Origin of the sequence: Bacillus cereus (genome assembly GCF_002561295.1) — a bacterium.
Lineage (GTDB): Bacteria > Bacillota > Bacilli > Bacillales > Bacillaceae_G > Bacillus_A > Bacillus_A cereus_S.
The window spans coordinates 57,672-173,014 of sequence record NZ_NTUG01000037.1 but is presented as its reverse complement, the minus strand read 5'-3'; the positions used below and the strand labels follow the sequence as shown (position 1 = coordinate 173,014).

The following is a 115,343-nucleotide window of genomic DNA, read 5'->3' as shown; positions in this document are numbered from 1 at the left end:
CCTCCCTTCTGATCTTATGCTTTTGATAGATAGATACATTAGTAGTGATTGGGTGAATAGCGATTCTGATACTGATTTTTTATTTGTTGTAGTTAATAGCAATAAACCGCTGGAAAATGGAAATCCGATGAAGAAATCAACACTTACCTCTATTCTTAACTATTACAACAAAAAAACAGGTATTAAGTTAAACACTCACAAATTGAGACACACACACGTTACTGAACTCGCAAGAGTATACATTAATAAAGGTGAACCAATCAATTGGAAGTTTATCCAAGAAAGAATAGGTCATGCAAATGTAGCAACTACAATGGGAACTTATGCTCATTTAAATACAGGTGACCATCAAAAGGAGTACCAGCGAATGAGTGAATATAGAGCAGAAAAACGAAAGGAGCGAGAAAATGATAAAAAGTAAAGCCGGTATCCAATCGAAAACAAATAGCTCTGAGAGTTTAATATCAAAAGCAAACGTTCCTTTTTATCCCGTTGAGGATATCGATACATCTTGGATGACGAAAGCACAAAAGAGATTTTTTAATGTTTTAAAGAATACTACTAATAGGCAAAAAAACTATACCGAAATCTTAGAATTAGCTGGTTATAGTATCACTTCTCATCAATCCTGGCATAAAGCTATTAAGGACAAGCAGTTTGCCACTCTACTTGAAAGTATGGGGGTTAATGTAAGACAACGTAAATTTCGGAACCCGCCTCATTATGAAATAAAATATATTAAAAATCCAAAGGAAAGAAATGAATATCTTAAGCAAGATATATGGGACATGAGAAAACTATTTAAAGAGTACCCGAAACATCGTTCTCCAAGTGTTTATATTATTGATTTTACAAAAATAGAGAATGCTCACTTGAAAACACTTGTAAAACGATATTTTTATAATATGTTTGGAGAATGGGAACCAGGAACATTCTCTTTCCAACTCCATAAGATAACTAGATTTGTTAATATACTAAACAATGAATTTCCTGAAATAAAGTCCTTTAATGAACTAAGAAGGAAAACACATATTGAAAGTATTCTTCCTCATTTACATAGCCTATCAAAGAACCTTTCTAATAGAATTTTTCATGCTACCAAACAAATGCTTAATTATATGTATCTTAACAATTGGGTTGAGGGACCGATTACAAATAATTTATTAATCAGTTATGATTCTCCAAATAGAATAGAACCATTACCTAAACCAATACCACCCTATGTAAAAATACAACTCGATGATTACTTGGAAAATAAAATAATCCCTCTCTTAGAAGCTGATAAGAATACACCAATAGTAGCAGCAAAGTATTGGGATTTTATTATAATAATAAGGCACACAGGCAGACGTTGTGAGGATCTAGCACACATGATCGCAGACGAAAGTGATGTTGATTGTTTGAGGTATGACTTAGATGGAGACCCTCAACTCTATATCGATCACCGTATCGCTAAGATCGCAAAAGATTTGGTGATTCCTTTAGTACATATTGTAGATTCACACGGTAAAAATATTGTAGAACAAGCAATTATACGTCAGAAAAAAAGGGTAAAAAAATATCCTCCAACTTCGGATAATCAAAAATATTTATTTAGAGAAGTGATCGCCTATGACAAAGAGAATACCCCTATTACAGAGACTATTAGTTACAATTTTGTAATGAACCATGTATTACCTAGAATCTGCAAACTTATTCCACTATCAAATATTGCTCAGGATTCTGGAAGTACATATAATATAACATCCCATCAATTTAGACATACTGTAGCAACTGAAATGATTGATGCTGGAGTAGATATTTACGCTGTTAAAAACTTTTTAGGGCATTCATCAGTTACGATGACGGAAAAATATATTAAAGTTTACCAGAAACGTTTGAAAAAAGAGTTTAAAGAGAAACTTCTTAGATCCGATGCCAGAGATATTAAAGAGAAACTTCCTGAACAAGAAGAAGTATTTGGAGATAACAAATGGGTTAAAAATAAAATTATCGCAGTGTTTGACCAAGGCGACGGGTGTTGTGAGCATCCTTATAAAATGCCATCCTGTCCCCATCAGGTGGCTTGTAAGACGTGTATCAAAAAGAAGATATTACCAAGGCATAAGAATGCTGTTGTTGATACCATAGACGCTTTTACAACTCATTTAAACCAAGCTAAACAAATTGGACTTGAAGAAAAGATTGATGAATTTGATAAAGTTGTGCAGTTCTACCAAACTGCATTGGAAATCATTGAAAGGGGAGAAACATTCGATGCAGCGAAACATTTTTACACTGGAGGTGTTCATTAATGGCTAATATGTACCCAAATACTTCAAAAATGGTTGAAACAAAGAAAATGGAAAGTGACTTGAAGAAACAGGCTGTTTTAGGCTGTTTAAAAGAACTAACGATTCTTGATGACCCTATAAACAATCCAATCTCAAAAGCCGAAATATGCCGTAAGGCAGGCGTGAGTAAAACGTTCTTATATTCTTATCGAGAAGAGCTTATAAAGCCAATTGATGAAGCAATAAAGAAACAAAATAAGAAAATAAAGGTTATCACAAAAAAACAGAAGTTCAGCGAAAGCTCAAAAGACAAGTTGATTGAGTCCCTAAAAAGAAGAATATCCAAGTTGGATGAAGAAAACAAAAAACTAAAACAAGACAATGTTATTTTACTTGGTAAATTGTCAAAATTATAGGCGTAGTAAAACCAAAGGATTTTTTAACTTAACATGAGTATGATGTACAGTGAAAATAAAGCTGTTTAAAACATAATAAAGTTGTTTCTGTAGTGCTTTAAGAAAAGAATGTACTTTTTAATAGACTACATGCTACTAATTTAAGTCTTTAATTTATAGCTGTAGAATAAATAATAATGAATAAAGAGAATGATTAATATATAATTTAATGAGAACTAATGTACATTTATTTTTAAATGTGAGTTCTAAAAAATAAAAGCCTTTTCTCAATATCGAGAAAGTAGGCTTTTTAGCATACACTTTATTTTTCACATTCACAATCATCTAAATAATATACAACAAATATTTCCCGATCTTCATCTATTTCTGATGCACATCTTTTTAATGGCCTCGCCTGTAGAGAAGGATTAAAAATTAAAAGATGAGGTAGTAAGTCAGAAGTACTTTCTTTCTCAAGAACATGAAGCACCTCTCTTTGCGATGGGTCATCTTCATATTTTCGGTATTCAACACATCTAAAGTTGTATTTCTTTGATTGAGTTAGGTAAGTTGTTTCTTCCTCCAACTTTTTAAGTTTAATTCTCACTACATCATCAACCCAAGAGCCTATATTCTCGTAAACTACACCATTACTTACAATGTAATCAGTTATTAATCTCGCAGATAGCTCTTCATTTTTTAAGTTTTTACGTGAAAATAAAACTTCTTTCGTTTCAGTAATATATTCGATGGTATTCATTTTTGCATTAGCCTCCTTCACTTAGTTTAAAATTAGCTTATACTATAAATAAGACAGATTTTGTCATATTTTTTGAAAAAGGTGATTAAATGTCTAAGACTAAACGTATCATTAGAATCATGCTGGCATTAAACAATAATAATTCCATTACTGCAAAGGAACTTGCTAAATCCGAAGGAGTCTCAGAGAGAACAATCCTCCGAGATATACAGGAGCTAAGTGAAATTTACTTTCCAGTCTATTCAGAAAGAGGTAGAAATGGAGGATTTAGTACACTAAAAAATAAAATGATCCCTCCTATTTGGTTTAGTGAGGATGAAATAATAGCTTTATTTTTTGCAATAGATGCCATGCAATATGTTGGCTCCACTCCTTTTTCTTCTTCATATGAAGTAATTTTAAATAAACTGTTCAATATGATTCCTCAGGAAACTTCCGATGCAATTGAGAATACTAGAGACAAAATCCTGATGTGGCAACCAAATATTAAAGTAGATAAAAGTGCGCTAAGAAACCTTTATGATGCATCTGTAGAAGAGAAAACTGTTAATATCTTATATGAAACAACTGAAGATGAAATCTATAGAGAGATAGAACCTATGGGCTTATACGTATATAACGGGTATTGGTATTGTCCCGCTTACTGTAGAATGAGAAGAGGCATAAGGCTTTTCAGAGTAGATCGAATAAAAAAAACAATTATTAATTCTAACTCTCATTCCACTAATGTCCATTTGAATGTTAAAGAATGGTTGTATTCTGAGTGTGAATCTAATCCCATAAAGCTCGAAGTGAGTTTAAGCAAAGAGGGAAAAAGAAAAGCTGAGAGCATATCATGGTTAAGAGATAATATGGAATACAATTCAGATGGAACCGCGAAAATAACAAAGAATATTAACCCTTCAGAAGAGTGGTTTTATGTTGAACTACTTTGGAATATTGGACAAGAAGCAGAAATAATAGAACCTGATTTCATAAAAAATAAGCTTATTGAAAGGGCTAAATCAGTGATAACGAAATATAATAACTTTTAGCTTAATTTGCATTTAATTTTATACTACTAGAAAGGATCACTGCATGGATAATTGTTCCTTTATTCAACCAAGGGGTGCGATTGTGGCATAAAATAGATAAAAAATAATCAACCTTTATTTCAAATCCACAACGGATGATGGTCCTATTAGCAACGAATTGTATTTATCTTCCTAAGTCTATTAAAACGCCATAATCCCCTACTCTTGGTTTAGAAAGTAGGGGATATTTTTTATAAAAGATTTATCTTTTTTCTCAAAGCACTACACTACATTTAAAAAACGCCAGTCATGTTGTTCAACAATCGGGCCATATACTAATATTGATTTTTGGGGTAATGTGTTAAACTTTGTCTGATATTGATTTTAGACTGATAGATTCGATGTTGATTTGAAATGAAACTTAACTATTTTGAAAAAAGTATAAAATTATAGAAATATAAATATCAAAAGTGATGATTTATAATGTAATTATATACTAATCTTAATATGGAGCGATGCAAATGATAAACCCTTTTAATAAAGAAATATTTCAAACAAAGTTTAGTATTCCGGGTTTTAGAGAAAGTAGTCCCATTTTAAGTATACTGGTAAACGAAAATTCAATACTGAGACAATATCTAGTACTTAAGTCTTTAATTAAAGAAGAATACATTATATTAGGATTTGATTTTAAACATGAACAAATAATACCTATTGAAAATAGCAACATTAATTATGTATTAAATGAGATTCAAAAGTTTATATCAAGCAAATTTAATTCAATAAATTTAAATATTGAAGCACTAGATAAGAATATTGAATACTTTTCTAAGCAAAAACTTAAAAAAAGTAATTTTTATACCAATGAGAATATAACTATATTTGTTTCTTCTCAGAGAAATATTATTCCTACACAATGTGAAATTTATAGTAATGAAGTTTTATATAATCCAAATAAATCTATAGTGATACATAATAGAAGTGGGCTTTTGTACGGGGAAATTGAATTTGATGGTGTTCAAAAGAATGATTTTTTAAAATTACATTTTTCGGAGACTTTAATTTTAAAATATTATGTCGATAATGAAATTATTGAAACGGCTTCAATAATCTATGAAGTCGTTTCAGTGAATTCGAATAGTTTTGTTTTAATTTTAAGTAATTTTATACACGATTTAAGCAATATGAGAGTAAATCATTCCTCACAGGCTTTGAACCCCCATTCAGCTTTTTTTGAAGTGCTAAGAACTGCTGGTATTAGCAAAGAACAAATTAACATAGAAGGGTTTGAAAAAACAAATGCCCCTTATCTTATAATTATACCTATTGAAGATCTAGAGATAAATATAAAGGAATTTGGATTGGGGGATATAACGTTTCTTAGTAAACAAGAATCATTTAATAGGGTTAAGGGATTTGAAGAGCTCTTTGTAAAAGATTTTAATGAAGAATTTAATGTATTTGCTCATACAATTGTGGAATCTGAAAATACATATGATGCGTATCTTTTAGGACTTCAAAAGATTCAACAAGCTGTGGATGTATTAGTACATTTAACTAAGAATGAAAGAACTTTTAATTTCTTTAACTTGGGAGATTATATAAATAATTGGAGTAGATCAAGAATATATCAACATCCAAAATGCTCAACGTTTTATTATGCAGAAAACATAATAGGCTTTGAAAAGGTTTTTAGTGATTCAAAAAAGATTAGATGTGATAATTCATTAGAGATAGATTCGTACTTAGAAAAAATAATTGAGGAATTAGACTGGTATGAACATGTACTATATAGAAAGTTGCAAGGTGAAGAATCTAAAATTGAAAAGCAATTATTTAATGCTTTAAAATGGCTAAACAGAAGTTGGCGAACTAATAATATAGAGGATAGAGTTATCTATACAAGTATAGCAATGGAGTTTTTAGTAGACGAAGTTAAAACAGAGCCCTATATTCCAAAACAAGTGAAAAGTGAATTTAAAGGATTATTAAAAAATTTATTAAAAAATAATGCAATATTTACAGAAGATATCTCAAAAAAAATAATAGAGAAAAGTTTACAAGGATTAAGTGAACCACCTTTGAAAATAAAAGTTAAAACATTAATTGAACAATTAAAAGTTCCTATTAATGAAGAAGAATTCGAAAAAATTTGGAGTGTTAGAAATTACCGAAATGATATGGTGCATGGTAGAAGTGAATTGGAGATAAATCCTGATATTGTGTTATTAGCAAATATTTTTTTAGGTGAGCTAATAGCGTATAGATTCAAAGATATAGAGGATGGTGTTCAAGATTAATACACTAGTAGCAGCACATGGTTTAGGATTAGAAATAAAACAAACATCAGTGGGCTTACAACTGTATGAGAAAGTAAAAATGCTTGAAAAACAATTATCAGAAGAAGCATGGTCAATGTATGATTCAGTATTAAAATCATGTGGGACCGTACATTACGATAGTTTCAAAGTGGCGTTAGAAACCATTTCCTATATGGAATCAAGTGATAACTTGGGATTGAACACCATATATCAAGAGCTTTTTAATAGTAGTGAATTACATGAAATCATTCATCAAAGTACACAATTTGCTAGACATATGGAGAGTTTTTTCTTGAAGATTTTATCTGGTCCTGTACCAGATAAAATTTCTAATGAACTTAATACGTTAAAGTTGCATAGGGCTGCCTTAAATCTTTTCTATAACTTCCATAATACAAAGTTTTTTTCATATTTACATGAGGAAATTGGTCAAGAGAAAATGAAAAATCCTATAGTAGAAGAATACACCCTATCGAAAAATCCAGTTGCACTATCAAAATCAAATAGAAGATTAATAGATAAATTAGTCAAAGATAAAAATATGAAAGATTTGTTATATTTTATAGAGATTTTTGATGGTATAAAGAGTTTTGTATTACAATTGATTTTTGAAACACATTTCGATTTACTTTTAAGTATAGAGAAAAAAGATGTGTTTAAATATAATGAAAAGGAATGTAGTAACATTCGAATGTTTAAAGCAAAAATACCTAATATAGATGTTTTTAATCGTGGGAATTTTTTATTTTTTTACGATGGAGAGACTATTGAGGATATTGGATTAATATATAAAAAAATAGTTAGAAATATGGAAGACGAGAAAATACGTACTACCATAATAGAGGGAATAATATATCCAACTAATGATCAATATTTGTTTGCAAATAAATTCAAAGAAATGATTCTTAACAATTGATCAATCAAAGCGCTAAAAACAAAAGGAGCCTCTATCGAAAGTTACTTAGTAATTTTCGATAGAGGCTTTTAATTATAATACTTAATTATAGTTATATGTCTTTAACAAAACGGTCAACTTATGCTTCTTTTAGTTTACGGCCAACTTATGCTTCCAGGATTTGAAGAATATTTTTAATGTCGCCCTTAAATAAAGTCGCGACTTTTAGGGATAGCATCACATTGCCATCAATTTAAGAAATTCGTTGTTCCTCAAAATGAAAAAACGAGCTGAATTCCCATAAATAAATGTAGAAAGAACAAACTTCATTTTGGATACATTTCAAAGTCTCAAGTCGATAGGCATATGGCGGCTCATTTCTGGAATTGTTTTCATGTGTCAATGATAGAAATATATTTTTTATTATGGCTACTTTTCAACTAGTACGATATCATCAAGATTGACATCAAAGTTGAACGCAGCAAGATGATAAATGTAGAATTCACTTGAATTAATAGAATTTGGAGTAGTAAATTCGAACGATTTTTGTTCATACTGTGAGGAATTAAATTCCAAACTAGCTATGCCACTTCCATTAACACCTACTGATACCCATACTTCTGAACTAGGAGTATTTACTTTTCCAGATGCGGACAGTATGTATGTAGTATTAGGCTTCAAAGTTATGGATCCAAACAATGCTGAACCGAATGATGCGTTTACATGAAGTCCTTTAGAATTATTTACTCCTGCATTCTCTTCAATATTGTATTTTATATTACCTAATGGTTTAAGAGGTTCTAAACTTGAATTGTGGTCAAAATCCATATTTAAAATATAAGATTTCTCCTTTGCCTTTAACTGTACATTATCAAACTTAACCCTCCCATTTGCTGTAGAAGCAAGTTTGACAGCAAAGTTTGACACATCCTCCTCTGTTTTAAACTTTATCTCATGATGTTCTGGCTTAAATCCTGTATACTGCTTCTTTGTTAATGGAACTATTTCTTGAGTGGCATTCAGATTACCTATTGTTACTTCTGATGGAGAACCTATACTTCCCGCTATATCAAATGTTAATGTATATTCTGTATTCGGTTTTACAGTAACAAGCTGATAGGCTGTGTCTGCATGCATTAATTTCAGATAATGATTGCCTGGTTCAGAAGTACCGATATTCTCGGTAGAAGAATTAGGATTAGATAAAATCCAGTTATTTAGCCCATCCTCAAAATCTCCATTCCTAACTTGTTCATTTGCAGATGGACTATCTGCTGATACAATACCTGAAAAACCTATACTGGCACTTAATACAATTGCTGTAGAAAATACTCCTATACCGATTTTTTTAAACAATTTCTTCATCTCCTTTAGTAAGATTAAAATTTACTTTTTCATACTTTCTATATATATTTGGATAAACCTGCCAAAGAACAACTTTATTAATAAATGATTTATAGGTTATGTTCAATTGAAAGATCTTCAAAATATACAAGGACATCTCGCTCAAATTGAACGGGTAAAGAAAGCATATCAAGAGAGCAAAGTGACCTATTAACTAACGAAAGCGTCAGTTCCACTTGCTCGTTTATTAAGGTTATTAGTATCGATTTGACCAAAAATTATTCCAAAGCTACATGAATAAAACACACGGCAAGCTTATGGGTTAATAATTAACTCACGGCCAATTTATGCTTCCAATTCCGTTAATTAATTAGATAATCACCTACAAAAATAAGTGTTTTCTGGCCAACTTATGCTTCCAATTGTGGCAAATTTATGGGTACAGTGACAAAATTTTTGGAACGTATGAAAGAATAAAAAAGGTTCGGTTATATGCCGAACTTTTTCCTATTTTCCCTCACACGGTTAAATAACAATATATTTAGCAAACAAAAAACGCTTGGGTGCAGTACAAGTAACCCCAAGCGTTTTCACTTTAATATTTAGTTTTTATTGAATTTAAGCATCCGAATAATACAAATAAATTTGTCAGGTTATTTAGTCTATAATCCATTGGATTTCATAAGCATCTATGAATTTGGCACTCTCCATTGTTGATAAATCCATTATATAAGTGTTCCCAACAGAATTTTTAACAAATCCTTCTAAAAGGGTACCAAATGATGTTAAGTGTTCCATTGAATGATAAACTAAGTATTTTCCGTCTGGTGAAAATCCAATTGATTGGTACCCAGTGAATTTTTCATCATATAGACCATAGAATTTCTTTATAGTTTTTTCATGTCCATTTTCAAACAGATAAAGCGAACCTTTTTTTGAAGAAACAGTAAGATTTTTAAATTGATTCTGTATATAATCTGTATTTGTTTCCATAACTTCTTTCTGAAGCAAAATCGGTTTAGTTTCCTTTTCTTTTAGGGAAAACAAACTCCAAGAACCGTTATTCATAGCAATAAAATAAATAGTTTTACTGGTTTTATCATAATAAAAATCTGAAATATTATCATTATAATCACCATAACTATCTTTTCCTTTCCCTTTATGGCTATATATTAGGGTTTTATTTTGCAGTGTAGCGTCTGATTTAAACAAAGTAAGTACGCCATCAACTCTTTCGGTATAATAAATCGTTCCTTCTAAATCTGAAAATACTTGTGAATTAGTGGTACTTGTAAAATGCTGAAAAATATTAAATGATATAATAATAATTAATATTAATAATAAAAGTCCTACGATTATTTTTTTCTTCATACATTCACCTCAGACACTTTAAAATCTATATATTTTATTTCGATATAAAATTACAATTACCTTTCTGCTTTTTTATACCGTACTTCAAATTAACATAACAATTTATATTAGAATTAACACCCTATTTCGTACGATGACAATAGCCGCTAGTTCATCAAATGATTTACGTAAATCCGTTGCCCCTTGTGCAAGATATACCTTTTCAATTGCGATTTCTGCTAGCATTGTTGTTTCACCGCTAGCATCACTTGTAGAGTAAAAGGTACATCTAATTCAATGATTGCTTCTTGCATGTGAATCCGAATGGAATTGACATATTTTTGGCGAAGAGGGGAGCTCTCATTCACTTTATATTCATAGACTTGCAGTTGTTCCTAATTATGTGGGAACGGGTATAGGGAAAGGCATATTGCGCTGGATAGAAGAGAATAGAGAAAGCGATAAAAAATATTTGAAGTTAGATTGTGTAGCAAATCATACGAAGTTACATCATTTTTATGAGAGCAATGGATTCGAGTTTTTAGGGATAACGGACGGTCATAGTAAATTTGTAAAATATATAAGTGGGTGATAATAGAGCAGTTTGTTCATTGAAATAAGATGAAATTTTCTACGTTTCCAAGTGGAAAAGAGGAATCTGAACTATTTGTATAGAATATTCAGATAACTGGAGGTGTAGAAAATTGAATCAAGTTGAAGTAAAAAATGAGCTAGTAAATCCAAAACAGGGGAAAGGAATTATTCTTCGTTTCATACTTTCTAGTATGGTTGGTATTTTTATGTTTTTTGTGCCTGTTACAATTAATGGTTCTTCATCGATTATGATTGATCATATTGTATCGTGGATTCGGGCGACAGTTCCGTCATTCGTACCCTACTACGCTTTATTTGTAATGGCAATCGGGGCAATCTATCCGTTTTACACGAAGAAATGGAATGAATCTATCGTAGATATTTGTTTTTCTTTCTTAAAAATTATCGGAGTTGTATTTGGGGCCTTATACTGTTTTAAAATAGGACCCGCGTGGTTTTTTGCTCCTGATGTTGGACCGTTTTTGTATGAAAAGTTAGTTGTTTCAGTAAGTTTACTTGTTCCAATCGGATCGGCATTTTTAGCATTATTAGTTGGTTATGGATTACTAGAGTTTATCGGGACTTTTTGTAGGCCGATTATGAGGCCGTTATGGAAAACACCAGGGCGTTCAGCGATTGATGCGGTAGCTTCTTTTGTTGGGAGCTATTCACTTGCCTTATTAATTACGAATCGTGTATATAAAGAAGGAAAATATACGATTAAAGAAGCAGCAATTATTGCGACAGGATTCTCAACTGTTTCAGCAACATTTATGATCATCATTGCCAAAACATTAAACATCATGCACTTATGGAATGTATATTTTTGGACTACACTTATCGTTACATTTATTGTAACCGCCATCACCGTAAGAATCCCACCACTTCGAACAAAACCAGATACATATATTACAAAGGAAGGATTTCCAGAACCGGTTTATAAAGAAAAGATGCTAGAGCGTGCTTGGGAAGATGCATTAGAAGTATCAAAAGCTGCGCCAAGTGTGATGAAAAATATTTTAATCAACTTAAAAGACGGATTCATTATGACGATGGGAATTTTGCCATCTATTATGTCCGTTGGATTAATCGGTATTTTACTAGCAAAGTATACGCCGGTATTTGATTGGATGGGGTACATATTTTATCCGTTTACATGGCTCTTGCAGCTCCCAGAAGCTGAACTAGCCGCAAAAGCAGCATCAGTTGGAATTGCGGAGATGTTTTTACCGTCATTACTTGTTGTGGGTGCACCGCTTGTAACGAAGTTTGTCATTGCTGTTGTATCCGTATCATCAATTTTATTTTTTTCAGCATCCATTCCGTGTATTTTATCTACTGATATACCGTTAAAAGTTTCTGAACTTATTATTTTGTATGTGCAAAGAACGATTTTAACATTGGTGATTATTACACCAATTGCGTATGTTTTACTTTAAGGGAAAAGGCTCACTTGCATTATAAAAGTGAGCCTTCAGTTTTGTATAATTGTATTTTTATTGGGAGGAAATAAAAATTTGAATATTTTGATGCAACCTACGTTGCACATTATAATATGAAGAGATACATAGAAAAAGGGGATTGTTGTAGCCTTGGAATAAAGTTTGATTAAATTGATTTAATAAACCTTGATAAAAGAGGCAAATAAAAAAAGCGTATTTTGAAAAAAGATTGATTAAAATACGCTTTTTCTATATTCAATTGAATCGTCCTTTTATCAAAAAGTTTGATAATTTTTGTTATCCTTGCTCAATTAAAGCGCTCTTTAATCGAATAAACCACGAATTATTTTAGCTCTCGAAAATCTTTGATTGTAAAGTATACGACCTCTTCTCCACGCGAAATAAGCTCGTGCACAACAATAGTCTGTGGTTCTATGTAGTCAACTTCAGTTGGCCTCATCTCGAAGAGCTCGACGGCGTTCGTGCAACACCAGCAGGATAATCATCCCCATTATTACACCTAAGATGATACCGGTCTGTGTGGTCAACAACCATGCCAATGGGTACTCTGGGAAGGGGGGCGCATCGAGTCGAACTGAAGATAAGGCGGAATAGAGGTTGTTGGAGAACAACGCTCCCGATGAAATCCATGCCGCTGCCATAGGGGGTAGAAACCACCTCGACCTACGGCTGCTGGATACTATCACCAGTATGCCCCAAGCACCAGCAAAGGACCACACGCCTGTACTCAATGCAAGCAAGTGCCACCATATATCGCGTTCACCCATGGTTGCCGGGGCAATGCCAAAAGAGCCACCAATTGCCCAAAAAACCTTGATGACACCGAGCAGAATGCAGCCGGCAGCGACAATCCTAGCCAAGATGATCTGCAGTTGCAAAGTATTACCCGGCAACTTCTTGTAGTCGGTTGTGCCACTCAGCGCCTCTGGCCAACGTGCCATTGCATACCCCGCCAATGCAAGAGGCAGGAAGATGCCGATCCCGAAAAGTGAGATCATGACGAAAATCTGCTCGTATACCCAGAAGTCAGCGGCACCTGCTTCTTGATCCCTTATCATAGCTGCAGGGCCCAGAACTGGTGCAATCAACAGCATGGGAACGAGTAAACCGGTACCAATCCAAATGGGTATAGCAACCAACCACGCAGGTAGCCGCTCCCCCCAAGGCCTGCAAAACGCCATCGCAAGAAGGATACCAATCGCAGCGAGAACGGCGGTTACTGCGTTTATAATGCGCCAACTAGCGTCACCCATTTGCTCGGTTGGAAGGAAGAGACCAAAAGTCCATACGATTTTGATCAGCAGGTAAGGTGCTACTGCTATTGCGGCACCATAACCGCAGATTCTACGCAACCTCATCAATCTGGAGTCCTTCCTCTTTGCATTAAGTGTCATCTTCTCATCTCCTTTACAAACGCTAACTCACTTTGTTTCATAATTATTTACTCAAAACGATCCTAATGCTTTTAGCGCTTTTAAAACTTTCTTGTACAACTTTCAATTATTTATATTTCCAAGACACATAGTAGTGCCTCCCTTACATAACATAGTTACTCTAGATTATCGAAAAAATATCATAACTTTAAATTAACTTCGATTTCCCTTTGAGTAATCCCCTCCTTAATTCCATTAAATGGCCCGATTATTGAGCAAAGAAATAATCTACAAAACGGATCTTTTTATCAAACTTTATTCTAAATCCACAATTGTTTATGCGAATAACAAATGAAAGAGTAATGTTGCGAGTAATAAATGCAAATAATGTAGAAAAATTATTTTCAATTGTAGAAGGAAATAAAGAAATATGGACGTATTTAATAGCTGAAATAGATTTGTACAAATAGGAGGCAAACATGACAAATATTGAAACAAAGAGACTAAAGATGATTCCCTTTACATTAGACCTAGTAGAAGCAACGATAAAGGGACGAGAAGAACTGCAGAAAATCATACCATATAACATATCGTTAGAATGGCCGATGCCCGATTATAAAGATATTCTACCTTGGATTGCGGAAGGGTTACGACAAAATCCTGAACAAAGTAAGTGGAGCGGGTTAATTATTCATAAAGATGATAATGTGATTATTGGTGATATGGGGTGTAAAGGTGCACCTGATTCGACTGGTAAAGTGGAAATTGGGTATAGCATTGTATCACATTATCAAGGAAACGGTTATGCGACTGAAATGGCGAGAGCTTTTGTAGAGTGGCTCAAGCAGAATAAAGAAGTAGAAATGATTAAAGCGGATTGCTTAACGAGTAATATTGCTTCAAGCAGAGTATTAGAAAAAGCAGGCTTTACGTGTGTATTAGAAGAACAGCATATGAAGTACTGGATGATAAAATAATAGAAAAAGAGGTGTATTTCCATGAAAATAGGAAAATTCACTTCTTTTTTCTTACAAAACGATTACTTCTTTTATATACTTTTGTTTCATCATTCCCTTCTGTGAAGAAATTCGTTACAATGGAATTGTATAAGAAATTTTGTACATAAGTTATATTCATAAAATACGAACCACAAAAAATAGTACATTAAAAATCCTCTATTTGACTGAAAACCCTTTATAGCATGAATCAAGTGTTGAGAAAAGTGCCTTCTTTCAAATGAATTCAAATATAATGATTTAAAATAGATTATTTTTTAGAAGTATGGATAATGCACGGAGGCCAGTACAAATGAAACAAAATAAGAAAAGTAAAAAAAGAAGAATCTTACAAGTGTTCTTGCTTATGATTAGTTCTATCATTCTATTTGTAAGTTATGCAGCTTACGATATTTGGAGTTATCGTTTTAAAACAGATGAGGTGGATACAGATGCCGCTATTGTACTAGGGGCGGCTTCTTGGAACGGAAAACCGTCTCCTGTATTTCGTGAAAGAATCAACCATGCGATTTCTTTATATAAGAATGGAAGTATTAAAAAAATTATTTTTACAGGTGGTACTAAGTTTGAAGCGGAGCAGGAAGAAGCACGTACTGCGAAAGCGTATGCATTAAAGCATGACGTAAAGGATGAAGATATATTAATTGAAACACAGTCGCGTTTTACAGAAGATAATTTAAAGAATGCGAAGCAGGTTGGAATGGATAATGGCCTACAGACATACACGATTGTAAGCGATCCCCTTCATATGAAACGAGCGATGAAAATAGCGAAGCATATTGGAATGGAGGCTTATTCATCACCGACTCCAACATCAGCATATAAAACATTAGATACGGAAATTCCATTTTTCTTTAAAGAATTATGTTCTTATATTGGATATGTTGCATCGTTACCTTTGCGTATGCTGAAAGGTGATTAAATAAGTAAGAGGAAGGATAGAGAAAGGAAGAGTAGTTCTGCCTTATCTATCCTTTTTGTTATGTAAAAACGGTATGAGTTTTCTATAACTTTACAAATTATAGAAAATTTTTATAATAAAAACCTTGTATTTTCATCGGAATAGTGACACAATAGAGAACATAATAAAATATAATCTTATCGAGAGAAGTGGAGGGAACGGCCCGTTGAAGCTTCAGCAACCTATAATGAAAAGGTGCTAATTCCGAGTAGATAAGAAGGAAAAGAAAAAAACAACCTTCTTATATGTAAGGTTGTTTTTTAGTAGGAGGAGAAGGGATGAAGCGTTTATTTTTTGCACTTGTAAGTATTGTATGTAGTTTATTTCTTATTACTGGTTGTACGCAAACATCAGCGGGAGATCAAAAAGAAATTCGTTTAGGGTTTACTCCTGGTCCATATAGTGATCAAGTGAAAAAAGCAGTACAACCGTATTTAGAGAAAAAGGGGTATAAAGTAAAAATTGTTGAGTTTAATTCACCGAACGAAACAAATCCAGCATTAACGAATAAGGATATTGATGCAAATATATTTCAAAGCACTGCTTTTATGAAGTCTTACGCGAAAGAAAATAATGCGAAAATTTCAAGTATTATCCAAGTTCCGTCAGCGCCTCAAGGTGTATACTCTGAAAAACATAAATCGTTAGATGACTTGAAAGATGGGATGAAAATTGGGGTACCAAACGATCCGGTTAATTTAGAGCGTGCATTACGCATTTTAGAAGGGATTGGCTGGGTGAAATTAAAAGATAACGTAAATATTTTAACAATCTCTGAAAAAGATATAACGTTTAAGAAGAAAGACTTTACATTAGTACCGCTTGAATCACCACAAATTCCGAGAGCAATGAAAGACTTAGATTACGGGATTATTAACGGAAATCTTGTCATTTCATCTGGCCATAAATTAAAAGAGGCTTTGGAATTAGAAAAAACACCGTCGCAACACAGAATTATCGTGACTGTTCGTGATGAAGATAAAGAAAAACAATTTGCGAAAGATTTAATTGAAGCATACCATTCACCAGAATTTAAAAAAATGATTCAATCTGAAGAACAATTTGAAGGGTTCGTGCTTCCTGATTACTTAAAGTAAAGGAGATCTTGATATGACATTATCATTTATAGAAACAGAAGAACAAGTTCTCATACTGGAGAAGATAAAGGAACTAGTTCCACAATTTGCAGGAAGAGAACATCAACTGAGTGAACTCGGCTCTTTTCCTTTTGAAAATATTAAAGATTTACAGAACATTGGTTATACGAAGTTAACATTACCAAAAGATGTCGGAGGAAAAGCAATTTCGTTATATGACTTTGTTTTATTCCAAGAAAAGATTGCAGAAGGAGACGGAGCAACAGCTTTATCAATCGGTTGGCATCTTGGGATTGTGAAGGAACTTGCTGAAAATCGTTCATGGAAGCCTGAGATGTTCGCTTGGTTTTGTGATGAAGTAAAAAAAGGCGCTCTTTTTAACAGAGCGGCAACGGAACCAAAAACAGGGAGTCCAACGCGAGGCGGAAAACCAGAAACGTTAGCTATTCAAAAAGGCGATACATGGATTATAAACGGGAGAAAGACTTTTACAACGATGGCACCTGTACTCGATTATTTCATTATCTCAGCGAGTATTGAAGGAAGAGAAGAGATTGGGGAATTTGTCATTCCAAGACATGAACAAGGTGTACTGATTGAAGAGACTTGGGATAGTGTTGCGATGCGTGGAACGGCTAGCCACGATCTTGTACTGCAGAATGTGGAAATCCCGAATAAATTTTTTACAGATGTAAAAGGTTCCAAGTCGAAACCGAAAGGAATTGGATGGTTACTTCATATACCAGCATGTTATTTAGGAATTGCACAGGCTGCAAGAAATTATGCGATTCATTTTGCGAAAACGTATCAACCGAATAGTTTAAGTCATCCAATCGGATTATTACCGAGTATTAGAAGATTAGTAGGTGAATTAGAACTGGAACTGATGCAGGCGCGTACGTTTTTATATCAAATTGCGAAAAGGTACGATGAAGTAGAAGATAAACAGTCCTTGCAAGCTGAATTAGCAGCAGCAAAATATATTGCGACGAATGCAGCGATATCAGTTGTCGATAAAGCGATGCGAATTGTTGGGGCAAAAAGTTTATCTGAAAAAAATCCGCTACACCGCTATTATTTAAATGTTCGAGCTGGTTTACACAATCCACCAATGGATGATGTAACGCTCTCATTACTAGCAGAGGATGCGTTTCAGTCAATTGAAAAGGAGTGAGTGCAAATGATAACGTTACGCGGCATTAATAAAACGTTTCAGACGAAAGAAGGTTTATTTCACGGTGTAAAATCAGCCTCTTTGCAAATTGAAGAACATGATATATTCGGAATTGCTGGGCTGAGCGGTGCTGGAAAGTCTACGCTATTACGTACAATGAATTTATTAGAAAAACCAGATTCCGGCGAGGTTATTGTAAATGGTGAAGATTTAACAAAGTTATCGAAGAAAGACTTACGAACGGCTAGACAGTCAATTGGGATGATTTTTCAACATTTTCATCTTCTTCATAATAAAAATGTATCTGATAATATTGCTTTACCGTTAGAGTTGAAATCAGTTCCAAAAGAAGAGAGAGAAAAGCGTGTAAGAGAATGTTTGGAGATTGTTGGTTTAAGCGATAAAGCGCATCATTTTCCTTCGCAACTAAGCGGCGGACAAAAACAACGTGTTGCGATTGCTCGGGCATTAGCAAATGATCCGAAAGTATTACTTTGTGATGAGCCGACATCGGCACTCGATCCGAAAACGACATTTTCGATATTACAATTCTTGCAAAAAATAAATAGAGAACTAGGAGTTACAATCGTCATTGTGACACATGAAATGAATGTCATTAAACAAATTTGTAATAAAGTTGCAGTCATGGAAGATGGGGAAGTTGTTGAATCATTTAACTTACATGATCAGCAATTAAAGCCAACATCAGAAATCGCAAAACTTCTATTAGGGGTAGAAGAAGGGAGGGGCATTGCACATGTTCAATAATGTAATTCCGCTGCTTCCAGAAATTTGGACATCACTTTTGCAAACCTTTTTAATGGTTGGACTTTCAGTTGGAGCAGCTATTATTTTAGGTATTCCTTTAGGTGTAATTTTATATTTTACTAGCAAAGGGCAAGTTTTGGAGCAAAATATTGTTCACCGTATTCTAAATGGCATTGTTAATATTATTCGCTCATTTCCATTTATTATTTTACTAGTAGCACTCGTACCACTTACAAGAGCTTTATTAGGAACTACAATTGGTCCTATTGCCGCAACGATTCCTTTATCAGTAGCAGCCATTCCTTATTTTGCAAGACTCGTAGAGCAAGCTTTGCGCGAAGTTCCAAAAGGAGTCATTGAAGCTGCTGAAGCAATGGGAGCAACGCCGCTGCAAATTGTATGGAAAGTACTGCTTGTTGAAGCGCGCTCAGGCCTTGTATTAAGCTTAACAGTTTTAACAGTAAGCTTTATTTCTTACTCTGCTATGGCGGGGGTTGTCGGTGGTGGTGGCGTAGGCGATTTAGCGATCCGCTTTGGATATTATCGCTTCCAAACAGACGTTATGGTCGTGACGGTACTTATGCTTGTTATTCTCGTTCAATCTGTACAATTTATCGGGAATAGAATCGCTGCGAAAATTGATAAAAGGTAAGTGCAAAGGCTTCGGTGTACACCGAAGTCTTTTTTAGTGGTAACAGGTGCTTAATGATTGTCGTGCAAGAAATTAGCTCTATCGGTATAACATATGAGAGAATATATATGTGAAAGGGGGAATAACAGTGGCAGAAATTAAATTTGATATAAAAGAAACTTTTGGAGCTATATCACAGTCACCTAAAGGCTGGAATAAGGAACTTAATTTAATCAGTTGGAACGGAAAAGAGCCAAAGTATGACTTGCGTGATTGGGCACCAGAACATGACAAAATGGGAAAAGGTGTCACATTGACGCTTGAAGAGTTAAAAGCGCTGAAAGATATTTTAAACCGCATGGAATTATAAAAACGAAATGTTTTATGTAGAGAAAACCACTTTTGAATCATGATTCAAAAGTGGTTTTTGCGCGGTATAGGAGAACGAACTATACAATTTTTGTAGCTGCATCATCTTTTTTTAAGTGTTTTGGTACGTAGACATATTGAGATACGAAAAGGAGAACACCTATAAAAAAGATAGGAAACATAGTTGAGATAAAGAGACCGTCAATTGTTAAATTAATGATGAGACAAATGATAATAATGAGTGATGTATATAAATGAGAAATGTATTTTTTGAATTTGACTTTAAATACTTCCATTAATATTTCACAGCATACAAAGAAGATAAGCATACTTAAGAAATATATGTTTGTATCATAAATAATGAAGCAGCAGATTAAGCAAAAGAACGCTAGGACCTCAATGAGTAAAGGGATATTCCGTAGCATCAGATGTTACCGACTAAGTAAGGAAACTTTATGTATTTGCTTTTTGGTGGTTGTACACCCGCTTCTGTAATGGATGGAAAAAGAGAAGCGCTTGCTGTCAGTGTTGTGATATTCATGTATAATGAGCCCCCTCGTTCGAATGGTGGTAAAATTTAGAATTATAATGAAATGATAACAGAAATGTACGGATTATGGAAAGGTATGAAAGAGATTTTTTATTTTTTTCAAGTATGTCTGTTCTAACAAAAAAATCTTTCTTTTCCATTCCTATTTTCATGTTTTATACGAGAAAACTATGTTTCATGTTTGTACTACGGTATAATAATGTGGAAAAAGTACGAAAAGAGGTAAGCTTCATGCTAGAGGTTATTGCAACTTGTTTAGAAGATGTGAAACAAATTGAAAAAGCTGGTGGGAATCGAATTGAACTTATTTCAGCATATACAGAAGGCGGATTAACGCCAAGCTATGCTTTTATAAAAAAAGCGGTGAAAGCAGTAAATATACCGATTCATGTTATGATTCGTCCTCATGCTAAGTCATTTATATATACAGCTGAAGAAATTGAAATGATGAAAGAGGATATACAAATTGCACAACAACTCGGCGCAGCAGGTGTTGTTTTAGGTGTATTAAACGAACAAAATCAAATTGATGAAGAAAAATTGGAAGATTTATTATCTGTTGTAGAGGGAATGAACGTTACATTTCATCGCGCGATAGATGAGGTAGATAACCTTGTTGGTGCAGTGAAACGATTACGCAAGTTTAAAAAGATAACTCATATTTTAACTTCTGGTGGACAAGGTGACATAGAAAAGAATATTCCTGCCTTGCATGATATGCAAAAAGAGAGCCAAGGAGAAATACAACTTGTTGTTGGAAGTGGTGTAACAAAAGAAAATATAACACGATTATTGCATGAAACAGGGATTGTAGAAGCTCATGTTGGTACAGCGGTGCGAGAAGGAAAATCTTGTTTTGCTGAAATTGATCAAAAAGCTGTACAAGATCTAGTGAAATTAACAAAAGCATTATAATGCTGGGGAAGAGGAGAAAAGATGGAGCAGAGTAAGAAAAAAGAAATCATTTCATGGGCGAAAACAATAGGGATTACAGTAGGGATTGCTTTCATTGTGCGTGGTATTTTATTTACGCCCTCGCTTGTGCAAGGTGAGTCTATGATGCCTACTTTGGAGACTAACGAGCGTGTACTTGTAAATAAAATTGGCTATAATATACAAGGTTTGAATCGTTTTGATATTATCGTTTTTCACGGGAAAGAAGGCCATGATTTAGTGAAGCGAGTAATCGGTTTACCAGGAGATACGATTGAATATAAAAACGATGTATTGTACGTAAATGGAAAATCTGTTGATGAACCATATTTAGCCGATTATAAAGAAAAAGTAGGGACAGGAAAGCTAACTCCTGATTTCACATTAGAACAAAAAACGGGAAAAACAAAAGTACCAGAAGGTCAAGTGTTTGTATTGGGAGATAATCGTCCCGTTTCAAAGGATAGTCGTATGTTTGGTTTTGTTTCTGAAGATCAAATTGTTGGCAAGGGCGAAGTAGTATTTTGGCCGTTGCAACAAGTTAGAACGCTAGAGTAAAAGATACGTTTTTAAAAAGCTCAGAGCTTATAGCTCTGAGCTTTTCTTATGAAAGAAAGTAGATACCATATAGGCTGATTCGAATAAAAATCAATGACACCACTTGTTTTTTTACGTTATCTGAACAGATTTGTTTTTCCTTTTAATTTTTTTATTTGAAAAAATATTGTCTAAAAAGAAAGAATATTTTATAATTTTAAATTATATATTCGTTTCGAAAAACGGAATCGTCGTTCCGAATATCGGAATTTAGGGGAGCTAAGATGAGTGTAAATAAAACGGCTGTAAAGACGATGGATATTTTAGAACTATTTTATGAACATGAAGAGTTAACATTAACGGAAATGGTTCATCATACAGGGATGCCGAAAACATCTGTGTATCGTTCGATTGGATCGCTTGAAGAAATGGGGTTTTTACAAAAGACGAAAAAGGGAAGTTATAGGTTGGGATTGGTATTTTTACGATTTGGTCAACTTGTATCGAAACGATTATCCGTACGAAATATTGCAATCCCATATATGAACCAGCTTAGAGATTCTCTTGGTCAAGCTGTAAATTTAATTATTCAAGATGGAGATGAGGCAATTTATATTGAAAAGACGGATGGCGATCAGCCTGTAAGAGTATATACAGAAATCGGGAAGCGAGCACCTTTATACGCTGGAGCGTGTCCGCGTATTTTACTTTCGTACGCTTCAGAGGATGATCAAATGCAGTATATAGAGAAAGTGCAATTCAAGCGATTTGCAAATGGAACGATAGTGGATAAAGAAGAGTTGCAAAACCTGTTACATAAGGCGAGAAGAGAAGGATACACGATTAGTTATTCGGAACTTGAGAATCATACAGCTGCTATTGCGGCGCCTATTTTTGCTAGTGATGGTCATATAATAGCTGGCATTAGTATTTCAGGATTAGAGGTAGAGTACAATGAAGCAACAATTCCAACCTTTATTCCAAAATTGAAAGAAACAGCGTATCAAATTTCAAAAGAACTTGGCTGGATTGGTGAAAAGGAAGGGATATGATGAAATTTTCAGCACTAGGGGATCAAGCAGTTGTTGTGACATTTGGAGAAACAATTGACCTGGATATATATGAAAATGTGCAACATTTATACCGTCTATTACAAGAAAATCCGTTCTATGGAATGATTGAGTGTGTACCTTCATTTGCTTCTTTAACTGTCTACTATGACGGATATAAAGTGTGGGAGAAAAATGAAAGAAAGATAATGCCGTATGATTTTATATGTGAATACGTGAAAGGAGTACTTCACAAAAATCAAAATAAGGTGCAACTGCAATACGATTGCATCTCGATTCCAGTTTGTTATGGCGGGAAATATGGTCCCGATTTGGAAGAAGTAGCGGCATATCATAAATTAAGTACAAGTGATGTCATTCGCCTTCACAGCGAAGCGAATTATTTTGTATATATGCTAGGGTTTACACCGGGGTTTCCATATTTGGGTGGAATGCCTAAAGAATTAGAAACGCCTAGAAAACAAACACCGCGTTTACAAATAGCACCAGGTTCGGTTGGGATTGGCGGAAGTCAAACGGGAATTTACCCATTAGAAACACCAGGTGGGTGGAATATTATTGGCAGGACACCTGTTTCTTTATTTCAACCAACAAGGCAGCCGCCTACTTATGTGCAGAGCGGAATGTATTTGCGTTTTATCCCAATAACAGAGGAAGAGTTTCTAGCTATGGAGGGAGCGAGGGAATGAATGTCGAGGTTTTACATGCAGGGATGTTTACAACGGTTCAAGATTTAGGAAGGTACCACTATCAACAGTGCGGTGTACCTGTTGGCGGTGCGATGGACCAGGCGGCATTGAGAATGATCAATATGTTAGTTGGAAACGAAGAGAATGAAGCTGGACTCGAAATTACAATGATGGGACCGAAACTACTCATCAAAAAAACAACATTGCTAGCAATTGGCGGTGCGAATATGGAGCCGTTGTTAAATGGAGAACCAGTTCCATTATGGCGACCTATATTAGCGAAAGAAGGAAGTATGCTTTGTTTTGGAAAGGCGCCGTTTGGATGCCGGACATATGTAGCATTTGCTGGTGGAATCCATGTTGCAAAGAGTATGGGAAGTAAAAGTACATATGTGAAAGCAGCAATAGGCGGAATAGAAGGGCGAGCCTTGAAAAAGGGGGATCTTTTTCAAATTGGTACACCGTCAAACCTTGGTGAGAGTATGATTCAAAATTTGATAGAGGAAGAAAGAATTGTAACGCGCTGGGGTATATGTAACCATGTTTTACCTACATATAGTCGCAATCCAAAGATTCGTGTTCTTCTAGATTTTGAATGGAATCATTTTAAGAGTGAAAGTTTAGAAGCATTCTTTACACAAGAATATAAAATTTCGAATTATGCTGACCGTATGGGCTATCGGCTAGAAGGCGAGGAATTAGAAAGAATCGAACAGTCCGATATTTTATCAAGTGCAGTTACGTTTGGAACAATCCAAGTGCCGTCTGGGGGCCATCCAATTATTTTAATGGCAGATAGACAGACGACAGGTGGATATCCGCGAATTGGAAATGTCATATCAGTTGATTTACCGATTCTTGCACAATTGAAACCAGGCGACTATGTGACGTTTGTAAAGACTTCTATAACAGAAGCGACAGAGTTGTACATAGAGCAAGAACAAAATATGAAGCTATTAAAGAGATGTATTACTTTACGAGCTTAAATAGGAGGAAAAATAAAATATGGTTACCGTTGATTTAAACTGCGATTTAGGCGAAGGGTTTGGTGCATATCAAATTGGAAACGATGATCAAATTCTTCCGTTTGTTTCATCAGTAAATATTGCGTGTGGTTTTCATGCTGGCGATCCAACTGTTATGCGTCAAACGGTAGAAAAAGCATTGAGAAATAATGTGGAAATCGGTGCTCACCCTGGCTTTCCTGATTTATTAGGGTTTGGAAGAAGAATGATGCGCGTCTCACCAGATGAAGTATATGACTATGTTTTATACCAAATTGGAGCATTAGATGGATTTGTCAGAGCGGCAGGAGGAAAAGTGCATCATGTTAAACCACACGGTGCACTTTATAATATGGCAGCTACTGATCAAGAGATTGCAGAGGCAATCGTAAAAGCAATTCACGATATAAATCCAGCGTTATTCTTATATGGATTAGCGAATAGTAAATTCGTGCAAGCAGCTAATAAATATGAATTGAATCTTGTACAGGAAGCGTTTGCAGATCGTACATATCAGCCAGATGGAACATTAACGAGCCGTACAGAAGGAAATGCACTGATTACAAGTGAAGAGGAAGCGATTCAGCAAGTCTTGCAAATGGTGCAAAAGGGAAATGTACAAGCTGTTGATGGAAACAAGGTACCGATACATGCACAAACGATTTGTATACATGGTGATGGAGAAAAAGCTGTACCATTTGCGGAAAAAATATACAGAATATTACAAAATAACGATATTTCTGTTTGTGCACCAAAATAGGAGAAGGGGAGATATATAGATGCTGAAATTAATTGGAATATTGCTCGTAGCAATTGGCTTTTTATTTCGTCTGAATACGTTACTAGTTGTAATGGTTGCAGGAATCGCAACAGGAATGGTCTCAGGGATGAGCTTTCATGATGTAATTAGTATGTTCGGAAAGTTTTTTATCGAAAACAGATATATGTCTATGCCGATTTTATTAACACTTCCTGTCATTGGAATACTAGAAAGATATGGATTGAAGGAAAGAGCAGAGGCATTAATAACGAAATCGAAAGGTGCTACAACAGGTAGAGTACTTATGTCATATTTTGCGATTCGCGAAGGGTCTGCGGCAGTAGGACTTAATATTGGTGGGCATGCACAAACAGTAAGACCGCTCGTTGCACCAATGGCAGAAGGTGCTGCGCAAGGCCGCTACGGAAAACTACCAGAAAAACTGAAAGAAAAGATTAAAGCGAATGCAGCGGCAGCTGAAAATACAGCATGGTTTTTCGGAGAAGATATTTTTATCGCAACAGGAGCAATTCTATTAATGAAAGGATTCTTTGATTCTGTAGGAATGCATGTTGGTGTGTGGGATATGGCACTTTGGGGAATTCCAACAGCAATCTCAGCTTTTATTGTAAGTTGGATTCGTTTTAGGCAATTCGATAAGTATATTGAAAAAACGATGAAAAAAGAAGAAAGTCAACAAAAGGAGGCGATGTAGGATGAATATTATTACACTCGATACAATCTATTATTTATTAGGTATTATTGTTACCTTTGTGGCGATCCGTGTCGCTTTTGATCGCCAGCATCCGAATCGCTTTGGTTCAAGTTTATTTTGGGCATTATTTTCTATTACATTTTTATTTGGAAATATCATCCCATCTTTTTATATCGGCTGTATCGTATTAGCGATGGTCGTTTTAGCATCATTGAATAAAGTAACGAAATCGAATGAAAAAGAAGCACCTACCGAAGAGAGAGTAAAGCATGCAGAAAAATTAAGAAATAAAATATTTATGCCTGCTATTTTAATTCCTATATTTACGATTATTGGTACGTTAACTTTAGGGAAAATAAAATTTGGAAATGTCTCCCTCGTTGATCCTGATAAGGTTACATTAATTGCATTAGCGCTTGGAGCTTTGCTTGCATTTGTAGCAGCAATGGGGATTACGAAAGCGAAAATAACAGCACCGGTGCAAGAAGGAAGTAGATTATTACAAGCTGTCGGTTGGGCAGTCATTTTACCACAAATGTTAGCTGCGCTTGGCGGTATTTTCGCAAAATCTGGTGTAGGTCAAGTTGTATCGGATTTAGTAGGACAAGTATTGCCGACAGAATATCCATTTGTTGCTGTTATGGCATATTGTTTAGGAATGATGTTGTTTACAATTGTCATGGGGAATGCCTTTGCAGCATTTGCTGTTATTACAGGCGGAATTGGATTGCCACTTATTGTTCAAATGCACGGCGGTAACCCGGCAATTATGGCAGCACTTGGAATGTTTGCAGGGTATTGTGGTACATTGTTAACGCCAATGGCAGCAAACTTTAATATCGTACCAGCGATGCTATTAGAATTAAAAGATAAAAACGCGGTCATTAAAGCGCAAGCGCCAATTGCGATTACAATTTTTGTGATTAATATGTTCATCATGTATGGGCTTGTATACAGATTTTAGTAGGGAGTGGGAATGGTGAAGAGAGTGTTATTAACAGGATTTGAACCTTTTGGTGGAGAGGAGGTTAACCCTGCTTGGGAAGCGGTACAGCAACTTGATGGACAGATACTGGGAGATTACAAGATTATAAGTAAGCAAGTTCCAACTGTATTTCATAAATCGTTACAAGTATTGGAGTCATATATAGAAGACGTTCAACCAGATCTTGTTATTTGTATTGGTCAAGCTGGCGGGCGTCCAGATATTACAGTGGAACGTGTAGCAATTAATGTGGATGATGCTAGAATTCCTGATAATGAAGGGAATCAACCTGTTGACGTTCCTGTTGTTGCAGAAGGGTCAGTAGCGTACTGGTCTACGCTACCGATAAAAGCGAGTGTGAAAAAACTTCGTGAAGAAGGAATTCCAGCTTCCGTTTCGCAAACGGCAGGTACATTTGTTTGTAATCATCTCTTTTATGGATTGATGCATATGTTAGCAAAAAATGAAAGTAAAGCTCGTGGAGGCTTTATACATATTCCGCTTTTACCAGAACAAGCAAGTAGTCACCCTGGGCAACCGAGTATGTCACTGCCTGTTATTGCAAAAGGAATTGAATTGTTAATACAAGTCGCATTAGAAGTAGAAAATGATATTGTAGAATGCGGCGGTACAACACATTAAGCAAAAATACAACACCTACTATGAACAACTGGTATAATATAGGAAGAAATATACATAGAGGTGAGAGTTATGCAGCAATACGAGGAAGTTCGTTCTGTTATAGAAAAAGCAAATAAAATTACGGTACTAACAGGTGCTGGTGCCAGTACGGAAAGCGGAATTCCGGATTTTCGTTCCGCAAATGGTTTATATGCAGATGCAAAAGTAGAAATGTACTTATCAAGAGGATATTATAATCGGAAGCCAAAAGAGTTTTGGAAACATTATAAAGAAATATTTCAAATTAATACGTTTCATCAGTATAAGCCGAATCGTGGACATGAATTTTTAGCAGATTTAGAACGAAATGGGAGAAATATTACGATATTAACCCAAAACATTGATGGCTTACATCAATTAGGTGGTAGTAAACATGTGATTGATTTACATGGCACACTGCAAACAGCTCATTGTCCAAAATGTAAAGCGAAATATGATTTGCAATATATGATTGATCATGAATTGCCTAGATGTGAAACGTGTAATTTTATTTTAAATCCAGATGTCGTTTTATACGGTGATACATTACCGCAATATCAAAACGCAATGCAGCGTTTATATGAAACAGATGTACTTCTTGTAATGGGGACTTCATTAAAAGTGCAGCCAGTTGCATCGTTCCCGCAAATTGCAAAAAGAGAAGTAGGGGCAACAACTATTTTAATAAATGAAGAATTAACAGGGCAAGAGTACAATTTTGATTATGTCTTCGAGCAGAAGATTGGGCAGTTTGTAGATTGTTTTAAATGATATAGGAGAAACAAGATAAGCGGTATTTATCTTAAGTATGGACGAGCGGTTTTAACTATTGATTAAAGCCGCTTGCCCACATTTTTTCCACCAAGTCTTAAAAAATCATCATACTGGTTTAGGGCGAATTGTTCCATGGATTTTATAACATGCGCATATACGTTAGGTGTCATTTACAAGTTGATGAACAAAGGGAAATATCTCTTGAAAAGATTGGAAATGAAATATGTAGAAATAGCAAAAGTATTAGGTGTTGTAGAAGGATCAAAAATTTGTATTTCAACTTTGTACGAGAGGACTAATTAAATAATTTCACATACCGCATTTAAAGGGAATAAAAAAGAATAATTCACATTTGAGGGCATTGATTATGTAAACGGAAGCACTTTTCCTATATAACCAGCGTCCTTTTTTATATAGAAGGATATTTATTAACATATACTTTTATTAATGTCTTAGTATATAGGTGTTGATTTAAAGTGGAAAAGATAGAAAGTTTTAAAATTTTTTCGGGTTATATTAAGGGGTATTTTGTAAATACCAGAATAGAAAGATAATTTGAAAATTAGCATAAGTTATTCTATGGACCTATCAAACTATGTGTAGTACGGATTTTGTTTTTCCGTTGTACCATTATGTAAGATAATAGGAGGGGTGTTGTGGATATAACGAAAACTATAGCGAGGATGACAATTGATGGGAAAGAAATTTCGTTTATTTCAGTGGGAACTTCCGCCTGGGATAATGGACCAGTAAATGATTTAATTGTTTCAACGAAGGAACGAATCAGGGAGTATTATACACTTCTATGGTCACAACAAACAGTGGCAATTGTAATACATTTTCTTCGTGGTGCGGTTCAAGTGAAATTTGCTAAAGTTATTGGGATCACAGATGATCCAACAGGAGAGTATATATATCATTTTTATTGGGGATAAAAAACAAATTCAACATTTCAGTGTGTTTAACTTTGATTAATAAATGAAGTAGTATCAATTTTCTTAGGCGCTACCGTGATCGGTACAGCGTCTTATTATTTATTGGGGAGGTAGTAAATGAATTGGATTAATAAATGAAGATAAGTTTTTCAGAAAAGGGTGTTTATCTCGTTTCCTTCTTTAAAATTTAAATTTTCATAATTTTCTTTATAAATACTATAAATTATATTATCTATGTGCTTTAATATAATTAACAGAAAAGATTTTCGTATCCAAATAAGAAAGTGTGGTTTTATTTTTACAGAATTTGTGGGCAATCATTTCCGGCTAATGAAAGGAAACGACTTTAAATGGTGAGAGAGGAAAGAAAAATGAAAAAGAAGGAATCAAAACGAAAAAAGAAAACCCATATTCCCTTCCGATTAAATGTACTATTTTTCTTTGTATTTCTTATGTTTTCAACGGTTATTATTCAGCTAGGTAAGGTCCAAATTATTGATGGTGAGACGTACAAAAATGAAGTGGAAAAAAAGGAAGAGAAAACGGTAAGTACTCCTGTCCCGCGTGGGAAAATTTTTGATCGAGAAGGGCATGCGGTTGTTGATAATAAATCACTGAGGACCATTACATATACAAAAATGAAAGGTGTTACTGGGGAAGAGATTTTACATACTGCAAAACAACTTGCTGGAATGATTGAAATGCCGCAAGAATCGATGGATAAATTAACAGAGGTAGATAAGAAAGATTTTTGGATGCAGTTAAATAAGAAGCGTGCAATAGCGAAGGTAACAAAGGAAGATGAGCAAAAGTTAAGAGCTAAAAAATTAGAAGGAAAAGATTTTGATAAAAAAGTAGAAGAGTTGAGAAGGGAACGTATTACAGCGGAAGAGTTAAAGGAACTTACCCCGAAAGATATGAAAGTATTAGCAATTAAAAGTAAAATGAGCGCAGGTTACAATATGATTCCAAAAGTAATTAAAAAGGATGTGAATCTTAAAGAATATGCAGTAGTGAGTGAACGTTTAGCAAATCTCCCAGGTGTTGATACAGCTGTTGATTGGGAACGTGAATATCCATATGGCAAAATACTTCGCTCTGTACTTGGGAATGTTTCTAGCGCTGATGAAGGATTACCGAAAGAACAGTTAGATTACTATTTAGTTCGTGAGTACAACCGCAATGATCGCGTGGGGAAAAGTTATATTGAAAAGCAGTATGAAGATACGTTGCACGGTATAAAAGAACAATCAAAAAACATAACGGATAAGGAAGGAAATATCATTCACACCGAACAAGTTGTAAAAGGGAAAAGCGGCAATAATTTAATGTTATCGATTGATATGGAATTACAGAAGCGAGTGGATGAAAGTATCGAAAGAAATTTAATGGCTTTTAAAGCTTCCGAGCCAATGATGGATCGCGCTTTCGTTGTTATGATGAACCCGAAGACAGGAGAGCTATTATCTATTTCAGGGAAAAAACTAGTAAATAAAGATAGAAATATGCAAGTGGAAGATTATGCGCTTGGCACGATGACGAGCTCTTATGAATTAGGATCAACAGTCAAGGGAGCTACATTACTAACAGGTTACCAAACGGGTGCGATTCAACTAGGAACTCGTTTTGTTGATGCGCCAATGACATTTAAAGGGACAAAACCAAAGAAATCCTGGAAAGATTTTGGCGACATTGATGATTTGAGAGCTTTGCAAGTATCTTCTAACGTATATATGTTTAACACTGCTTTACAGATTGCGGGTGTTAATTATGTACCAGATAGTCCGCTAAATATTAAACAAGAGGCTTTTAATAAAATGCGTTACCACTTCGGACAGTTTGGTTTAGGGGTTCCAACAGGTATTGATTTACCAAATGAAACAGTGGGACAAATGGGGAGAAAAGATCATATACCAGGATTTTTACTAGACTATTCAATCGGTCAATATGATACGTATACACCTCTTCAACTTGCACAATACATTTCGACGATTGCCAACGGCGGTTATCGTATGAAGCCACAAATTGTACAAGAGATTAGAGAACAATCGAATAAAGAGGGGGAAACTGGAAAAGTTGTTCAATCGATGGAACCGGTCATTTTAAATCGTATAGATATGGATATTTCCTATATAAATCAAGTAAAAGAAGGATTTAAAAAAGTATTTCAAGAAACTGATGGAACCGGTGTAGCCCACTTTCAAAATCTTCCTTATAAGCCTGCTGGAAAAACAGGGACGGCGGAAACTGTATACGGTGGCGATAGTGATGTAGGTAAAGATGGAAAGGGAAATCGAAAAAAATGCTATAACCTCACTTTAGCTGGCTATGCCCCTTATGATGCGGAACCAGAAGTTGCATTCTCTGTCGTTGTCCCGTGGGTAAACAATGATCAAGCGGGTATTAACTCTAAAATTGGAAGGGAAATTTTAGATGCTTACTTTGATTTGAAAGTGAAAAAATTCGATGGGAATCCAGTCCCTGTAGTACAGCCGAGTAAACCGAAATAAAAGGTTTTTGAAGGGGGATTTGTTTGGGCAAGAAAATTTATAATGGTAGATTTATTGCAAAATCAGAGGAGAGCTTTGTCGTATTCATAATTGGGATGCGTATAAATAAAATTTTCTCTTTCACAAAATGGATTCCTGTATTTAAAGCAATGGGCCCAATGATACGAGAATTATATCAAAATCCGGAATTAGGCTTTCTGCATACCGAATTCCTATTTAGCTGGCGGGGCGTAACACTTATCCAATATTGGAAGAGTTTTGAAGACTTAGAGGCATACGCTCATGGAAAAACACACGCTGTTGCTTGGAAAAATTTCAATACGAAAATAAAAAATGACGGCAGTGTAGGAATCTATCATGAGACGTATAAAATTCAAAAAAATGAATCAGAAGCTATCTATAATAATATGCCGAAGTTTGGACTTTCGAGTGCCTTTTCTCATATTCCAGTATCTACAGACACAAATACAGCAAGGGAAAGAATGAAGGAATAGTTACAAGTACGAATAATTTTGATTTACAAGCTTACAAAAAAAAGAGTTGTAATAGGTATTTCCTATTACAACTCTTTTTATTTTATATTTTTTGAGATTGAATGATAAAACGGTGTTGTTTCACATCAAAATACCCTTGTTTCATAATTATTTGATGTATTTTATACAATTCATTTATATATGTTTTTGTTGTGAAATCATGTACTTGCCACGGGATGGCTTGTAAATAATAGACGAGAGCGCCGATATCATAAAACCTTTGAACGGGAAATTCTTCGTTAAGATGTAAAACTTTAAAATCATTTTGCTGTATTTCATCTAGAGCTGTTTCTAAATTCCAATTTGCAAATTCAGGATTCAGTGGTACACCGAGAGCTTCATTGATTTCAACACAATCCAGTCCACCTACTTGTTGAGTAAGGAATACGCCATTTGGAGAAAGGATTCTCTTGACTTCGGAAGGTGAATAGGATTCATGTTGATTTAAAATGAAATCGAATTGGCCATCATCAAATGGTAATGCATGATCATCTGTTACTTCTACAACTTTTACCCCTAAAGGTTCTAGTTTCTTTTTGGCGATCGGAATATTAGGTGCATAACCTTCCGTCGCATAAATAGTAGGAGGAAAAGGGCGTAACAAGGATAAAAATTCTCCCCCGCCTGTTCCCATATCAAGCATAGAAGTAGCATGTTGTATAAGCGAAAAAGCCATGCTTCCGTAAGACCAAGAGAGTAATTGACTTTTCACGCGACCCGTTTCTGTAATAAAGGAAAAATCCCATCCGCTAAAACGCGCATTTGCATTTTCTAAAAGTGCTAAAAATAATTTGTCATTTTTCATGTTAAATCCTCCTGTTTATCTTATTAGAAATAGAGTGAATAAACAGTAGGGGAGGACCTCTAATTACAATATACGGTTGTTACGTTTCGTGTTCTAGTATGTTCATATGGAATCACTCCAGGAAAAAGTATGTTGTTTTATCTTCTAGATTTATAAGTATAATACCTTCTGAAAGCAAAAAAAGATGAAGCTGTATAGCGGTTAGGCAAAAGACTAACATGTCTTCTTGTGGAAGATTCAGTATGAGGTACCGGAATCCGTTCGTTTCTATAGAAGGGAAATGATGTAGTAAGAAGCATTCCTACATATAAGGAATTGTTCCATTATAAAAGTCCGTCCATCTGTATACATTTTTGAAAGGTGACAGAGGAATTTCGACAAAAAAGAAGAAATGATACGAGAGAATTATTTTTGAGTATATTCCCGATATCGTTCGCATGAATATCGCGAAAACAACGGGTTGTTCTCGTTTTGTATTCAATTACTTTTTTGCAAAATGGAATGATAGATATAAAGAAACAGGAAAAGGATTTACCTATGGTACTTGTTCTTCGCAATTACAATTATGGAGGCCATTAGCGATTGACGGAATTGGAGGAAGGATACGTATGTTTGATTTTGTTATGGGAGTCATAAGGTACATCATATTTGAAATGATAGTAGAGGGAATAGTAGAGGGTATTAGGTGGATCCGTGACAAGTGGCAAGAGCGGCGTGAAAGACGTTATTGGCGTTGATGTGAAATTGAAATAGAGACACAATGTGTTGATTAAACTTTTTTATAAGTTAGACTGTTAAGTGGAGGTAGTTCAAGACATTCGAAAATGAGATTCATGTTAGGTTTAAAGACAAAGGACTCATACTTAGCACATAACAAAATTAAATAGGTTATATTTTGTTTTAGAGATACAGTTATATGCAAACAATTGGTATAATTCTTATATAGTTGACTTAATCTTATAGAAGAATAGGTACATAGTGAAAACGAATAATGATTCAATTTTTTAGTACATCGAAAACTATGTTAGAAATTAATAATAGGGGATAATACAGAAGGAGAAATTCAAGGTAGTATAAAAAAGAAACAATTCAAAAGGGGACAGAAAATATAATGGTGGATGAACAACAAGAGTTGAAACAAGAATTGCAACAAATCAAAAATAACAATTATGCTGTACCAGAAGATGTAGACGCATATCCATATGCACAATGGATGCTAGATAGTATCGGATCGCCTGATGCTGATTTACGTGATGACTTGATTTACAGTACGATCGAGCGATGGATTACAGGTGAAGTATTTAGACAAAAAGAGTTACGAGGGCTATTATTGCAGACGCTTAGTCCTGATTATTTGTTTTATAAAATCGGTGAAAAAGGGACAGACTCTGTTTTTAAGCGCGCTTTCTCAATTTTAATTCCACCGCTTATTTTATCCGTTCATGAAAAAGAACCGTTTTTATCTGAAGAACAACTTTACAGCGTGGCAGAACAAGTTTTTGAATACGTATATTTAGAGCAAGACGTAAGGGGCTATGTAGAGGGAAAAGGCTGGGCTCATTCTACTGCACATGCTGCAGATGCGCTAAATGCTTTAGCACGTACGATACGAAATCGCGAATTTTCCCATGCAATCCTTGCTGCTGTTCGTCATAAGGTTCGTCTGCACGATTACGTATACATAAACTTTGAGGATGAGAGATTGGTGACGGCAGTCATGTCAGTATGGAACCAAAATATCTTAACCGAAGAAGAATGGAACAAGTGGCTTCATACCTTTACAATCATCGAAGAAGCTTCAGTTTCTCAAAATGATATTTTGGTACAAAACATTCGATCTTTCTTAAGAAGTTTGTATTTCCGAGCTTTAGAACAAGAGGGGAACTCTTCGTTTACGATTGCTATACGAGAGACTTTAAAAAAATGGCATAGATTTTAAAAGGGTCTTTGGAAAAGGTATGTAGATTCTTAATGGAATTTGTTCTTATGTAGCTATTTCAAGTAGTTGATGGATGAAGTGCACTTGATTAAAAATAGTTGTAGATTGCAGAGATGTTTTCGTACGTGAAAACATCTCTTATTTCTATTATTTGGAAATGGGTCGGGATTTTAGACATCCTTTCACAATCTAATGTAATTAGGTAACCAAAAATCACCAATGAAAAGTTCTTATATGAAATAAAAAAGCCGACTTTCAATCCATAATTCTGGAAGGAATAGTCGGCTTTTCTTAATTTCCACACTGTTTTTTGCTTATCTTAACCCAAAAGTTTTACGATTCTTTTTAAATTAACGGTGAATATGGCCATTGCTCCTTGTAATTCCATACCAATTAGACCCGAGGATGAAGCAACATCCCTCAAAACTCATTATTTTTATTAACTCCTTTGATGGTACTCGCTACCCCAATAGCAATGAGATTAATGCAATTACAGTTGAAGAGGATGAATGTCTCTTCAGTAAATTTTTATTTTTAGTTTACTGAATTAATTTATTTATTCACTGAACTTTTTTCGTTCTTTATATCGTAATAAAAAATGAGTGAATGTTAATAGTTATTGGAATCTTCGGATCCTTGAATTTCAATATGGGAGAATAGTGGTGGAAAAGAAAAATAAATTGAAAATTAAGTAAAAATAATATTGCGCTTGTTTTTTGCCTCTGATATATTATATTTAAGTAAAAATTCACTAAATTATTAATTTTATTTACTGAAAACAGAAAAAGGGGTAATCATATTGGTAACATTAAATGAAATTGCCAAAAAGGCACAGATATCAAAAACGACTGTATCAAGAGTGTTAAATGAGGATCAAACTTTATCTGTTACAGAAGAGACTCGGAAAAAAATCCTTCAGGCTGCAGAAGAGTTAGATTACATACCTAAAAAGCAACGAAATATAGAAAAAAAAATTACTAAACCTAAGCAGTACGGAAAAATTGGGCTTTTGATGTATCTTTCTCAGGAATCGGAATTTGATGATCCATATTTTTTGGCCATTCGTAATGGAATTGAAAAGAGGATGATTGAATTGGGAATTGAACTATCGAAAGTGTTGAGACCTCCTTTCAATAAAAAGGATCTAGAAGGATTGGATGGATTAATAGTAGTAGGAGTCATAGGTCAAGAGGAGGTGGAAAATCAAGTAAAGCAAGTACAACATTTAGTGTTTGTCGATGTATCTCCTGACGAACAACTATATGATTCAGTGGTGATAGATTGTGAAAAAGCTACTGAAAAGGTTATTCAATACTTATTGGATTTAGGACACAAAAAAATCGGTTATATTGGTGGTCAATCATATACCATTGGTGGATTGTCTGGAAAATTAGAGATTCATGATGTGCGAAAAAAAACATATGAAAAAATGCTAACGGAACAGGGATTATATAACCCGGAATATACTTATATTGGAAAGTGGAAAACGAAAGATGGCTTAACGCTAATGGAGGAAGCGATCCAATCAGGGAATCTCCCTACCGCCTTTTTCATTGGAAGTGACCCTATGGCCATTGGTGCTTTGAAAGCTTTAACGGATTCAGGATTAAAAGTTCCTGATGATATCGCAATCTTTGGATTTGATGGGATTGAATTATGCGAATTTGTTACTCCTCCATTATCCACTGTAAAAGTTCATACCGAGGAGATGGGGAAAGTAGCAGTAAATCTTCTAGTTGAACGCTTTGATGGAAGAACACTGCCATTAAAAGTGGTGGTTCCGACTAGTTTGATTATTAGAAAAAGTTGTGGGGGGTGAGGGGATTTGAAAAAATTTTAAGAAGGAATGAAAACGCATTCTTAAAGTTAGGTCTAAAGATTGTTTTACAAAAGACAAAATTCATCTTCAAAAAATGATAGGGGGGGTTTATGTTGAAAAAAAGAATATCGTTATTATTAATTATAGCTATTTCTTTTGGAATGGTGCTTTCTGCTTGCGGGAACAGTGAGAAATCTTCTAATCAAGGGAAAAATGGGGAGAAAGTATTACGCTTTGCTACATGGGATACTGGAGAGAGTCTCAAATATCAACAAGATATTGCGAAAAAGTTTGAAAAGGCGAATCCAGGAGTGAAAGTGCAAGTTGAAGCATATGCTGACGGGTTTGAGGATAAGCTGGCTGCTTCTTTCGGAGCAAAAAATCCCCCTGATGTCATGTATATGTGGAATTATCCAGATTACTATAAATCCCTGGAGCCACTTGATGACTACGTAAAGAAAGACAGTAGTTTTAAAACTACTTCTGACGATTTTTATACAAATATTCTAAATTATCACAAATTTGAAAATAAAACCTATGGATTTCCAGTTGGTTTTACCACTCGCGTCATTTACTACAATAAAAAACTTTTCCAAGAAGCAGGGGTACCTCTTCCGACTTCTGGTTGGACTTGGGAGCAGTTCAGTGATGCAGCGAAAAAGTTATCCAATCCTGAAAAGAAACAATATGGGTTTGTTCTCTCTTCCAAAAATAATTCATATGCATTCCAAGAATATGTATGGAGTAATGGGAGTAGTTTCATTAGTCCTGATGGCAAAAAGGTAGATGGATATATGAATAGTTCAAAAACACAAGAAGTCCTTAAAGACTTTCAACATATGATTGATGAAAAAAGTGCTATTGTGTCTGATAAAGTCGCTGAAAGTTTCAAATCAGGAAAAATCGCTATGATCGAGAACGGCATTTGGCCTTTAGAAGATTTTAAAAAGGCTGGCATGGATTTTGGAACTGTAGAAATTCCATCCTTTCATGGACAACCTTCAAAGGGTGTTATCCATTCTGCAGGAATTGCAATGGCCAAAGACTCTAAAGAAAAAGACTTAGCATGGAAATTTATCAAATACTTTGTATCAGCAGAAGCAGCAAAAATGAGAAAGACTGATATGCCAGTACTTAAGAGTGTGGTTTCCGAACAAAGTCATCAAAATGATCAGTTATTAAGTCCATTCTATTCAATGCTTGAAAGATCGTCAGATACTCCAGGCTTTTTACTTACAACTAAATGGACAGAAGTTGACAAAAAACTAGATCATGCAATTAGCAGTGTATTATTAGGGCAAAATTCAGCAGATAAAGCCTTGAATGAAGCGGTTAAATTAATAGAGCCTGCATTGAAAAAATAGTTTAAGAGAAAGAAGGGGATCATTTCATGATTATAAAAAGTGAAAATAAAATAACTCAAACGGTTCCCGAACGACCTATATCGATTCTATCGAAGATTAGATGGGGAGACCTTACTCCCTTTCTATTCATTTCTCCTTGGATCATTGGTTTCCTCTGTTTTACGTTCGGACCATTGGTTTTTTCTCTTATCATAAGCTTTTTTGATTGGCCTATTGTTGGAACACCAACGTTTATTGGTTTCAAAAATTATGTTGATATGTTTACAAATGATCCAGTGTTTTGGCAATCTTTAGGAGTTACCTTTAAGTTTGCTGCTATTTTAGTACCGTTAAACATCGGTATTGCTCTCTTGCTAGCTATGTTATTAAATCAAAAAGTAAAATGGCTTTCAGGCTATAGAACGATATTCTATCTTCCTACGGTTGTTTCGGGAGTAGCCCTTTCAATGATTTGGTCATGGATGTACGACGGAGAATACGGTTTACTAAACTATCTACTATCATTAATAGGCATTAATGGACCAAACTGGCTAAATGATCCAACCTGGTCACTCTTTGCCATCGTGTTTGCAGGTATTTGGGGACAAGGGACTATGATGCTGATATTCTTAGCCGGTTTAAAAAGTATACCGAAAGACCTATATGAAGCTGCAGATATAGATGGTGCAAGTAAATGGCACAAGTTCAGTAAAATAACACTTCCGATGCTGAGTCCAAGCATTCTGTTTAATGTCATTACTGCTATCATTTCAGCATTTCAACAGTTAACACTCGCACTTGTTCTAACAGGTGGAGGACCTTTAAGAAAGACGTATTTCTATGCGATGTATGTTTATGAAAATGCTTTCAAGTATTTTAAAATGGGTTATGCATCCGCAAATGCTTGGTTTATGTTCTTAATTATTTTGGCTTTGACATTACTGGTTTTCAAAACATCTAATACTTGGGTTTACTATGAAAATGAAATGAAAAAGAAACAAAAATAGGAAAGGAGGAATATGATGATTACGAGAAGTATAACAACGAAGGTTATTGTACATACAATACTGATTATTTTTAGTTTGATTTTTATCGCACCATTTATTTGGATGTTCATTACAGCTGTAAAAACTCCTGCTGAGACATTTGTATTTCCTCCGAAACTAATTCCGTCTCAGTTTGAATTTAGTAATTTTTATACAGCCTGGACTGTTTTACCTTTTACAACATTTCTGAAAAATTCTTTGATTGTTACAGGATTAGGCATCATTGGACAACTATTATCATCTTCTTTAGTAGCTTATGGATTTGCCAGATTCAATTTTAAAGGAAGGGACGTTCTTTTTCTAATTTTACTAGCAGGAATGATGATTCCCTGGGATGTAACTGCAATTCCCTTATATATGGAATTTAATCAGTTGGGCTGGATTAACACTTTAAAACCACTGATTGTTCCTACCTTTTTTGGATCACCCTATTTCATTTTTTTACTTCGCCAATTTTTATTAGGAGTTCCTAAAGAAATGGAAGAAGCAGCGCTCATAGACGGGGCGAACCATTTTCAAATTTTTTATCGGATATTCATTCCGTTAATGGCTCCAGTATTGGTGGTTGTCGGTGTGTTTCAAATGTTAGGCTCATGGAATGATTATTTAGGACCATTAATTTTTCTGAACGATCAAAGTAAATACACTTTAACGTTGGGACTCATGCAATTCAAAGGGATGTTTGGAGTTGATATGACTTCTATCATGGCTTCGACTCTATTAATTTGTATTCCTCCCATTATAGTATTTTTTATAGCACAGCGCTTTATCCTGGATGGCGTTCAAAATACAGGTATCAAATAATGTTTATTTCCTACCTGATCAAGGAAGACAGAAAGGGGGGAGTCGGCCGTGATCGCAAGGATTTATCATTTATTAGAATGGATTATGAAATTGTTATGTCTTAATTTATTGTGGATTGGATTTACATTGATTGGTTTTGGGGTGTTTGGATTATTCCCATCGACTGTTGCTATGTTCCAATTAATAATGGATTTGATCAACAAAAAGGATACAAAAATGGTAGCAACTTTTTGGAATTCCTATCAATCTAATTTTAAAAAATCGAACAAAATGGGTTTTGTCATCGTTTTAATAGGCTCGATACTTATGACGGATCTTTATTTTTTTCAAATGTATGACACCTTGGTAAGTAGGGTTCTTTCCCTTATGAGTTTGTCAATGCTTTTATTTTATGTAGTGAATTTACTCTATATTATTCAGACATTTAATCATTTTGAAGTAAAAACATTTCATTATTTTAAATATGCCACATTAATAGGCATAGCAAATCCGCTAAAAACGATCATGATCATCATCACTCTCATTCTGATGTCACTTCTTTTTTTAATATATCCAGGTCTATTATTCATGTTTGGTGGTAGTGGTATTGCACTAGTCATCGTATTGTTTACAAAAAATATTTTTGCTCGCTTAAAAGGTGTAGCTCTATAATTCAATATTCTAAAAAAGGAAAAGAGGAGGAGAGGCTATGATCGCACAAAAGGTAAACATTGAGGCCATTCATGAAGATAGTGTCAAAGTCAAAATTGATCAAAGAGAAGAAAATGGAGTTTTATTTGTTCATATCCATATAGGATCAGAACAATCCATTCAATTCCCAAAAATTAATTTAGTTTGGCATCACCCAATTGTTGATATTCAATCATATTGGCATCCAGGATCCTCCCGTAGTAAAAGTTTCGGTGTGGATTGGGATGGAGGTTTTTCTTCTAAAGCAACAGTATTAGCCCCGGTTGGCTGTTTCTATAATCAAAAAGGACAAAACAGGCTGGCTGTAGCATATTCCAATGCGATGGATACTGTTAATTTTAATTTGGGCGTCCACGAAGAAACTGGAACGATGAAAGCGCAAATCACATTATTTACAGAGCCATCCAAAGTTCGATCATCCTATGATGGAGTGATTCGAGTCGATATGAGGGATATTCCTTATTATCAAGCAATCCAAGATATTTCCGTGTGGTATGAGGAAATGGATGGATATGGGCCATCCTTTGTTCCAGAAACTGCGAAGCTTCCTATGTATTCGACATGGTATAGCTTCCATCAGGACATATCTGATGATGAAATCGAGAAACAATGTGAGATTGCGAAACAGTTAGGTTGTGGAGCTGTTATCGTTGACGATGGCTGGCAGACAGAAGATGATCATCGTGGTTATGCTTATTGTGGAGATTGGGAAGTGTCTCCTAAAAGAATCGTGGGCATGAGAGAACATGTTGAGAGAGTACATGATTTAGGGATGAAATATTTATTGTGGTATAGTGTACCATTTGTGGGAATCTATTCAAAGACATGGGAGCGATTCCAAAGTAAAATTTTATATTTCAGTGATCATCTCCAGGCAGGAGTTTTGGATCCACGTTACCCAGAAGTCAGGGAATATTTGATATCTACTTACGAAAAAGCTCTGAAAGAGTGGGATCTAGACGGATTTAAATTTGATTTTATTGATTTATTTGATTTAAATCGAGCGAAGGGCCAAGCAATTCAATTTGATCCAGAACGGGATTATGAATCCGTACAGGAAGCAGTGGATCGTCTATTTACTGATATTATGGAAAGTTTAAAATTAATTAAGCCATCCATTATGGTTGAATTCAGACAAAGATATATCGGACCTTATATGAGGAAATATGGAAATATTTTCAGGGTAGGAGATTGCCCGAATGATGCAATTACAAACCGTGTTGGTATTATGGATCTACGCTTGCTATCAGGAAACACTGCTGTTCATTCCGATATGATTATGTGGAGTCCAGAAGATACGACTGAAAATGCGGCACTGCAATTAATCAATGTTATTTTTGGTGTACCGCAATTTTCCATGCGTTTTGAAAAATTAAATAAAGATCATTTTGAAATGGCAAAGTTTTGGCTAGGGTTTTCGAAAAAATACCAAGACGTATTATTGAATGGTGATTTAAAGCCTACTGCACCGGAATTACTTTACCCGATAGTAGAAACTGTGAATGATTCAACCAGACTAATCGCCATTTACGCAGATGTTTGTATTAAGACTGGTACCAATATTCCCGAGGAATTTATTATTGTAAATGGCACTTTAAACGAGGGGTTCATCCTAGATTTAGAAAAAGATCTTGTCAATATAACAATTGAGACATACAGCTGTACTGGCAGATTAATCCGAAAACATAAAACCGATCTATCCAAAGGGTTACATAGGATGGAGATAGAGAAATCTGGAGTTCTAATTTTTAGAAAAGCCTAAATCGGATTATGGCTTCATGTTAATGAATGCTGGTATTCAACTAGAACAAGCTGTTTTTAGAAACACCGCAATGGGACAATTTTTTTCACGGATTTTTATTCTAAAAAGCCGATCCTAGTTGCTATAAATAATAAATAAAAATGATTCACGAGGAGGATAAAAATGTCGAAAATTACATTTATAGGTGCAGGTAGCACGGTATTTGCGAAAAATGTTCTTGGTGATTGTATGCTTGTTCCAGCTTTAGAGGAATTTGAATTCGCACTATATGACATCGATGTGCAAAGGTTAAAAGATTCCGAGAATATGTTGACCAACTTGAAAGAAAGCTTGAATAAAAATATTCAAATCAAAGCCTATTTAGACCGAAAGGAAGCGCTTAAGGACGCAAAATACGTCATTAATGCCATTCAAGTGGGTGGTTATAAGCCAAGCACAGTGATTGATTTTGAAATTCCTAAGAAATATGGTTTACGGCAGACGATTGCTGACACGGTAGGGATAGGTGGTATCTTTCGTAATCTCCGAACCATTCCTGTGCTGCTAGATTTTGCAAAGGACATGGAAGAGGTTTGCCCTAATGCTCTCTTTCTAAATTACACCAACCCTATGGCGGTATTAACAGGCGTGATGAATCGTTTCACAGCAATTAAAACAGTGGGCCTATGTCACAGCGTTCAAAGTTGTACAAGCGAACTATTCAAATCATTGGGCATGGATTCTGAAGGTGTTCAAGAAAAGATTGCAGGAATTAACCATATGGCATGGCTATTGGAAGTAACAAGAAATGGTGAGGATCTCTATCCAGAAATTAAAAGAAGGGCAAGAGAAAAGCAAAAAACAAAACATCATGATATGGTAAGGTTTGAATTGATGGATAAGTTTGGCTATTATGTGACCGAATCATCTGAGCATAACGCCGAGTATCATCCGTACTTTATCAAATCTAGATATCCGGAGTTAATCGAAAAATACAATATTCCCCTTGATGAATATCCGCGCCGATGTGAACAGCAAATCAAGAAGTGGGAAACTATGCGGGAGGAATTAGTCAATAATAAGGCATTAGACCATGTACGCTCAAAAGAATATGGTTCACGTATCATTGAAGCCATTGAAACGAATATCCCATTTAAATTTAATGGAAATATACTAAATACCGGAAGATTGATTAGCAACTTACCTGAAAAAGCCTGTGTAGAAGTTACGTGTATAGCGGATCGAAGTGGCATAGCTCCAACGTATGTTGGAGATCTCCCTGAGCAGCTTGCTGCATTAAACCGTACTAATATTAATACGCAGCTGCTAACCATTGAAGCTGCCATTACATGTAATCGAGAATATATTTACCAGGCGGCGATGCTAGATCCTCACACGGCCGCAGAATTGTCATTGGATGATATTGTTTCCCTTTGTGATGATTTAATAGAGGCACATGGAGAGTGGCTTCCGGAATTTAAGAAAAAAGAGGAGATTGCCTTCAACTTGTAGGATTTTATTTTAATCAAGTAAAACAACGTACAAAGCTATATCAATCATAAATGATTTTTCCTGCTATCAGCAGTTACGATCTCGAAACTACTAAAAGTAGTTTCTATTTGGAGGAATCACTAAATCTTATGCATTTATGCCGCGAAAGTCCCTTGACGATGGGGGTGTAGAGGCTCGTGGTCAAGGGAACCGTGGAATAAAAAGTGTAGGACAGATTTTAGCATAGGACAAAAAGAAAATTAAAATTAGAGATTCTGTAACTTTAAAATCGATTCTTTTCGTTTACTGTCAATGCGTGTCTATAAGATGCTTTTTATTAAACTTTAATTCAAAGAAACATATTGATAAAATTAGCTAAGATGAAGAATCCCCCTTGCTTCGGTTAAGAAACAAGGGGGACTCTTTACTTTTTAATCAACAATCCATACACAAGCGTCTCACTAGGAGTCGTAATACTAAAACCAGTCGTTTTATAATCAAGCTTTAATGTATCGCCAATATAGTCCTTTGTAAAATCATCCATTTGAATAATCAGTTGCTCATCTTCATAAACAACTTCATTTGAATTATACTCATCAAAAATTAAATCAACATCAACAAATATACTGCAAGAATTTGTCATCGTGCCTCTAATACGTATGATATTCTTATCGTTTGATTTATGTAATATTGCTTTGGCCTCATCTGTTACGCGAATGTTCATGGAATCCCAACCTTTGTTTATATTTGTTGTTCTATTATTGCAAAAACATGAGAAATAGGGAAGGATTATGAAAAATTGTATGAAACTTGAGTTTATCGAGTTGGAGCTTAAAATGGTAAATGAAATGATATCGGCGATTCTGCAAATATATCGACTGTTGCTCATCATATATCGGCGCAAAATGAAATATATCAGCGATTCGACAAAGGATATCGACTAATTGACAAATTGTGAGAAGAAAAGATGTATTTCCTACTAGACACTAAAAGACCAGCAAACATTATGTTTGCTGGTCTTTTATCACTTATAGTTCACATTTATCAAGAGGCACTACTTTTGTTTTCTTTATAAATTTATAACCTAACCACAATACAAGGAAGAGAGGTAAACCGATATAAGAAACGAATACACCGTTCCAATCGATCGATTCGCCCATAAATGCACCGTAGTTTTGTCCGAGAATAACAATTACACAAAGTGCAAATGCAAAGATTGGACCAAATGGGAACCATTTTGCTTTATAAGGAAGATCATTTAAATCTTTTCCTTGTGCAATATATGCTTTGCGGAATCGATAGTGGCTAATTGCGATACCTACCCATGCGATAAAGCCAGACATTCCAGAAGCGTTTAGTAGCCAAACATATACAGCACCGTCACCGTATAAAGAAGCTAAGAAAGCAGCACATCCAACGAGAGATGTTGCAATTAAAGCGTTAACGGGTACACCACGACTATTTAGTTTACCTAAAAATTTTGGTGCTTTTCCTTGGCGTGATAATTCCCAAAGCATACGAGTACAAGCATACATCCCAGAGTTACCAGCCGATAAAACAGCTGTTAAAATAACGGCGTTCATAACAGAAGCTGCAAATGCTACACCTGCTTTTTCAAATACAAGTGTAAATGGACTTACTGTTACATCACTTGCTGCAAGACTTTCAGTTGTATACGGAATCAATAAACCGATAACAAGAATGGCAAAGATGTAGAATAGTAGAATACGCCAAAAGATAGAACGAATTGCTTTTGGAATGCTGCGTTCTGGATCAGCCGTTTCACCAGCAGCTACACCTAATAATTCAGTTCCTTGGAATGAGAAACCAGCTGCCATAAATACACCGATGATTGCCATGATGCCGCCATTAAATGGTGCATCCGCAACAGTAAAGTTTTTAAATCCAACAGGTTCGCCGCCCATAATGCCGAAAATCATCATAAATCCAACAATTAAAAAGATAATAACAGTTGCTACTTTAATAAGAGCGAACCAATACTCTGCTTCACCAAATCCTTTAACAGATAAATAATTAAAAAGAAATATAATAGCTAAACAAAGACCACTCCAAATTAAAGAAGGAGTATTTGGAAACCAAAATTTCATAATTAATGTAACTGCCGCCAGTTCAGCTGCAACAGTAATTGCCCAGTTATACCAATAATTCCAGCCGAGTGCAAATCCAAGTGATGGATCGACAAATCTTGTCGCGTATGTGCTAAATGAGCCGGTAACAGGCATATACGCTGCTAGTTCTGCTAAGCTTGTCATTAAAAAGTAAACCATAATTCCGATTGCTGCGTATGCTACGAGAGCGCCGCCAGGTCCTGCTGTGTGAATGACGCCGCCACTAGCAAGAAAGAGTCCGGTACCAATTGTACCTCCGAGAGAAATCATTGTAAGGTGGCGAGATTTTAACCCGCGCTTTAGTTCACCTTGTCCTTGTGTAGATTGTTTTGTAGAGGTAGCTTGATCAGCTATGCTATTCATGTTCAACACTCCTTTTCTTGTAAGATTAGGAAGGAGCGGGGGAGAAAAATACAAAAAACCGCCAAAGGAATTTGGCGGAACGTTTCACAAATAACCACCCCATCATACCCTTCCGTTAAGATAGCACCCCACGTTTACAACGGTACTTTGTAAACGTGACAGTTCTGTTCCTATTCGGAGACAGCCCCAGCTCATACTTCCAGAGAAGAAATATAAACTTCGGCAGCATTTCCTTTTAAACAGATTCATTGACATTCTCTGTGTCTCATCCGTTTTACTCATAAATGCCGCAACCTCTACCTCATCGGATTGATGAGGATTTATTTATTGCTATGATTTTTGATATATGGCAATTGTAATTAGTTTCTGAAAATATTGCAAGGAATTTTTGTAGGAAAATATCACAAATAATCGGTTATTGTATAGGAAACGTTTTCAAAACTCCGCCCGAACCAACCTACTTAGATATGTAAAAAATGAAGAAAAAATTGTTATACAAATGTTTCGCAAAAAGATAGGGAAAATCCTTTAAAATTAAAAGAAAATTCTGAAAAATAAAATTCGACACAGGTTATGGCGAATTTTATTTCGAAAAGAAATAAAAAAAGTAAGCAAATACATCATTTGCTTACCTTACTATTTTTCGTTTATGGCAAAACCCGTTTTTGTCCAGTCGTATAACCAACATTTTGTTTTGTAGATGGAGAATGCTTTCGAACTGAAATGAAAAGAGCAATAATAACGACAAGACCAACTGCAACATAGGAAAGGTTAATAATGGTTGGATCTACTTTAAATGATGTAAGCAGTGTCCGGATATTTGTAAAAATAATGAGTCCGCCAACGAGTACGCCAAGTAAATGAGAAGGGACAATTCGTACTAACCACGCAGCGAGTGGGGCTGCCAAAATGCCACCTAACATAAGAGCGAATACCCAAACCCAACTAACTTGCTCCCACCCTAAGGAGATGAAAAATCCAATTGTTGCGGCTAAAGATACTGGAAACTCACTTGTATCAACGGAGCCGATCACTTTTCGCGCTTCATTTCCTCGTGCAAGAAGTACTGGTGTTGTAATCGGCCCCCAGCCGCCTCCACCAGTTGAATCAACAAATCCGGCGAATAATCCAAGTGGTATAAGTTGTTTACTAGACATACGTTTATTTGATTTCACAATCTGTTTTTGAATAATAAATCGCAATAAAATATAGACGCCTAACGTAAATAAAAAGAGTGAAATGTACGGTTTAATTAAGTCACCAGGTAAGTTACTTAAAAAGCATGCGCCAACAAAAGCTCCAATTGCACCAGGTAGTGTAAGCCGGGAAACAGTGTACTTATCAACGTTTCCAAATCGAATGTGAGATACACCAGAAGCTGCGGTTGTCACAACTTCTGCTAAATGAACGGAAGCGGAAGCGACTGCTGGTGCAATTCCGAACATTAATAATAATGAGGAAGACGTTACGCCGTACGCCATTCCAAGTGCTCCATCAATCAATTGAGCAAAAAAACCAATAATAGCAAAGACAATTAATTTTTGCATATAAAATCCCCCTGTAATCATGAATGAAAAAAGGCTCTTTTCTCGAGTGAGAAAAGAGCCTTTGGTTTTTCCAATCAGCTTCGTGTTAATTTTTTATTATTATAATGCATATTAATCTGATAAATCAACTAGGTTTTAAAAGTTTTTTGAATTGATTGAAATAACAGAACGGTTATATAATAAAAAGGGGGAAGAAATCATGTTAGCATTTGATCATCTTGTTCATATTGTGAGATGCGCGCCAAAAGAAGCGGAAGAACAAATGAAGGAACTTGGATTCCATACGGTGCAAGGCGGAGAACATACAAACTGGGGAACATGGAATAGTTTATGTTATTTTGATTTATCGTATATTGAATTTTTAGCAGTTAGGAATGAGGAGAAAGCAAAACAAGCGGATAATCCACTCGTTTTGGAGACTGTAGAGAGATTACAAAACGGAGAAGGAATGCTCCAAATTGCTCTTCGTACAAATCGTATTGAAGAATTAGCTACAAAACTTGTAGAAAAAGGCTTGCAAGTGAAAGGACCATTCGAAGGAAAGCGAATGAGAAACGACGGTCATCTGATCGAATGGAAAATGTTATTTGTGGAGCAGGAAGAAAATGGTCCGAAATTACCTTTCTTTATACAGTGGGAAGAAGTTGATGAGGATAGAAGGAGAGATTTACAAGAAGTAGGTGTCATTGCCCCGCATCGCAATGATGTAACAGAAATACAAACCATATACTATGCTGTGAAAAATGTACGTGAAACAGTAGGAAGATGGAAAGAAATCCTTGAGGTACAAGTAACTTCACTAAAAACTCGTAAAGATTGGAATGCACGTTGTCAAAATATTGTACTTAAAAATGTAATGATTCAATTTTGTGAGCCAATTGGTGAAGGGTTTGTACAAGAACGGTTAGCCAAACATGGGGAATATCCTTTTGCAGTGGAATTACAAGGAGCGAATCATCAGAAGAGTCAAAAACAAGTGTTAGGTAGTGTATACATCTATTAACCGGAGGAATCGACGTGCAGGAAGTGTTAACTGAATTAGAAAAACGATTGAATTGGCCTCACATCGTAAAGTGTACCGTTATTTCAAAGGGGTTTTCGCCAGATCAAAAGTATAAAATTGAACTAGAAAACCGTGAGCGTTATTTTATAAAAGTGTGCGATCGTGTAGCTCGTGAACGTAAACAGGAAGAATATGAATATATGCGTCGTTTGGAATTATTAGAGGTGCCAATGCCTAAACTACTTCATTTTGTAAATCTTGATTCATGCAACCAATGTGTACAAGTGTTTGAATGGATTGATGGAGAAGATGGGGAAGACATACTTGGGAAGTTAACTGAGAAAGAGCAATACATAGCTGGAAAAAGAGCAGGACAAGTATTAAAGACAATTCATAGTGTAAAGGTAAAGAGTGTAGAAGAATCTTGGGAAACGTTACGTTGGAATAAATATGAGAGATACTTGCAAGCATTAGAAGAATATGAGACTGATTTTATGGATATACAGCGAGTGTTAACCTTTGTAGAAAATCATAAACATTTATTACAAGACCGTCCGGTTGTCTTTTTACATGACGATTTTCATCCAGCCAATCTTATGCTTCATCGTAATGAGTTTCGTGCTGTTATTGACTTTGCAAGATTTGATTTTGGGGATCCGATTCATGATTTTTACAAGGTACCCTTGTTTACAGTAGATACGAGCGTATCATTTGCTGTTGGCCAAATCCACGGATATTGCGATGGTGAACCGCCTCTTCATTTTTGGAAGTTATATGCATTGTACGCAGCGATGATTTTTCCCGCAGATATTGTGTGGACACACCGAATCACACCTAACTTAGTAGAGGAAATGGAAATAAGATTAAGAAGAATTGTAGAAGAACATAATGGCTTTACAGCTTATATCCCAAATTGGTATAAATCTTTTCATAAAGATATAATAAATATAGAATAACAGGAGGTGTACATATGGATAAAATAGCAGTTATTTCAGATATTCACGGTAATATTCCTGCGCTAGAGGCAGTGCTTGAAGATATAAAATTAAGAGGAATAGAGCGGATTTTTTGTTTAGGTGACTTAGTAGGGAAAGGACCACAGTCTAGCGATGTCATTGATATCGTTCGCAAAGAATGCGAGCAAGTTGTGATGGGAAATTGGGATGACTTTATCACAAAACCAACTGAATTTGAGACGCTAAAGTGGCATCAAAAGCAGCTTACAGAAGAACATGAGAACTATTTAAGAGAACTACCATTTTCAATTGAGTTTATGATGAGCGGGAAATTCATTCGAATGTTTCATGCTTCGCCTCGAAGTTTGTATGAAAGAATTCAACCGTATGCATCAGGAGAAGAACGCGTAAGCATGTTTGAAAATAGTAACCTTACTGAAAACATCGAGGCTGAAAGAACACCAGATGTCGTTTGTTATGGAGATGTTCATCAAGCGTTTGTTCAAAATTTTAGAGGGAAAACGTTATGTAACGCAGGAAGTGTAGGGAATCCACTTGAGATTACACAAGCTTCTTATTTGATTTTTGAAGGGCTGTATAATCAAAAAGAAGCAGGGAGTTTTTCCATTCAACTTGTCCGTGTTCCGTACGATATTGAACGAGCGATTCAACTAGCGAAAGACGTCAACATGCCAGAGCTTGATGAATATGCACAAGAACTAACTACCGCGAAGTATCGTGGGTTGAAAAAATAGATAATCCTAAAAAATTAAAATATTATAAGTGAAGATTACTATGCATTTGTATATTTCTTCCTATGCATAATGTATAATGAATATATACATAGAATTTTCTGATAAACAAAAAGCATAGGGGGCTATTTTATGAATAAAACCTTTAAAATACTAATGAAAATCACACCGCCTCTCAGTATATTTTTTATCTTAATCGGCTTAACGCTTGGAGTAATAGGGGTATTGGATCATAATATAAAAACAATAACGGGATCACTATTTATCATTGCACAAGCCATAATTGCAATTATATATACGAAGTCTTTTAAGAGAATATGGGGTCAGTAAGTTTGAAATAAACAGGTGCAAGGAAGCTTTCTTGCACCTGTTTTATGTTCATTTTATTTTAGACAATTTGTCATAGCTGCATGTAAACGCGAAATCCCCTCATCTATTTGATCCATATCTACTTTCCCATACGACAGGCGAATATAACCATCTTTCGCACCAAAAATACTGCCAGGCATAAAGGCTACTTGCTGTTTTAAGCTTTGCATAATAAGCTGCTTTTCGTTAATAGGTTCTTTTAATTTCCCCCATATGTAAATCCCGCCATTTGGATTTGAAAAAGAAATATGATCTTGAAGATAGTAGTTTAAGGAATCGACAAGAGTGTCCCTTTTTTGTATGAGCTGCCTTCGTAATTGATCCATATGTATATCGAAAGGAACAGTTTCAAAAAATTGCTGCATAAGCCACTGCGGAAAAATACTCATTCCTAGCTCCATTTGATGCCGTGCATCTGATAATCTTTCTATGACTGACTGCGGAGCAACAAGCCAGCCGATTCGAAGTCCAGGCGCAATCATTTTCGATAACGAATGAACATAAATGACAGTGCCGTTCTCATCAATCGATTTCAAAGTCGGGCAAGGTTGTTTATTTTCCAATGTTAATAAGCTGGAAGGGTCATCCTCAACGATTGGAATTCGCAAGTCTGCACAGAGTGATAACAATTTCTTTCTCCGCTTTGGATGAAGCATCGTACCTGTTGGGTTTTGGAAATTTGGATTTAAAAAAATCATTTTAATACGATGTTTTCGGTATAGTTCTTGTACATCTTCTGGGTCAATGCCATGTTCATCAACAGGCAACGGGAAAATACGAATACCTGCAGATTGGAAAAGCGGTAATGAGTAACAATGTGATGGGCTTTCAAATGCAACTGCATCACCTGGGTTTAATAAACATTGAACGATAAGATGAAGCGCTTGTTGTGCTCCAGAAGTAATCATAATCGACTGTTCGGTCGCTTCAATTTTTAGGTGATCTTTCATATATTTCACTGCCGCTTGTCGTAATGGAAGATACCCTTGTGGGTGATCATAGCTAAGTGATTGCGTTAAAGGTTGTTTATGTAAAATTTCTTGCAATTGCTCATGGGGGAACAAGTTACAGCCAAGTTCTCCATTTGCAAAGTCAATGATCGTTTCATTTTGCTGTACTTGTTCGCGAATATGACGAAGCAGTGGCAAATTTGGTAAAAATGTACCACCTTCTACGAAACCTCTCCAGTTGGGCGTGAATGTTGGAGAAACGCCCCACATATGTGTACTGACACGTGTGCCTCTTCCGGTTGTACTTTCGACGATTCCCATAGCGCGAAGTTCATTATAAGCAGTTGTTACAGTACTGCGATTCACATTGAGTTGGATTGCTAGTTTTCGTTCTGAAGGAAGGAAGCTACCAGGAGGAAGCTCTCCATACATAATTCGTCTTTCAATATAGTCGACAACTTGTTGGTATATTGGGATTTTACTTTCTGTATCTAACTGCCATTCCATATATAACGACCCCTTAATGTTTTAGCTAGTTTCATTATAGCAAATTGGCTGGGTGAAAAAACAGCCAATTGGACGGTGTAGTATCCAGCCAATTTTACTATGCTAAGTAGTGGAAGGGGAGATTCGGATGAAACGATGGCAAATGGAATGGCTCCTAGTATCAGTTGCATTAGTGTGGGGAGCAAATTATACAATTGGGAAGTATGGAGTGGCATATATGTCATCCATTCAATTTAATAGTTTACGATTTTTAGTAGCATCACCGGTATTATTGCTTATTACATATTTTATGGAACGGTCGTTACGTATTGAGAGAAAAGACTGGCTACGGTTATTAGCCGTTGGGATAGTTGGTACGGCGCTGTACCAAACATTATTTATGTTATCTGTAAAGTACACTTCAGCAACGAATGCTTCGTTATTAATTGCCATGTCACCTATTTTTACAGGGATTTTAGCGGTAATGCATAAACAAGAGCGTTTTTCGATGAAAATTCAAATCGGTTCTTTATTATCATTTAGCGGGGCGGCGCTTGTACTATTAACTGGACATACGAATCAATCTACATATGAGCACGCTTGGTTAGGAAACGTAATTGGATTAGTTGCTGCGATTGCGTGGGGCTGGTATCCAATTTTGGCACAGCCGCTCATTACAAAATATTCAGCGATGCGCGTAACTTCTTGGTCTACACTAATCGGAATTGTACCGTTAGTTATATATTGTTTATTCAACGTGAATACATTAACGTGGCCAGCAGATGTATTAAGCTGGGGCTCATTAGGATACTCCATTGTATTTGCGACAGTTTTTGGGCTAGCGATGTGGTATGTTGGCATCAGCAAACTTGGTTCTACAAAAGTAATGGTCTATATGTATCTCGTTCCATTATTTGCAGTTATTTTTGCCGCATTCACAATTGGGGAAAAAATGAATATGATGCAGTTAACCGGCGGGTTCGTTATATTTATTGGTTTATATGTTGTGAAAAAAGGAGCTGTAAAAAAACCAGCTTTCGATTTGAAAAAAGTGAGTTAGTGAAAATGACCTCTTTCTACGGAAAGGGTCATTTTTGTTTTTATAACGATAGGGCCTGTTTTACTGCCCATTGTTGATGTTCGTGCACGAGTAATTTTTGTGCTTGAGAAGGGGGGAGCCACTGTAAAATATGGTCTTGTTCAGAAGTAGTATTTTCTGTTTCTAACTTTTTGCAAATGTAAAAATAACCGTCGTTTATATAGTATGTATGTTCATTTTCAGCATAAAAGTATTGCTTAGCATTGCCGATATAGTGCTGAATTTCAATATGCCATCCTAGCTCTTCTGCAAGTTCACGGTGTAAACATAATTCTGTTGTTTCGCTATTCTCCATGCCACCTCCAGGTAAAAAATATCGAGGTCCTTTTTTAATAATTGCTATTTTCGTATAATGCTCGTTAAAGATAACAGCATAACAACTAGGGCGTAATATATAGTCTTGATTCTCCTTTTTAGAACCAAAAGTGGGTTGTATTTTCATAGTGAAAGCCTCCATATCATAATAATTATATATCGTGAGAAAATACTTGGAAATTAAAGGATAAAAAGTAAAAAAAGAGAATTTAGTAAGTATAAATGACATACATAGGGGGCAACAAGTATGATTAATCGAAAATGCTCGCGCTGTAAAGAGATAACTGGATCAATGCATGGTGGTAAAAAAGTTCAAGATGAATTTTTATGTGAAGACTGTTTACAAAAAGGGATAGATAATGGGGAATTTGAAATGCCAAAAGAGGAACCCTCATATCTTTCTATAAAAATATTAAAAGTAATGAGTGTTATCTATTTAGTAGTATCAATTCTTGCTTCTGTATTTACGGTTTCCCTTATAAATGGATCTAGTAATGGGTTTCAAACATCTATAACTGTGCAAGGAGCGGGAGCAGCTACGGGATTTATCGCATTAGGCGCAATCTTTCAATCTGTATTAATCTTTTGTGCAATTTGGGTGTTTATTATTTTAGTAGAAACGGTTATTAAGATATATGAGAAAATGAAGTGAGAGAATATAAAGAAATGCTTTTTAACGCCCGCAAGACACATTGATTAGATAAGATGTGGCTTGCGGGTGCTGTGCTTTTTATTAAACATGGAAATGTAGACTAATAAACAAGCTGTTTTTGTTCTTAAACATAGAATATGATGAATCCTTTGGTTGAGAGGAGGTAATCATATTGATGAGAGATGATTGTTGCTTCAAACACTCTCGAGATTGTGCTAGGTTTTGGGATGACTTAATGTTTTGCAGACGCAGACATAGAGATTGTGATGACCATCGTTGCAGATGCAGACATGATAGAGATTGTGATGAATGCCGCCATAAACGTAGACATGATTGTGATTGTGACGAATGCCGTCGTAAGCGTAGACATGATTGTAATTGCGATAAATGCCGAGATTGGTAAAATCTTTTGGACGAGTGTATTTCTTCAAAGCACTCGTTTTTTTGTATACAGTAAGGAAGCTTATTCTGTAGAAAAATATTACATTTTTTATAATAATATCTATTAGATCCCCCAAAAACATAATCATATTATTTTAATACTATATAATAAGGCTATTGAAGTATTTGAAAGTATGAAGCAGGGGACAAACATTGAAATTATTAGAGAAGAAATACAATGTGATTGCAATTGGAGCAAATATTCTTTTTCCACTATGTTGGATTATGGTGTTTAAGTATAGTACTTACAATTATGCTGCTGGCGGTGGGGGACCAAAAGAAATTAAAATTTCTATTCTATTAGACCTTTTACAGATGATCATTCTTTTCGTATCATTCGTGTTTGCGTTAGTTGCAATATATAAAAATGATGAAAAAATGTGGACATGGTATGTAAATGTGAGCATAACGCTTATCTATTTTATTTTAACTGGAATGTATGATTGTATCATGATTTATATACTCATTATGGAGCCAATCCATTTACAGATGTTGTTTCAATTTATTTTATGGTAAGTAGCATATCCTTTCTAATTATGGTTATATTTTACATCTTAAGTATGAATTTGAAATGATTTATTTTTGTTGATTTAAAATAAAGTTCGATCATTTATAAAAAAGTTTGATAAAAAGATCTATTTAGTAGAGTATTTCATTGTTCAACAATCGGAGCAGATTGTTGAGCAATGCTTTAAAAAAATTGGATTTATAGGTTGAAATTTAGAAAGGATTGTAAAATTCTGAACTTAAAGTAGCTGGCAGGATAATTGGACAAAGTTAGGAAAGAATGTACTATAAAAAGGGTTTGAGAAAATGAAAAAAATCGTTTTTGTAGTATTGGTTTTGTTAATTTCTATTGGTACAGTTGAGAAGGTATCTGCGCGTTCTTTACAATTAACTGACGATACATTAGAAGTTGTTAAAAACCAAGAGTTATCAGTAATACAAGCAATTGAATTAGCATATCCATCTGCTTTGGAATGGAATAAAAATGCTCAATTATTACAGGGAGTTAATATAGACTTAGATAAGCCCGGTAAGTCAATTGGGAGCAATGGCAAAAGAAATTATTGGAATATTGATTTTGGGGTACCAGATACGAATAAAATATTTTTAGTCACTATCCATGAGGGGGACATTGTTGAAGCGAAGGATGTAGGTAGGGAAGAGGATTCTCCTTATCCAAAAAAAGAGTTTATAAAGTTGGAAGATATTAAGTACGATTCGCCTGAATTACTAAAAAAAGCACTAAAAATGGACAGTATTTATCCAGGTAAAGATTGGGCAAAAGGGTTTAATTTTATGATTAGAAAAAACACAGAGACAAATATTCCCCTAATGTTAGTAATAGGTTGGAATAGCGATCAGACAAAGATGAAAGCTGCCGGATTTAATGTAAAAACGGGAGAATATATTAAACCATAGTATGGAATTTGTTGTTTCTTCAACAATTAAAAAAGCAATACATATTATACATGACTAATATGTATTGCTCTTTATTTTTTATGACTTTTTACGATTTAGGTCTTGATAAGAAACCAAAATTACACCGTTTTGAAAAAGTTTAACCGGAATTTCCTATCTGTTTAGAGGTTGCGAGACCACTCACTATTTTATAGGTGGTCTTTTTAGTTTTTAGGAAAATAAAAAAACACCAAATCCAACCTGTCATATTATTTTTTCGCAATGATAATATATATAGCATCTGTTGGATGTAATTTCTGTATTACCTTCAATCCTGCATTCGTTATTTCTTGTTCCATAACCGAAGAGGCAATTCTAGGGTGGTTATCGGTAGGGTTATTTTTCTTTTCAAAGTCAATACATACGAAATATCCATCATCTTTCAGTACTTGTTTAATTTGCTGTAATGAATGAGATAGCTGCTTAACCTCATGTAGAACTAATGAAGCTAGTGCAAAGTCAATTGAACTTTCGGATAGCGGAATATCATCAATACTCCCTTTAAGAGGTTTGATATTTGTAATATTTTCTGCTTTTGCTTTGGAATTTATAACTTCTAATATATTAGAATCTATATCTAATGCATAAACGACTCCCTCCACGATTTTAGCAGCAGGGATTGTAATATACCCAGTACCTGCACCTAAATCTAACATACTATTAGCTTTCTTAATGGGAAGCATGTTTAGTAGCTTTTCTGGAGGTATATCTCCTCTTCTTTCAGGATTATCAAGGAATTCCATTTTTTTTGCTAGGCATTTCGTTTCTTTAGAATTGCACTCTTTCTTTTTCATATAAATTATGCTCCTTTGAATTAAATATATTACAGACTCTCAATGTCTGTAATTGGTGTAAAAAAATAATTAGATTGATTAACAATCACAATTATTTTTCTTTTTTGATTGGATTTGTTTTGCAATATCAATAATATATTTTTTGTTTAGTTCATCTTTCATCTTATTTTCTGCATCAATCATTACATTCTCAATTAAACAATCGTCATTTCTAAATAATTTTTCATGTTCCAGTGAACAACTGAATAAAGTTGTTTGACCTTCAATAGCATGAATGACATCTAAAAATGAAATATTATGAGACCGTCTTACTATACTATATCCACCATTAACACCAGGATTTGATTCAATTAGTCCTGCTTTAACAAGTTTTGTTAAAATTTTAGAAAGGTATGTTGGTGAGAGATTCTGAATTTTAGCTAACTGTTCTACTCCAGTCGATTTTCCTTTTGGTGTTAGTGTTAAATATACCATTGTGTGTAAAGCATAATTTGTGGCTTTTGAATATTTCATTACTGTCCTCCTTTATAAATATATTAAAGACCTTTATTGTCTGGAATTCATTTTAATTTAAAGTGAAACAAATATCAAGGTGTTTGCGTCTTCTCTTTCAGTTAGAGTCCGACTATATTACGCATCTATCCGACGAATCTGTTCTTTACCACTATTTTCTTAAAAAGCCTTCTGAAAGAATGTGGGTTCATGTTTTAGGGGTGATTACCTTGTATGGTTATTCTCTTTTGTCTAATCGAATTATCCTATGCTCGTACTTTTTTCAAAAGAGAAGTTGACCGGTGATAAGAATTTATTGTAAAATAGCATCCGCATGGAGGGAAAATTATGAAAAAAATATTTTTAACACTATTTAGTATGTTGTTAATTGTCGGATGTTCTTCGGCAAACAAAGATCTTGAGAGCTTTTATCATTCTACTGACAAACTATTAGAAGAGGCGAGCCTAACTTCTCCGGATAAAGGTAAAGTGAAAAAAGAGTTAGGAAACATGGAAAAAAGTGTGGATAAAATGAAAGGAGAAGTTTCTGACAAAAAAGTAGAATCAATTAAAAAAGTTTTAGAAGAAGCTACAATACTAGTTAAAAACGTAGAAAAAGAATTAAGTCCAACAAGTCAAATTGAAAAAACGAGAGAAGCATTAAAAAAGAGTAAAGAGGCGGCTAAATAGTCGTCTTTTTTATTGTATAAAACCGTTGAGATACCGTGGTAGCGAATCATAACAGGGGGAGTTTATCGTGTGAAATACGTTGTTGTAAATTGAGATTAGTGTTTATTTCATTAGTTTAATAAAATGATTTTTATATTATAGAAAATTAGCAATATAGCATGGTAAAATATACTATATAAAAATAGATTATTATATAGATTGGAGAATGGCAGAATGAAATTAAGTTTACTAAAAGCGGGGGTATTAACTGGTGTTATGCTTTTATGTTGGTCTTATAAAGAGGTTCCCGCTTCAGCAGCATCTACATGCGGGGCATATGGCCAAATGAAACCGAATCAAAATCCTTCTCGTCAGCATTTGAATTGCTTACTAACAAGTGCAGCATTAAAAGCAAATGTTCCACCTGAAATTGTAAAGGCTGTAGCTGCGCAAGAAAGTGGCTGGAAACAATTTGATGGAAACGGCAAGCCAATTATAGCGCAAGACGGCGGAATTGGGATTATGCAAATCACAAATCAGCCCCAGTACGATCAGCAAAAGTTAAAATCCGATATTACTTATAATATTCAAGCGGGTGTTGAAGTTCTTCGTAGTATGTATCAGCGAACGGACCTTCCTAAGATAAAGTCTGCTGGATTAGAAGTGATAGAAAACTGGTACTTCCCTATTATGGCTTATAATGGAACAAAACCTGCAAACAGCCCTTTATATAAGGCTAATGGTCAGAAAAATCCGAACGCTTATCAAGAAAAAGTATTTGCGATTCTTGAACAAAACAGCTTTTTAAATGATACGAAACTAGCACAGTTTCCTTTCCGTACAGCTGATTTTGAATATGATCCGAATACTAGCAAAAATATTGTATTTAAAAAGAAAGAGTACATATTAACAGGTCTACATCCCTCTATATACCATCTTAAAACAGGCGATCAAGTGCTTGTAACAAGAGAGGGAGTAAACTTAAGGTCAAAACCGACTTCGACATCAAGTGGGAAGCCGTTAAGTAAAAATGCGAACTTGATTATTCAAGGGAGCTTTGCATATGATCAATCTGTAGATAGTAATAATCAGTTTGTTTGGTATCCAGTCAAAACAGCAGATCAAAAACTAGTAGGTTATATTTCTTCTGCGTACATTACGAAAAAAGGTACACCTTTAGCGCCAAAGGTGAATGCAGTCGCAGATAAAGATAAGGTAGTGACAGGAACAGCTGAACCCAATTCAAGTATTTCAGTAAAATCTGGATCTACAGTTATTGGAAAGGGAAAAGCGAATGCACAAGGAGTATTCTCAATTACGATATCTATGCAAAAAGCAGGAACAAAAGTAAGTGTAATCGTAACTGATAGTGCAGGCAATAGCAGTCCATATGCAACAATAAGTGTACTAGATAAAACACCTCCAGCTATCCCGAATGTAAATAAGCTTACAAGTAAAGATAAAGTAATAACAGGAAGTGCTGAGCCTAATACAACTGTATATGTAAAAGTAGGTTCAACCGTTATTAGTACAGGAAAAGCAAACTCAAAGGGGCAGTTTTCAATTACGATACCAATCCAAAAGTTGGGAACGAAAGTAAGTGTAACAGCGAGAGATAGTGCGGGAAATTATAGCCCTTATAAAGTAATCGCAGTAAGTAATTAAAATATTTGTGTAGAACCGGCTGACAGAAGTTGGTTCTTTTTTGTTTAAGTCAAACCATATCGAGGGAGCAGAAGAGGAAAATAAAAAGGTGATTTTTGATAACCAAAATAAAAGAGCGTAATGAAATACGCTCTTTTTGTTTGATTCATTACAAGTATATGATGATCGCACTTGTGACGAGGCACTTTCCAAATCACTTCACAGATGATTTTTCCATATATTTTTCATAAATCGAACTAGCCACTACTGTATCTAAAAAGGCAACTCCCACAGATTTAAATAAAGTAATTTCATCAGCATTTGCGCGTCCTTGTTTATGACCTAAAATAATATCCCCAAGCTCACTATATATATTGGAGAAATCCCATTCGTTTTGCTCACTTGCGATTAAGAAGTCGCCAGCTTCGTGCTGCACACCTTCTAGTGTATCTACAATAATTTTATCGCTGCGCTGTAATGTAGTGAAATCGAGTTCTTGCATATGAGGTTGATAAGAGCCAATTCCATTAATATGAGTACCACGTTTTAAGTGTTTTCCATCAAACACTGGGGTAGTTGAAGTTGTACTACAAATGACGATATCGGATATTGCCACCGCATCATTAGCCGATTCTATAATCTCAATGGATCCACTCCAATTTGGATATAAGGAGTGCAGTAGATTTTTAAATTCAAATGCTTTTTGCAATGTACGGTTTACGAGGAGAATGCGAGTTAAAGAACGAACTTCCATTACAGCTTGTATTTGCCCGAGTGCTTGAGCGCCGCAGCCGATAACAGCACAAACGCTAGCATCTTGGCGAGCGAAGTGTTCTGTCGCAATTCCACTCATAGCTCCTGTTCGAAGCGTTGTTAAATAGGATGCCTCAATTGTTGCGACGTGATCACCTGTATTTGTTTCTGTTAAAACGATTAAGCTTTGTAGTGCTTTTTTTCCTTTTTGCGTATTTTGAGGGAAGATACTAACGATTTTTGTAGATGCAAATTCAATTGGAGCTACATAAGAGGGCATATAAAGAGAGTTTGCCTCTTCTTGAGAGTGCTGTACATTGAGCCTTACAGGTGTTGTAATTTCGTTGTTCATATAATATTGAAATGCCTTTTCTACATCGTGCAAACAATCTTTCATTTTATAAATATCTTTTACCATTTCTTCTGTAATATGAATCATTCTAATTATCCTCCTTTTTAATAGAAAAGGGGGAACTGAAAATCCCCCGATTGATTAAGCTTGTATATCTTGATTTTGTACATTTTCGGCAATCTGCTTCGTTGAAACGGCAGCAATTGCGATTAAAGAAATGCAGCAAGTAAGCACAATGTATAATGCTACTGGAATCCAAGAACCGTTATATACATTCATTAAGTAAGCAGCAATCATCGGTGCTGTTCCGCCAGCGAGTGCAGCGCCTAATTGATAACCTAACGTAACGCCCGTATAGCGAACTTGAGTCGAGAAAATTTCAGAGAATAATGTACCTAATACAGCTGTTACTGGTGCCCATAAAATCCCTAGACCAATAACAGTTGCGATAATGATAGAAAAAGTAGTTCCTTGATTTAATAGAAGGAAATAGGGAAAAGCATATAAAAGCATAGCGATCGTTCCCCATATGTACATTTTCTTTCTTCCAATGGAATCTGAAAGTTTCCCCATAATCGGAATCATAATTGTCGTAATGAACATAGCGATCGTAACAGCGTTTAAAACAGTTGTATTCGGTAGTTTCAGCTGAGATGTACCGTAGGAAACAATGAATGTAGAGAAAATATAGAAAGGAGCTGTTTCTGCTACTTTTGTTCCTGTCGCGATTAATACAGATTTCCAGTGATGACGTAATGTGTCAGCAATAGGTAGTTTTGAAATGTTTCCGCTTTCTTTTGCTTTTTTGAAATCCGGTGTTTCATCTATTCCATTTCGAATCCACAATCCTATGAATACGAGTACGGCACTCAGAATAAATGGAACTCGCCATCCCCATGTTACAAAGTTATCACCAGAAATCATTGTCATCAAGGAGATTGCTGCAGTTCCAAGTAACATTCCAATGGTAACACCTGTTTGCGGGATGCTACCGAAAAATCCCTTTTTATCTTTCGGTGCGTATTCGACTGCTAATAGTAAAGCGCCACCCCATTCGCCGCCGATTCCTAATCCTTGAATAATTCGCAGTAAGATTAGAAGAATAGGAGCTAATATACCGATACTTTCATAGGAAGGAAGTAAGCCAATACATACTGTCGCCCCTCCCATAAGAGATAGAGTTAACACAAGTGTCTTTTTTCTGCCGATTTTGTCACCGATATGACTGAAAATAATACCTCCAAGAGGGCGGATGAAAAACGGGATACCAAAAGAAAGATAGGAAAGCATCAGTGCGACGAGGGGATCCTCGTTTACGAAAAATAATTTGTTAAATACAAGTGCAGCAGCAGTTCCATATAGGAAGAAATCAAACCATTCAATAGAACTACCAATTAAACTAGCAATGAGTGCTTTTCTTTGGACAGAACTTTGTTGTGTCATTTGTTCACCTCTTATGTTTTTAATATTCTAATTATTTAAATATATTACAAAAAATATTTTGATATGTCAAAATATTTAGATTGGAGGAAGTGAGGTAATCTGTAGCAAATAATATAGAGTGTGCTTGCAGATTGTGCAGAAGGAATCAACTAGGGGTACTTGAAGGGGAGGAAAAGAAAATGAAAGTGAGAAACATACATGGGGAAGATTATGTCGCAATTCATGCTGTAATTAACGAATGGTGGGGCGGAAGAAATATGGCCGACATGTTACCAAAGCTATTCTTTGTTCATTTTCAAAAAACGAGTTTTGTTATTGAAGAGGATGGAGAGATGCTAGGGTTTTTATGTGGATTTCTATCGCAAACGTATAAAGATGAGGCATATGTACATTTCATTGGGGTAAATCCGGAACATAGAAGAAAGGGGATTGCTGCTACGCTGTATTCTTACTTCTTTGATGCTGCTCGTGCCAATGGACGTCATATTGTAAAGGCGGTAACTTCTCCAGTAAATAAAAAATCAATTCAATTTCATCAAGAAATTGGATTTGAGATTGAAATAGGTGATGGGGAAGTGGATGGTGTATCTGTACATACAAATTATGATGGGGCTGGTGGAAGTAGAGTGTTGTTTGTGAAGAGTGTATAAATAATTATAAACGGTGTAAAGGATGGTAAGGATGAATACGGTTATTTATATGGTGAGGCATGGTGATTCACCAAAAACAGAAGGAAATGAACGAACAAGAGGATTAACTGAAAAAGGGAAAATAGATGCTAATCGAGTAACTGACATATTAGAAAAGGAGGGTATTGAAGCTGTAGTTTCAAGCCCATACAGTCGATCCATTTTAACGATTCAGAGATTAGCAGAACATTTAGGGCAAGAGGTTCTTGTATTTGAGGGCTTAAAAGAGAGAGTTTTTTCTACTGGGGATCAACGAATGTCTGATAAGGAGCTAATGCCTTTATTAGAGAAGTCATTCTCTAATCCGAACTTCGCTTTAATGGGAGGAGAATCTAATGCAGCTTGTCAAGAGCGGGCTATGAGAGTTTTGAAAGAATTATTGAACACCTATCAAGGACGAAAAATAGCATTAGGTACTCATGGGGCAGTTATGACTTTGATGATGGGATACTATGACAATCAGTACGATTTGAACTTTTTGCTACATATATCAAAACCGGATATATATAGAATGGAATTCAATGGTGAGGAATTGGTGGGGGTTAAAAGGTTGTGGAAATAAAGTGAAACTTAAAGGTCTCCCCTTGATAAGGGGAGACCTTTAATGAATCCGTAGTCTCTTTTTTATATGAAATGTTAGTGTTTCTTTTCCGATTTCCAACTTTGTTTTTTTAGAACGATTAAGGGGATCGAATAGAATAGTAATATGAGCCCAATAATCCATATACCAAACGGATAAAGAATAGGGAAAAATAAACTAGGCATGCTATGTAAATCGTTTGTGTAGTATCCTACACCGATAGGAGAGATGCCAAACATAAGTTTAGTTTGTAAGGGATCCCTATCTGTAAAGGAAAAGTCTTGCTTTTTAATTTTCCCATCAGTTGAAACCGTATAGGTGCGAAATTCGAGCTGATTGAGGTGTGCGTCCGTTATATCATATACAGTATCAAAATCAATATTTGTTTTTTTCATTACAATAATAAAGGATTTTTCGTTCTTTACTTTATCTGTTACAAGCCAATATTCCACATTTCCATAATATTTAGCAAAACCTTCATCATTTATACGAACTTTAAAGTCTTTTAAGGTTTCAATTGTTGTTTCATTAATAGTAATCAAAATATCAGAAGTAACAAGCTTATTGTCCCAATCATCAATGGTATACTTTGTATCTTTTTCAATATGACTCGTATTAATTGTGGTACCATAAAAAGAATAATCTGTAGGTGAGGGGTGTACTAAAACAACCTCACTAACTGTTTTCATATCATAACGTGCATGGAAATTAGAATTATGAGTAATTTCCATTATAATTCTAATACTTACAGGGCTAGAAAAGAGGAAGAAAATAAGTCCTAAAGCAAAAATAAACCACTTCTTTTTCAATATATCACTCCTTTTCTATGTATTTTTAGAGAAAGCTATTTAAGTTATTTATATCATAAAAACTGATTATTCATATAATTTTTTTGTGAAATTACAAACTGTATATAGGAGGCAATTTATAGGTTATATTGTCATCCCAAAAGAGCCATACCATATTGAACAAAAGCAACATCAGTTATTAATTTTTTCATCATTCCCCGTAACTTTTTAAATAGGAAAATCGTTATTTAAAATGAATACTAAATTTATAGGTTATGAAAATGAATGGGGGGAAATTATGAAGGTCCTTATATTAGGTGGTACTCGTTTTTTAGGAAGAGCTTTAGTACAAGAAGCATTGAAAAGAGGGCATGAAGTTACATTGTTTAATCGTGGTACGAATAAAGAGATATTTCCTGAAGTGGAGCAGCTAGTCGGGAATAGGGATAGTGATGTATCAGTGTTACAAAATCGAAAGTGGGATGTTGTAATGGACACATGTGGATTTGCGCCACATCACATTAAAAAAATTGCTGCTGCACTTGGAGACAACATCGAACATTATATTTTTGTATCAAGTATTTCTACTTATAAAGATTGGATTCCACTTCATATTAAGGAAGATTATCATCTACAGCCTATGCCGCCTAGCGATAAGTTGAAAGTGATTGAGGAGGGGGAAATATCTCCCTACGAGTATTATGGCGCATTGAAAGTTTTATGTGAGGAAGAAGCAGAAAAACATTGGCCGGGTCGTGTGTTACATGTAAGGGCAGGGCTTCTCGTTGGACCATTTGACTATTCGGATCGGCTTCCGTACTGGGTTCAGCATGTATCACGGGGTGGAAAAATAATGGTGCCAGGGCGTTCAGACCGTCCTGTTCAATTAATTGATGTAAAAGATGTAGCAACTTGGGCGTTCGATATGGCAGAAAAGAGAAAAGTAGGTACATTTAATGTAACAGGACCGAATGATGAATTAACGATAGAAGAATTATTAAATACTTGTAAAGCAGTAACAAACAGCAATGCTGAATTTGTATGGGTAGAAGAGCAATTTCTACTGGAAAATAAAGTACAGCCATGGACGGAGATGCCTTTATGGATTCCTGAAACTTTCCCGTTAGAGGGGGAAACAGAACCATGGAAAGGCAGTTTTTTCATCAGTATAGAAAAAGCTGTTAACGCTGGTCTTTCTTTTAGACCAATTGAAGATACCGTTTATGATGTGTACCAATGGGAGAAATTGAGGGAGGATACAGAACGAAAAGCAGGAATATCAAGAGAAAGAGAGCGATGGTTATTAGAGGCTTGGTCACAAAAGGAGAACTCTAAATAAGGAGTTTGAAAAAGCGAATAGGGTTGTGTATTACTTAGGTTTTAACCAATTATTTTAGCCCCGTCTTAACATGAGATGGGGTTATATTTATTTTATTGGAGCGGAATTTGCGGAGAATACAAATCGTTCTAAATAGTTAATATTTTCTGAATATATACTTGAATAAAATATATATTTTTGTTAAATTTATCCTATGGACAGAACAAGTTTAATTAAAGGTCACTTAGAAATGTGTGTATTATCTATTTTGTCAAAGGAGAAAAGTTATGGATATGAAATTATGAAGGAATTGGAAAGGAATAATTTAAAACTGAAAGGAGTAGGAAGTATTTATCCCATATTGACTAAGCTTAAAGATCAAGAATGGGTTCATACTTATCGTGAAATGACGGAAAGTGGTAAGGTGAGAGTTTATTATGAAATTAATGAAAAAGGGAAAATGTATCTTCAGACAAAAATCAACGAGTGGTTGGGATTACAGAAAGATATAAAATCTCTACTGCAAAGTAATTTGAAAGGAGAGTATTTAGAATGAACAGGAATTTGACCAAGGAAGAAAAGCAGTTTATAAGGGAGGTTCTTGAAGAGTTAAAACAATATCAAGTCAGTTCAAGGAAAAGAAATATTGTGAAACAACAACTTTTAGAGCATATTCAAGAATGTCGCGTACACGATCAAGATAGTCTAAAAGATTTAGGAGATGCAACAACATTTGTTAAAGATTTTCTAGAAATGAATGATATAGATCTTCATTCTGAAATAAGGCAGATTCGAAAATTTAAAAATAGAACAGGGAAATTGTTTGTGATTGGATTCTTTACTTCTATTGTTACATACCTCGCTTCACAACTTCTACTATCTATGTTTTTAACAGAAACATTTAACCCACTACATTCTAATCATTCATTTGACTATAATATTTTGTATCAAATAGCAGATAATTCTTGGTGGAATTTTCTATTAATGATTACTAGCATTTCTATTTCTGTAGTAATCTCCATGCTGGTAGTGCTGTATATGAGAAAAGTAAGTATAAGTAGGTGAGTTCGAAATGAAAATACCGAAAATTACGATTGTTTTTATATACGTATTATGGAATATTGCTATTTTATTTCTACCAGCTTCGAAAGTTTTCGCAGAAAAAGATATTAAGAGCACAATAGACAACTATGTAGAAACCTTTATAAAAGAACATCAAATTCCAGGAGCCTCGATTGCAATTGTTCATAAAGATGATTTGTTTTATTCGAAAGCGTGGGGGAGAACGGGAGAGACTGAGGAAAAAATAACTACCGAGACGCCTTTTACTATAGGTTCGATAAGTAAATCGCTAACAGGTTTAGCTGTAATGAAGTTAATAGAAGGAGATGCCGTTCGCTTAGAAGATCCAATTCAAAAATATATTCCGTGGTTTACACTTAAAGATAAAGAAGCATCATCGAAAATAACAATTAAACATTTACTTACCCATTCAAGTGGAATCAGTACGTATTCGGGTTTGGCAATATCAGACAAAGAATCTGAAGAGCTCAGTGCTATAAAAGATAATGTAAAAAGTCTATCAAACGTTATGCTTACCGCTTTACCTGGAGAAAAATACCAATACAGTAACGCCAATTACTTAATTCTTGGTGCTCTTATTGAGGAAGTTACTAATCAAACATATTCTGACTACATGGAGCAGGAAATATTTTTACCATTGGGTATGAAAGATGCAGCAGCTGATAAGGATACCGCATATAAGAAAGGGTATTTAAGTGGCTATCAGTCATGGTTTGGAATCCCACGAAAAAGTCCCGTAGCATATGATAATGGCGGGGCACCGTATGGGTATATAGCTGCCAGTGCAGAGGACATGACTCAATATATAAAATTCCTTAGTCGAAGTGAGAATGCTAATTTTATAACTGAAAAAACTATGAATCTGTATGTATCACCTCAAGTTCAAACCAATGAGAACCGCTTTTATAGTCTAGGATTAAGAATTACAAATCCGAATTCTGAGGAGAAAATGATATGGCATTCAGGATCAACTCCTGATTCACATGCTGAAATGTTTTTCATACCAAAAACAGAATGGGGAGGTGTGATTCTAACGAATAAAAATCATATTCTAGAAGAAGAAGCGCTTCTATATTTGAAACAAGGCATTATAAATATAATAAATGGAGAAGACCCAGTTGATATACCTCCTAATACACCAATTGTTCAACTGGTTACAATGGGGATCATATGCTTTCTTTTTGTAATGTGTATATATCTGCTTGTAAAGATCAAATTAGGAAAATTTCATAGGAGAATGCTATGGTTTATTTGCGGTATTGCTTTTGGTGTATCATCTATCGGTTTTATTCCATTGTTAACTTATAGTGCAGGATCTCCATGGCATGCGATAAAAGTATTTTCTCTAGATTTAGCTTATTTATCTATTGGAATAGTTGTTATGCTTGCATTAAATGGATTGACTTCTATGCTTATAGCTTGTAAGAAACAACCTGTAGATAAAGTATATAGTAGGTAAATCTCAAATTATATAAAGGTGCTATACAATAATGGACTTTACATTCAAATCGGAAAACCGTGTTTTAACTATCGAGTCGGTGCGATATGTAAATATAATCATAAAATATTAATGATTCAAAATGAAAGGGCATAGATTAAAAAGGCGACGTTTCCTGCGAAACGTCGCCTTTCATATTTAGACACTCATGAAAAGAGCAGCTAGCAAAAGCTAACTGCACGAATCCAAGGGAATGGAGATTAGTATACTCCATTATTAATATAATATTAAAAATATATAAAGGAGTGATGGTAGAGTGAAGAAATTTGAAAAGATATTTTTTATAGTGAGTGCCATCATAGCATATGTATTTGCGGTATTGGTTTATATGGAGATTGTCTCTGTGACAAAAGAAGTTGTTGCATTAGTATTTGTTGTTGCTGGATCCTGTTTTGTTGGTTTTAGTAAAAGTAGAGAGAAGGGAAATGACTGTTAAAGCAAAGATAGCTTTCTATATGTTCTACTTACCTCTCATAGCAGTATAGAAACTCATCTACCTCACGAATTATACAGTGATGTACTTTTTTCATAAGATACTTCATCTAGTGACAGGGAAACAAAAGGTTGTTAATTATTCGCAAATATGATCCTTCGATTCAATTAAAGAATGAATATACTTACTCCACATTGTTCTAATAGGCTTACTAATTTGGATGATTTGCTTCATACAGTGTTTTTAGGTAACACGAATGAACGGATTAATTCAGCAGTTATAATTATTGAGTGGGTTTTATTAAATTTAGAGTATAAATGCACTTTAACTAACAGGTACCCTTCTTAAACAAGTACGCCTATATCCTAAGTCTATTAAAACTCAAAAATCCTCTACTTTTTGACATGAATATGGGGATTTTTTCTTGGTTAAGAGATACTTATTTCCCTCCAAGCACTACACTACATTTAAGAATGAAAAACATTGCTTATGTCACTAACGGTGCAGGTTCGCTTAAAAAGGAATTTTTATAAATTAAGAGAATAAATATTAAAAGCCTATATTCAAGGGTGAAGAAATTATAGCTGGTTACATAAAGGAAATAAAGATACTTGAAAAAACATTAATTTTGGTTGGTTCTACAATCATTAAATAATACTTTTGGGGTGAGAGATTTATGGAAATAATTCAATTACTAAAGAAGGATGACTTATTTAATAAGGCTATAGATGTTTTTTGGAAAGAATGGGGTGAGGAAGGTGGGCGTGCTTTTTATGAAGATTGTATGATTAATGCTTTAACTGATTCAAATGACATACCGAGTTTTTACATTGCACAAGTAGATGATAAGATTATCGGAACTTATGCATTAATTCGTAATGACCTAAATAGTCGTCAGGATTTGAGCCCATGGCTAGCATGTTTGTTTGTAGATGAAAAATTCAGGGGCAACTCTCTAGGAGCAAAATTATTGAATCATGGACTGCTAGAAGCAGCAAAAAGAGGGTACAAATTTCTTTATCTTACTTCAGATCTTAAAGACTATTATGAAAAATATGGATGGGAAAAGATTGGGGTCGCTTATGGGCCTAGTGGAGGATACATACCTTTGTTTAAAAAGTCAACGATTCTATAATTAAGGCACCTTTTCTTCAACAAACAGGTGCTTTAGTTGAACAAGATTAAACAACTTTAAAAAGCCTTACGACATTTGAAATGTAATCAGGCTTTTAAAATCCTTTTCGCAATATCTCAATTATTTCAAATCTGGACGTGAAACTCAATCGTTTCTTACACAAAAATGACACTCTCTTTATTTCGTGAAAGCGCCCTTTCATATTATGTAACTAACCTAAGACAAAGGCTACAATAGCTTGTGTTGTTCTTGGCGGTGCAGTTTGTTACGACGAAATCCCCCTTTTATTATTGAAAATTAATTTTCAAAGCGGGGCGCACGCCGTCACGGGCTAGACTGACATTTGCATAGCTACGAATACTGCAACTTGGACCGATAAAAAACGCACGCGAAGCCTTATTTCCTTGTGTTCGCAGCCACCACCAAGAACAGCCAACTTCTTCGCCATTTTGGATGATGTAGTTATCTTTGTTCGTTTTATCATATACATATAAGCTGCATCCATCGGGCTTTTTCGTTTTGGCGAAGTCCGTTCCAACGGCGCGTAGCAAATCCTTGCCGTGTATAGTAGATAAATCTTTTATTTCGGTAACACTCAGTAAAAAAACCTTGTCCTCTGTATCCGGACTGCCTTCTCCATTGTCCGTGCAATGAGTCGTCTTTATAAATTCCTTTTCGGCAGAATTGAATGCGGCGCTATAGAATTCATCGTTTAGCCACTTGCGCAAATCACAGTCACGCCATGTAATATCTACGCAATCCCGCCACGTAATATTCGCGGATTTACCTTGATATCGTCTGCAGTCCAAAATATACTCGCTCAAAATGAACAGCTCTCTACCTGAGTTTTGCAATATCCTCCACTTTATTGGCGTTTTGTCTGTGCCGTCAACCGTCTGCGGATAAGTGCCGAAAGTAATGATTTCACCAGGCTTGGCATTTTGGTGCGGGTTGTAACTAAGCTTATTATTTTCCAATAAGATTTCCTCCTTTTCATTTCTACTTGCCAAAAATCTACTACCATAACAGTTGCAATATTAATCCCATATTTCTTCAAAGTTCAAAAGAATTAAGTCATTCTCATTCACTTTAATTTTCCCACTTTATACGTATAGATTAATCATAAAAAATATACAAAAAATAACAAGAATGTACGTTCGGTTTATTTGTGAATACAATAAAGTTTATGAAAGCAGCCTTGGTATTTAACTGCTTTTGTTAGATGTAAGGTGTTCCAGATATTGATGGCCTTGATAATTATGTAGAGCGCTAGTTGGCAATTGATGCTGTAAGCTTCGTTCCCTAAACTCCCCCTTGTTTTCCAAAGAAAATAGCTCTTGCTACTCAAAGATAGTTAAACGAAAAATAGGGATTTTTAGGGATTTTGTCGAATTAGTTTCAATAACGATTAAAATGGGGTGAACTTTATTATGGAATTTATCATCAATAATGAATGTTTTAACAAAGCAATTTCAGAGGTTAGTAAAGCAGTATCTTTAAAAAACCCTTTCCCTATTTTGACAGGTATTAAGTTAATTGCTGAAAAAAATTGCTTAATCCTTGTTGGAAGCAATTCTGATATTGTTATTGAAAAAATAATTCCTTTAATGATCAATGATGTAAAGGTATTAGAAGTTTATAAGACAGGTAGTATTGTTATATCTGCTAAATATTTAAGTGAAATTGTTAAAAAATTACCTCATGATATACATATAAAAGTAAACGGAAAACAGTTAGTTACCATTCAGTCTGATGAAATTGTAATCAATCTAAATGGATTTAATACGGAAGAGTACCCAAGTCTTCCTCAAATTGATGAAGCTACGTACACTAAAATCCCCAGTATTGAATTAATAGAGGCCATTAATCAAACGGTGTTCGCAGTTTCCAAGAGTGAGTCCAGACCTGTTCTAACAGGAGTTAATATGTCTTTCAAAGAAAACCAACTTTCGTGCGTTGCAACCAATTCTCATCGGTTAGCGTTAAGGGAACTTGCAATAGAAACAAATGTAAATGGTTCTTTTAACGTTCCGGGTGCAAGCCTAAATGAGTTGATTAAGTTAATTAAAAATGAAATTGGTGAAATACATATTTATATGACGGATAGCTATATCGTGTTTAAATCCGACACGATTTCCCTTTTTTCAAGGCTAATTGAAGGTAATTATCCTAACATTTCAGGATTGTTGCCAAAAGATTCGAAGACAATAATTACCCTGGACACAATTCAACTATTAAAAGGTATTGACAGGGCTTGTCTGTTTGCAAATGAATGGAGAAATAACAAGGTGAATTTAGAAATTAAGGATGGTACAAAAATAAGAATTTTTTCTAACTCATCAGAATTAGGAGAAATAGAAGAAACACAAAATATTAAAATGATTAGCGGAGAGAAAGAATTAAGTATTTCACTTGATGGGAGTTTTTTAATTGATGCCTTAAAAGTAATAAAGGAAGAAGAGATAAGATTAAGTTTTGATGGTTCAATGAGACCAGTCTTAATTGAACCTGTTGATAATTCTTCGTATCGTCATCTTATTTCACCTGTGCGGTCATATTAAATAGATCAGTTCTTTATTCTTAACGGTGAACTTTAATAGAGGAATGAAAAAACCTAATTTCTTTATCTATTAAACTGTCCATGTTATAGGGGACAGTTCATTAACTTGTGAACTGATTTATAGTAGTATAACCATTAGCTTAAAACTATAAAGTAGAGAGGGGAAAAGTAATGGAGATCACCAATGAATTGTTAGTTAAAGTTCTTAGTGAATATGGTCTTGTTCGACCAGAAATCACATTTCTTAAACATAATGAAAATAAGACCTATAAAGTGACGGACTTGGCTGATGGCTGTACCTATTTATTTCGTATCCATCAGCCTTTCACAGAAAATTTTTCAGGACTACAACATACAAAAGAAGGATTAATAAGCGAGATTCAACTACTTATTGATATCGCTAACGACACAGATCTTGTAGTACAGACCCCTATAAAAAATAGTTTGGGAAAATTTATTGTGGAATTTGATTACGAGAAAACTACTATTATGACTTCACTTGCAAAATGGATTGATGGCCGAAATTTAAATAAAGAAGATTTTTCAAATCCAAAAATAGTTAAAGAGCTTGGAACTCAGACAGCTAAATTACATCGATATTTACGTGCATATAACCGAGCACTTCAACAAGTTAGACCGAATTATGGAGAAAAAAGAATAGATACGATGATTCAACAAATTTATCGTGGCATTGAGAAAGGATTGTTCAGCCGTTCTAATTTTCATATCGTTGAGCAAACTTTGAATTTAATCAGCTCTCGTCTTGTGAATTTACAAGGATTAGATGCATGGGGAATCATCCATGGGGATTTGAACATGAGCAATGTTCTTATAACAGAATTAGGAGGCGTTGCTTTTATTGATTATGGCCTATTTGGATATGGGTATTATTTGTTCGACGTGGCAATGGGGGCATTAAATTCCACAGCTACAACTAGAAATTTATTTTTTGAAGGCTATTTCGGAAAGGGTGAAGTACCTGAAGATGTTTTAATGATTGTTGAAGGATTCATGCTCATGTCTGTATTAGGTTATTATGCTTTTCAAATGGAAAATGAAAAGGTTCATCCATGGATTAGAGAGCGGATGCCTTTGTTATGTACGAAACATTGTCTGCCTTTCCTGAATGGAGATCGTATCCTTTATAACTTCTAGTTCGTTTACTACCACAACAGTGTTGTGTTTTTGTTAATTATTTACAAAATAGAGGTTGGTGGAGTAATATTAAAGTGAATATTCTGATATTTTTGTTTGTGGAAGAAAAAGATGAACAGATTAAGTCTTGTAACACTCGGTACAAAAAAAATGTCAGGCAACGGGAAGAAAAAAGTAGAAGGAGATATTTAAAATGAATACCGATAAAAAGAATAATCCGAATTTGCATTTGAGTATTTTCGTTATTCTTGTATTGGCAAGTGGGTGGCTTGGGGTACTGCTCGATTCGCTTCTGACAGAACAACCAGAAGGAAATTCTTTAGGTATGGGATTGTGGCTCATTTTACCATTTTTAACGAGCTTATTACTTAGAACGATTGGTCGTGATTGGAAAGATATTGGCATCAAACTGAATTTGAAAGGAAATGTAAAGTGGTATGTTGTATCGTTATCTATTTATCCTCTCGTTACTATAATAACAGTTAGCCTAGCGTTACTTTTAGGTGTATCTAACCTAGCTCATTTTGAAATTTCTTCGCTATTTCCACTCATATTTGTTTCTATCATAAGTAATTTTATTAAAAATATATTTGAAGAGTTTACTTGGCGTGGCTATTTGACACCAAAACTGATTGAACGAAAAGTAAATGATTGGTTAATTTATCTTATTTCTGGGCTTATATGGGCACTATGGCACGCTGCTTATTATTTAGTCTTTCTACCAAATCAATATTTCGAATCAGTTTCAAGATTAGATATGCTTTTATCGGGCTGCATATTTATGGTTTCATGGACTGTTATGTATGTTGAAATATATAGAATTACAAAATCAGTGTGGCCATGTGTGTTAATGCACGCCGTTGAAGATGCAGTTCCTACAGTTTTAGTAACAATAACAGGGATAATTACATTTACGAAGAGTGGTGACTTTTGGTTGAATCCGATTAGTGGAGTTATCGCTACCATTTTATTTCTTGGAATCGGACTCCTACTCAGATCCATAAGAATTACAAAAGAAAGAGAATTAAATAGTAAAGAGAAACAATCATTTACAATCTAAAACGGTATCCTTTTAGGATGCAAATTATTGTTCGCAAATTCAGGAAGGGGTTCTCGTTACAAAAGAAGGGACGAAGGCTTATTTTACAAAATAAGTAGTGATAGGTTTTTTAGGATGCTTATGTAAACCAAAATGCTTTCTACTTTTTTGAAGGTGTTTTGGTTTACGTTATATAATAACATCTTTTTATACATATGAAATTATATAAAGGGGATATATCACAATGGATCTTACATTCAAATTAGAAAAAACATGTTTTAATTACCGAGTCGGCGCGATATGTAAACAGAATCATAAAATGTTAATCATTCAAAATGAAGGAGAAGACTTTTGGTATGTACCGGGCGGGCGTGTACAAATGCTTGAGAGCAGTGAAGCCGCGGTGAAGAGGGAGCTGAGGGAAGAATTAGGAGTGGATGTTGATGTAAAAAGGCTATTGTGGATGGCTGAAAATTTCTTTACATATGATGAACATCAATTTCACGAAATTAGCTTCTATTATGAAGTGAACTTACTTGAACTTCCTGCAGAAGGAAAGGATTCATTTGTTCTTGAAGAAGAAGGTAGAAGGTATATATTTCAATGGGTGCCACTAGAGCATATAAGTGAATATAATTTGAAACCAGATTTCCTAAAGGAGAATGTACAAGATTTACCTGTTCAGATGGAGCATATTGTTAGGAATGAATAAGAAGAGATAGAAAGGTGGTGGACTTTACTTATTATGGCGAATTGAGAAATTATGTGGAAAACATGAAGTGAAGAACACACTTGTATATTCTATATGAAAACAATATTCCTAAATATGGAATGATAGTATAATAGAAGAAAAACGGGGGGCCGTTATGATTACATTAGAGCAGAAATTGGAGCAGTACATACATATATATGGACAGTTAAAAGGAGAACTAAAGTGGAAAACGAGCGATTCTCGGACAGGGATGATGATTGCTGCTATGTATGCAGGTGGCGATAAACCGTTTCATCTTGGACGTTTTTTAGAAATTAGTAAGTATATTAAAGATGAGGTAGGTATGTTTTCATACTTAAAGTCGTATCATCGTTTTGTAGTTGCGGCAACATTAGATATTCACTTTACCCATTATAAAAAAGCGTTTCAGCAGTTTCTAGATGTATATGAAAGATTGCTTGCTGGCGGGTTTACACGAAGTATATTTACGTATCTTGCAGCAGCAGCGCTGTTAGCAGAAGAAAACGGGCAGTATGACGCACGTATTGAGAAGTCGCAGCAAGTATATAAACGTATGAAAAAGGATCATTTCTTTCTTACGGGCGCCAATGACTATCCGCTTACTGTTTTGTTAGCGGGGCAACCAGAGAAAGTAGATACACTGATGGACCGGGTGGAGCGACTGTATCAAAAGCTAGCAACAGCTGGTATGTACAAAGGGAATGATCTTCAATTTTTAAGCCACATTCTTTCGTTAAATAAGGATGCTAGTGAAGATGTTTTAGTAGAACGTTATATGAATATATGGAATACGATGAAACAAGAAAAAATAAAGGTGAAACAGATGCATTATCCAGCTATCGGACTACTCTCATTGCTTGAAGATGGAGAGAAAGAAGTTCATTCTGTTCGAGCACTTATTGAGAAATTGCAGGGAGATAAGCAGTTCCGTTGGTATAAGGATGCAAATATTTTGATTGCAATCCAACTGTTCGTAAATCAAAAAGGTGCAGAAAGTCAAGCTGCCAATACAGGATTACAAACCATGATAGAGGTCCTTATTCAAGCACAGCAGGCGGCTATGATTGCAGCGATTACGGCTTCCTCTGCAGCAGCTTCTTCCGCTAGTAGTGGTTCATAATAAGTGCATCATTGTAAGAACACGGTCATTATATGTAAAAGTCGATTGTCATCTAGACAATCGACTTTTTTAGTCTGTATGAAATTAATAAGCACGAAGCACATGTAGTAAATAATCTTTTCGATTTAGCGGATTATAGTCTACTCGTTTTCGAGTCGGGAAGTTTGATTCGATTTTACTATATCCGCAAGGTCTAGTGATAAGGACACCTTCGCCTTCCGTAAAAGAATGCAGACTGCGTTTAAAGTTCTCTGTTTTAGCCATCGGCACAGTTCCTGCTAGATGGAAGGAATCGTTATGCAGTATAGGTTCTGTAAAGGTAGCTTGAATGGCCGATAATTTATACATTGCTGTGCTAATTGAATTTTCCGGTACTGTTAAGTCAAATTCATTTACGGGTTCATATACATTTGTTCCAGCTTGTTTTAAAGCATCCATTAATACAAGAGGAGTTAATTTTCTAAAGTCACCAGCTGTCGTAACGGGACTTGCATAGCCAGTATGCGTTAATGTTACGACGATATCAGTGACTTTCCATCCGTATAAACCTTGTTTTAACGTTTGGAATACTGTGTCTTCAATTGCTTTATGAAATGCTAAAGGCAATGAGCCAAGCTCGACTTCTAAGTTATAAGTGATACCGGAATCGGGTGCACCACGTTTAATATGAAAACCAATTGTTGCATAGAAAGGGTTATTCTTTTCACCCATGACTTCTACAGCATTGCCGATTCCAATTGGTTTTTCTATACATATCATTCTTGTATTTGAAAAGGAAACGGCTAAATCATAGTTTTCTTGTAGCGTTGTTTCAATTACTTCTTTTTGAACTTCACCAAAAAGCCGAATATAGATTTCGTTGTGAATATCATCTTTCATGACTTTTATAAGTGGATCTTCTTCCGATAGTTCCACCAGTGCCTGATACAGGTCATGATTTTTTTCTTTTTGCAGAGCCGCAATTACAGCCTCCATTTGTGGCTCTGCAAAGTGAATGTTTTTCAGTTTATCTGACCATTCACCAATCACGTCACCGATTTTAATGTTGCTAAGCCCCCATATTTTACAAAATTCTCCCGAGCGAGCAATAGGGGATTGAACAGCGTTTCCATTATGAAATAGATGAAGCTTTTTTATTTTTTCTTTGTGTGAAATGGTATATAAGTCACTTTGCTTTCGATTGATATCGATATATTTTCTTACTTGTAAACAACCGGAGAATATCCGTACGTAAGCAATTTTTTCTCCGCTCGGTTCTCTTTCAATTTTAAAAACAATACCAGATAAAGCTGTATTTATATCATCACAATCATTTGGAGGAATCATTACTGAAATACCTTCAAGCAATTCAGTGATTCCGATTCCTGTCATTGCTGAACCGAAAAAGATTGGATATATATTTGCATGCTGAATCTGATCACATAATTCCTTTCTTAAAGTGTTTCCATGTAGTGCTTCGCCATTTACGTAGGATTCAAGTAACGATTCATTATGGGTGGCTAGAAGGTCAATATACTCATCATATACATCAGCATCTACTTTGTTTTGAAGAATATACGCCTTTTTTGTTCCTTCATTTTTCACTTTATATAGCGGGAATGCTTGATTCGTAAGCATATCACGTATTTGTTGGATCACTTTCGTAGTTTGAGCACCGCTACGGTCAATTTTATTTACAAATAAAATTGTTGGGATACGTAGTTTTTGTAAAGTGTTCATTAAAATTTTTGTTTGTGCCTGAATACCTTCGACTGCAGATATTACTAAAATAGCACCATCTAGAACGCCAAAAGATCGTTCTACCTCCGCGATAAAATCTGCATGGCCTGGCGTATCAATTACATTTACTTTTAAATCATTTATAAAAAAAGAAACGACAGACGCTTTAATAGTAATTCCGCGTTGCTTTTCTAACTCCATCGAATCTGTTTGCGTGCTTCCTTGATCTACTTGACCAATTTCTTGAATGACTCCCGTTTCATAAAGAATTCGCTCAGTCAAACTCGTCTTTCCAGCGTCTACGTGCGCTACAATTCCTATATTTATTGTTTTCATATGTTAAAATCCTCATTTCGTTTTTCATGTTTATTTCCTCATTTCGTTTCGTATTAAATTTCCGCATTCTAATCACTCTCCAATTTTTAGGTTATTTCCATTATAGGGAAATTTGTTTTATTTGTAACGTGATGAAATACTTAATTTTGAAAAATATGAACATGTAAGTAAAGGGGAAAATCAAGGGTTAGATAAAGATGGCATTATTCAATTTTTAGGAGTCGATATTGTAGGATTCGTATTTCACAAATGGATTAAATGAACCATCTTGCGTCATTGCGGAGCAGGTGGGAATATTGTTAGAGAGAAATCTATAATTGGAGCGGAATGAATAAAACCTCTTTGTAAAAGGAAAGGGGTTTTATTTTTTTATGTAGACAAAAAATAAATAAGTGAAAAACAAAATGGTTGCATTTAAAATTTTAATCGGGTATATTAATTGATGTATCAATCATTGATATGTCAATTAATTGCATGTTGCCTTTGCAAAGGAGGAGTAAATTGACTAATTCATGTTCAAAGGAAGCGATTATTTTATATAAAATACACTTTCTTAATAAAGAAGTAAGTTCGAAGTTTGAAGGTTGTACAGGTATGAGTCAATCTAGGCTGGAGCTTATACTTCAGTTATATGAGGTTGATGAAATGAGTCAAAAAGCACTTCAACAAGAAGTGAATATTGATAATGCTGCGATTACAAGACATTTAAAGCAGCTTGAGGCAAGCGGAATGATTACAAGACGTAAAAATCCAGATGATAATCGGATTACTTTAGTTTCTCTTACGAAAGATGGACGAAATAAAATTCATGCCTTTCAAGAAGAGAAGGAGCGTTTTGCAGCGACTGCGTTAAAAGGTTTAAGTGAAGAAGAGCGTGATAACCTTTTAAATATGTTAAATCGCATTGAAGAAAATATACAAGAAGTCTAAATATAAAATGGAAAAAGGGAGATTACATCTATGAGTAACGTAACAAAAATAAATGATTTTACAGAAATTTTAACAGGACGTCGTTCGATTCGTAAATACGATACAACTGTAAAAATTAGTAAAGAAGAAATGACAGAAATCTTAACTGAAGCAACGCTTGCGCCATCTTCAGTAAACATGCAGCCTTGGCGTTTCCTTGTGATTGATAGTGAGGAAGGAAAAGCAACACTTGCACCACTTGCGAAATTCAACCAACTTCAAGTAGAAACATCATCAGCTATGATTGCGGTATTTGGTGATTTACAAAACTTTGATAACGCGGAAGAAATTTATGGCACAGCAGTTGAACGTGGGCTTATGCCAGCTGAAGTGAAAGAAGACCAAATGCAAAAGCTTTCTGCGTATTTCTCTATGGTTTCACCAGAAGTGATGAGAGATACTGTTTTAATTGATGGTGGTCTTGCATCTATGCAGCTTATGTTAGCAGCTCGTGCTCATGGATATGACACATGTCCAATTGGCGGCTTTGAAAAAGATCAAATCGCAGAAGCTTTCGGTTTAGAGAAAGATCGCTATGTACCAGTTATGTTAATTTCAATTGGAAAAGCAGCTGATAGCGGATACCAATCAGTTCGCCTGCCAATCGATAAAATTGCACAGTGGAAGTAATTTAGAATACGAGAGGGGAAGTACGATGATTATCATTCACGCAGTGTTTCAAGTAAATCCAACAAAACAACAAACATTTGTAGAAGAAATCAAACCACTCATTCGTGATTCAAGAGAAGAAAGTGGAAACGTATCATATGATTTATATAAGGATACGGAAAAAGAAAGTGTATATACAATGGTAGAAGTTTGGCAAGATGCAGAAGCGGTTGCTAGTCATAACACAAGTGAACACTTTACTTCTTTTGTTAAAAAGGCGAATCAGTTCTTAACTGCTCCGTTAGATATTAAGGTTTATGATGGACAATTAATAAAATAATCAATACCCTCTCGATTATTCTAAAATAGCGTAATCGAGAGGGTATTTTATTTTTTCTTCTTTTTTAACGTCTTTTGATAGGTATAAAGCTTATTTACTTCCTCTTTAAATTCCCGAAATAGTTCAGTATTCTCCTGATCAGCATATCGAACCATATTATATGCTTTTATAATGGTATCAACTTCTATAGAGATATCTTCTTCTGTTTGAATTCGCTCCATCCATGCATCAACGGTTTCGCCGCGAGTTCTGTTTAAAGGTGGCTTTAGTTTTTTTTCTAGCTTAAAAATTTCTTTGCGAATCGCGTTCGTTGGTGGGCGCGTCATTCTAGTTGTTTTTTGTAATATCCCTTCTTCTTGCATCACTGTACCAGAGTTATAAAAGGAAATATTTCCAAGGTGAAAGGATTTTCTCTTTTTGTATAACTTCCAAATTACAAATGCAGCAATGATTCCGATGATGGAAGCAGTAACGGTTTGAGCAACAACGGCATCGTATGGTTGACTGGCTTCTGGAAGTGTTGAACTCGCTCCTCCACCTAACTTTCCTATTGCCTCTGTAGCATCATTTGGATTGGTAATAGATAATAAAGCTTCGATACCATAGCCAAAACCAAGTGCTACCCAGTAGAAAAGATACGAAAGTGCGAAGCGTATATACGGAATAAATAAGAAGAATAGAAAACTTACTATTCCAATTGCTGTGATAGATACAAAACGAATTGTTTTTTGACTTTTATTATAACTAGTAATCCAAAGTGACAGCAGAATAAATAAGGCAAATAGAACTAGTACCCATAGAGAAGGTAACTTCATTAAATGAAGAAAATAAGAAATAACGAACCATAAAAAGGCACCTAGCATTTTATGGTGTGCTGTTATGTCATCCCGTGCATGTGTGATGTAAAAGAAGAAAGGGATTAAGACAGAGCTAACGATAGAAAAGATAGAAAATGCGGAACAAAGTATAACTTGTAGAATAAATAGTAAGATGAAAGCTCTTCTCTTATTGCTCTTCATTTTATGAATGGGAATCGTACAAAGAAAGCTAATAACTAAAAATAGGATGATGGGAATTGTTCTTCCTTGCTCCGTCAATAGAGAAAGAAAAAGCAGAAGAAGAAAATCATTAACGTAATAGAGCCATGTTCTCAAGTTGTTCCACCATCCCTTCATCCGTAATCAAATACATTTGTTGCTTCATATTTGGTACGTCCTCCTTTCGGATTCCTATAAAGAATAGGATGGAAGAACGTTCTTTTTTTCTATCCAAATAGTGAAGGAAGCTTTCACGAGGAAGCAATGTACTGTCCTCGGAAATGCGGGCAAGCTCTTCTAAAGCTTTTGCATAGTGTAAATGCCCGTCATTTAATGAAAGATATAAAGGTCCATCTTCAGTAAAGATACTCACAAACAATTCAAAAGGAATTTGTTTCTCTGTTGCAAATTGACACAAATAAGATGTGTAAGAAATTAAATCTTCAATGTTTTCTTTCCAGCCCAATCCACGATCTGCCCCTAAGTAAAGGGAGATTGTCCAACTATAATTTTTGATTGCTTCATATTGTTTCGCTTGCAGGCTTTGCATTTTTGCAGATGCTTTCCAATGAATACTCCGAAACGATTCTCGCTCATATTTCTTTATACCAACAATGGAGGATTCATCATGAAAATAAGAAAAGTTTGTTTTATAAGTACCGATTGCGAGTTGATGTATTTCCTGTAACCCTGCAACACGCTTTAAAGTAGGATAAACGATAATTTCAGTCTTCAATTTATCGACAATAGGCAGATGAACTTGAATGATATGAAATGGATCACCGATCATACATTCAAATTGTTCAATTTTAAAAACACCGCGCTTTGTAGCTGTAAACGATAGTTCCCAATTTTGTTCTGACTTTGCAGGCTGTGAAAAGCGGAAAGAAAGTAACGTTTTAGATATTTGCTCAACACTAGTTGTTTTATTTAGTATTAGGCTTGGATTGATATGTAAAAAGCAAGTGCCATTCACTAAAGGAAGTTTCGCTTTATTTTGTAAATGAATCGATAAACTGCCTGTTTCATCAGGAAATAAGCGTGTTGTTTGTTTTTTGTCGACAATCTGAAAATGCGTATCTATGTATGCTGTATAACGATAAATAAAATAAGCAAATAAATAATAAAACAGAAATGGAATAACGAAATATGAATTTGTTACATAGAACGCTAGAAACAAAGCAACTGGAATTGTTAGTTTAATAATATGATGCTGGAAAAATAATGGAACGGTTACAATGCGTGTATAATTCATGATTGCTCAATCTCCACAGGAACGTCTACTTCCGTTAAAATAATTTCAATTAACTTCTGTTTCGTCGTGCGTAGCGCACCTTCCATTGATAAAATAAGACGATGTTTCCATACGTATGGAAGTAAGAATTGTATATCTTCAGGTGTACAGTATTCACGACCATGTAAATAGGTCAATGCTTGTATCGCTCTAACTAAGGCAAGTGTTGCACGCGGACTGACGCCGTTGGCGATATAATCATGATTTCGCGTAGCGTTAGCGAGCTGAATGATATAGAGTTCTAACGGTTCAGATACGTGTATTTCTTTTGCTTTTTGTTGCATTTGCAAAATTTCTTCTAACGTTATAACGGGAAGAATATTCTCTAAAGGTTTGTTATTTCGAAAACGGCGCATCATTTTTAGTTCATCTTCTAAAGAAGGATAACCAATTGAAATTGTCATTAAAAAGCGATCGAGTTGTGCATCAGGGAGAGGGAAAGTTCCTTGTGATTCAATTGGATTTTGCGTCGCAATAACAAAGAACGGTTTAGGAAGAAGTGTGGACTGCTTTTCGAGTGTGACTTGGCGCTCTTCCATTGCTTCTAATAGACTAGATTGTGTTCTAGGCATAGCTCGGTTTATTTCATCTGCTAGCAATATATTTGTCATAACTGGTCCGAACCTTAATTCAAATTCACTCGTTTTAGGGTTAAAGTATTCAATTCCGGTTACATCGCTCGGAAGCACATCAGGAGTGAACTGAACACGAGAAAAATCGCCACCAATACTTTTTGCGATTGTTTTTGCTAGTAATGTCTTTCCTGTTCCAGGTACATCTTCAAGTAATACATGCCCATCCGCAAGTAATGAAACAAGGAGTAAATCAACCACATTTTCTTTTCCGACAAAAACTGAACTTATATTTTCTTTTAATTTTTGTATCATATGTACCACCCTTTCCAAAAGTAGACAAGTATATTTGTTATATTTTAACAGATTTTTCGGAAAATTAATACAATAATATTTTTGTATAAAGTAAATATCGAATTCTCCAAAAAAATGTATTTTAAGTTGTATTTATTTTGAATACGATATACAATATCGATATACGATGTATCGTAAGTCGATATATCAAGAGTCGATGTATCGGAGGTAGTTATAATGAGTGTGAAAGCACAAAAATATATTCCATTGACCGAGGCAACGTATTATATTTTGTTGTCATTGGTAAAGCCTATGCATGGCTATGGGATTATGCAAATGGTGGAAGAAATGACGAATGGAGAAGTAAAGCTCGGACCTGGTACGTTATATGGGAACACGACAAAATTATTAAAAGAAAAACTAATTGTTGAAGTAGCATCTACAGATCGAAAGAAATGTTACGTGTTAACTCCGTTTGGTAGAGAAGTACTGGAGCTTGAATTTAAAAGATTACAACGTTCTGTTCAAAATGGAAGAAATATTTTAGAAGAGGGGATGTAACATGGAAGTTAAGAAGACGTTGAAGTTTTTTGCAGCGTGGAACTTAGAAAAAGAAGAAGCATATTTAAGAAAAATGCATCAAAAAGGGTGGGCATTCCAAAAGTACAATGTTATGTACACATTCAAGAAAACAGAGCCGAAAGATGTTGTTTATAAAGCTGATTTCAAACTAGATAATCGAAACTCAAAAATGAATCAAAAAGAATACATTGAAATATATGAAATGTCTGGCTGGAAGCATGTTACAAGTTTTACGAAATGGCATTATTTTTCTAAAGAAGTAACGGATGATAATGAACTACCTGATATTTATTCGGAAAAAGAAACGAAGATTGAAAGAATGATGGATTTAATGAGATTCCTTGCAATTATCTTTGCCATTATGATACCAGGGATGTATTTGAACTATTTAGGGCCTTCAGTTAATAGTCCTATTTGGATAAAACTTATTCTAGGGATTTTCGTTTGTGTAGATTTATATATATTAATGAGGTTGTTTTGGAAGATACGAGAATTAAAAAAAGAAGTGTTGTGAATGACTTAGTTTGATGCATCTCATTGCGTGTTACTTCGATTAAAATGGAATGATTGATAGATAATCCAAAAGGTAAGTGGATTTTTATATTACCTTTTGGATTATAAAGGATGAATCGAGTTTCCTAAAATTAAAATGATTGATTTTGTGCAGGTTTAATGAACTGTTCAGGATTCTCCACAAGACCACATACAGCACATTGTACACGGTATGTAGGTCCTTGATATGCCATATGAAAAGCGTTCATTGTTTCGTTTGTATATTCTTCTTCAACGTGTCCGGTTTGTGGATTTAATTTTACTGGTTTTACTTGTTGCTCAAGAATATTAAAGCGTGTCCGATTGGTTTTGCAACTTGGGCAAAGCATTGGCTCCATATGTATACACCTCCATTTTATAGCATTTGTTTATATGAGGAAATTTATGCGGAAATAGTTCCATTTACTGGGTTCTTTCGAAAAGTTTCTCAATATGAATTATTGATTGTTATATTTAAAATTCTGAAAAAATAAAATATAATACATGTATGAACTGGTTATGTCCAAACCAATCTCCTGTTTTATGCCAATATGTTTAAGGCCGAGAAATCGGCCTTATTTTTTTGTGTAACAAGGTTTTTCTTCCTATTTGTCGAAATTTTAGATATAGATTTGAGAGGGGGATGCATGATGAATTTAAAAATGAAATATATAATTTTGTATGTAGAAAAATATGAAGCGTGTCTTCAGTTTTATAAAGATCTTTTACGTTTACCAATAAAAGGTGAACATGGTACATATATTGAGTTTGATACTGGGACAACGATTTTAGCATTGAATAGTAGAGAGGACGTACGGGAGTTAACTGGGTTATCCATTCCAAAGGGTGAATTAGAATCCTCTAATTTTGAAATTGGATTTGTTGTAGAGGATGTGAACGAAACAATTTCGGAATTAAGAGAACAAGGTGTAAAAGTATTGGTGGAGCCAATTACGAAACCATGGGGGCAGACGATCGCTTATGTGTCAGACCCAGATGGGAATTACATTGAAATTTGCAGCTCATTAGAGTAGAGGGAGAAAAGAGAATGGGGTTTCCAATTTTAGAAACAGAGCGTTTAAAATTACGAGAACTTACATTGTTAGACGCTGAAACAATGTTTGATTACTTTGAAAAGGAATCTGTGATCCGCTATTTTGGGATGGATTCGTTTCAAAATATGGACCAAGTGAAAAATACGATTCAAATGTTTAGACAAAGATATGAAGAAGGAACTGTTATTCGCTGGGGAATCGAATTAAAAGGGACTGGTCAATTAATTGGTACATGTGGGTTGCATTTAATCAATCAAAATCATAGTAGAGCTGAAATTGGTTATGAATTAGATGATACATATTGGGGAAAAGGCTATGCATCTGAGGCACTGCAAGCAATTGTTACATATGGATTTGAAACAATGCAGTTCATTAGAATCGCGGCAGTTGTGTATACAGAAAATGAAGCCTCACATCGGTTATTGAAAAGAGCTGGATTTCAAGAGGAAGGTTTACTGCGAAAATATATGATTCAAAATGGTGTAGCGCATGATACAGTGATCTATTCGTTATTAAAAGAAGAGTGGCAAGGATAATATTTTGAAAGAGTTATTAGATCTTGTTTCACAAAATAAAAGTGATCGGTGGATTTTAGGTATAGATGGTTTAAGTCGTTCAGGGAAAACAACATGCGTGAAGCAGTTAGAGGCTGAATTAAAACAAAAAGGTATTTCATTTCATATTTTTCATATCGATGATTATATTGTAGAGCGGAATAAGCGTTATGATACCGGATATGAAGAGTGGTATGAGTATTATCAATTACAATGGGATGTAAAATGGTTGCAAAAGCATTTGTTTCAAAAGTTAAAGATGGAAAATCAGCTAAACATTCCGTTCTATAATGATCAAACGGATACGTGTGAAACGAGAGAGATAATTATACCGAATCCTTGTACGATTATAATAGAAGGAGTTTTTCTTCAGCGAAAAGAGTGGCGAGAATACTTTGATTATATGGTGTATTTAAATTGCCCAAGGGAACAAAGATTTCTTCGCGAAAGTGAGGAAACAAAAAGGAATCGCGCCAAGTTTGAACGGAGATATTGGAAAGCGGAAGAGTTTTATTTAGAGACGGAAATTCCGAAACAGAAGGCTGATTTGATTATAGAGGGATAAACTTTACGTTTATCAAGCTGAAAATACTAATTAATTTGTATATATCAGAGTGTTTTTTGTATGGAAATCTAGTTCAAGGGGAAAACAGAATGCTAGAAAATCGTGTTAGGTTGAATGGTGGATTTCATAACGACGTTTTTTATATGGAAGAGAAAGAAAGAGTAGTTAGAATTTCTGATAAGAATAAAACAAAGGAAATGGTTTTACAAGAAATAGAGTGGATGAATTTTTTATATAAAAAAGGTGTACATGTACCTAAGCCAGTCATTCCTGTAGAGTATGAGGGAGAACGGGTTAAAACATATTTTGAATTTATTAAGGGGGATCACATCGATGTTACAAATAAATCCCACTGGAATGAAAAGGTTTTTGAAAAAATTGGTAAAACTTTAGGGGGAATGCATGCATTATCTAAAGCTTTTAAATTACAAGTAATAAACCGACCGGAATGGAAAGTTGAAAATCCTGATGTCTTTAATCTTAGAGAAAAGTTAGAGCCATGGATGAAAGAGAAATACGAGACGTTGCTATATAGTCTAACTTCATATCGTATTACTCCCGATACTTTCGGACTTATTCATAATGACTACCATCAAGGAAACTTAATTATGAATGAGGAAGGTCGTATAACCACAATTGATTTTGATGAATGCGCATTTAATTGGTATGCTCAAGATATTGCAGTAGCTTTCTACCATGCTTATTGGCAACATAGCGCCTTCAATGGCAATACACATTCTTTTTGTGATATATTTATGAGTAATTTTTTTGCAGGGTATAAAACAGAAAATATGCTTCATAAGGATATAATTATACAAATTCCTATTTTTTTAAAAATAAGAGAGATTTATTTGTATCAATTATTCATGCAAAAATGGAACATGAATCATTTAGAAGAATGGCAAGCATATACTTTACATAGCTTAGAAGATAAAATTAAGAATGAAGTACCGTATGCAGGTATTAATGATTTTTCTGTTTTTTTATAAACGGGATGCGAAAAAGCATCCCGTTTATTTTTTGTGGTTATGTATGCAATTTATCACGAATTTGCCCTAACGGTTTCTTGCAGTTTTTCCATCACTCTTGAAACAGCTGAAATTGAATGGGCTGTTTCAAATTCTCCAACATCCATGGAATGGTTTGCATTTGGGATAAGATGAATTGTTACATTTGATTTACTTAATTGATCAATTTTATTTGCATCGTAATAATAATCTTTATCCCCGATAATGAAAAGTCCTTCATGATGACTATTTAAAATGGAGTCACAAATCGAATCGAACTGTATGAGAGGAGTAAATAAAATCATTTTTGACTTTAAGAATTCCTCTCTTTTCATTAAGTCATTCGCAATTGGAATTGTCCCAAGTGATTTCCCTAAAAAAATCGAATTGTTGTATTGCCCGTTTTTTAACACTTCTACCATTACAGGCTGAATATCATCCATCATTATTTTTGTTATTTCATCAATCGGTTTTTCCATCATTTGTTTATCGTAGGAGTAATGAATATGGACAACATCGATTTTGTTTTGGAGCATTAACATCGTCGAATAATAAAACAAAGGTTTATCGTAATTGTAACCGGAACCTGAAAACATAAAGCAAATCGTTTTGAAACCCATGTCTATATGTGTATAGCGAATCACTTTGTCTTTTGTTTGTACCTCTTTTGTAATTCCTTTCATCATAATCCCCTCCGAAACTTTTAAAATATTATAACATTAATTATATCTATAAATTGATAATGTAATTTTGTTTTATGTAATTATTTTTAAAATTCTAAAATTATAGAAGGTTAAATTCGATTTTTATAGAATTTAATACGTAACAAAATAAGGAGGGATACAATGGAAGTTTTACATGTAACAAGTAGAAAAAGAGAAACATATGACGTGCAAGTAAAGCATTCGATACTTTTCGAATGCGCTCTAGGAATTGCAGCGATTACGAATACAAGGCTGATTGATACGTTAGAAAAATCTCAAAGTGAATGGGAAGAGATGAGACAATCCGTATCGGTAGAAATGCAAGAGCATTTACATTTTGTAGAGAAACATAATACGTGGAAAGCGTTGTTGCAACTACTATACCAAGAAGATTTTCAGGACTTATATGAGTTTATCCAGTATATCAATTTGTTGTCAGAATCTGAATTAAAGTATATATGCATCCCATTTGTCGGCTCTAAATATGAAGAAAAGAGAAAGAATGCAGCAAATGGCGATATGGAAGCGGTACAGGAATTACAAGAAGTAACGAGTAGCAATCCATTTTTCCCTACTTACATCGATTTTATTTATGAAGTGGATATACAGTTACTGAAAGAACATCTTATCGCTGTTATGACAGGCTGGTATGAAGCTGTTATTGAACCGGAAGCAGAAAAGCTATCACGCATACTAAAACAAGACTATGAAACAAAACTTGAAATGAAGGAAAAGATGCAGGCCGAAGAGTTTGTTGAATGGGCAACAGGTGGTGTTACATATTCTCCAGAGCCGAGTGTATATCATGTTCTTCTTATACCTCAATATACATACCGGCCTTGGAACATTGAAGCAGATATAGAAGGTACAAAAATATTTCATTATCCAATCGCAAATGAAAGCATACATCCAGAAGATCCATATGAGCCGAGCTATTTTTTAGTTCATAAACATAAGGCACTTGGGGATGAAGCAAGATTGCGCATTGTAAAATTATTGTTTGAACAAGATCGTACATTGCAGGAAATAACGGAACAATTAAATCTTGGAAAATCGACTGTACACCATCATTTGAAGATTTTAAGATCAGCGAAGTTAGTTGATATTCAAGGTGCAAAGTATACGTTGAAGAAGAAGGCGGTAGAGGCTATTTCAAAAGAGTTGGAGGTCTATTTAAATCGTTAATTTACATCAAAAGGTAAAAATGTTTTACCTTTCTAGAATATGCACAGTAGGAGGAGAAATAAAAAGAAGGATTGGTGCAAAATGGAGAAAAGTATGTTAAGAAATCGCTCGTTTTTCTTTATGTGGATTGGGAGTGCAATTTCTGAATTAGGCGGTGCATTTGGTACGTTATGTAATTCGATTCTGATTTACCAACTAACAGGATCGGAAATGGCATTAGGAAGTATGTGGCTTCTTTACTTTATTCCATCGCTGTTCTTGCAGCTTGTTATCGGTCCTTTTATTGATAGGTGGAGCCGAAAGTGGATTATGATTATAGCCCAGTGGATACGTGGACTTGCCTTTTTACTTCCTCTATTCATGTTGACTGCTGGAAGTATAGAGGTGTGGCATATTTTTGTTGTCCAAATCATCGTTGGTTTGATTACACCACTATATGTACCAGCTAATCAAGCGATTACATCGACAATTGTATGTAAAGAAGAATTGCAAACAGCGAATGCTTATTTAGATGGAATGGTTCGACTTATGATGTTTTTAGCCCCTGCTTTAGGGGGAGTTGTTGTTGAATTTATAGGAGTAAAGCTTACTTTATTTTTCGTCTGCTTATTTCTATTTATAAGTGGTACTTTACTGCTATTTATACAAGAGCATAGAGTTACTCAAGAAGTTCGTAAAAGTTGGTTAAAACAATCTATTGAAGGATTCACCTATTATTTCAAACAACCTACTATCGTTTGGTTAGGTGTTTTTCTTACATTTGTTCAATTCGGAGTCGGAGTAACGATGGTTACAAATTTACCGTATATAATTGACGAACTATCGGCAAGTTACGCTGCATATGGCTATTTTTTAGCAGGTTTCCCTTTTGGATATGTAATTGGCTCTGTGCTAGTAGGAAAGGCGAAGTATAATAGTCGGCGTTACCTTATGCTTGGAGCGTTATTTATAGGAGGTGCAACTTATGTTTCATTAGGTTTCAATTATAGCATCATGTTAGCGGCTATTATCGAAGTTGTAGCGGGCGTATGTATGGCGTTTTTCAATGTTCATAACACGACAATATGCCAGCAAACAGTGCCAAATGATATGATGGGAAAAGTATTTTCAGTACGATTATTTTTAATAAGAGGTGCAATGCCACTAGGTGCTTTAGTTGGAGGAATATTGAGTGAAATATTGGGAGTAAGGGCGCTGTATATATGTATAGGATCGATTATATGTGTGACATCTTTCGCTGGCATCATGCTTCCATATTTTAAATTTCTCGATGAACCGATTCGAGAGAAATCTGCTTAAATATTATAATTGAAAATAATTATCATAATCAATTATAATGAAAGAATACTAGAAATATTTACATACAAAGGGAGTGGGATATATGTTTATCGAAACAAAAACATTTACAGTAAAAGAAGGTACTTCGGATCTTGTTGTGCAGCATTTTACTGGAGAAGGAATCATTGAAAAATTTGAAGGATTTATCGACTTAAGCGTTCTTGTGAAAAAGGTGAGAAGAGGGGACGAAGAAGTTGTTGTAATGATTCGCTGGGAATCTGAAGAAGCATGGAAAAATTGGGAAACAAGCGAAGAGCACTTAGCAGGGCATAGAGCAAGCCGTGGAAAGCCAAAGCCAGATCATATTATTCAAGTAGAGCATGCGGTGTATTATGTGAGATCATCGAAATCTGCGTATCAGCAGTCGTAATCAAAAAAAGGAAAAAAATTTGGTGAAATATAAGACATGGAAGTGTCATAAAGTTTTTTAATATCAATGTCTTATCTATAATATATGAAAAGAGTACATCACACGGATATGTAGTGGTGTACTTTTTTATTTTATGATACGTGTAAATGTTTAAACAAACACAAATAATATTAAACATGTAAACAACATGAGAGAATGTCCTTTAGAGACTCACTCTTAACTTGCTGGTGATTATAAGCATCACCAGTATTTTTAAAAAGTTACGTTAAGCAAAGTAGACATGAAATGATACTTCCATCCACATATAGGGTGAATGTACATATTTCTAAATGATACAACCTGTTGCATGGCAATGGTAGATTCTATACAAGAAATTGGATATATAATCATTTGAAAGAGAGAAGCAATTTGTATGTCAAATGTTAAAAGATTGCATACAAGTATCTTGAAATTTTGATGGCAGAAATTTTATGTATAATTTTTAATAGAAAATGGAACAAAAGCAACTTTTATCTTGTCTATATAATGGAGTCAATAATAAAACATAAAAAAAGGTGTTTATGCTTATGCAAATAAGCTTGAGGTGTTGAGATGGAACATAAGGTTATTGAAAATTGCAACCATGATGAAATTGATTATGTTATAAGAGAACATTGGCAAGATGTATGGAATTATTCATTTATTATTACAAAAGATACCCATTTATCAGATGATATAACGCAAGAGGTGTTTATAAAAGTATTTAAAAAATGGAATTCATTTCGAAATGAGTCCTCTGTTAAAACGTGGTTATTAAAAATTACAAGGAATACAGCTTTAAATTATTTGAAGTCATCCTATTTTAAGCGGATTTCTTTAGTAAGTTTCTTTCGAAATGATAAGGAATATCCGTCAGCAGAAAAACAATTTTTGGAAAAAGAAACTATGAATGAAGTTTGGGATAGTGTATTAAAATTGCCACAAAAACATCGTGAGGTATTAATATTAGATGCAAAATATGAATTATCCTATGATGAAATTGCTGAAACATTAGGCGTGTCTATTGGAACTGTGAAATCAAGGTTACACCGCGCTCGTGCACGAGTTTCAAAAATATTAGCGGAGGATGAATTATGAACAACGATAGAAAGCCGGATTGGTATAAAGAATTAAAAAGTGGGTCAATGAAACAGCCTCAAGACGAAGAGGAATTTATTTATAAAATAAAACAATCTATATACCAAAATAGGGAGGAAGATGGTCCGAAAATTAGACGGCCATTTCGTATAAAGGTATTCACTGCTGCAGTTGTTCTAGTTTTTACGGCTGTGTTTTTTAACTTTCAACAATTCTGGCCGGGCAAAAATGAACCACCAGTGCAAAGTAGTACTCAAATTGAAGTGAAGATGAAAGATGAATCTAATCAAGATCAATCACTAAAACAATTTATGGATGAATTAAATCAAAACACGAGCTTAAAAAATAAGAACGATTTATATAGAGTACTGGATGAAGAATTTGCTTTTAAGGGAAAACAGTATAGTAAAAATGAATGGAAGTTTGATGATAGTATTTTTCATGATTTACAAGTAGCTCTTGCAATGGGAGGAGAATTTGTGAATGATACGAAAACAGTATATAAAATACCTAGTGGATTGGCAGAAAGTAACCAAACGCAGCAGGAACGTTTTTTATATGCTACAGTTGTTGGTGAAGAAACAAAAATTTTAACTCAACCAAAACCTGATTCAAGCGTTTTATACCGGGTATCCAACGAAACGGTAAAAGCATGGATTCCGGAGAAGGTGAAGAATGATGGATATATAAAAATAACTACAATGAATGGTTATACTGGCTATGTAAAAGAAGATCATGTTTCAATAGATATTCAGTATTCTTTCATTTTTGAAAAACAAAATGATGGCATGTGGAAAATAAAGAGTATAGATTCTATATGGTAAAAGAGAAAGGTTCACTTTATTGAACCTTTCTCTTTATTTTTTATTCTCTTTTTGGAGAGTATCCCAAGCCTTTAAAATTTCCGCTGCAACAAGGGCCGCACTATTTGTTTCAGAATTACCACCAGGAATAATGACAGAAATAGCAATTTGCGGATTTTTAGTAGGAGCATATGAAATAAATAGAGAATGATTGATAACCTTTTCTTGTTCGTTTGGCGAACCTGTTATTCCTGTTTTCCCAGAAACGTCAAAGGGCAAGTTTTTAATTTCTTGTATATTTTGACTCATTCCACTTTGTAAGACATTCCAAGAACTTGAAGGATAATGATTAGAACTTTCTAAAATTGGTTCAAATTCTTTCGTTCTTTTATCGCCGTTTTCCATGATAGCATGTACGATTTGAGGTTTGTATTTGTCGCCTTTATTTGCAAGAGTAGCTGCATAATGAGCGAGTTGGAGAGGCGTATGCACTTCATTTGCGCCCCAAGAAGCATTCAATAGGGCAGAAATTCCACTCTCAAACTTACTAGATGCATGCAACTTATATTGTCCTTCTTCTTCAAAGGGTAAATCAATCCCTGTTTTGGAGCGAAGGCCGAATTGTTTTAAATAGTTTGTCCACAAGGTTGCTAATTTTTCTAAATTCCCATTATTTTTGTTGAATAATGGGATTGCTACTTTTGCTGTCATAAATGTATTTGATGAATTAATGATAGCTTGACTTGGTGTAATTTCACCGGTTGGAGTTCCAGCAGCATTGGTGATGTTATTTTGATTATTATAATGAAAGCGCCCTTTATCTAAATACGTATCTTCAGGCTGAAAAAGTTTTTCGTTTAACCCAATTAATATAGTAAGCGGCTTTATAGTTGATGCCATATTTATATAGGAATCACCATACTTTAATTTTTGGATTGTTTTATTTTCAGCAAGTAATTTATTGTTTTCTTTTTCAGACGATGATAAAGGTGCAGTGAATATATTTGGATCAAAAAATGGCGAGTTAGCCATAGTTAATATTTCTCCTGTTTTAACATCTATTACGACAGCATAACCAGCAGTAGCATCGGGTGTTTTCTGAACTTGAGATCTTAGTGCTTCTTCTGTTTTTTGCTGAAGTTTATAGTCTAGTGCTAGCTGAATATCTTTTCCTTTTTGAGAACTTTGTATGTTCCATAAGAACTTTTTATTTTTTATTTTAAAAGTGAGAGTTTTTCCTGGTTTTCCTTTTAAATCTTTTTCATACTGAAGTTCAATTCCGTTTTTACCAACAGGAACATAATTAGAATCCGAATTGTTTTTTTCATAGTCAACATACCCAATTACTTGTGAAGCAATTTCATGATGTGGATAAACACGTACCACTTCATTTTTTACTATTACATTTTGGAAATTATTTTCGTTTATAAACGCGGACTCTTTATTATTTAAGTTTATATGTAATCGTATGTCATTTTTATCATGATGTTTACAAGAATTCTGTAATTGTGAATGTATGTCATCTACTGGAATTTTATGGTTAAATTTGGATGAAAACTGATTTAGAAAACTTGATATCTTCGCTACTTCTTGATTCGTTGGACAACCACTATTATAGGCATAATACAAAGACTTTATTTTTTTATTTGTGGCTAGTATGACTCCATTTTGGTCAATAATTTTTCCTCTTTCAGCTGCAGAAGTTGTGATAGTAAACGAAATAAACCTTGTTGTGAATAAAAACGTCAAAACAAGTCCTAAAATGAAAAAACTCGCTAAAATGATCCACCTCTTCGATTTCTTATGTAACATAAAATCCTCCCTTACCCAGATTCTATTCTATATTAAAATTTATTTTTTTTTTTGTAAATGTGGGAACAAATTTATCATGTGGATTGTCTATTAAGTGTAATAGCGCTTTTAGAGAAAGAAGCTGCTAAGAAAGGAGCAATGATAGTGAAAAAGAAAATGATATTAAAAGTAGGTTTATGTGCAAGTATATTGGGGTTTAGCCAATTTGCAAGTTCGATACTTCCAGTACAGGCTGCTGAAAAAGTAGAGCAAATAAAAAATAAAGATCAAGAGAAAGATGTATCTATTTCACAGTTGCATCCAAAGGTATGGATGCATACGAGTATTGGAGTGGTAAATGGAACACGTATTCCTGCAAATGGTTTAATTCTTGAAACATCTAAAGGATTGGTACTGATTGATACACCTTGGAATGATGCTCTTACAGATCAACTGCTTCAAATACTAAAAAAGCAATTTCCTACAAAAGAGGTCACAGAAGCAATTGTGACTCATGCTCATGACGATCGTATAGGAGGAATTAAAACGCTGATTAAAAAAGGTGTCAAGGTACACAGTACGGCTTTAACTGCTGATTTAGCAGAGAAACAAGGTTTTGATAAGCCTCTTGGTGACTTGAAGAAACGCGATAATATGCGATTTGGTGATATAAACGTGGAAACATTTTATCCAGGAAAAGGACATACACAAGATAACATTACAGTGTGGTTACCAAAGTATAAAATCCTATTTGGAGGATGTTTAATAAAATCATTAGATACACAAGAGATTGTACAGACTCCAGGTTCATATGTATCTAATTGGTCAAAGGCAATTAAAAAAGTAGAAAAGAAATACAATGATATAAATATGATTGTACCAGGACATGGAGATCCTGGAGATAATCGTTTATTTACTCATACATTGAATTTATTAAAAAATAACGAAAATTAATATGATATGACGGCCACATACTATAGAGGAACAGTCTAACACTTATTTTAGATATATTGATAAAAAATAAGGGGAACTGCTTAGGATTGAATGTAGTTTCTCTTATTCTTTTTGTAAATAGAGGAGCGGTTCCATCTTCATCTATTCATTTCAGTAATTGGATAAGATGCTACTAAGATTGGATAACGTATACGCGAACTTGCATACAAAACTGTAATCTGAACAAAATTTATTAAAATATATACGGAGGATGTATGAAAAAACGAACAGGAAAGAAGCAGAGGACATCAATATCTATCCGATTAAACATTCTATTTTTTTGCGTATTTATACTATTTTCTGCGATCATTTTTCAGCTCGGAAAAGTACAAATTGTTGACGGAGAGACCTATAAAAATCAAGTGGAAAAAAATGAAAATGCAACAACGAGTATTCCAGTTCCGCGTGGAAAAATTTATGATCGAGAAGGGAAACCGGTTGTTGATAATAGAGCGCTTCGTACGATTACGTATACAAGATTGAAGGGAGTAAGCTCTGAAGACATTTTAAAAACTGCAGAAGATATTGCAAATATACTTGAAGTATCAGAAGAAGAAATAAATAAATTAACTGAAGTAGATAAAAAAGATTATTGGATGCAATTAAATAAAAAGCGTGCTAAAGCAAAGATCACGAAGCAAGACGAGGAAAAATTTAGAGAAAAGGGTATAGAAGGGAAAGAGTTAGACAAGAGAATCGAAGAGTTAAGACGAAAGCGCATTACAGAAGAAGAATTAGCAGAGCTCACGCCACAAGACTTAAAAGTATTAGTTATTAAAAGCAAAATGAGCTCGGGTTATCAAATGACACCACAAATTATTAAAAAAGACGTGACAGAGCAAGAGTATGCGAGGATAAGTGAAAATTTAGCAAAATTTCCAGGAATAGATGCGACAGTTGATTGGGAACGAAACTATGTAAATGGTGATTTATTCCGTTCAGTATTAGGTAATATAACAAGCGCTGAAGAAGGATTGCCAAAAGAACACTTAGATTCTTATTTGGTCCGCGGATATAATCGGAACGATCGCGTTGGAAAAAGTTATATTGAACAACGATATGAAGATGTATTACATGGGACAAAAAAAGAAGTTAAAAATAATATTGATAAAGCAGGAAATATTATTCAAACGGAAACAGTTTCTAAAGGAAAAAGTGGTAACAATTTAACTTTAACAATCGATATGGAGCTACAAAAAAAAATAGAAGAAAGTATAGAAAAAAATTTAAAAGCTTTTAAGAGTTCTGAACCATTAATGGATCGTGCTTTTGTTGTCATGATGGATCCGAAAACCGGACAACTATTATCTATGGCTGGTAAGAGATTGGTAGAAAAAGATGGGAAAACAGAAGTAGAAGATTTTGCATTAGGCAACATGGTAACTTCTTATGAGTTAGGATCAGCTGTAAAAGGTGCTACTTTATTAACTGGATACGAAACCGGAGCTATACAACCAGGGACTCAATTTTATGACACACCTATGAAGTTTAAAGGTACGAGAGTTAAAAAATCATGGAATGTATCGGGGTTTGGAAATATTAATGATTTAAGGGCTTTACAAGTATCATCAAATGTATACATGTTTCATACAGCGTTACAAATAGCTGGAGTGAACTATGTACCAAATAGTTCATTGGATATTAAACAAGCAGCATTTGACACAATGCGTTATTATTTTAAACAATTTGGTTTAGGAGTCCCAACAGAAATTAATTTACCGAATGAAGTAACTGGACAAACGAGGCAGAAAGATAGCCAACCGGGATTTTTATTAGATTTTTCTATTGGACAGTATGATACGTATACACCACTACAATTGGCACAATATATTTCAACCATTGCAAATGATGGATACCGAATGCAACCTCAAATTGTCCAAGAGATTCGAGAACAAACAAGTAAAAAAGAAGAAATTGGGAAAGTTGTACAATCTATAGAACCTGTTGTGTTAAATCGAGTGGATATGAAATCGGAGTATATTGATCGAGTAAAAGAAGGGTTTAGATGGGTATTTCAAGAAGGTGACGGAACTGGTGTGAAATATTTCCAAAAAGCCCCATATAAACCAGCTGGGAAAACAGGAACAGCTCAGACAGTATATGGAGGAGAAAGTAAAATTGGAAGGAATGAGAAGGGAGAACGCATTGAGTGTTACAATTTAACATTAGTTGGATATGCTCCATATGATAATCCTGAAATAGCATTTTCTGTAGTAGTCCCTTGGGTTCACAATGATAAAAGTGGTATTAATTCATTAATTGGAAAGGATATATTAGATATATACTTTGACTTGAAAAATCAACGTATGAATGGGGAAGCTACTAATATAGTGAATTCTAATCAGTAACAGTGAAATTTAATTCTTTAATGGATACTACTTTTCTTTTGTTTCACATTTATATTGGTAGGATGCAATAAAGGCGAAGCTTCGGAACAAGCATTTGAAACATATATAAAATTATGGAATGACAAAAAATTTGCAGATATGTATGACCAACTGTCAAAACACGCAAAAGAATCCATTTCAAAAAAAAATTTACAAAGGTATTTGAGTTGAGAATTTAAAAGTTAAAAGAAAGGAAGTAATTAAAGATAAAACGGAAAATAAGGTCATTTTATTTACTGTAAGTATGGATACAGCAGAAGGAGAAATCTCTTTCTCACATGAAGTAAAACTTGTGCAAGAAAAAGATGGAGATAAGAAATCTTGGAAAATAAATTGGACCCCGGACTTTATCTTTCCAGGGATGAAAAAAATTATAAAGTCCGTCTGCAGACAGAGCAAGGAAAAGACTACATTTATATATGGATGTAGTCTTTTTTTAAAAGAATTTTGATTATTTGTTTTTAGGGGTATCGATTCTTTCGGAGTATAGAAGTTTTTCAACGTAATGTTTTGAAATAACCAAAGGTTGTGCGTTTGTACTATTTTTAAATTTTGAATAATTTGGTTTTTTGATTGGTATCGTTACAGTTTCTGCAAATTCATAGGGGTAATTAACTTTAGATTTGTCTTCAAACATATAGATAGCTCCCTTCTTAGAGTGGTTGTTAAAGAGTTATAATATAATATGTTCATATATTTTTTTGGGGACTAGATATGTATGAACCAATTTATATTTGGGTATCACCCAATGACTTAGCTGGATTAGTTGTATCTGTTATTAACTGTGAAGCCTTTATAGTAGGATTTCACTTTTTTTGCTGCCCCATTACATAATAAAGGTTACTAGATGTAAACAAAAAACCGTGGAAATTGTTCCACGGTTTTTTGTTGGGTATAACAGTTCTTATTTAGTGTTCTATTTAAACATAAATGGAATAATTAGCGGTATTCAAATGAAAAGTATAGGATGGGACCATCTTAAAGGAGAATTCGTTATGGTTCTTTCTCCTTCTTTATGCTAGTTCTTCACTTCATTATATAATTCAAGTGCCTCTTTTACATGTAAGCCATTTTTAACAATCCCATGTATCGCTTGAATCATTGCGGCTGGGTGTTCAGACTGCCAAATATTGCGTCCCATATCAACCCCAATTGCACCTTCTTGCAAGGCCTGATATGTAATGGTTAATGCATCTTCAATCGAATCTAATTTTGGCCCGCCTGCGATGACGACTGGGGCAGGGCAAGTACTTGTGATTTTTTCAAATCCTTCGCAGTAATACGTTTTAATAATGTCAGCTCCCATTTCAACACATACGCGTGATGCAAGTGCTAAAAAGCGAGCTTCTCGTTTTTGTAGTTCTTTTGCTACAGCTGTAATACCAAGGACAGGTAAACCGTAATCATGCGCTTCGGAAACAACATTAGCTAAATTCGTAACGGTTTGTGTTTCATATTCCGAACCAACAAAAACAGATACGCCGACTCCGACTACATTTTGTCGCAACGCTTCTTTAATGGGTGTAACGATCGTTTCATTTGCTAAATCTTTACCGACTACAGTTGCTCCGCCGGAAACACGCATTACCATCGGTGTTTTGCAGTCTTCAGGAATGCAAGAATTGAGAACGCCGCGCGTTAAAAAGAGGGAGTCTGTAAAGGGAAGTAAATTTTTCACCGTTTCTAGTGGTTGCTCTAACCCATGCAATGGACCTAAAAAGTAACCGTGATCAATCGCTAACATAACAGCTTTTCCGTCAGGTAATATCGTATTTAATCGATTTTGAAATCCCCAATTCATTGTGCATCACTCCTTCGTTAATTTTGGATTTTCTGTTTGCATCGTATCCTTCTCTTGTAAATGTGGTGATTTAATAAAAACAGCTTTAAAAATTTGGTCTGAATGATTAATCAGATAGTGGGATTCATGAGGACGAACTTGCAAGACATCACCTTGTTTTATAGGAACTTTTTTATTATCAATATAAAAATCAATTTCACCTTCTAGCGCATAAAAGATTTCTTCACAAGTTGTGTGATAATGGTTTTGGAATTCTTGGCCAGGTTGAATGATTACAACACCAAGGTCAATGTTAGGACCCTTTACTAAATATTTTGGTCCGTGATTACCGAAGCGATAGGAGAAATCCTCTTCATTTACTTTAAGCATATTGTTCACTCCTTTATGTAATGCGTTACAGTGCACCTGGTGCAATCCACATATGTGATGTTAGTCCTTCATCTGCTAGCGAGAGTTGTTTTTCATAGACCGATTTCCATATTTGATAGAATTGTTGATATAACTTATGATTTTCAGCATTCGGTTCATAGATATTTTCCCACTTTACAAATTCCTGAGCGATTGTTTCCATAGAGTCATATATTCCAGCGCCAAATCCTGCCGCAATTGCTGTCCCTAGGGCGGCCGCTTCCTTTACAACTGGTACTTTGACAGAAATTCCGAGAACATCCGCAACAATTTGTGGCCATAGTGTTCCTTTGGCAGCACCGCCTGCGAATATAACTTCAGAAGGGAATTTTCCCGTTAACGCTTCTATTAACTTTAAATTTCCGAGTGTTACAAATGCAGCATTTTCTTCTATTGCACGGAACAATTCCTTCTTCCCGCATTTTTCAGCATTTAAGCTTAAATTGATAAAGGAAGGTGCGGCATGGCGCCAGGAGATATAATTCATTACATTTGAAAAAATCGGCATAATGCCATATGATCCGGCAGGTACATGCTTTGCTTGTTCTTCCAATAATTCATAAGCATCTACACCAAGTTTAGTAGCAAGTCGTTTCTCTTCCTGACAAAAAGCATCTCGAAACCATCGCATAACAAGGCCAGGGAAGAACGCGATTGTTTCATATTGCCACAGCTTTGGAATGACGTGGCAATTTACACGAATTTGAGCATTTGGATCTGTTTTTGGATTTGCTATATTCACTTCTTGTTGCCAAAAGCTCCCGCCACATATAAACGTTTGATCAGGATGTATGACTCCCGAACCGAGGGAAGCCATCTGCGCATCTCCGCCCCCAGCAACTACCGGTATACCTACTTGCAAACCTGTCAACTCTGCACTTTGTTTTGTGACATTACCAATGACAGTACCAGCTTCATTTACAGTTGGAGAAAATGATAAAGAAAGCCCGCATTGCTTAGCAACCGAATGATCCCAAGTTCTATTTTGTAAATCGAAAATACCAGACGTACATCCATTTGAAGGATCTATTTGCAGAACACCGCTTAATTTATAAAGAATCCAATCGTTTAGCATTGTAAAATAATGGATTTTATCGTATACATCGGGTTGGTGTTTTTTGATCCAAAGCAATCTAGGTAAAGCACCTAAAGCGAAAGTTTGCCCTGATTTTGCATATAAATCTTCTTCAAGAAGGGAGCGGATTTGTTTTAACTCACTTACTTCATGAGAAGCGCGCCCATCAACATTCGCACATGCCCATATTTCACGGCCATCTTTATCGTATAAAACAAAACCTTCCCGCATACTTGTGGCACTAATCGCTTTAATAGAGGAAGGGTTTGTTTTGCTTTTTTGAAGTACATCTTTTGTACATTCTTGAACAAGTTTCCAGTTCTCTATCACATCAAAATTCATAGAACCAGGATAGCGAGAGTCGGATTTATGAACCCATTCTTTTTGACTCACCGCAAGCTGATTTCCTTGTAAATCAAAAAGGACAGCCCTGATACTGCCGGTACCTGCGTCGTAAGCTAATAGAGAAGACATTATGATTCACCTTCCTTTCTTAATAGAGAGAGGGCGGTTTCTTCATCGGTAATTAAGGTATGAATGAATTTACCTTTTAAGGCTCCGTAAATGGCATCTAATTTTTCTTCGCCGCCAGCTACACCAACTACATGTTTCATTTTTCGAAGAATGGAAAGAGGTGTACCGATTAGTCGAGTATGGTGAGGGAGCTCAAGTGATTCTCCATATGCATTATAAAATTGTCCGAGAATATCTCCGGCACCATTTTGACTACGTATATAGGTCATTTCACGAAGCGTTATTTTATCTTCTTTTAAAATCGTTGCATCTTGAGATAAACCACCAATACCGACTACTGCTGTATTAGCAAGCGAAGCGACATGCAGCATATCTTTAACGGACGGTTCTGAAAGGATACTTTGCGCCATTTCATCCGTAGATGCTAAAAATGGAGTAGGAATGATATGCAGTTCTCCTTGCACGTGATTTAAATAATTTTGTTTTCTAGGAAGATAGTGATTTACACCGCCTGTAAGGGTAACAATTGAAAGTTGCATAGATGGTTCAAAATGAATGTTTTCTAGCATTTTTGATATTGTTTCTCCCCAACCAATCCCAAGTAAATCTCCTTGTTGTAGATGAGTTTCTAAATACTGTGCGGCAGCTTTTCCTAAAGAGTAGGTAGAATTCTCCATTGGTGTAGGGATAATGAAAGCGTCTTTTAAATGAAACGTCCGGATGAGTTCACGTTCAATACTCAAACAATGTAAGCCGGTACCTTTTACATGAAATGTAACAATACCTTCGGTGCGCGCTTTATCTAATAAACGAACGACTTTATTCCGTGAAATGTGAAGCAAGGAGGCGATCTCTTGCTGCGTTAAATGATCTTTATAGTAATACCAGGCTACTTTTGTTAACAAATTTTCTTCAAAGTTCAGCTGTGACATTCTCTTCATCCCTTTCAACAATTGACCGATGCTTAAACATATGTATTTCATTTTGAGATTATACCGCTAGACGCAAGCAGGGATTTCAAGAAAAAATGTGTTCTAGATATGAAAAAAGAGATATACAATGCTACAAAACAAGTAGAACAAAAAATCATTTTCTCAAAAATTGTTCCACATAAAGGAGGGTGACAAGATGTGGAGAACGTGCCCTTATTAGAGGTGAAACAAATTAGTAAATCATTTTCAGACCAACATGTATTAAAAGAGGTTACTTTAGAATTACAACGCGGAGATGTATACGCTCTAGTAGGAGGGAATGGTGCTGGAAAATCAACATTGATGAAAATATTAACAGGCTTATACTCTTATGATGCTGGGGAGATATATGTAAAAGGAGTGGTGCAAAGTTTTTCTAATCCAGCAGAAGCACATGCAACTGGTGTTTATTTAATTCCACAAGAACCGTTAATTTTTCCTCATATGACAATTGAAGAAAATATATGTATCGGAATAAAAGCAAAGAAGAAAGAACTTCGTACAAAAGTAAAAGACTTGATAAAAAGTTTAGGGTGGAATATAGAGCTGAATTCAATTGGGAGTTCATTATCTATTGCGCAGCAACAATTAGTAGAAATAGTAAGGGGATTAATAAGAGAAGCCGAGATTCTTATTTTAGATGAGCCAACATCGACATTAACAACTCATGAAATAAAGAGTCTTTTTGTGCTGCTGAGAAATTTAAAGGAAAAAGGAATCGGTATGATTTATATTACACACCGTTTCCCAGAAATTTTTGAGATTGCTAATAAGGTAGCTATTTTACGTGATGGAATAATTGTGAGTCAAGGGGATGTATCAGACTATACATATGACATGCTAATGGAGGGATTATTACCCAAAGATTATAAACATGAAGAAAAGAAAGAGATACCACAAGAAACTACGAAACTTTCTCAACAAATATTAGAGGTAACAAGTTTGTCGAGCTATGCATTTCAAGATATATCACTAACTGTACATGCTGGGGAGGTTGTAGGAATTGCTGGTATGGTTGGGGCAGGGAGAACGGAATTAGCAGAAGTACTATATGGATTAAGGAAAATACTGTCTGGGACAATTTCATTAGCAGGGGAGTCAATTACAAAATGTTCAACGAATGAAAGATTAAATAAAGGGATGGTATATGTTCCAGAAGATAGAGCGGGAAATGGTATCTTTTCAATTGCGTCTATTAAAGAGAATGTAACGGCAGCTTCTTTACAGAAAATGAGCCACTTTTTGTTAAATCACAAAAAAGAAAGCGCTTTAACGGAATCGTATATGAATAAGTTTCGGATTGTTGCTTCCAATATAAATGAAAAAATGACATCTTTATCGGGAGGAAACCAGCAAAAAGTTGTATTAGCAAAATATCTTGCTTGTAACCCAAAATTAATTATTTTAGATGAACCAACGCGCGGGATTGATGCGAAAGCAAGGTTAGAAGTGTATGAGGTAATTCAAAGTTTAAAACAATCAGGGCTTGCAATTATACTGATTTCCTCAGATGTAGAAGAAATTGTTCAATTGGCAAATAGAGTATATGTGATGAGAAATGGGAAGTTTGTTTCCCACTTAGAGAAAGGAGAAGTTTATTTAAATGAAGTTACACGTCTCGCATATGGGGGAAGGGAAGGTGTAACGGAATGAAACGCTTTCCAAATATATTTAAAATACATGAAAATTCTATTATCATTTTATTACTTATTTACATAGCCTTCGTAGGAATGATAAATCCTAGTTTTGTTCAATTTAGCTCGCTTTCTTTAATGATGAAATCAAGTCTTATTTTAGTCATACTAACTATTGGCCAATCGTTCGTATTATTTACGAAAAATATCGATGTTTCAGTCGGATCTATTATGGGATTAAGCGCAGCGATTTGTGGGATGTTTTTGACAAATGGTAATAGTATTCTTATTTCAATTATTGCTGCAATCTTGCTTGGGGCTGTCATTGGACTGATAAATGGAATAGGGGTTGCAAAGTTCGGTGTACCGGCAATTATTATGACATTAGGAATGTTAGGAGTTATTAGAGGAACGATGTTGATCTATACAGGTGGCAAATGGATTGAAGATATTCCTAATTCTTATAAACAAATGTCTTCTGTCATGATATTAGGTCTCCCTGTTACAGTATGGAGCGTTCTAGCTATTTTACTATTATTATACATCTTTTTAACGAAAGCTCCTTTTGGGAGATATTTTTATGCCTCTGGAGATAACGAAGATGGAGCACGTCTTATCGGAATACCGGTAGATAAGGTGAAAATATATGCATTTATTATTTCGGGAATAAGCGCAGGAATTGCAGGATGCATATTTGTTATGAATATCGGATTTGTACCAAATCAAACTGGTACGGGAATTGAGTTGCAAGTAATTGCTGCCGCTGTACTAGGTGGAATTCATCTAAAAGGTGGAACAGGATCTATATTTGGAGCAGCGCTAGGAGCCATTTTTTTAGAAGTTATAAGTAGTTCACTAGTTTTTTTTAAAATACCTGCTTTTTGGAATAGCGCAATATCAGGCTTTTTACTTTTGCTTATTATTATAGTAGATAGTATTTTGAAAAAATGGCAAGAAAAGCACCGTTTAGAAGAAAGGAGGATGAATCTATGAAGTATGCACGTGGGTTTTTAAGATGGGAAGGAGTTCTTATAGTATTGCTTATTATAGAGTTCATTCTCTTTGGTTTGTTAAACAGCGATTTCTTTAATATTAGTAATTTACTTTTCAGTATGAATGACTTCGTTTTTATTACGATTGCCGCAATTCCAATGACATTTGTAATTGTAACAGGTGGAATCGATGTGTCTGTAGGCTCGATTATGGGTCTTACCTCAATCCTTATTGGGGTACTTTGGATAAACGGAATTCCGGTTATTTTAGCTGTGATTATTGCTTTGGTTATTAGTTGTCTAGCCGGTTGTATTAATGGGCTGATTATTAAAATGACAGATGTAGAACCTCTTGTTGTTACACTGGGAACGATGTTTTTATACTCAGGAATTGCTCTCGTTATCTCGGGTGGATCAAATGCCAGTGGATATGAAGGGATAAGTGGCTTACCAGATTCCTACGTACAACTTGCAAATGGGAGTTTTATAGGAATTCCTAACTTAGTATGGTTACTTTTGTTTTTGACCGCGCTATTTACGATTTTACTTCATCGAACTAAGTATGGTCGTTGTGTCATGCTAACTGGTACAAATGAAAAAGCTGCTAAATATTCTGGAATTCGTACAAAAAAGGTAGTCATTATCGCATATATTCTTTCAGGGTTGGGAGGTGGTTTAGGAGGGGCTTTTTTAACAGCGTATTTCGGATCAGCTCGAGCTGATATTGGAAGCGAGACAATTCTGCCAGTTATTACGGCGGTGATATTAGGCGGGACACTCATCACTGGAGGAAAAGGAAGTATTCTTGGAACAGTACTAGCAAGTATATTTATTGGCATGATGCAGTACGGTTTACAAATGACGGGTTTAACGAACGAACAGTCAAATGTAGTTATTGGGATCATACTTATCCTATCTGTTATTATTAGGCATTTCAAATTACAGCAACTCACTATGTGGAAAAGAAGGAAATTGCATAAGGGGGAAATGTCATGAAAAGAAAACTGGGGATTTTTATGATTATGTGCGTTTGTATCATCGGCTTAATTGCATGTTCTAGCAAAACAGCAGATAAGAAAAAAGCAGCTGATGTTAAATTTGCATTCATTCCAAAATTAACAGGGGTTGGCTTCTTTACATCAGGTGGTGAAGGGGCAAAGGAAATGGGAGATAAGTTAGGCGTGCGGGTGAAGTATGATGGACCATCAGAGGCAAGTGTATCAGGCCAAGTAAAATATATAAATAATTTTATTAATCAAAACTATGATGCGTTAATGGTTTCATCTACATCGGTTGATGGACTTTCACAATCATTACAGAGAGCAAAGAAAAAGGGAATGACGGTATTAACGTGGGATTCTGATGTGAATCCGAAAGATCGTTCATTTTATATAAGTCAAGGAACGCCGGAGCAACTTGCAAATCTATTAATTCAAATGACCTCATCACAGATTGGAGATAAAGGAAAAGTAGCATTCTTCTATTCAAGTCCAACTGTAACAGATCAAAATCAATGGGTAACAAAAGCAAAAGAGATTATAAAAGAAAAATATCCAAATTGGGAAATTGTAACGACGCAGTACGGAGAAAATAACGCACAAAAATCATTATCGGTTGGAGAAAGTATATTAAAAACGTATCCAGATATTAATGCTATCATTTGTCCAGATGCAACGGCACTTCCAGCAATGGCACAAGCTGCTGAAAACTTGAAAATGGATAAAAAGGTAGTTGTGACAGGGTTTTCAACGCCAAATGTAATGCGTGACTATGTAAAACGAGGAACCGTTCAGCAATTTGGATTATGGGATGTAAAACAACAAGGTGCACTTGCAACTTATGTTGCAAATGAAATTGTGGTAAAAGGAAAGAAATTAAAAGTTGGGGATAGCTTTGAAGTTCCGAATATAGGTAAAGTAAAAGTGGAACCAAACTCTATTCAAGGCTATGACTACGAAGCAGATGGAAATGGAATTATCGTATTGCCAGAACGAGTTGTGTTTACGAAGGACAATATTGATAAGTATAATTTTTAATGTGGAAATGAAAAACGTCCGGTATTTTATCGGACGTTTTTATTATGCCAATCTTTTAAAATATCTTCATCAATTTGTTCAATCATTTCTTGTGTACCATCATCTTTTTCAAATTTAACCTCAGCCCATTCTGTATTACTAACGGCATACCAGAACCTTCTCGTTCCTTCAACGTTAATAATTTTTGCATTTTGGTTCCCGACATAAACTTTAGTAATAGCGTTATCACGAATTGTCCCAGCATAAATGTAAGGGATTTGATGCATGGAAGTCCATCTTATAGGACTATTCCATTCAGTTCCTGTAGTTCTTATCCAATTCCACTTGCCATTTTCTTTTTCAAAATAAGCAATGAATATTTGTTCACCTTGCTGATTAGGTTCTGTAAATATTGCTACGGCATCATTTTCTTGTGAAACATTCATTTCGGTATGAATGAGAGTGTAGGAATTGTTCTTTTGTCCAAAATGCATGTTTTGCATCTTTTCATGGAAGTACATATAAAAGGATTGCTCTTTTGAACAGCTAATAAGAAATATAATTAATATGAGGAAAATATAGGTTGTATTTCTACTCAATTTGCTCCCTCCCTTTATCTTGAAAAATAAGCCCTTTCAGTGAAATGTGTAGAAATTTCCCAATAATTACATTTATGTTAAAATTATTCTGAATATTAAATCGTGTGATTGGAGGAATCGATTTGCTAACACCAGAACAAATCTCCAACTTATTTAAAAACTTTTCTATAAAAGAATGTAAAGGTTCAAGTGATTTATACGAATATTTATCAATAAAAATTTCAGAAGATGAAGAAATGCTTGCATTAGCATCACATGCACGGCTAGGTCAGCCAACTCCCAATTTATTACTTGGTGCCGTTCATTATTTATTGTTAAAAGGATATCATCATGAGCTGAAAAACTATTACGCAAGTCTTGCTGTGAACCACGAAAAAAATTTAGAACACGCCTTTTCGCAGTTTAAGAGTTTTTGTAAGATCCATAGAGAAGAGATTATTTCTCTATTAAAAACAAAGCTTGTACAAACAAACGAAGTAAGACGATGTACATATTTATATCCAAGTTTTTGTTATATGTTTCATAAGGTGAACAAACCTTTCGCATTAATTGAAATAGGGACAAGTGCTGGTTTACAGCTATTTTGGGACCAATATAGTTATTCCTACGGAACGGGAGAAATCTTTGGAAATAAAGGCTCAAACGTTCACTTGAAATCAGAAATAAAAGGAGATAACCGGCCATTTTTCTTACAGCAAAGTCCACCTGTTTCTGAAAGAATCGGTCTTGATTTACATGTAAATGATTTGAAGAATGAAGAGGATTATTTATGGTTACGCGCACTCATTTGGCCAGAGCATAAAGAAAGGCTTGAAATGTTTGATCACGCAGCGGATTGTTTAAAAGAACAATCTGTGCAATTGATAGAAGGGGACGGAGTAAATCTTCTTTCAGAAATTGTAGAACAAATTCCAGAGGATTCGGTGATCTGTGTTTTCCATACACATGTTGCGAATCAAATACCAGAGAAAGAGAAACATAACTTAGTAGAACAAATAAAAGAAATTGGCGCAAAACGTGATGTTTTCCACCTGTATAATAATATGTGGGATAGAGATCTTCATCTTGATTATTTCATTGATGGAAAAGAATACAATGAAACTGTTGGAGAAACAGATGGTCATGCGCGGTGGTTCAGTTGGAAGTTGGGAAATGAAACTTTGTGTTAGATTTGTCTATATGAACAAATTAAAAGTAAAAGACGACTAGTATGAATTAGTTGTCTTTTTAATATTTATAGTGAAGTGAACATGAATTAGTTAACATAATGTAATTATAAAAAACTAATGAATTCCTCGTTTTGAGATACTAAGAAGAAATAAAAACAGTAGACTAAAACATTTGAAATGAATGTTTGATACAAAACCTCTTCAAAAAGAACAATAGTTCGTATATACTAAATACAACTGAACTAACAGAAAGGAAGAGAACATAATGATTCATAAAGTCGGTCAAATTATGCTATATGTAAATAATCAAGATGAGGCTGTACAATTTTGGACTGAAAAAGTAGGTTTCCACTTAGTTGCGGATGAAAGTAATGGACAAGGGTTTAGATGGATTGAAATTGCGCCGACGGAGGAAGCGGAAACGAGTATTGTGCTACATAATAAAGAGTTGATCGCAAAAATGCAGCCGGAGTTAAATTTGAGCACACCGTCTATGTTGTTTTTCACTGAAGACATTGAGAAATTATATAAAGATTTTGCAGAAAAAGAAATTACAGTTGGCGAGCTTGTAAATATGCCGACTGGTAGAGCGTTTAATTTTGCTGATTATGAGGGAAATTACTTTGCGATTATGGAAAAGAAATAATGGACGATAAAAAAGACCTTGCGATGCAGGGTCTTTTTATTATGTGGATGTATATAGCAAACTCTTTTTATGGCATGGAACGAACAATAAGCTCAATTATTAGTGCAAAAACCCCTAATAATGCTACCATTAAGGTAGAACTGAATACAATTTTTTTACTAAAAATGATACTTCTTTCTGTGATGGGGAATTTCCGATAGAAAAGGTATATCATTGTGCCGAAAAGAAAGGAACCAATCCATACTATGAGCCCTATTCCTGTAGCTATTTTTTCATAATCGAAAACCCAAAAATATAAAATGAATGTATGCACGACTACTAAAAGTATCGAAGTTACTACTAATAACTTTTTTACCATATTATCCCTCCGAACATATTATACTATTTTTATTAGAGGTATTACGAAATTTTTTCATATGTAGGGATGGTACGATCATAAAAGACTTTAGTTTCAAGTTTTATAGGGTATGTAAAAGGGAAGGGGGTTTTGTTATGGTTACATTGAAATTAATACATAAAGTGTAGGGCATGATTGTAATCTATCTTAAGGAGAGAAAATAATTGAACCTAGGTAATCCAATAGCTATAGGAAATACAGCAAAGATATATCTTTATGATAATAAAATTGTGAAAGTGTTTAAAAAGCACTTTCCGAATACAGAATCTTTTTATGAGGCGAAGAAACAAGAATACGCTTATTCATGCGGACTTCATGTTCCAAAAGTAATAGAAGTTACCGAAATAAACGGTAGACAGGTAATTATAATGGAATATGCAAAAGGAGAAACAGTAGGAGAACTTTTAATGAATGATATGGGACGAGCTGAACATTACATAAAGATTTGTGTCGATGTACAGAAAAAGGTGCATGGTGTTGTTGTAGATTCAAGTATACTTGAATCGATGTTGAAAAGGTTACAGCGTCAAATTGAATCCGTGCAGTGTATAGGTGAGGGACAAAAGGATATATTATTAAAAAAATTAGATTCAATGGTATTTGAGCCTAGATTATGTCATGGAGATTTGCATCCATTTAACCTTATCATGGGTCAGGATAGTGTGAACATTATTGATTGGGTGGATGCGAGTGCGGGGGATATTAGGGCAGATATATATCGAACCTATTTATTGTACGCCCAGTCTTCAGTGGAATTAGCTGAAATGTACTTACGCATATATTGCAAAAATACTAGTTTAACAAAAGATGAAGTGCTAGAATGGGCTCCTATTATAGCTGGAGCAAGGTTGTCCGAGCATGTACCTTCAGAAGACAGAGAACGTCTAAAAAATGTAGTAGATAAGTATTGTAATCAAGTCGATATGAGATAGAAAAAACCGTTCGAAATGATGGAACGGTTTTTTGGTTTCAATTTAAGTTTGAAAATGAGATCGATTATAGAAGTTAAAAAGACCGAGCAAGACGAAATCCAAGGTCATCTATACGAAAAGTCAGATGACTCCGACGCCGGCACGATGCCCCGCAACCTCTTGCTTCTTCAGCCCAACTACCTCCTCGGAAAATACGGTAAGAGCCGTATACTTGTTCATCGTATAAATCCCAACACCATTCCCAAACATTCCCGAGCATATCATAAAGACCCCATGCATTTGGTTCCTTTCTGCCCACTTCATGTATTTGGCCATCAGAATTCTCGTTATACCAAGCAATTGTATGAAGTTCTCCGTAACGATACCCAGTTGTACCTGCCTTACATGCATATTGCCACTCTGCTTCTGAAGGAAGTCGATAGCCATTTTCGTCCCAATTGCAAACTACATGTTTACCATGATTACTAATCGAATAACACTCTTTTAGTCCAGCTTTCTGTGAAAGGAGATTGCAAAAAGAAATAGCATCATTCCAAGAAATATTCGTAACGGGCTTTACATCTCCATCCGAAGAATAAGGAGCTACATTTGTAATCATATCGTATAGTCCGGCAGTTACAGGAAATCGGCCAAGAAGAAATGGATTTATGTCAACTTTCCATTGTGTTTTCAATCGATCGTCCCTTAATTCTACCTCTCCGCGTGGAATGTTGACCATTGGGTAATCTGTGTAGTTTTTTATTGGATTTGGCACAGTTTCTTCCTCCTAATCAATCATGATTTTACAAACCTTGGTTACAATAAGAAAAGAAGAGGGTCTGTAAGAAATGTAAAGACACTCTTTTTTACGCAAAATTTCTATATGCATATAGAATAAGTGAATTCATCATATGTACAAATGTGATCATCAGTAAATCCAAGTTTCTTGTAAAATGTTTGACCTGAATGATTTTCGGGGTGTACTGTTAAGCGAATGCGGTGACAAGATGGATGATTCGTTTGTAGGTGCTTTATTAATTCTTTTATTGCAGCGGCTCCAAGTCCTTTTCTTTGAAACTTTTTATCAATAAAAAAATGAAAAAGCCAAAAGTCATTAATTCTAGTTCTATATACAGTACATGCAAATTATTAAGAAAGATAACTTGAGAAAATTCAGAAAATACAAAATGTTAAGAAATATATATTCGTAACGTCATTTTGCTCTGTTATACTTGTGTTGTTACTATTAATCATACATAGGGGGAATGAAATTGAAAAAGAAGTTTGTCGTTCCAATGATTCTATCAGCTTCACTACTGGCAACACCGTTTGCATCTTCATCGGTAAGCGCTGTGACACAGGAAGAGGGAGCGCCTGTGCATTCTGTAAATTATAAACCTGGAAAATCAAAGGCGGTATTTGTGACAGGGCTAAAATCTAAAAAGCAAAAAGAAAAAAATGCTTCAAATGCCCTTACATATTTGCATGAAAATAAAGATAAATTCAAAATGAATAATCCAAAGGGAAACCTGAAAGAAAAGAAAGTCGAAACGGACAAGCTGGGAATGACACACGTACGTCTTCAACAGTCAAAAAACGGTGTACCTGTTGAGGGAGCAGAGGTGATTGTCCATTATGATAAAGAAGGAAGCATTCAGAGCGTAACCGGCTATTATAATAATGATATTGATTCGATTTCTCTTGATACAAACGTCGCTATTACGAAAGAAGAAGCTCTTAAAATTGGAAAAAACGCAGTGGCAGCTCCAGAAGTACTTGAATATGACCCAAAAGTAGAGCTTGTTATCTATCCTTTTCATGATACACAATATACGGCTTACAAAGTAAATGTGAATTTTCTTGGTGAAGACCCGGGTAATTGGTTTGTGTATGTTGATGCAAATACAGGAAAGGTTATTGATCAATTTAATGGGTTAATGCATGCTGATGAACTAAAGGCTTCTAAGGGAGCAGGAATTGGTGTGAAGGGAGCGCATAGAAACCTACATATTTCTCACAGCAATACAGTAAAAGGAAATGGAACGACATTTTATTTAAAAGATATATCTCATCCAGAGCTTGATGGAATTTCAACCTATGATTTTAAAAATCAATGGAGGTCAAGCGAAGTGAAGCTTCCAGGCGACTTATTTGCAGGTAGAAATGCGTCATGGAAGAGTGAATACGATAAGCCAGCAGTTGACGCTCATTACAATTCTGAAAAAGTCTATCATTATTATAAGGATGAGCACGGACGAAACTCTATTGATGGAAATGGGATGGAAATTAAATCAACTGTTCATTACGGCGTAGACTATAACAATGCCTTTTGGAACGGTTATCAGATGACATATGGTGATGGTGATGGGAAATTTTTCATACCGCTTTCTGCTTCTCTTGATGTTGCAGCGCATGAGATGACACATGGCGTGACTACAAACTCCGCAGGCTTGTTGTATCGCAATGAATCAGGCGCGTTAAACGAAGCATTCTCAGATATCTTCGGTGCACTTGTTGATGAAGATGATTGGGAAGTAGGAGAGGATGCAATGGCTCCCGATGCGATTAAAGATGGCAGAACTTCTCTTAGAAGTTTAAGCCAGCCGGATAAATATCCAGTTAAGGATGCTTATATCCCTTATGGTAACGGTAAAGGTATGTATCCAAAACATATGGATGAATTTTATAGATTACCAATTGAACTTGACAACGGCGGTGTTCATATTAATTCATCAATTATTAACCATGCTGCTTATTTAACTGGTGAACAGATTGGAAAGAAAAAGCTTGGTAAAATTTATTATAGAGCTTTAACAACGTATCTTACACCAAATTCAAACTTTAAAGATGCTCGTAAAGCACTGATTCAATCGTCGGTTGATATCTATGGACAGGGAAGTGCAGAAGCAATGGCAACAGAAGATGGATTAAATAAAGTAGGAATTACTGAATAGAAGGTAATTTACGAGTCGAAAAAGACCCCCGATTTCTCGTGGAAATCGGGGGTCTTTTAGGTGGGAATTTCAAATTAAAAAAGTAGAGATAGTAATCACACAGATATCCTTATTTCTCCTTATGTTGGTTTGATATCTATAGTAAAGTAAAGATTCTATAATTTTCAGCAATAGTAGTATTTGAGGTTGAGTTGGCGGTGTATCATATTCAC

Annotated in this window: 116 protein-coding genes, 5 pseudogenes and 2 riboswitches (1 of these 123 only partly in view); of the genes and pseudogenes, 87 read left to right on the top strand and 34 right to left on the bottom strand. The window is 34.9% G+C overall.

Annotated elements, in window-relative coordinates; all coding sequences use genetic code 11:
- The 3 genes in view from CN373_RS20330 to CN373_RS20320 are tightly spaced (each overlapping or abutting the next) and all read left to right on the top strand, a layout consistent with a single transcriptional unit that may run on beyond the window.
- Window positions 1–421 carry the final stretch of a tyrosine-type recombinase/integrase gene (locus CN373_RS20330; RefSeq protein WP_098360051.1) on the top strand. 797 nt of this gene lie to the left of the window's left edge, so only the last 421 of its 1,218 coding nucleotides appear in the window; the start codon falls outside the window, past its left edge; the stop codon is at window positions 419–421.
- Window positions 408–2,294 carry a tyrosine-type recombinase/integrase gene (locus tag CN373_RS20325; protein WP_098360050.1) on the top strand — a complete coding sequence of 629 codons (1,887 nt, stop codon included), beginning with the start codon at window positions 408–410 and terminating at the stop codon, window positions 2,292–2,294. The genes CN373_RS20330 and CN373_RS20325 overlap by 14 nt, the downstream gene beginning before the upstream one ends.
- A complete protein-coding gene (locus tag CN373_RS20320) occupies window positions 2,294–2,689 on the top strand; it encodes a DUF6262 family protein (RefSeq protein ID WP_088092122.1) in 396 nt (131 codons plus the stop codon). The genes CN373_RS20325 and CN373_RS20320 overlap by 1 nt, the downstream gene beginning before the upstream one ends.
- 301 nt (window positions 2,690–2,990) lie before the next feature.
- On the opposite strand, the gene CN373_RS20315 is transcribed toward CN373_RS20320, so the two are convergent.
- Window positions 2,991–3,428: a hypothetical protein gene (locus CN373_RS20315; RefSeq protein ID WP_001092060.1), complete on the bottom strand. Its 438-nt coding sequence runs from the start codon at window positions 3,426–3,428 to the stop codon at window positions 2,991–2,993.
- Window positions 3,429–3,517: 89 nt separating this feature from the next.
- On the opposite strand from CN373_RS20315, the gene CN373_RS20310 reads away from it, so the two are divergent.
- The 3 genes from CN373_RS20310 (at window position 3,518) to CN373_RS20300 (ending at window position 7,678) form a co-directional block, all read left to right on the top strand.
- Window positions 3,518–4,462 (top strand): helix-turn-helix transcriptional regulator, encoded by a 945-nt coding sequence (locus CN373_RS20310; RefSeq protein ID WP_098360049.1) that lies wholly within the window; start codon window positions 3,518–3,520, stop codon window positions 4,460–4,462.
- Between the two features lie 500 nt (window positions 4,463–4,962).
- Complete coding sequence (locus CN373_RS20305) at window positions 4,963–6,741, top strand: HEPN domain-containing protein (protein WP_098360048.1); 1,779 nt, start codon at window positions 4,963–4,965, stop codon at window positions 6,739–6,741.
- Window positions 6,728–7,678 (top strand): hypothetical protein, encoded by a 951-nt coding sequence (locus CN373_RS20300; RefSeq protein WP_133116042.1) that lies wholly within the window; start codon window positions 6,728–6,730, stop codon window positions 7,676–7,678. Before CN373_RS20305 ends, CN373_RS20300 begins: the two co-directional genes overlap by 14 nt.
- Before the next feature lie 408 nt (window positions 7,679–8,086).
- Here CN373_RS20300 and CN373_RS20295 read toward each other — a convergent pair whose 3' ends face one another.
- The 3 genes from CN373_RS20295 to CN373_RS26070 form a co-directional block, all read right to left on the bottom strand.
- The gene (locus tag CN373_RS20295; protein WP_098360046.1) at window positions 8,087–9,013 is read right to left on the bottom strand and encodes a carbohydrate binding domain-containing protein; all 927 of its coding nucleotides are present in this window, start codon (window positions 9,011–9,013) and stop codon (window positions 8,087–8,089) included.
- 645 nt (window positions 9,014–9,658) lie between these two features.
- The gene (locus tag CN373_RS20290; RefSeq protein WP_000726951.1) at window positions 9,659–10,372 is read right to left on the bottom strand and encodes a hypothetical protein; all 714 of its coding nucleotides are present in this window, start codon (window positions 10,370–10,372) and stop codon (window positions 9,659–9,661) included.
- 102 nt (window positions 10,373–10,474) lie between these two features.
- Window positions 10,475–10,597: a hypothetical protein gene (locus CN373_RS26070; RefSeq protein WP_002056984.1), complete on the bottom strand. Its 123-nt coding sequence runs from the start codon at window positions 10,595–10,597 to the stop codon at window positions 10,475–10,477.
- Between the two features lie 91 nt (window positions 10,598–10,688).
- Between CN373_RS26070 and CN373_RS26220 the strand changes: the two genes are divergently transcribed.
- Window positions 10,689–10,943: a GNAT family N-acetyltransferase gene (locus tag CN373_RS26220; protein ID WP_111901890.1), complete on the top strand. Its 255-nt coding sequence runs from the start codon at window positions 10,689–10,691 to the stop codon at window positions 10,941–10,943.
- A gap of 112 nt (window positions 10,944–11,055) precedes the next feature.
- The gene (locus tag CN373_RS20280) at window positions 11,056–12,384 is read left to right on the top strand and encodes a YjiH family protein (RefSeq protein ID WP_098360045.1); all 1,329 of its coding nucleotides are present in this window, start codon (window positions 11,056–11,058) and stop codon (window positions 12,382–12,384) included.
- A gap of 449 nt (window positions 12,385–12,833) precedes the next feature.
- Here CN373_RS20280 and CN373_RS20275 read toward each other — a convergent pair whose 3' ends face one another.
- Window positions 12,834–13,802, bottom strand: a complete 969-nt coding sequence (locus CN373_RS20275; RefSeq protein ID WP_000174087.1) for a hypothetical protein — start codon at window positions 13,800–13,802, stop codon at window positions 12,834–12,836.
- 458 nt (window positions 13,803–14,260) lie between these two features.
- Here CN373_RS20275 and CN373_RS20265 point away from each other — a divergent pair, with 458 nt between their 5' ends.
- The 7 genes from CN373_RS20265 to CN373_RS20235 all read left to right on the top strand — a co-directional run bounded on the left by CN373_RS20265 (window position 14,261) and on the right by CN373_RS20235 (window position 19,798).
- On the top strand, window positions 14,261–14,758 hold the full coding sequence (locus CN373_RS20265; protein ID WP_000181727.1) for a GNAT family N-acetyltransferase: 498 nt from the start codon (window positions 14,261–14,263) through the stop codon (window positions 14,756–14,758).
- A gap of 331 nt (window positions 14,759–15,089) precedes the next feature.
- A complete protein-coding gene (locus CN373_RS20260) occupies window positions 15,090–15,719 on the top strand; it encodes a YdcF family protein (RefSeq protein WP_098360044.1) in 630 nt (209 codons plus the stop codon).
- Window positions 15,720–15,892: 173 nt separating this feature from the next.
- A riboswitch (SAM riboswitch) is annotated at window positions 15,893–15,977 on the top strand.
- 59 nt (window positions 15,978–16,036) lie between these two features.
- A complete protein-coding gene (locus tag CN373_RS20255; protein ID WP_000825103.1) occupies window positions 16,037–16,855 on the top strand; it encodes a MetQ/NlpA family ABC transporter substrate-binding protein in 819 nt (272 codons plus the stop codon).
- 13 nt (window positions 16,856–16,868) lie between these two features.
- Entirely contained in the window at window positions 16,869–18,029 is a 1,161-nt protein-coding gene (locus CN373_RS20250) for an acyl-CoA dehydrogenase family protein (RefSeq protein ID WP_000175574.1), read from the top strand.
- A gap of 6 nt (window positions 18,030–18,035) precedes the next feature.
- Complete coding sequence (locus tag CN373_RS20245) at window positions 18,036–18,797, top strand: methionine ABC transporter ATP-binding protein (protein WP_098360043.1); 762 nt, start codon at window positions 18,036–18,038, stop codon at window positions 18,795–18,797.
- Window positions 18,787–19,449: a methionine ABC transporter permease gene (locus tag CN373_RS20240; RefSeq protein WP_000482976.1), complete on the top strand. Its 663-nt coding sequence runs from the start codon at window positions 18,787–18,789 to the stop codon at window positions 19,447–19,449. The genes CN373_RS20245 and CN373_RS20240 overlap by 11 nt, the downstream gene beginning before the upstream one ends.
- A 127-nt stretch (window positions 19,450–19,576) precedes the next feature.
- Window positions 19,577–19,798, top strand: coding sequence for a YdbC family protein (locus CN373_RS20235; RefSeq protein WP_000807829.1), 222 nt, complete (start codon window positions 19,577–19,579; stop codon window positions 19,796–19,798).
- A 79-nt stretch (window positions 19,799–19,877) separates the two neighbouring features.
- Here CN373_RS20235 and CN373_RS25945 read toward each other — a convergent pair whose 3' ends face one another.
- The gene (locus CN373_RS25945) at window positions 19,878–20,222 is read right to left on the bottom strand and encodes a hypothetical protein (RefSeq protein WP_079999509.1); all 345 of its coding nucleotides are present in this window, start codon (window positions 20,220–20,222) and stop codon (window positions 19,878–19,880) included.
- Between the two features lie 356 nt (window positions 20,223–20,578).
- Here CN373_RS25945 and CN373_RS20225 point away from each other — a divergent pair, with 356 nt between their 5' ends.
- The 13 genes from CN373_RS20225 to CN373_RS20165 all read left to right on the top strand — a co-directional run bounded on the left by CN373_RS20225 (window position 20,579) and on the right by CN373_RS20165 (window position 32,413).
- Window positions 20,579–21,262 (top strand): copper homeostasis protein CutC, encoded by a 684-nt coding sequence (locus tag CN373_RS20225; protein WP_000895072.1) that lies wholly within the window; start codon window positions 20,579–20,581, stop codon window positions 21,260–21,262.
- A 21-nt stretch (window positions 21,263–21,283) separates the two neighbouring features.
- A complete protein-coding gene (gene lepB, locus CN373_RS20220; protein ID WP_000438146.1) occupies window positions 21,284–21,838 on the top strand; it encodes a signal peptidase I in 555 nt (184 codons plus the stop codon).
- A gap of 263 nt (window positions 21,839–22,101) precedes the next feature.
- Window positions 22,102–22,869: an IclR family transcriptional regulator gene (locus CN373_RS20215; protein ID WP_000115734.1), complete on the top strand. Its 768-nt coding sequence runs from the start codon at window positions 22,102–22,104 to the stop codon at window positions 22,867–22,869.
- A complete protein-coding gene (gene pxpB, locus CN373_RS20210) occupies window positions 22,869–23,576 on the top strand; it encodes a 5-oxoprolinase subunit PxpB (RefSeq protein WP_000672301.1) in 708 nt (235 codons plus the stop codon). The genes CN373_RS20215 and pxpB overlap by 1 nt, the downstream gene beginning before the upstream one ends.
- A complete protein-coding gene (locus tag CN373_RS20205; RefSeq protein WP_098360042.1) occupies window positions 23,573–24,562 on the top strand; it encodes a biotin-dependent carboxyltransferase family protein in 990 nt (329 codons plus the stop codon). The genes pxpB and CN373_RS20205 overlap by 4 nt, the downstream gene beginning before the upstream one ends.
- A gap of 19 nt (window positions 24,563–24,581) precedes the next feature.
- Window positions 24,582–25,340, top strand: coding sequence for a 5-oxoprolinase subunit PxpA (pxpA, locus tag CN373_RS20200; RefSeq protein WP_098360041.1), 759 nt, complete (start codon window positions 24,582–24,584; stop codon window positions 25,338–25,340).
- 19 nt (window positions 25,341–25,359) lie between these two features.
- On the top strand, window positions 25,360–26,055 hold the full coding sequence (locus tag CN373_RS20195) for a DUF969 domain-containing protein (RefSeq protein ID WP_098360040.1): 696 nt from the start codon (window positions 25,360–25,362) through the stop codon (window positions 26,053–26,055).
- Window position 26,056: 1 nt separating this feature from the next.
- Window positions 26,057–27,019 carry a DUF979 domain-containing protein gene (locus CN373_RS20190; protein WP_098360039.1) on the top strand — a complete coding sequence of 321 codons (963 nt, stop codon included), beginning with the start codon at window positions 26,057–26,059 and terminating at the stop codon, window positions 27,017–27,019.
- A gap of 15 nt (window positions 27,020–27,034) precedes the next feature.
- Window positions 27,035–27,682: a pyroglutamyl-peptidase I gene (gene pcp / locus CN373_RS20185; RefSeq protein ID WP_111901897.1), complete on the top strand. Its 648-nt coding sequence runs from the start codon at window positions 27,035–27,037 to the stop codon at window positions 27,680–27,682.
- 69 nt (window positions 27,683–27,751) lie between these two features.
- A complete protein-coding gene (locus tag CN373_RS20180; protein ID WP_111901891.1) occupies window positions 27,752–28,471 on the top strand; it encodes an NAD-dependent protein deacylase in 720 nt (239 codons plus the stop codon).
- 659 nt (window positions 28,472–29,130) lie between these two features.
- On the top strand, window positions 29,131–29,409 hold the full coding sequence (locus CN373_RS20175; RefSeq protein WP_337678460.1) for a hypothetical protein: 279 nt from the start codon (window positions 29,131–29,133) through the stop codon (window positions 29,407–29,409).
- A gap of 350 nt (window positions 29,410–29,759) precedes the next feature.
- Entirely contained in the window at window positions 29,760–31,919 is a 2,160-nt protein-coding gene (locus CN373_RS20170; RefSeq protein ID WP_098360036.1) for a peptidoglycan D,D-transpeptidase FtsI family protein, read from the top strand.
- A 23-nt stretch (window positions 31,920–31,942) separates the two neighbouring features.
- Window positions 31,943–32,413 (top strand): DUF4188 domain-containing protein, encoded by a 471-nt coding sequence (locus CN373_RS20165; protein WP_000516703.1) that lies wholly within the window; start codon window positions 31,943–31,945, stop codon window positions 32,411–32,413.
- Window positions 32,414–32,495: 82 nt separating this feature from the next.
- Here CN373_RS20165 and CN373_RS20160 read toward each other — a convergent pair whose 3' ends face one another.
- The gene (locus tag CN373_RS20160) at window positions 32,496–33,257 is read right to left on the bottom strand and encodes a class I SAM-dependent methyltransferase (protein WP_000786803.1); all 762 of its coding nucleotides are present in this window, start codon (window positions 33,255–33,257) and stop codon (window positions 32,496–32,498) included.
- A 437-nt stretch (window positions 33,258–33,694) separates the two neighbouring features.
- On the opposite strand from CN373_RS20160, the pseudogene CN373_RS20155 reads away from it, so the two are divergent.
- From CN373_RS20155 to CN373_RS20115, 9 genes and pseudogenes are all read left to right on the top strand, one after another.
- Window positions 33,695–33,817, top strand: a pseudogene (locus CN373_RS20155) (helix-turn-helix domain-containing protein); the annotation flags it as partial.
- Between the two features lie 554 nt (window positions 33,818–34,371).
- A complete protein-coding gene (locus tag CN373_RS20150; RefSeq protein ID WP_098360059.1) occupies window positions 34,372–35,196 on the top strand; it encodes a DUF2785 domain-containing protein in 825 nt (274 codons plus the stop codon).
- 799 nt (window positions 35,197–35,995) lie between these two features.
- Window positions 35,996–37,015 (top strand): LacI family DNA-binding transcriptional regulator, encoded by a 1,020-nt coding sequence (locus CN373_RS20145; RefSeq protein WP_000258156.1) that lies wholly within the window; start codon window positions 35,996–35,998, stop codon window positions 37,013–37,015.
- Window positions 37,016–37,128: 113 nt separating this feature from the next.
- Window positions 37,129–38,379, top strand: a complete 1,251-nt coding sequence (locus tag CN373_RS20140; protein ID WP_033664718.1) for an ABC transporter substrate-binding protein — start codon at window positions 37,129–37,131, stop codon at window positions 38,377–38,379.
- 26 nt (window positions 38,380–38,405) lie between these two features.
- Window positions 38,406–39,365 carry a carbohydrate ABC transporter permease gene (locus CN373_RS20135; protein ID WP_000584616.1) on the top strand — a complete coding sequence of 320 codons (960 nt, stop codon included), beginning with the start codon at window positions 38,406–38,408 and terminating at the stop codon, window positions 39,363–39,365.
- Between the two features lie 15 nt (window positions 39,366–39,380).
- Entirely contained in the window at window positions 39,381–40,208 is an 828-nt protein-coding gene (locus tag CN373_RS20130) for a carbohydrate ABC transporter permease (RefSeq protein WP_000633018.1), read from the top strand.
- A 48-nt stretch (window positions 40,209–40,256) separates the two neighbouring features.
- Window positions 40,257–40,859: a YesL family protein gene (locus CN373_RS20125; protein WP_000561703.1), complete on the top strand. Its 603-nt coding sequence runs from the start codon at window positions 40,257–40,259 to the stop codon at window positions 40,857–40,859.
- 37 nt (window positions 40,860–40,896) lie between these two features.
- Window positions 40,897–42,660 carry a glycoside hydrolase family 36 protein gene (locus CN373_RS20120; protein ID WP_000561488.1) on the top strand — a complete coding sequence of 588 codons (1,764 nt, stop codon included), beginning with the start codon at window positions 40,897–40,899 and terminating at the stop codon, window positions 42,658–42,660.
- Between the two features lie 162 nt (window positions 42,661–42,822).
- Window positions 42,823–44,151: an alpha-glucosidase/alpha-galactosidase gene (locus CN373_RS20115; protein ID WP_000036636.1), complete on the top strand. Its 1,329-nt coding sequence runs from the start codon at window positions 42,823–42,825 to the stop codon at window positions 44,149–44,151.
- Window positions 44,152–44,554: 403 nt separating this feature from the next.
- On the opposite strand, the gene CN373_RS20110 is transcribed toward CN373_RS20115, so the two are convergent.
- The 3 genes from CN373_RS20110 to CN373_RS20100 form a co-directional block, all read right to left on the bottom strand.
- Window positions 44,555–44,854, bottom strand: coding sequence for an iron-sulfur cluster biosynthesis family protein (locus CN373_RS20110; RefSeq protein ID WP_001026492.1), 300 nt, complete (start codon window positions 44,852–44,854; stop codon window positions 44,555–44,557).
- 304 nt (window positions 44,855–45,158) lie between these two features.
- On the bottom strand, window positions 45,159–46,622 hold the full coding sequence (locus CN373_RS20105) for an amino acid permease (RefSeq protein WP_001084283.1): 1,464 nt from the start codon (window positions 46,620–46,622) through the stop codon (window positions 45,159–45,161).
- A gap of 113 nt (window positions 46,623–46,735) precedes the next feature.
- Window positions 46,736–46,929: riboswitch (Lysine riboswitch) on the bottom strand.
- A gap of 340 nt (window positions 46,930–47,269) precedes the next feature.
- On the bottom strand, window positions 47,270–48,169 hold the full coding sequence (locus CN373_RS20100; RefSeq protein WP_098360035.1) for a sulfite exporter TauE/SafE family protein: 900 nt from the start codon (window positions 48,167–48,169) through the stop codon (window positions 47,270–47,272).
- Between the two features lie 199 nt (window positions 48,170–48,368).
- Here CN373_RS20100 and CN373_RS20095 point away from each other — a divergent pair, with 199 nt between their 5' ends.
- The 4 genes from CN373_RS20095 to CN373_RS20080 all read left to right on the top strand — a co-directional run bounded on the left by CN373_RS20095 (window position 48,369) and on the right by CN373_RS20080 (window position 51,210).
- Window positions 48,369–49,172, top strand: a complete 804-nt coding sequence (locus CN373_RS20095; RefSeq protein WP_098360034.1) for a VOC family protein — start codon at window positions 48,369–48,371, stop codon at window positions 49,170–49,172.
- Between the two features lie 14 nt (window positions 49,173–49,186).
- Window positions 49,187–50,128, top strand: a complete 942-nt coding sequence (locus tag CN373_RS20090; protein ID WP_098360033.1) for an aminoglycoside phosphotransferase family protein — start codon at window positions 49,187–49,189, stop codon at window positions 50,126–50,128.
- 14 nt (window positions 50,129–50,142) lie between these two features.
- Entirely contained in the window at window positions 50,143–50,883 is a 741-nt protein-coding gene (locus tag CN373_RS20085; protein ID WP_000357621.1) for a metallophosphoesterase family protein, read from the top strand.
- A 129-nt stretch (window positions 50,884–51,012) separates the two neighbouring features.
- Window positions 51,013–51,210 (top strand): hypothetical protein, encoded by a 198-nt coding sequence (locus tag CN373_RS20080; protein ID WP_001043971.1) that lies wholly within the window; start codon window positions 51,013–51,015, stop codon window positions 51,208–51,210.
- A gap of 53 nt (window positions 51,211–51,263) precedes the next feature.
- On the opposite strand, the gene CN373_RS20075 is transcribed toward CN373_RS20080, so the two are convergent.
- Window positions 51,264–52,706, bottom strand: coding sequence for a PLP-dependent aminotransferase family protein (locus tag CN373_RS20075; protein WP_098360032.1), 1,443 nt, complete (start codon window positions 52,704–52,706; stop codon window positions 51,264–51,266).
- A 127-nt stretch (window positions 52,707–52,833) separates the two neighbouring features.
- On the opposite strand from CN373_RS20075, the gene CN373_RS20070 reads away from it, so the two are divergent.
- Window positions 52,834–53,745 (top strand): DMT family transporter, encoded by a 912-nt coding sequence (locus CN373_RS20070; RefSeq protein WP_000832993.1) that lies wholly within the window; start codon window positions 52,834–52,836, stop codon window positions 53,743–53,745.
- A 40-nt stretch (window positions 53,746–53,785) separates the two neighbouring features.
- Here the strand turns inward: CN373_RS20070 and CN373_RS20065 are convergent, their stop codons facing one another.
- Window positions 53,786–54,226 carry an NUDIX hydrolase gene (locus CN373_RS20065; protein WP_098360031.1) on the bottom strand — a complete coding sequence of 147 codons (441 nt, stop codon included), beginning with the start codon at window positions 54,224–54,226 and terminating at the stop codon, window positions 53,786–53,788.
- Window positions 54,227–54,346: 120 nt separating this feature from the next.
- Here CN373_RS20065 and CN373_RS20060 point away from each other — a divergent pair, with 120 nt between their 5' ends.
- From CN373_RS20060 to CN373_RS20045, 4 genes are all read left to right on the top strand, one after another.
- Window positions 54,347–54,751, top strand: a complete 405-nt coding sequence (locus tag CN373_RS20060; protein WP_000610480.1) for a DUF3980 domain-containing protein — start codon at window positions 54,347–54,349, stop codon at window positions 54,749–54,751.
- A gap of 175 nt (window positions 54,752–54,926) precedes the next feature.
- On the top strand, window positions 54,927–55,154 hold the full coding sequence (locus tag CN373_RS25940; protein ID WP_098360030.1) for a hypothetical protein: 228 nt from the start codon (window positions 54,927–54,929) through the stop codon (window positions 55,152–55,154).
- A 191-nt stretch (window positions 55,155–55,345) separates the two neighbouring features.
- A complete protein-coding gene (locus tag CN373_RS20050; RefSeq protein ID WP_000770493.1) occupies window positions 55,346–55,708 on the top strand; it encodes a hypothetical protein in 363 nt (120 codons plus the stop codon).
- A gap of 297 nt (window positions 55,709–56,005) precedes the next feature.
- On the top strand, window positions 56,006–56,617 hold the full coding sequence (locus tag CN373_RS20045) for a hypothetical protein (RefSeq protein WP_098360029.1): 612 nt from the start codon (window positions 56,006–56,008) through the stop codon (window positions 56,615–56,617).
- Window positions 56,618–56,865: 248 nt separating this feature from the next.
- Here the strand turns inward: CN373_RS20045 and CN373_RS20040 are convergent, their stop codons facing one another.
- Window positions 56,866–57,450, bottom strand: a complete 585-nt coding sequence (locus CN373_RS20040) for a class I SAM-dependent methyltransferase (protein ID WP_000726012.1) — start codon at window positions 57,448–57,450, stop codon at window positions 56,866–56,868.
- Window positions 57,451–57,528: 78 nt separating this feature from the next.
- A complete protein-coding gene (locus tag CN373_RS20035) occupies window positions 57,529–57,963 on the bottom strand; it encodes an Rrf2 family transcriptional regulator (RefSeq protein ID WP_000877654.1) in 435 nt (144 codons plus the stop codon).
- A 327-nt stretch (window positions 57,964–58,290) separates the two neighbouring features.
- On the opposite strand from CN373_RS20035, the gene CN373_RS20030 reads away from it, so the two are divergent.
- Together CN373_RS20030 and CN373_RS20025 are read left to right on the top strand one after the other, a co-directional pair.
- Window positions 58,291–58,632 (top strand): hypothetical protein, encoded by a 342-nt coding sequence (locus CN373_RS20030; protein WP_000719148.1) that lies wholly within the window; start codon window positions 58,291–58,293, stop codon window positions 58,630–58,632.
- Between the two features lie 213 nt (window positions 58,633–58,845).
- Window positions 58,846–60,276, top strand: a complete 1,431-nt coding sequence (locus CN373_RS20025) for an Ig-like domain-containing protein (RefSeq protein ID WP_000777537.1) — start codon at window positions 58,846–58,848, stop codon at window positions 60,274–60,276.
- A gap of 193 nt (window positions 60,277–60,469) precedes the next feature.
- On the opposite strand, the gene CN373_RS20020 is transcribed toward CN373_RS20025, so the two are convergent.
- Entirely contained in the window at window positions 60,470–61,447 is a 978-nt protein-coding gene (locus tag CN373_RS20020) for an ornithine cyclodeaminase family protein (protein WP_000581364.1), read from the bottom strand.
- Between the two features lie 54 nt (window positions 61,448–61,501).
- Complete coding sequence (locus CN373_RS20015; protein ID WP_000193991.1) at window positions 61,502–62,803, bottom strand: MFS transporter; 1,302 nt, start codon at window positions 62,801–62,803, stop codon at window positions 61,502–61,504.
- A 179-nt stretch (window positions 62,804–62,982) separates the two neighbouring features.
- On the opposite strand from CN373_RS20015, the gene CN373_RS20010 reads away from it, so the two are divergent.
- Together CN373_RS20010 and CN373_RS20005 are read left to right on the top strand one after the other, a co-directional pair.
- On the top strand, window positions 62,983–63,453 hold the full coding sequence (locus tag CN373_RS20010) for a GNAT family N-acetyltransferase (RefSeq protein ID WP_000868317.1): 471 nt from the start codon (window positions 62,983–62,985) through the stop codon (window positions 63,451–63,453).
- Between the two features lie 31 nt (window positions 63,454–63,484).
- Window positions 63,485–64,054, top strand: a complete 570-nt coding sequence (locus CN373_RS20005; protein ID WP_001098853.1) for a histidine phosphatase family protein — start codon at window positions 63,485–63,487, stop codon at window positions 64,052–64,054.
- A gap of 74 nt (window positions 64,055–64,128) precedes the next feature.
- Here the strand turns inward: CN373_RS20005 and CN373_RS20000 are convergent, their stop codons facing one another.
- Window positions 64,129–64,881: a hypothetical protein gene (locus CN373_RS20000; RefSeq protein ID WP_000731140.1), complete on the bottom strand. Its 753-nt coding sequence runs from the start codon at window positions 64,879–64,881 to the stop codon at window positions 64,129–64,131.
- A gap of 277 nt (window positions 64,882–65,158) precedes the next feature.
- Here CN373_RS20000 and CN373_RS19995 point away from each other — a divergent pair, with 277 nt between their 5' ends.
- The 7 genes and pseudogenes from CN373_RS19995 to CN373_RS19970 all read left to right on the top strand — a co-directional run bounded on the left by CN373_RS19995 (window position 65,159) and on the right by CN373_RS19970 (window position 70,327).
- A complete protein-coding gene (locus CN373_RS19995) occupies window positions 65,159–66,199 on the top strand; it encodes an SDR family oxidoreductase (protein ID WP_098360028.1) in 1,041 nt (346 codons plus the stop codon).
- 193 nt (window positions 66,200–66,392) lie between these two features.
- Complete coding sequence (locus CN373_RS19990) at window positions 66,393–66,734, top strand: PadR family transcriptional regulator (protein WP_033664135.1); 342 nt, start codon at window positions 66,393–66,395, stop codon at window positions 66,732–66,734.
- Window positions 66,731–67,243: a hypothetical protein gene (locus tag CN373_RS19985; protein WP_098360027.1), complete on the top strand. Its 513-nt coding sequence runs from the start codon at window positions 66,731–66,733 to the stop codon at window positions 67,241–67,243. Before CN373_RS19990 ends, CN373_RS19985 begins: the two co-directional genes overlap by 4 nt.
- 7 nt (window positions 67,244–67,250) lie before the next feature.
- On the top strand, window positions 67,251–68,720 hold the full coding sequence (locus tag CN373_RS19980; protein ID WP_098360026.1) for a serine hydrolase domain-containing protein: 1,470 nt from the start codon (window positions 67,251–67,253) through the stop codon (window positions 68,718–68,720).
- A gap of 31 nt (window positions 68,721–68,751) precedes the next feature.
- Window positions 68,752–68,846 (top strand): annotated as a pseudogene (locus CN373_RS26215) (NUDIX hydrolase); the annotation flags it as partial.
- A gap of 169 nt (window positions 68,847–69,015) precedes the next feature.
- Entirely contained in the window at window positions 69,016–69,195 is a 180-nt protein-coding gene (locus CN373_RS19975) for a hypothetical protein (RefSeq protein WP_098360025.1), read from the top strand.
- A 673-nt stretch (window positions 69,196–69,868) separates the two neighbouring features.
- Window positions 69,869–70,327, top strand: coding sequence for a GNAT family N-acetyltransferase (locus CN373_RS19970; RefSeq protein WP_098360024.1), 459 nt, complete (start codon window positions 69,869–69,871; stop codon window positions 70,325–70,327).
- A 287-nt stretch (window positions 70,328–70,614) separates the two neighbouring features.
- Here the strand turns inward: CN373_RS19970 and CN373_RS19965 are convergent, their stop codons facing one another.
- Both CN373_RS19965 and CN373_RS26210 read right to left on the bottom strand, forming a co-directional pair.
- Window positions 70,615–71,304, bottom strand: coding sequence for a DUF6273 domain-containing protein (locus CN373_RS19965; RefSeq protein ID WP_098360023.1), 690 nt, complete (start codon window positions 71,302–71,304; stop codon window positions 70,615–70,617).
- A 221-nt stretch (window positions 71,305–71,525) separates the two neighbouring features.
- Window positions 71,526–71,671 (bottom strand): annotated as a pseudogene (locus CN373_RS26210) (Tn3 family transposase); the annotation flags it as partial.
- 86 nt (window positions 71,672–71,757) lie between these two features.
- On the opposite strand from CN373_RS26210, the gene dnaN reads away from it, so the two are divergent.
- The 5 genes from dnaN (at window position 71,758) to CN373_RS19940 (ending at window position 76,934) form a co-directional block, all read left to right on the top strand.
- Window positions 71,758–72,888: a DNA polymerase III subunit beta gene (dnaN, locus tag CN373_RS19960; RefSeq protein WP_000394359.1), complete on the top strand. Its 1,131-nt coding sequence runs from the start codon at window positions 71,758–71,760 to the stop codon at window positions 72,886–72,888.
- A 170-nt stretch (window positions 72,889–73,058) separates the two neighbouring features.
- Window positions 73,059–74,042 carry a phosphotransferase enzyme family protein gene (locus tag CN373_RS19955; protein WP_000406865.1) on the top strand — a complete coding sequence of 328 codons (984 nt, stop codon included), beginning with the start codon at window positions 73,059–73,061 and terminating at the stop codon, window positions 74,040–74,042.
- A gap of 193 nt (window positions 74,043–74,235) precedes the next feature.
- Window positions 74,236–75,102, top strand: coding sequence for a CPBP family glutamic-type intramembrane protease (locus tag CN373_RS19950; RefSeq protein WP_001090713.1), 867 nt, complete (start codon window positions 74,236–74,238; stop codon window positions 75,100–75,102).
- 223 nt (window positions 75,103–75,325) lie between these two features.
- The gene (locus tag CN373_RS19945) at window positions 75,326–75,793 is read left to right on the top strand and encodes an NUDIX hydrolase (protein ID WP_000366224.1); all 468 of its coding nucleotides are present in this window, start codon (window positions 75,326–75,328) and stop codon (window positions 75,791–75,793) included.
- A gap of 154 nt (window positions 75,794–75,947) precedes the next feature.
- Window positions 75,948–76,934, top strand: coding sequence for a DUF4003 family protein (locus CN373_RS19940; protein ID WP_098360022.1), 987 nt, complete (start codon window positions 75,948–75,950; stop codon window positions 76,932–76,934).
- 84 nt (window positions 76,935–77,018) lie between these two features.
- On the opposite strand, the gene tet is transcribed toward CN373_RS19940, so the two are convergent.
- Complete coding sequence (tet, locus tag CN373_RS19935) at window positions 77,019–78,989, bottom strand: tetracycline resistance ribosomal protection protein (RefSeq protein ID WP_098360021.1); 1,971 nt, start codon at window positions 78,987–78,989, stop codon at window positions 77,019–77,021.
- Between the two features lie 501 nt (window positions 78,990–79,490).
- On the opposite strand from tet, the gene CN373_RS19925 reads away from it, so the two are divergent.
- From CN373_RS19925 to CN373_RS19915, 3 genes are read left to right on the top strand one after another with little or no spacing between them, the layout of a single operon-like run.
- Window positions 79,491–79,919, top strand: coding sequence for a MarR family winged helix-turn-helix transcriptional regulator (locus CN373_RS19925; RefSeq protein ID WP_000185031.1), 429 nt, complete (start codon window positions 79,491–79,493; stop codon window positions 79,917–79,919).
- A gap of 30 nt (window positions 79,920–79,949) precedes the next feature.
- The gene (locus CN373_RS19920; protein WP_000073327.1) at window positions 79,950–80,588 is read left to right on the top strand and encodes a nitroreductase family protein; all 639 of its coding nucleotides are present in this window, start codon (window positions 79,950–79,952) and stop codon (window positions 80,586–80,588) included.
- A gap of 25 nt (window positions 80,589–80,613) precedes the next feature.
- Window positions 80,614–80,907, top strand: a complete 294-nt coding sequence (locus tag CN373_RS19915) for a putative quinol monooxygenase (RefSeq protein WP_000583840.1) — start codon at window positions 80,614–80,616, stop codon at window positions 80,905–80,907.
- Between the two features lie 47 nt (window positions 80,908–80,954).
- Here the strand turns inward: CN373_RS19915 and CN373_RS19910 are convergent, their stop codons facing one another.
- Genes CN373_RS19910 through CN373_RS19900 form a run of 3 tightly spaced genes read right to left on the bottom strand, consistent with a single transcriptional unit; the run spans window position 80,955 to window position 84,125 of the window.
- Window positions 80,955–82,061: a DUF4018 domain-containing protein gene (locus tag CN373_RS19910; RefSeq protein WP_098360020.1), complete on the bottom strand. Its 1,107-nt coding sequence runs from the start codon at window positions 82,059–82,061 to the stop codon at window positions 80,955–80,957.
- A complete protein-coding gene (locus CN373_RS19905) occupies window positions 82,036–83,199 on the bottom strand; it encodes a DUF58 domain-containing protein (RefSeq protein ID WP_001110095.1) in 1,164 nt (387 codons plus the stop codon). The genes CN373_RS19910 and CN373_RS19905 overlap by 26 nt, the downstream gene beginning before the upstream one ends.
- Window positions 83,196–84,125, bottom strand: a complete 930-nt coding sequence (locus tag CN373_RS19900) for an AAA family ATPase (protein WP_098360019.1) — start codon at window positions 84,123–84,125, stop codon at window positions 83,196–83,198. The genes CN373_RS19905 and CN373_RS19900 overlap by 4 nt, the downstream gene beginning before the upstream one ends.
- Before the next feature lie 216 nt (window positions 84,126–84,341).
- Here CN373_RS19900 and CN373_RS19895 point away from each other — a divergent pair, with 216 nt between their 5' ends.
- Entirely contained in the window at window positions 84,342–84,665 is a 324-nt protein-coding gene (locus CN373_RS19895; RefSeq protein ID WP_000111567.1) for a PadR family transcriptional regulator, read from the top strand.
- Between the two features lies 1 nt (window position 84,666).
- Entirely contained in the window at window positions 84,667–85,200 is a 534-nt protein-coding gene (locus CN373_RS19890) for a DUF2812 domain-containing protein (RefSeq protein ID WP_098360018.1), read from the top strand.
- A gap of 130 nt (window positions 85,201–85,330) precedes the next feature.
- Here the strand turns inward: CN373_RS19890 and CN373_RS19885 are convergent, their stop codons facing one another.
- Entirely contained in the window at window positions 85,331–85,576 is a 246-nt protein-coding gene (locus CN373_RS19885) for a hypothetical protein (RefSeq protein ID WP_000433603.1), read from the bottom strand.
- 291 nt (window positions 85,577–85,867) lie between these two features.
- On the opposite strand from CN373_RS19885, the gene CN373_RS19880 reads away from it, so the two are divergent.
- The 4 genes from CN373_RS19880 to CN373_RS19865 all read left to right on the top strand — a co-directional run bounded on the left by CN373_RS19880 (window position 85,868) and on the right by CN373_RS19865 (window position 88,380).
- Window positions 85,868–86,251, top strand: a complete 384-nt coding sequence (locus CN373_RS19880) for a VOC family protein (protein ID WP_001049875.1) — start codon at window positions 85,868–85,870, stop codon at window positions 86,249–86,251.
- A gap of 14 nt (window positions 86,252–86,265) precedes the next feature.
- Window positions 86,266–86,808: a GNAT family N-acetyltransferase gene (locus CN373_RS19875; RefSeq protein ID WP_000506620.1), complete on the top strand. Its 543-nt coding sequence runs from the start codon at window positions 86,266–86,268 to the stop codon at window positions 86,806–86,808.
- A gap of 4 nt (window positions 86,809–86,812) precedes the next feature.
- Window positions 86,813–87,391, top strand: coding sequence for a kinase (locus CN373_RS19870; RefSeq protein ID WP_000661356.1), 579 nt, complete (start codon window positions 86,813–86,815; stop codon window positions 87,389–87,391).
- An 89-nt stretch (window positions 87,392–87,480) separates the two neighbouring features.
- The gene (locus CN373_RS19865; protein WP_098360017.1) at window positions 87,481–88,380 is read left to right on the top strand and encodes a phosphotransferase enzyme family protein; all 900 of its coding nucleotides are present in this window, start codon (window positions 87,481–87,483) and stop codon (window positions 88,378–88,380) included.
- A gap of 53 nt (window positions 88,381–88,433) precedes the next feature.
- Here the strand turns inward: CN373_RS19865 and CN373_RS19860 are convergent, their stop codons facing one another.
- The gene (locus CN373_RS19860) at window positions 88,434–89,081 is read right to left on the bottom strand and encodes an alpha/beta hydrolase (protein WP_000676398.1); all 648 of its coding nucleotides are present in this window, start codon (window positions 89,079–89,081) and stop codon (window positions 88,434–88,436) included.
- A gap of 162 nt (window positions 89,082–89,243) precedes the next feature.
- On the opposite strand from CN373_RS19860, the gene CN373_RS19855 reads away from it, so the two are divergent.
- The 5 genes from CN373_RS19855 to CN373_RS19835 all read left to right on the top strand — a co-directional run bounded on the left by CN373_RS19855 (window position 89,244) and on the right by CN373_RS19835 (window position 93,935).
- Window positions 89,244–90,287: an ArsR/SmtB family transcription factor gene (locus CN373_RS19855; protein ID WP_000453394.1), complete on the top strand. Its 1,044-nt coding sequence runs from the start codon at window positions 89,244–89,246 to the stop codon at window positions 90,285–90,287.
- Window positions 90,288–90,368: 81 nt separating this feature from the next.
- Complete coding sequence (locus CN373_RS19850; RefSeq protein WP_000415741.1) at window positions 90,369–91,586, top strand: MFS transporter; 1,218 nt, start codon at window positions 90,369–90,371, stop codon at window positions 91,584–91,586.
- Window positions 91,587–91,668: 82 nt separating this feature from the next.
- Window positions 91,669–91,995, top strand: coding sequence for an antibiotic biosynthesis monooxygenase family protein (locus CN373_RS19845; RefSeq protein ID WP_000469490.1), 327 nt, complete (start codon window positions 91,669–91,671; stop codon window positions 91,993–91,995).
- 591 nt (window positions 91,996–92,586) lie between these two features.
- Entirely contained in the window at window positions 92,587–93,111 is a 525-nt protein-coding gene (locus CN373_RS19840) for an RNA polymerase sigma factor (RefSeq protein WP_000400476.1), read from the top strand.
- On the top strand, window positions 93,108–93,935 hold the full coding sequence (locus CN373_RS19835; protein WP_098360016.1) for an SH3 domain-containing protein: 828 nt from the start codon (window positions 93,108–93,110) through the stop codon (window positions 93,933–93,935). The genes CN373_RS19840 and CN373_RS19835 overlap by 4 nt, the downstream gene beginning before the upstream one ends.
- 11 nt (window positions 93,936–93,946) lie before the next feature.
- Here the strand turns inward: CN373_RS19835 and CN373_RS19830 are convergent.
- Window positions 93,947–95,726 (bottom strand): annotated as a pseudogene (locus CN373_RS19830) (peptidoglycan D,D-transpeptidase FtsI family protein).
- Window positions 95,727–95,864: 138 nt separating this feature from the next.
- Between CN373_RS19830 and bla the strand changes: the two are divergent.
- The 3 genes and pseudogenes from bla to CN373_RS19815 form a co-directional block, all read left to right on the top strand.
- Entirely contained in the window at window positions 95,865–96,659 is a 795-nt protein-coding gene (bla, locus tag CN373_RS19825) for a subclass B1 metallo-beta-lactamase (protein WP_098360058.1), read from the top strand.
- Between the two features lie 254 nt (window positions 96,660–96,913).
- The gene (locus tag CN373_RS19820; protein ID WP_098360014.1) at window positions 96,914–99,046 is read left to right on the top strand and encodes a peptidoglycan D,D-transpeptidase FtsI family protein; all 2,133 of its coding nucleotides are present in this window, start codon (window positions 96,914–96,916) and stop codon (window positions 99,044–99,046) included.
- Window positions 99,047–99,097: 51 nt separating this feature from the next.
- Window positions 99,098–99,490, top strand: a pseudogene (locus CN373_RS19815) (NTF2-like N-terminal transpeptidase domain-containing protein); the annotation flags it as partial.
- A gap of 46 nt (window positions 99,491–99,536) precedes the next feature.
- On the opposite strand, the gene CN373_RS19810 reads toward CN373_RS19815, so the two are convergent.
- The 5 genes from CN373_RS19810 to CN373_RS19790 form a co-directional block, all read right to left on the bottom strand.
- The gene (locus CN373_RS19810) at window positions 99,537–99,722 is read right to left on the bottom strand and encodes a hypothetical protein (protein ID WP_000461144.1); all 186 of its coding nucleotides are present in this window, start codon (window positions 99,720–99,722) and stop codon (window positions 99,537–99,539) included.
- A 381-nt stretch (window positions 99,723–100,103) separates the two neighbouring features.
- Window positions 100,104–100,886: a 3-hydroxy-5-phosphonooxypentane-2,4-dione thiolase gene (gene lsrF / locus CN373_RS19805; protein ID WP_001104004.1), complete on the bottom strand. Its 783-nt coding sequence runs from the start codon at window positions 100,884–100,886 to the stop codon at window positions 100,104–100,106.
- A 6-nt stretch (window positions 100,887–100,892) separates the two neighbouring features.
- Complete coding sequence (locus CN373_RS19800; protein ID WP_000921868.1) at window positions 100,893–101,255, bottom strand: cupin domain-containing protein; 363 nt, start codon at window positions 101,253–101,255, stop codon at window positions 100,893–100,895.
- A 25-nt stretch (window positions 101,256–101,280) separates the two neighbouring features.
- Window positions 101,281–102,843 (bottom strand): autoinducer-2 kinase, encoded by a 1,563-nt coding sequence (gene lsrK, locus CN373_RS19795; RefSeq protein ID WP_113741021.1) that lies wholly within the window; start codon window positions 102,841–102,843, stop codon window positions 101,281–101,283.
- On the bottom strand, window positions 102,843–103,793 hold the full coding sequence (locus tag CN373_RS19790; RefSeq protein ID WP_176540940.1) for a sugar-binding transcriptional regulator: 951 nt from the start codon (window positions 103,791–103,793) through the stop codon (window positions 102,843–102,845). The genes lsrK and CN373_RS19790 overlap by 1 nt, the downstream gene beginning before the upstream one ends.
- Before the next feature lie 180 nt (window positions 103,794–103,973).
- On the opposite strand from CN373_RS19790, the gene CN373_RS19785 reads away from it, so the two are divergent.
- The 4 genes from CN373_RS19785 to lsrB are packed head-to-tail and all read left to right on the top strand — an operon-like array spanning window position 103,974 to window position 108,476.
- Window positions 103,974–105,467: a sugar ABC transporter ATP-binding protein gene (locus CN373_RS19785; RefSeq protein ID WP_098360012.1), complete on the top strand. Its 1,494-nt coding sequence runs from the start codon at window positions 103,974–103,976 to the stop codon at window positions 105,465–105,467.
- Window positions 105,464–106,441 (top strand): ABC transporter permease subunit, encoded by a 978-nt coding sequence (locus tag CN373_RS19780; protein WP_098360011.1) that lies wholly within the window; start codon window positions 105,464–105,466, stop codon window positions 106,439–106,441. Before CN373_RS19785 ends, CN373_RS19780 begins: the two co-directional genes overlap by 4 nt.
- Window positions 106,438–107,436, top strand: coding sequence for an ABC transporter permease (locus tag CN373_RS19775; protein ID WP_098360010.1), 999 nt, complete (start codon window positions 106,438–106,440; stop codon window positions 107,434–107,436). Before CN373_RS19780 ends, CN373_RS19775 begins: the two co-directional genes overlap by 4 nt.
- Window positions 107,433–108,476, top strand: coding sequence for an autoinducer 2 ABC transporter substrate-binding protein LsrB (lsrB, locus tag CN373_RS19770; protein WP_098360009.1), 1,044 nt, complete (start codon window positions 107,433–107,435; stop codon window positions 108,474–108,476). Before CN373_RS19775 ends, lsrB begins: the two co-directional genes overlap by 4 nt.
- A 26-nt stretch (window positions 108,477–108,502) precedes the next feature.
- Here the strand turns inward: lsrB and CN373_RS19765 are convergent, their stop codons facing one another.
- Window positions 108,503–109,054, bottom strand: a complete 552-nt coding sequence (locus CN373_RS19765; RefSeq protein ID WP_235674873.1) for a hypothetical protein — start codon at window positions 109,052–109,054, stop codon at window positions 108,503–108,505.
- A 122-nt stretch (window positions 109,055–109,176) separates the two neighbouring features.
- Between CN373_RS19765 and CN373_RS19760 the strand changes: the two genes are divergently transcribed.
- The 3 genes from CN373_RS19760 (at window position 109,177) to CN373_RS19745 (ending at window position 112,198) form a co-directional block, all read left to right on the top strand.
- Window positions 109,177–110,223, top strand: coding sequence for a DUF2332 domain-containing protein (locus CN373_RS19760; protein WP_098360008.1), 1,047 nt, complete (start codon window positions 109,177–109,179; stop codon window positions 110,221–110,223).
- Between the two features lie 265 nt (window positions 110,224–110,488).
- Complete coding sequence (locus CN373_RS19755) at window positions 110,489–110,869, top strand: VOC family protein (protein WP_098360007.1); 381 nt, start codon at window positions 110,489–110,491, stop codon at window positions 110,867–110,869.
- A 561-nt stretch (window positions 110,870–111,430) separates the two neighbouring features.
- Complete coding sequence (locus CN373_RS19745; protein WP_098360006.1) at window positions 111,431–112,198, top strand: aminoglycoside phosphotransferase family protein; 768 nt, start codon at window positions 111,431–111,433, stop codon at window positions 112,196–112,198.
- Window positions 112,199–112,271: 73 nt separating this feature from the next.
- On the opposite strand, the gene CN373_RS19740 is transcribed toward CN373_RS19745, so the two are convergent.
- Window positions 112,272–112,916, bottom strand: coding sequence for a formylglycine-generating enzyme family protein (locus tag CN373_RS19740; RefSeq protein ID WP_098360056.1), 645 nt, complete (start codon window positions 112,914–112,916; stop codon window positions 112,272–112,274).
- 140 nt (window positions 112,917–113,056) lie between these two features.
- Window positions 113,057–113,296 (bottom strand): GNAT family N-acetyltransferase, encoded by a 240-nt coding sequence (locus tag CN373_RS19735; RefSeq protein WP_098360055.1) that lies wholly within the window; start codon window positions 113,294–113,296, stop codon window positions 113,057–113,059.
- Window positions 113,297–113,442: 146 nt separating this feature from the next.
- Between CN373_RS19735 and CN373_RS19730 the strand changes: the two genes are divergently transcribed.
- Window positions 113,443–115,131: a M4 family metallopeptidase gene (locus CN373_RS19730; RefSeq protein WP_205753381.1), complete on the top strand. Its 1,689-nt coding sequence runs from the start codon at window positions 113,443–113,445 to the stop codon at window positions 115,129–115,131.
- Window positions 115,132–115,343: the final 212 nt, after the last annotated feature.

Coding starts and splice junctions, on each gene's coding strand:
- CN373_RS19865 (WP_098360017.1), top strand. CDS start 87,481: ATGCTAGAAAATCGTGTTAGGTTGAATGGTGGATTTCATAACGACGTT.
- CN373_RS19900 (WP_098360019.1), bottom strand. CDS start 84,125: ATGATACAAAAATTAAAAGAAAATATAAGTTCAGTTTTTGTCGGAAAA.
- CN373_RS19940 (WP_098360022.1), top strand. CDS start 75,948: ATGATTACATTAGAGCAGAAATTGGAGCAGTACATACATATATATGGA.
- CN373_RS20015 (WP_000193991.1), bottom strand. CDS start 62,803: ATGACACAACAAAGTTCTGTCCAAAGAAAAGCACTCATTGCTAGTTTA.
- CN373_RS19800 (WP_000921868.1), bottom strand. CDS start 101,255: ATGCTTAAAGTAAATGAAGAGGATTTCTCCTATCGCTTCGGTAATCAC.
- CN373_RS20110 (WP_001026492.1), bottom strand. CDS start 44,854: ATGAACATTCGCGTAACAGATGAGGCCAAAGCAATATTACATAAATCA.
- CN373_RS20075 (WP_098360032.1), bottom strand. CDS start 52,706: ATGGAATGGCAGTTAGATACAGAAAGTAAAATCCCAATATACCAACAA.
- lsrK (WP_113741021.1), bottom strand. CDS start 102,843: ATGTCTTCTCTATTAGCTTACGACGCAGGTACCGGCAGTATCAGGGCT.
- CN373_RS20065 (WP_098360031.1), bottom strand. CDS start 54,226: ATGAAAATACAACCCACTTTTGGTTCTAAAAAGGAGAATCAAGACTAT.
- CN373_RS19985 (WP_098360027.1), top strand. CDS start 66,731: ATGAACAGGAATTTGACCAAGGAAGAAAAGCAGTTTATAAGGGAGGTT.
- CN373_RS20045 (WP_098360029.1), top strand. CDS start 56,006: ATGAAAAAAATCGTTTTTGTAGTATTGGTTTTGTTAATTTCTATTGGT.
- CN373_RS20025 (WP_000777537.1), top strand. CDS start 58,846: ATGAAATTAAGTTTACTAAAAGCGGGGGTATTAACTGGTGTTATGCTT.
- CN373_RS19885 (WP_000433603.1), bottom strand. CDS start 85,576: ATGGAGCCAATGCTTTGCCCAAGTTGCAAAACCAATCGGACACGCTTT.
- CN373_RS20100 (WP_098360035.1), bottom strand. CDS start 48,169: ATGCAAAAATTAATTGTCTTTGCTATTATTGGTTTTTTTGCTCAATTG.
- CN373_RS20260 (WP_098360044.1), top strand. CDS start 15,090: ATGAAACAAAATAAGAAAAGTAAAAAAAGAAGAATCTTACAAGTGTTC.
- CN373_RS20215 (WP_000115734.1), top strand. CDS start 22,102: ATGAGTGTAAATAAAACGGCTGTAAAGACGATGGATATTTTAGAACTA.
- CN373_RS19955 (WP_000406865.1), top strand. CDS start 73,059: ATGGAGATCACCAATGAATTGTTAGTTAAAGTTCTTAGTGAATATGGT.
- CN373_RS20195 (WP_098360040.1), top strand. CDS start 25,360: ATGCTGAAATTAATTGGAATATTGCTCGTAGCAATTGGCTTTTTATTT.
- CN373_RS25940 (WP_098360030.1), top strand. CDS start 54,927: ATGAGAGATGATTGTTGCTTCAAACACTCTCGAGATTGTGCTAGGTTT.
- CN373_RS20245 (WP_098360043.1), top strand. CDS start 18,036: ATGATAACGTTACGCGGCATTAATAAAACGTTTCAGACGAAAGAAGGT.
- CN373_RS20070 (WP_000832993.1), top strand. CDS start 52,834: ATGAAACGATGGCAAATGGAATGGCTCCTAGTATCAGTTGCATTAGTG.
- pxpA (WP_098360041.1), top strand. CDS start 24,582: ATGGTTACCGTTGATTTAAACTGCGATTTAGGCGAAGGGTTTGGTGCA.
- CN373_RS20030 (WP_000719148.1), top strand. CDS start 58,291: ATGAAAAAAATATTTTTAACACTATTTAGTATGTTGTTAATTGTCGGA.
- CN373_RS19920 (WP_000073327.1), top strand. CDS start 79,950: ATGAGTAACGTAACAAAAATAAATGATTTTACAGAAATTTTAACAGGA.
- CN373_RS20265 (WP_000181727.1), top strand. CDS start 14,261: ATGACAAATATTGAAACAAAGAGACTAAAGATGATTCCCTTTACATTA.
- CN373_RS19995 (WP_098360028.1), top strand. CDS start 65,159: ATGAAGGTCCTTATATTAGGTGGTACTCGTTTTTTAGGAAGAGCTTTA.
- CN373_RS19980 (WP_098360026.1), top strand. CDS start 67,251: ATGAAAATACCGAAAATTACGATTGTTTTTATATACGTATTATGGAAT.
- CN373_RS20315 (WP_001092060.1), bottom strand. CDS start 3,428: ATGAATACCATCGAATATATTACTGAAACGAAAGAAGTTTTATTTTCA.
- CN373_RS19890 (WP_098360018.1), top strand. CDS start 84,667: ATGGAAGTTAAGAAGACGTTGAAGTTTTTTGCAGCGTGGAACTTAGAA.
- CN373_RS20085 (WP_000357621.1), top strand. CDS start 50,143: ATGGATAAAATAGCAGTTATTTCAGATATTCACGGTAATATTCCTGCG.
- CN373_RS20225 (WP_000895072.1), top strand. CDS start 20,579: ATGCTAGAGGTTATTGCAACTTGTTTAGAAGATGTGAAACAAATTGAA.
- CN373_RS20240 (WP_000482976.1), top strand. CDS start 18,787: ATGTTCAATAATGTAATTCCGCTGCTTCCAGAAATTTGGACATCACTT.
- CN373_RS19990 (WP_033664135.1), top strand. CDS start 66,393: ATGGACAGAACAAGTTTAATTAAAGGTCACTTAGAAATGTGTGTATTA.
- CN373_RS19945 (WP_000366224.1), top strand. CDS start 75,326: ATGGATCTTACATTCAAATTAGAAAAAACATGTTTTAATTACCGAGTC.
- CN373_RS26070 (WP_002056984.1), bottom strand. CDS start 10,597: ATGCTAGCAGAAATCGCAATTGAAAAGGTATATCTTGCACAAGGGGCA.
- CN373_RS20040 (WP_000726012.1), bottom strand. CDS start 57,450: ATGAAAAAGAAAGAGTGCAATTCTAAAGAAACGAAATGCCTAGCAAAA.
- CN373_RS20325 (WP_098360050.1), top strand. CDS start 408: ATGATAAAAAGTAAAGCCGGTATCCAATCGAAAACAAATAGCTCTGAG.
- tet (WP_098360021.1), bottom strand. CDS start 78,989: ATGAAAACAATAAATATAGGAATTGTAGCGCACGTAGACGCTGGAAAG.
- CN373_RS20135 (WP_000584616.1), top strand. CDS start 38,406: ATGATTATAAAAAGTGAAAATAAAATAACTCAAACGGTTCCCGAACGA.
- CN373_RS19755 (WP_098360007.1), top strand. CDS start 110,489: ATGATTCATAAAGTCGGTCAAATTATGCTATATGTAAATAATCAAGAT.
- lsrF (WP_001104004.1), bottom strand. CDS start 100,886: ATGAATTGGGGATTTCAAAATCGATTAAATACGATATTACCTGACGGA.
- CN373_RS19855 (WP_000453394.1), top strand. CDS start 89,244: ATGGAAGTTTTACATGTAACAAGTAGAAAAAGAGAAACATATGACGTG.
- CN373_RS20105 (WP_001084283.1), bottom strand. CDS start 46,622: ATGAATAGCATAGCTGATCAAGCTACCTCTACAAAACAATCTACACAA.
- CN373_RS20010 (WP_000868317.1), top strand. CDS start 62,983: ATGAAAGTGAGAAACATACATGGGGAAGATTATGTCGCAATTCATGCT.
- CN373_RS20320 (WP_088092122.1), top strand. CDS start 2,294: ATGGCTAATATGTACCCAAATACTTCAAAAATGGTTGAAACAAAGAAA.
- CN373_RS20170 (WP_098360036.1), top strand. CDS start 29,760: ATGGTGAGAGAGGAAAGAAAAATGAAAAAGAAGGAATCAAAACGAAAA.
- CN373_RS19835 (WP_098360016.1), top strand. CDS start 93,108: ATGAACAACGATAGAAAGCCGGATTGGTATAAAGAATTAAAAAGTGGG.
- CN373_RS20160 (WP_000786803.1), bottom strand. CDS start 33,257: ATGAAAAATGACAAATTATTTTTAGCACTTTTAGAAAATGCAAATGCG.
- CN373_RS19740 (WP_098360056.1), bottom strand. CDS start 112,916: ATGGTCAACATTCCACGCGGAGAGGTAGAATTAAGGGACGATCGATTG.
- CN373_RS20130 (WP_000633018.1), top strand. CDS start 39,381: ATGATTACGAGAAGTATAACAACGAAGGTTATTGTACATACAATACTG.
- CN373_RS19780 (WP_098360011.1), top strand. CDS start 105,464: ATGAAACGCTTTCCAAATATATTTAAAATACATGAAAATTCTATTATC.
- CN373_RS19880 (WP_001049875.1), top strand. CDS start 85,868: ATGAATTTAAAAATGAAATATATAATTTTGTATGTAGAAAAATATGAA.
- CN373_RS20020 (WP_000581364.1), bottom strand. CDS start 61,447: ATGATTCATATTACAGAAGAAATGGTAAAAGATATTTATAAAATGAAA.
- CN373_RS20275 (WP_000174087.1), bottom strand. CDS start 13,802: ATGACACTTAATGCAAAGAGGAAGGACTCCAGATTGATGAGGTTGCGT.
- dnaN (WP_000394359.1), top strand. CDS start 71,758: ATGGAATTTATCATCAATAATGAATGTTTTAACAAAGCAATTTCAGAG.
- CN373_RS19850 (WP_000415741.1), top strand. CDS start 90,369: ATGGAGAAAAGTATGTTAAGAAATCGCTCGTTTTTCTTTATGTGGATT.
- CN373_RS25945 (WP_079999509.1), bottom strand. CDS start 20,222: ATGCTACGGAATATCCCTTTACTCATTGAGGTCCTAGCGTTCTTTTGC.
- CN373_RS19950 (WP_001090713.1), top strand. CDS start 74,236: ATGAATACCGATAAAAAGAATAATCCGAATTTGCATTTGAGTATTTTC.
- lsrB (WP_098360009.1), top strand. CDS start 107,433: ATGAAAAGAAAACTGGGGATTTTTATGATTATGTGCGTTTGTATCATC.
- bla (WP_098360058.1), top strand. CDS start 95,865: ATGATAGTGAAAAAGAAAATGATATTAAAAGTAGGTTTATGTGCAAGT.
- CN373_RS19905 (WP_001110095.1), bottom strand. CDS start 83,199: ATGAATTATACACGCATTGTAACCGTTCCATTATTTTTCCAGCATCAT.
- CN373_RS20005 (WP_001098853.1), top strand. CDS start 63,485: ATGAATACGGTTATTTATATGGTGAGGCATGGTGATTCACCAAAAACA.
- CN373_RS20290 (WP_000726951.1), bottom strand. CDS start 10,372: ATGAAGAAAAAAATAATCGTAGGACTTTTATTATTAATATTAATTATT.
- CN373_RS20250 (WP_000175574.1), top strand. CDS start 16,869: ATGACATTATCATTTATAGAAACAGAAGAACAAGTTCTCATACTGGAG.
- CN373_RS20120 (WP_000561488.1), top strand. CDS start 40,897: ATGATCGCACAAAAGGTAAACATTGAGGCCATTCATGAAGATAGTGTC.
- CN373_RS19820 (WP_098360014.1), top strand. CDS start 96,914: ATGAAAAAACGAACAGGAAAGAAGCAGAGGACATCAATATCTATCCGA.
- CN373_RS20080 (WP_001043971.1), top strand. CDS start 51,013: ATGAATAAAACCTTTAAAATACTAATGAAAATCACACCGCCTCTCAGT.
- CN373_RS19810 (WP_000461144.1), bottom strand. CDS start 99,722: ATGTTTGAAGACAAATCTAAAGTTAATTACCCCTATGAATTTGCAGAA.
- CN373_RS20035 (WP_000877654.1), bottom strand. CDS start 57,963: ATGAAATATTCAAAAGCCACAAATTATGCTTTACACACAATGGTATAT.
- CN373_RS19895 (WP_000111567.1), top strand. CDS start 84,342: ATGAGTGTGAAAGCACAAAAATATATTCCATTGACCGAGGCAACGTAT.
- CN373_RS20255 (WP_000825103.1), top strand. CDS start 16,037: ATGAAGCGTTTATTTTTTGCACTTGTAAGTATTGTATGTAGTTTATTT.
- CN373_RS20310 (WP_098360049.1), top strand. CDS start 3,518: ATGTCTAAGACTAAACGTATCATTAGAATCATGCTGGCATTAAACAAT.
- CN373_RS19840 (WP_000400476.1), top strand. CDS start 92,587: ATGGAACATAAGGTTATTGAAAATTGCAACCATGATGAAATTGATTAT.
- CN373_RS20095 (WP_098360034.1), top strand. CDS start 48,369: ATGTTAGCATTTGATCATCTTGTTCATATTGTGAGATGCGCGCCAAAA.
- CN373_RS19875 (WP_000506620.1), top strand. CDS start 86,266: ATGGGGTTTCCAATTTTAGAAACAGAGCGTTTAAAATTACGAGAACTT.
- CN373_RS19860 (WP_000676398.1), bottom strand. CDS start 89,081: ATGAAAGGAATTACAAAAGAGGTACAAACAAAAGACAAAGTGATTCGC.
- CN373_RS19775 (WP_098360010.1), top strand. CDS start 106,438: ATGAAGTATGCACGTGGGTTTTTAAGATGGGAAGGAGTTCTTATAGTA.
- CN373_RS20205 (WP_098360042.1), top strand. CDS start 23,573: ATGAATGTCGAGGTTTTACATGCAGGGATGTTTACAACGGTTCAAGAT.
- CN373_RS20115 (WP_000036636.1), top strand. CDS start 42,823: ATGTCGAAAATTACATTTATAGGTGCAGGTAGCACGGTATTTGCGAAA.
- pxpB (WP_000672301.1), top strand. CDS start 22,869: ATGAAATTTTCAGCACTAGGGGATCAAGCAGTTGTTGTGACATTTGGA.
- CN373_RS19970 (WP_098360024.1), top strand. CDS start 69,869: ATGGAAATAATTCAATTACTAAAGAAGGATGACTTATTTAATAAGGCT.
- CN373_RS20305 (WP_098360048.1), top strand. CDS start 4,963: ATGATAAACCCTTTTAATAAAGAAATATTTCAAACAAAGTTTAGTATT.
- CN373_RS19730 (WP_205753381.1), top strand. CDS start 113,443: ATGAAATTGAAAAAGAAGTTTGTCGTTCCAATGATTCTATCAGCTTCA.
- CN373_RS20190 (WP_098360039.1), top strand. CDS start 26,057: ATGAATATTATTACACTCGATACAATCTATTATTTATTAGGTATTATT.
- CN373_RS20060 (WP_000610480.1), top strand. CDS start 54,347: ATGATTAATCGAAAATGCTCGCGCTGTAAAGAGATAACTGGATCAATG.
- lepB (WP_000438146.1), top strand. CDS start 21,284: ATGGAGCAGAGTAAGAAAAAAGAAATCATTTCATGGGCGAAAACAATA.
- CN373_RS19845 (WP_000469490.1), top strand. CDS start 91,669: ATGTTTATCGAAACAAAAACATTTACAGTAAAAGAAGGTACTTCGGAT.
- CN373_RS20180 (WP_111901891.1), top strand. CDS start 27,752: ATGCAGCAATACGAGGAAGTTCGTTCTGTTATAGAAAAAGCAAATAAA.
- CN373_RS19915 (WP_000583840.1), top strand. CDS start 80,614: ATGATTATCATTCACGCAGTGTTTCAAGTAAATCCAACAAAACAACAA.